General features: G+C 67.5%; 105 protein-coding genes, 1 tRNA gene, 6 pseudogenes and 1 riboswitch (2 of these 113 only partly in view). Of the genes and pseudogenes, 64 read left to right on the forward strand and 48 right to left on the reverse strand.

All coding sequences use genetic code 11. The features are described 5' to 3' along the window. The 3 genes from U5N23_RS02235 to apaG form a co-directional block, all read right to left on the reverse strand. Positions 1-1,014 carry the 5' portion of a cation:proton antiporter gene (locus tag U5N23_RS02235; RefSeq protein WP_322591251.1) on the reverse strand. It extends 246 nt beyond the left edge of the window, so only the first 1,014 of its 1,260 coding nucleotides appear in the window; the start codon lies at positions 1,012-1,014; its stop codon lies beyond the left edge, outside the window. Between the two features lie 329 nt (positions 1,015-1,343). Next, complete coding sequence (locus tag U5N23_RS02240) at positions 1,344-3,332, reverse strand: site-specific recombinase (RefSeq protein ID WP_322591252.1); 1,989 nt, start codon at positions 3,330-3,332, stop codon at positions 1,344-1,346. Continuing rightward, on the reverse strand, positions 3,329-3,736 hold the full coding sequence (gene apaG / locus U5N23_RS02245; RefSeq protein WP_322591253.1) for a Co2+/Mg2+ efflux protein ApaG: 408 nt from the start codon (positions 3,734-3,736) through the stop codon (positions 3,329-3,331). The genes U5N23_RS02240 and apaG overlap by 4 nt, the downstream gene beginning before the upstream one ends. Before the next feature lie 29 nt (positions 3,737-3,765). On the opposite strand from apaG, the gene rpe reads away from it, so the two are divergent. Continuing rightward, entirely contained in the window at positions 3,766-4,446 is a 681-nt protein-coding gene (rpe, locus tag U5N23_RS02250) for a ribulose-phosphate 3-epimerase (RefSeq protein WP_322591254.1), read from the forward strand. A 22-nt stretch (positions 4,447-4,468) separates the two neighbouring features. Here rpe and U5N23_RS02255 read toward each other — a convergent pair whose 3' ends face one another. The 3 genes from U5N23_RS02255 to U5N23_RS02265 form a co-directional block, all read right to left on the reverse strand. Further along, positions 4,469-4,858 carry a hypothetical protein gene (locus U5N23_RS02255; RefSeq protein WP_322591255.1) on the reverse strand — a complete coding sequence of 130 codons (390 nt, stop codon included), beginning with the start codon at positions 4,856-4,858 and terminating at the stop codon, positions 4,469-4,471. 150 nt (positions 4,859-5,008) lie between these two features. After that, positions 5,009-7,159 (reverse strand): HAMP domain-containing sensor histidine kinase, encoded by a 2,151-nt coding sequence (locus tag U5N23_RS02260; RefSeq protein WP_322591256.1) that lies wholly within the window; start codon positions 7,157-7,159, stop codon positions 5,009-5,011. Further along, entirely contained in the window at positions 7,159-7,884 is a 726-nt protein-coding gene (locus tag U5N23_RS02265; protein WP_322591257.1) for a response regulator transcription factor, read from the reverse strand. The genes U5N23_RS02260 and U5N23_RS02265 overlap by 1 nt, the downstream gene beginning before the upstream one ends. Before the next feature lie 229 nt (positions 7,885-8,113). Between U5N23_RS02265 and U5N23_RS02270 the strand changes: the two genes are divergently transcribed. The 3 genes from U5N23_RS02270 to U5N23_RS02280 all read left to right on the forward strand — a co-directional run bounded on the left by U5N23_RS02270 (position 8,114) and on the right by U5N23_RS02280 (position 11,743). After that, positions 8,114-9,433, forward strand: coding sequence for an SPFH domain-containing protein (locus U5N23_RS02270; RefSeq protein WP_322591258.1), 1,320 nt, complete (start codon positions 8,114-8,116; stop codon positions 9,431-9,433). 53 nt (positions 9,434-9,486) lie between these two features. Next, positions 9,487-10,953, forward strand: a complete 1,467-nt coding sequence (locus U5N23_RS02275; RefSeq protein ID WP_322591495.1) for a hypothetical protein — start codon at positions 9,487-9,489, stop codon at positions 10,951-10,953. A 76-nt stretch (positions 10,954-11,029) separates the two neighbouring features. Beyond that, positions 11,030-11,743: a phosphoglycolate phosphatase gene (locus U5N23_RS02280; protein ID WP_322591259.1), complete on the forward strand. Its 714-nt coding sequence runs from the start codon at positions 11,030-11,032 to the stop codon at positions 11,741-11,743. Between the two features lie 50 nt (positions 11,744-11,793). Here U5N23_RS02280 and U5N23_RS02285 read toward each other — a convergent pair whose 3' ends face one another. Further along, positions 11,794-13,437, reverse strand: a complete 1,644-nt coding sequence (locus U5N23_RS02285) for a methyl-accepting chemotaxis protein (protein WP_322591260.1) — start codon at positions 13,435-13,437, stop codon at positions 11,794-11,796. 207 nt (positions 13,438-13,644) lie between these two features. Further along, positions 13,645-14,235 (reverse strand): chalcone isomerase family protein, encoded by a 591-nt coding sequence (locus tag U5N23_RS02290; protein ID WP_322591261.1) that lies wholly within the window; start codon positions 14,233-14,235, stop codon positions 13,645-13,647. A gap of 353 nt (positions 14,236-14,588) precedes the next feature. Here U5N23_RS02290 and trpE point away from each other — a divergent pair, with 353 nt between their 5' ends. The 7 genes and pseudogenes from trpE to U5N23_RS02325 all read left to right on the forward strand — a co-directional run. Further along, positions 14,589-16,088, forward strand: coding sequence for an anthranilate synthase component I (gene trpE, locus U5N23_RS02295; protein WP_322591262.1), 1,500 nt, complete (start codon positions 14,589-14,591; stop codon positions 16,086-16,088). Continuing rightward, positions 16,088-16,441: a chorismate mutase gene (locus U5N23_RS02300; protein ID WP_322591496.1), complete on the forward strand. Its 354-nt coding sequence runs from the start codon at positions 16,088-16,090 to the stop codon at positions 16,439-16,441. The genes trpE and U5N23_RS02300 overlap by 1 nt, the downstream gene beginning before the upstream one ends. Beyond that, the gene (locus U5N23_RS02305; RefSeq protein ID WP_322591263.1) at positions 16,438-17,022 is read left to right on the forward strand and encodes an aminodeoxychorismate/anthranilate synthase component II; all 585 of its coding nucleotides are present in this window, start codon (positions 16,438-16,440) and stop codon (positions 17,020-17,022) included. Before U5N23_RS02300 ends, U5N23_RS02305 begins: the two co-directional genes overlap by 4 nt. Then, positions 17,019-17,687, forward strand: a complete 669-nt coding sequence (locus U5N23_RS02310; protein ID WP_322591264.1) for a LysE family translocator — start codon at positions 17,019-17,021, stop codon at positions 17,685-17,687. Before U5N23_RS02305 ends, U5N23_RS02310 begins: the two co-directional genes overlap by 4 nt. Positions 17,688-17,712: 25 nt before the next feature. Continuing rightward, complete coding sequence (gene trpD / locus U5N23_RS02315) at positions 17,713-18,759, forward strand: anthranilate phosphoribosyltransferase (RefSeq protein WP_322591265.1); 1,047 nt, start codon at positions 17,713-17,715, stop codon at positions 18,757-18,759. A 1,086-nt stretch (positions 18,760-19,845) separates the two neighbouring features. Continuing rightward, a pseudogene (gene trpC, locus U5N23_RS02320) lies at positions 19,846-20,645 on the forward strand (indole-3-glycerol phosphate synthase TrpC). Positions 20,646-20,704: 59 nt separating this feature from the next. Further along, positions 20,705-21,413: pseudogene (locus U5N23_RS02325) on the forward strand (uracil-DNA glycosylase); the annotation flags it as partial. Positions 21,414-21,452: 39 nt separating this feature from the next. Here the strand turns inward: U5N23_RS02325 and U5N23_RS02330 are convergent. After that, positions 21,453-22,352: pseudogene (locus U5N23_RS02330) on the reverse strand (LysR family transcriptional regulator); the annotation flags it as partial. A 226-nt stretch (positions 22,353-22,578) separates the two neighbouring features. Here U5N23_RS02330 and U5N23_RS02335 point away from each other — a divergent pair. The 4 genes and pseudogenes from U5N23_RS02335 (at position 22,579) to U5N23_RS02350 (ending at position 27,501) form a co-directional block, all read left to right on the forward strand. Continuing rightward, positions 22,579-23,598 carry a tripartite tricarboxylate transporter substrate binding protein gene (locus tag U5N23_RS02335; protein WP_322591497.1) on the forward strand — a complete coding sequence of 340 codons (1,020 nt, stop codon included), beginning with the start codon at positions 22,579-22,581 and terminating at the stop codon, positions 23,596-23,598. Between the two features lie 112 nt (positions 23,599-23,710). After that, positions 23,711-25,213, forward strand: a pseudogene (locus tag U5N23_RS02340) (gamma-glutamyltransferase family protein). Positions 25,214-26,513: 1,300 nt separating this feature from the next. Next, complete coding sequence (locus U5N23_RS02345; RefSeq protein ID WP_322591266.1) at positions 26,514-26,723, forward strand: helix-turn-helix transcriptional regulator; 210 nt, start codon at positions 26,514-26,516, stop codon at positions 26,721-26,723. 55 nt (positions 26,724-26,778) lie between these two features. Beyond that, positions 26,779-27,501, forward strand: a complete 723-nt coding sequence (locus tag U5N23_RS02350; RefSeq protein ID WP_322591267.1) for a hypothetical protein — start codon at positions 26,779-26,781, stop codon at positions 27,499-27,501. Between the two features lie 36 nt (positions 27,502-27,537). On the opposite strand, the pseudogene queA reads toward U5N23_RS02350, so the two are convergent. Beyond that, a pseudogene (gene queA / locus U5N23_RS02355) lies at positions 27,538-28,704 on the reverse strand (tRNA preQ1(34) S-adenosylmethionine ribosyltransferase-isomerase QueA). Positions 28,705-29,575: 871 nt separating this feature from the next. Next, positions 29,576-30,865, reverse strand: a complete 1,290-nt coding sequence (locus tag U5N23_RS02360) for an HD-GYP domain-containing protein (protein ID WP_322591268.1) — start codon at positions 30,863-30,865, stop codon at positions 29,576-29,578. Positions 30,866-30,965: 100 nt separating this feature from the next. On the opposite strand from U5N23_RS02360, the gene recG reads away from it, so the two are divergent. The 5 genes from recG (at position 30,966) to U5N23_RS02385 (ending at position 37,516) form a co-directional block, all read left to right on the forward strand. Further along, positions 30,966-33,089, forward strand: a complete 2,124-nt coding sequence (gene recG, locus U5N23_RS02365) for an ATP-dependent DNA helicase RecG (RefSeq protein ID WP_322591269.1) — start codon at positions 30,966-30,968, stop codon at positions 33,087-33,089. Between the two features lie 217 nt (positions 33,090-33,306). Next, positions 33,307-34,272, forward strand: a complete 966-nt coding sequence (locus U5N23_RS02370; protein WP_007861670.1) for a LysR substrate-binding domain-containing protein — start codon at positions 33,307-33,309, stop codon at positions 34,270-34,272. A gap of 359 nt (positions 34,273-34,631) precedes the next feature. Next, complete coding sequence (locus U5N23_RS02375; RefSeq protein ID WP_322591270.1) at positions 34,632-36,368, forward strand: dipeptidase; 1,737 nt, start codon at positions 34,632-34,634, stop codon at positions 36,366-36,368. Between the two features lie 115 nt (positions 36,369-36,483). After that, positions 36,484-36,984, forward strand: a complete 501-nt coding sequence (locus U5N23_RS02380) for a Dps family protein (protein WP_007861672.1) — start codon at positions 36,484-36,486, stop codon at positions 36,982-36,984. Between the two features lie 157 nt (positions 36,985-37,141). Further along, positions 37,142-37,516: a response regulator gene (locus U5N23_RS02385; protein ID WP_322591271.1), complete on the forward strand. Its 375-nt coding sequence runs from the start codon at positions 37,142-37,144 to the stop codon at positions 37,514-37,516. A 202-nt stretch (positions 37,517-37,718) separates the two neighbouring features. On the opposite strand, the gene U5N23_RS02390 is transcribed toward U5N23_RS02385, so the two are convergent. Genes U5N23_RS02390 through U5N23_RS02405 form a run of 4 tightly spaced genes read right to left on the reverse strand, consistent with a single transcriptional unit; the run spans position 37,719 to position 43,766 of the window. Further along, positions 37,719-38,864, reverse strand: a complete 1,146-nt coding sequence (locus U5N23_RS02390) for a hybrid sensor histidine kinase/response regulator (protein ID WP_322591272.1) — start codon at positions 38,862-38,864, stop codon at positions 37,719-37,721. Next, positions 38,861-39,481, reverse strand: a complete 621-nt coding sequence (locus U5N23_RS02395) for a chemotaxis protein CheB (RefSeq protein ID WP_322591273.1) — start codon at positions 39,479-39,481, stop codon at positions 38,861-38,863. The genes U5N23_RS02390 and U5N23_RS02395 overlap by 4 nt, the downstream gene beginning before the upstream one ends. Beyond that, positions 39,478-40,317 carry a CheR family methyltransferase gene (locus tag U5N23_RS02400; protein WP_322591274.1) on the reverse strand — a complete coding sequence of 280 codons (840 nt, stop codon included), beginning with the start codon at positions 40,315-40,317 and terminating at the stop codon, positions 39,478-39,480. Before U5N23_RS02400 ends, U5N23_RS02395 begins: the two co-directional genes overlap by 4 nt. A 17-nt stretch (positions 40,318-40,334) precedes the next feature. Beyond that, positions 40,335-43,766: a response regulator gene (locus tag U5N23_RS02405; RefSeq protein ID WP_322591275.1), complete on the reverse strand. Its 3,432-nt coding sequence runs from the start codon at positions 43,764-43,766 to the stop codon at positions 40,335-40,337. A gap of 179 nt (positions 43,767-43,945) precedes the next feature. On the opposite strand from U5N23_RS02405, the gene ubiA reads away from it, so the two are divergent. After that, the gene (ubiA, locus tag U5N23_RS02410) at positions 43,946-44,830 is read left to right on the forward strand and encodes a 4-hydroxybenzoate octaprenyltransferase (protein ID WP_322591276.1); all 885 of its coding nucleotides are present in this window, start codon (positions 43,946-43,948) and stop codon (positions 44,828-44,830) included. Positions 44,831-44,846: 16 nt separating this feature from the next. On the opposite strand, the gene proC is transcribed toward ubiA, so the two are convergent. The 3 genes from proC to U5N23_RS02425 all read right to left on the reverse strand — a co-directional run bounded on the left by proC (position 44,847) and on the right by U5N23_RS02425 (position 48,034). Beyond that, positions 44,847-45,683, reverse strand: a complete 837-nt coding sequence (proC, locus tag U5N23_RS02415) for a pyrroline-5-carboxylate reductase (RefSeq protein ID WP_322591277.1) — start codon at positions 45,681-45,683, stop codon at positions 44,847-44,849. A 76-nt stretch (positions 45,684-45,759) separates the two neighbouring features. Continuing rightward, positions 45,760-47,253 carry a glycerol kinase GlpK gene (gene glpK, locus U5N23_RS02420; RefSeq protein ID WP_322591278.1) on the reverse strand — a complete coding sequence of 498 codons (1,494 nt, stop codon included), beginning with the start codon at positions 47,251-47,253 and terminating at the stop codon, positions 45,760-45,762. A gap of 16 nt (positions 47,254-47,269) precedes the next feature. After that, on the reverse strand, positions 47,270-48,034 hold the full coding sequence (locus tag U5N23_RS02425; RefSeq protein WP_057203952.1) for a DeoR/GlpR family DNA-binding transcription regulator: 765 nt from the start codon (positions 48,032-48,034) through the stop codon (positions 47,270-47,272). A 202-nt stretch (positions 48,035-48,236) separates the two neighbouring features. Between U5N23_RS02425 and U5N23_RS02430 the strand changes: the two genes are divergently transcribed. From U5N23_RS02430 to U5N23_RS02550, 25 genes are all read left to right on the forward strand, one after another. Beyond that, positions 48,237-49,313 carry an ABC transporter ATP-binding protein gene (locus U5N23_RS02430; RefSeq protein ID WP_322591279.1) on the forward strand — a complete coding sequence of 359 codons (1,077 nt, stop codon included), beginning with the start codon at positions 48,237-48,239 and terminating at the stop codon, positions 49,311-49,313. A 1-nt stretch (position 49,314) separates the two neighbouring features. Next, on the forward strand, positions 49,315-50,406 hold the full coding sequence (locus U5N23_RS02435; RefSeq protein ID WP_322591280.1) for an ABC transporter ATP-binding protein: 1,092 nt from the start codon (positions 49,315-49,317) through the stop codon (positions 50,404-50,406). After that, the gene (locus U5N23_RS02440) at positions 50,403-51,299 is read left to right on the forward strand and encodes a carbohydrate ABC transporter permease (protein WP_057203955.1); all 897 of its coding nucleotides are present in this window, start codon (positions 50,403-50,405) and stop codon (positions 51,297-51,299) included. The genes U5N23_RS02435 and U5N23_RS02440 overlap by 4 nt, the downstream gene beginning before the upstream one ends. Next, positions 51,292-52,104 carry a carbohydrate ABC transporter permease gene (locus U5N23_RS02445; protein ID WP_322591281.1) on the forward strand — a complete coding sequence of 271 codons (813 nt, stop codon included), beginning with the start codon at positions 51,292-51,294 and terminating at the stop codon, positions 52,102-52,104. Before U5N23_RS02440 ends, U5N23_RS02445 begins: the two co-directional genes overlap by 8 nt. Before the next feature lie 12 nt (positions 52,105-52,116). Next, on the forward strand, positions 52,117-52,425 hold the full coding sequence (locus U5N23_RS02450) for a DUF2160 domain-containing protein (protein WP_322591282.1): 309 nt from the start codon (positions 52,117-52,119) through the stop codon (positions 52,423-52,425). Positions 52,426-52,524: 99 nt separating this feature from the next. Further along, on the forward strand, positions 52,525-54,255 hold the full coding sequence (locus tag U5N23_RS02455) for an ABC transporter substrate-binding protein (protein ID WP_322591283.1): 1,731 nt from the start codon (positions 52,525-52,527) through the stop codon (positions 54,253-54,255). A 173-nt stretch (positions 54,256-54,428) separates the two neighbouring features. Continuing rightward, positions 54,429-56,021, forward strand: a complete 1,593-nt coding sequence (locus U5N23_RS02460; protein ID WP_322591284.1) for a glycerol-3-phosphate dehydrogenase/oxidase — start codon at positions 54,429-54,431, stop codon at positions 56,019-56,021. A 194-nt stretch (positions 56,022-56,215) separates the two neighbouring features. Then, the gene (rplN, locus tag U5N23_RS02465) at positions 56,216-56,584 is read left to right on the forward strand and encodes a 50S ribosomal protein L14 (protein ID WP_007861702.1); all 369 of its coding nucleotides are present in this window, start codon (positions 56,216-56,218) and stop codon (positions 56,582-56,584) included. 9 nt (positions 56,585-56,593) lie between these two features. Continuing rightward, a complete protein-coding gene (rplX, locus tag U5N23_RS02470; RefSeq protein ID WP_322591285.1) occupies positions 56,594-56,914 on the forward strand; it encodes a 50S ribosomal protein L24 in 321 nt (106 codons plus the stop codon). Between the two features lie 9 nt (positions 56,915-56,923). Continuing rightward, on the forward strand, positions 56,924-57,463 hold the full coding sequence (gene rplE, locus U5N23_RS02475) for a 50S ribosomal protein L5 (RefSeq protein WP_005793632.1): 540 nt from the start codon (positions 56,924-56,926) through the stop codon (positions 57,461-57,463). An 8-nt stretch (positions 57,464-57,471) separates the two neighbouring features. Further along, complete coding sequence (gene rpsN / locus U5N23_RS02480) at positions 57,472-57,777, forward strand: 30S ribosomal protein S14 (protein WP_007861712.1); 306 nt, start codon at positions 57,472-57,474, stop codon at positions 57,775-57,777. A gap of 20 nt (positions 57,778-57,797) precedes the next feature. Beyond that, positions 57,798-58,193 carry a 30S ribosomal protein S8 gene (gene rpsH / locus U5N23_RS02485; protein WP_007861717.1) on the forward strand — a complete coding sequence of 132 codons (396 nt, stop codon included), beginning with the start codon at positions 57,798-57,800 and terminating at the stop codon, positions 58,191-58,193. 25 nt (positions 58,194-58,218) lie between these two features. Beyond that, entirely contained in the window at positions 58,219-58,752 is a 534-nt protein-coding gene (rplF, locus tag U5N23_RS02490; protein WP_322591286.1) for a 50S ribosomal protein L6, read from the forward strand. Between the two features lie 11 nt (positions 58,753-58,763). Further along, the gene (rplR, locus tag U5N23_RS02495) at positions 58,764-59,129 is read left to right on the forward strand and encodes a 50S ribosomal protein L18 (protein WP_007861721.1); all 366 of its coding nucleotides are present in this window, start codon (positions 58,764-58,766) and stop codon (positions 59,127-59,129) included. A 17-nt stretch (positions 59,130-59,146) separates the two neighbouring features. Next, positions 59,147-59,665: a 30S ribosomal protein S5 gene (gene rpsE / locus U5N23_RS02500; RefSeq protein ID WP_007861723.1), complete on the forward strand. Its 519-nt coding sequence runs from the start codon at positions 59,147-59,149 to the stop codon at positions 59,663-59,665. A 13-nt stretch (positions 59,666-59,678) separates the two neighbouring features. Further along, the gene (rpmD, locus tag U5N23_RS02505) at positions 59,679-59,861 is read left to right on the forward strand and encodes a 50S ribosomal protein L30 (protein ID WP_007861725.1); all 183 of its coding nucleotides are present in this window, start codon (positions 59,679-59,681) and stop codon (positions 59,859-59,861) included. A 10-nt stretch (positions 59,862-59,871) separates the two neighbouring features. Further along, positions 59,872-60,303, forward strand: a complete 432-nt coding sequence (gene rplO / locus U5N23_RS02510; RefSeq protein WP_322591287.1) for a 50S ribosomal protein L15 — start codon at positions 59,872-59,874, stop codon at positions 60,301-60,303. A 24-nt stretch (positions 60,304-60,327) separates the two neighbouring features. Then, complete coding sequence (secY, locus tag U5N23_RS02515; protein ID WP_322591288.1) at positions 60,328-61,647, forward strand: preprotein translocase subunit SecY; 1,320 nt, start codon at positions 60,328-60,330, stop codon at positions 61,645-61,647. A 147-nt stretch (positions 61,648-61,794) separates the two neighbouring features. Then, on the forward strand, positions 61,795-61,908 hold the full coding sequence (rpmJ, locus tag U5N23_RS02520) for a 50S ribosomal protein L36 (protein WP_005793651.1): 114 nt from the start codon (positions 61,795-61,797) through the stop codon (positions 61,906-61,908). Positions 61,909-61,931: 23 nt separating this feature from the next. Further along, positions 61,932-62,297: a 30S ribosomal protein S13 gene (gene rpsM, locus U5N23_RS02525; RefSeq protein ID WP_035206424.1), complete on the forward strand. Its 366-nt coding sequence runs from the start codon at positions 61,932-61,934 to the stop codon at positions 62,295-62,297. An 18-nt stretch (positions 62,298-62,315) separates the two neighbouring features. Continuing rightward, positions 62,316-62,720 (forward strand): 30S ribosomal protein S11, encoded by a 405-nt coding sequence (gene rpsK, locus U5N23_RS02530; protein ID WP_005793662.1) that lies wholly within the window; start codon positions 62,316-62,318, stop codon positions 62,718-62,720. A 90-nt stretch (positions 62,721-62,810) separates the two neighbouring features. Beyond that, positions 62,811-63,434 carry a 30S ribosomal protein S4 gene (rpsD, locus tag U5N23_RS02535; RefSeq protein WP_322591289.1) on the forward strand — a complete coding sequence of 208 codons (624 nt, stop codon included), beginning with the start codon at positions 62,811-62,813 and terminating at the stop codon, positions 63,432-63,434. Between the two features lie 116 nt (positions 63,435-63,550). Then, on the forward strand, positions 63,551-64,543 hold the full coding sequence (locus U5N23_RS02540; protein ID WP_007861735.1) for a DNA-directed RNA polymerase subunit alpha: 993 nt from the start codon (positions 63,551-63,553) through the stop codon (positions 64,541-64,543). A gap of 160 nt (positions 64,544-64,703) precedes the next feature. After that, positions 64,704-65,102: a 50S ribosomal protein L17 gene (gene rplQ, locus U5N23_RS02545; RefSeq protein ID WP_145697098.1), complete on the forward strand. Its 399-nt coding sequence runs from the start codon at positions 64,704-64,706 to the stop codon at positions 65,100-65,102. A 20-nt stretch (positions 65,103-65,122) separates the two neighbouring features. Continuing rightward, positions 65,123-65,199 (forward strand) — tRNA-Met (locus U5N23_RS02550). Positions 65,200-65,301: 102 nt separating this feature from the next. Here the strand turns inward: U5N23_RS02550 and U5N23_RS02555 are convergent. The 9 genes from U5N23_RS02555 to U5N23_RS02595 all read right to left on the reverse strand — a co-directional run bounded on the left by U5N23_RS02555 (position 65,302) and on the right by U5N23_RS02595 (position 75,098). After that, positions 65,302-65,697 (reverse strand): tautomerase family protein, encoded by a 396-nt coding sequence (locus tag U5N23_RS02555; protein ID WP_184860283.1) that lies wholly within the window; start codon positions 65,695-65,697, stop codon positions 65,302-65,304. A gap of 126 nt (positions 65,698-65,823) precedes the next feature. Then, complete coding sequence (locus U5N23_RS02560) at positions 65,824-67,293, reverse strand: D-aminoacylase (protein WP_322591290.1); 1,470 nt, start codon at positions 67,291-67,293, stop codon at positions 65,824-65,826. Continuing rightward, positions 67,293-68,258, reverse strand: a complete 966-nt coding sequence (locus tag U5N23_RS02565) for a MurR/RpiR family transcriptional regulator (protein WP_322591291.1) — start codon at positions 68,256-68,258, stop codon at positions 67,293-67,295. Before U5N23_RS02565 ends, U5N23_RS02560 begins: the two co-directional genes overlap by 1 nt. Before the next feature lie 15 nt (positions 68,259-68,273). Next, positions 68,274-69,554, reverse strand: coding sequence for an amino acid deaminase (locus U5N23_RS02570; protein ID WP_322591292.1), 1,281 nt, complete (start codon positions 69,552-69,554; stop codon positions 68,274-68,276). Positions 69,555-69,595: 41 nt separating this feature from the next. Further along, complete coding sequence (locus U5N23_RS02575) at positions 69,596-70,573, reverse strand: oligopeptide/dipeptide ABC transporter ATP-binding protein (RefSeq protein ID WP_322591293.1); 978 nt, start codon at positions 70,571-70,573, stop codon at positions 69,596-69,598. Then, positions 70,570-71,634, reverse strand: a complete 1,065-nt coding sequence (locus U5N23_RS02580; protein ID WP_322591294.1) for an ABC transporter ATP-binding protein — start codon at positions 71,632-71,634, stop codon at positions 70,570-70,572. The genes U5N23_RS02575 and U5N23_RS02580 overlap by 4 nt, the downstream gene beginning before the upstream one ends. A 61-nt stretch (positions 71,635-71,695) precedes the next feature. Then, positions 71,696-72,565: an ABC transporter permease gene (locus U5N23_RS02585; protein ID WP_057203979.1), complete on the reverse strand. Its 870-nt coding sequence runs from the start codon at positions 72,563-72,565 to the stop codon at positions 71,696-71,698. A gap of 1 nt (position 72,566) precedes the next feature. Continuing rightward, positions 72,567-73,514, reverse strand: coding sequence for an ABC transporter permease (locus U5N23_RS02590; protein WP_322591295.1), 948 nt, complete (start codon positions 73,512-73,514; stop codon positions 72,567-72,569). A gap of 24 nt (positions 73,515-73,538) precedes the next feature. After that, positions 73,539-75,098: an ABC transporter substrate-binding protein gene (locus U5N23_RS02595; protein WP_322591296.1), complete on the reverse strand. Its 1,560-nt coding sequence runs from the start codon at positions 75,096-75,098 to the stop codon at positions 73,539-73,541. A gap of 150 nt (positions 75,099-75,248) precedes the next feature. Between U5N23_RS02595 and U5N23_RS02600 the strand changes: the two genes are divergently transcribed. Together U5N23_RS02600 and U5N23_RS02605 are read left to right on the forward strand one after the other, a co-directional pair. Next, a complete protein-coding gene (locus U5N23_RS02600; protein ID WP_007849612.1) occupies positions 75,249-75,641 on the forward strand; it encodes a RidA family protein in 393 nt (130 codons plus the stop codon). After that, positions 75,634-76,587: a sugar kinase gene (locus U5N23_RS02605; RefSeq protein ID WP_322591297.1), complete on the forward strand. Its 954-nt coding sequence runs from the start codon at positions 75,634-75,636 to the stop codon at positions 76,585-76,587. Before U5N23_RS02600 ends, U5N23_RS02605 begins: the two co-directional genes overlap by 8 nt. A gap of 34 nt (positions 76,588-76,621) precedes the next feature. Here U5N23_RS02605 and nhaR read toward each other — a convergent pair whose 3' ends face one another. Next, positions 76,622-77,518 (reverse strand): transcriptional activator NhaR, encoded by an 897-nt coding sequence (gene nhaR / locus U5N23_RS02610; protein WP_322591298.1) that lies wholly within the window; start codon positions 77,516-77,518, stop codon positions 76,622-76,624. A 157-nt stretch (positions 77,519-77,675) separates the two neighbouring features. Here nhaR and U5N23_RS02615 point away from each other — a divergent pair, with 157 nt between their 5' ends. Next, positions 77,676-78,230, forward strand: a complete 555-nt coding sequence (locus tag U5N23_RS02615; protein ID WP_322591299.1) for an Rrf2 family transcriptional regulator — start codon at positions 77,676-77,678, stop codon at positions 78,228-78,230. A gap of 62 nt (positions 78,231-78,292) precedes the next feature. Here the strand turns inward: U5N23_RS02615 and U5N23_RS02620 are convergent, their stop codons facing one another. Continuing rightward, entirely contained in the window at positions 78,293-78,706 is a 414-nt protein-coding gene (locus U5N23_RS02620; RefSeq protein ID WP_322591300.1) for a VOC family protein, read from the reverse strand. Between the two features lie 40 nt (positions 78,707-78,746). Further along, the gene (locus U5N23_RS02625) at positions 78,747-79,391 is read right to left on the reverse strand and encodes a glutathione S-transferase (RefSeq protein ID WP_322591301.1); all 645 of its coding nucleotides are present in this window, start codon (positions 79,389-79,391) and stop codon (positions 78,747-78,749) included. A 225-nt stretch (positions 79,392-79,616) separates the two neighbouring features. Between U5N23_RS02625 and U5N23_RS02630 the strand changes: the two genes are divergently transcribed. The 3 genes from U5N23_RS02630 (at position 79,617) to U5N23_RS02640 (ending at position 82,400) form a co-directional block, all read left to right on the forward strand. Next, positions 79,617-80,114, forward strand: a complete 498-nt coding sequence (locus U5N23_RS02630; RefSeq protein WP_322591302.1) for a copper chaperone PCu(A)C — start codon at positions 79,617-79,619, stop codon at positions 80,112-80,114. 88 nt (positions 80,115-80,202) lie between these two features. Beyond that, a complete protein-coding gene (locus tag U5N23_RS02635) occupies positions 80,203-81,030 on the forward strand; it encodes a PhaM family polyhydroxyalkanoate granule multifunctional regulatory protein (RefSeq protein ID WP_322591303.1) in 828 nt (275 codons plus the stop codon). A 62-nt stretch (positions 81,031-81,092) separates the two neighbouring features. Further along, positions 81,093-82,400, forward strand: coding sequence for an FIST signal transduction protein (locus U5N23_RS02640; protein ID WP_322591304.1), 1,308 nt, complete (start codon positions 81,093-81,095; stop codon positions 82,398-82,400). 15 nt (positions 82,401-82,415) lie between these two features. On the opposite strand, the gene U5N23_RS02645 is transcribed toward U5N23_RS02640, so the two are convergent. Next, a complete protein-coding gene (locus U5N23_RS02645) occupies positions 82,416-83,570 on the reverse strand; it encodes a rhodanese-like domain-containing protein (protein WP_322591305.1) in 1,155 nt (384 codons plus the stop codon). A gap of 226 nt (positions 83,571-83,796) precedes the next feature. On the opposite strand from U5N23_RS02645, the gene U5N23_RS02650 reads away from it, so the two are divergent. Both U5N23_RS02650 and U5N23_RS02655 read left to right on the forward strand, forming a co-directional pair. Then, the gene (locus U5N23_RS02650; protein ID WP_322591306.1) at positions 83,797-85,011 is read left to right on the forward strand and encodes a sulfite oxidase; all 1,215 of its coding nucleotides are present in this window, start codon (positions 83,797-83,799) and stop codon (positions 85,009-85,011) included. A 13-nt stretch (positions 85,012-85,024) separates the two neighbouring features. Further along, positions 85,025-85,345, forward strand: a complete 321-nt coding sequence (locus U5N23_RS02655) for a cytochrome c (RefSeq protein WP_322591498.1) — start codon at positions 85,025-85,027, stop codon at positions 85,343-85,345. A gap of 3 nt (positions 85,346-85,348) precedes the next feature. Here U5N23_RS02655 and U5N23_RS02660 read toward each other — a convergent pair whose 3' ends face one another. The 8 genes from U5N23_RS02660 to U5N23_RS02695 all read right to left on the reverse strand — a co-directional run bounded on the left by U5N23_RS02660 (position 85,349) and on the right by U5N23_RS02695 (position 92,314). Next, the gene (locus tag U5N23_RS02660; RefSeq protein ID WP_322591307.1) at positions 85,349-86,668 is read right to left on the reverse strand and encodes a D-amino acid dehydrogenase; all 1,320 of its coding nucleotides are present in this window, start codon (positions 86,666-86,668) and stop codon (positions 85,349-85,351) included. Between the two features lie 93 nt (positions 86,669-86,761). Continuing rightward, positions 86,762-86,870: riboswitch (glycine riboswitch) on the reverse strand. Between the two features lie 181 nt (positions 86,871-87,051). Continuing rightward, on the reverse strand, positions 87,052-87,558 hold the full coding sequence (locus U5N23_RS02665) for a YXWGXW repeat-containing protein (protein ID WP_322591308.1): 507 nt from the start codon (positions 87,556-87,558) through the stop codon (positions 87,052-87,054). Positions 87,559-87,698: 140 nt separating this feature from the next. Beyond that, positions 87,699-88,139: a YXWGXW repeat-containing protein gene (locus tag U5N23_RS02670; RefSeq protein WP_322591309.1), complete on the reverse strand. Its 441-nt coding sequence runs from the start codon at positions 88,137-88,139 to the stop codon at positions 87,699-87,701. A 146-nt stretch (positions 88,140-88,285) separates the two neighbouring features. Continuing rightward, positions 88,286-88,666 carry a DUF6463 family protein gene (locus U5N23_RS02675; RefSeq protein ID WP_322591310.1) on the reverse strand — a complete coding sequence of 127 codons (381 nt, stop codon included), beginning with the start codon at positions 88,664-88,666 and terminating at the stop codon, positions 88,286-88,288. Positions 88,667-88,701: 35 nt separating this feature from the next. Further along, positions 88,702-90,033, reverse strand: a complete 1,332-nt coding sequence (locus tag U5N23_RS02680; protein ID WP_322591311.1) for an AarF/ABC1/UbiB kinase family protein — start codon at positions 90,031-90,033, stop codon at positions 88,702-88,704. Next, on the reverse strand, positions 90,030-90,587 hold the full coding sequence (locus tag U5N23_RS02685) for a DUF2867 domain-containing protein (protein WP_322591312.1): 558 nt from the start codon (positions 90,585-90,587) through the stop codon (positions 90,030-90,032). Before U5N23_RS02685 ends, U5N23_RS02680 begins: the two co-directional genes overlap by 4 nt. After that, positions 90,584-91,426: a TetR/AcrR family transcriptional regulator gene (locus U5N23_RS02690; protein WP_322591313.1), complete on the reverse strand. Its 843-nt coding sequence runs from the start codon at positions 91,424-91,426 to the stop codon at positions 90,584-90,586. The genes U5N23_RS02685 and U5N23_RS02690 overlap by 4 nt, the downstream gene beginning before the upstream one ends. Before the next feature lie 156 nt (positions 91,427-91,582). Further along, the gene (locus U5N23_RS02695; protein WP_057203997.1) at positions 91,583-92,314 is read right to left on the reverse strand and encodes a helix-turn-helix domain-containing protein; all 732 of its coding nucleotides are present in this window, start codon (positions 92,312-92,314) and stop codon (positions 91,583-91,585) included. A gap of 116 nt (positions 92,315-92,430) precedes the next feature. Here U5N23_RS02695 and U5N23_RS02700 point away from each other — a divergent pair, with 116 nt between their 5' ends. The 4 genes and pseudogenes from U5N23_RS02700 to U5N23_RS02715 all read left to right on the forward strand — a co-directional run. Continuing rightward, positions 92,431-93,306, forward strand: a complete 876-nt coding sequence (locus tag U5N23_RS02700; RefSeq protein ID WP_322591314.1) for a hypothetical protein — start codon at positions 92,431-92,433, stop codon at positions 93,304-93,306. A 44-nt stretch (positions 93,307-93,350) separates the two neighbouring features. Continuing rightward, complete coding sequence (locus U5N23_RS02705; RefSeq protein WP_322591315.1) at positions 93,351-95,321, forward strand: MFS transporter; 1,971 nt, start codon at positions 93,351-93,353, stop codon at positions 95,319-95,321. Continuing rightward, entirely contained in the window at positions 95,322-95,846 is a 525-nt protein-coding gene (locus U5N23_RS02710) for a hypothetical protein (protein WP_322591316.1), read from the forward strand. Positions 95,847-95,885: 39 nt separating this feature from the next. Then, positions 95,886-96,206: pseudogene (locus tag U5N23_RS02715) on the forward strand (1-acyl-sn-glycerol-3-phosphate acyltransferase); the annotation flags it as partial. 8 nt (positions 96,207-96,214) lie between these two features. Here the strand turns inward: U5N23_RS02715 and U5N23_RS02720 are convergent. Together U5N23_RS02720 and U5N23_RS02725 are read right to left on the reverse strand one after the other, a co-directional pair. After that, on the reverse strand, positions 96,215-97,213 hold the full coding sequence (locus U5N23_RS02720; RefSeq protein ID WP_322591317.1) for a tripartite tricarboxylate transporter substrate binding protein: 999 nt from the start codon (positions 97,211-97,213) through the stop codon (positions 96,215-96,217). Between the two features lie 265 nt (positions 97,214-97,478). Next, positions 97,479-98,495, reverse strand: coding sequence for a 1-aminocyclopropane-1-carboxylate deaminase (locus U5N23_RS02725; RefSeq protein WP_322591318.1), 1,017 nt, complete (start codon positions 98,493-98,495; stop codon positions 97,479-97,481). 185 nt (positions 98,496-98,680) lie between these two features. Here U5N23_RS02725 and U5N23_RS02730 point away from each other — a divergent pair, with 185 nt between their 5' ends. Next, the gene (locus U5N23_RS02730) at positions 98,681-99,199 is read left to right on the forward strand and encodes an Lrp/AsnC family transcriptional regulator (RefSeq protein ID WP_322591319.1); all 519 of its coding nucleotides are present in this window, start codon (positions 98,681-98,683) and stop codon (positions 99,197-99,199) included. Between the two features lie 13 nt (positions 99,200-99,212). Here U5N23_RS02730 and U5N23_RS02735 read toward each other — a convergent pair whose 3' ends face one another. Beyond that, entirely contained in the window at positions 99,213-100,388 is a 1,176-nt protein-coding gene (locus tag U5N23_RS02735; protein ID WP_322591320.1) for a saccharopine dehydrogenase family protein, read from the reverse strand. A 275-nt stretch (positions 100,389-100,663) separates the two neighbouring features. On the opposite strand from U5N23_RS02735, the gene U5N23_RS02740 reads away from it, so the two are divergent. The 4 genes from U5N23_RS02740 (at position 100,664) to U5N23_RS02755 (ending at position 103,710) form a co-directional block, all read left to right on the forward strand. Further along, the gene (locus U5N23_RS02740) at positions 100,664-101,146 is read left to right on the forward strand and encodes a YiaA/YiaB family inner membrane protein (protein ID WP_322591321.1); all 483 of its coding nucleotides are present in this window, start codon (positions 100,664-100,666) and stop codon (positions 101,144-101,146) included. 77 nt (positions 101,147-101,223) lie between these two features. Continuing rightward, positions 101,224-101,688 (forward strand): hypothetical protein, encoded by a 465-nt coding sequence (locus U5N23_RS02745; RefSeq protein WP_322591322.1) that lies wholly within the window; start codon positions 101,224-101,226, stop codon positions 101,686-101,688. Between the two features lie 13 nt (positions 101,689-101,701). Then, positions 101,702-102,532 carry a DUF2145 domain-containing protein gene (locus tag U5N23_RS02750; RefSeq protein WP_322591323.1) on the forward strand — a complete coding sequence of 277 codons (831 nt, stop codon included), beginning with the start codon at positions 101,702-101,704 and terminating at the stop codon, positions 102,530-102,532. A 56-nt stretch (positions 102,533-102,588) separates the two neighbouring features. Next, complete coding sequence (locus U5N23_RS02755) at positions 102,589-103,710, forward strand: zinc ribbon domain-containing protein (RefSeq protein ID WP_322591324.1); 1,122 nt, start codon at positions 102,589-102,591, stop codon at positions 103,708-103,710. Here the strand turns inward: U5N23_RS02755 and U5N23_RS02760 are convergent. The 3 genes from U5N23_RS02760 to tgt all read right to left on the reverse strand — a co-directional run bounded on the left by U5N23_RS02760 (position 103,638) and on the right by tgt (position 107,881). After that, positions 103,638-105,176 carry a diguanylate cyclase gene (locus U5N23_RS02760; protein ID WP_322591325.1) on the reverse strand — a complete coding sequence of 513 codons (1,539 nt, stop codon included), beginning with the start codon at positions 105,174-105,176 and terminating at the stop codon, positions 103,638-103,640. The genes U5N23_RS02755 and U5N23_RS02760 overlap by 73 nt on opposite strands. Before the next feature lie 136 nt (positions 105,177-105,312). After that, positions 105,313-106,464, reverse strand: coding sequence for a GGDEF domain-containing protein (locus U5N23_RS02765; protein ID WP_322591326.1), 1,152 nt, complete (start codon positions 106,462-106,464; stop codon positions 105,313-105,315). A 244-nt stretch (positions 106,465-106,708) separates the two neighbouring features. Continuing rightward, a complete protein-coding gene (gene tgt / locus U5N23_RS02770; protein ID WP_322591327.1) occupies positions 106,709-107,881 on the reverse strand; it encodes a tRNA guanosine(34) transglycosylase Tgt in 1,173 nt (390 codons plus the stop codon). 99 nt (positions 107,882-107,980) lie between these two features. Between tgt and U5N23_RS02775 the strand changes: the two genes are divergently transcribed. After that, positions 107,981-108,469, forward strand: coding sequence for a universal stress protein (locus U5N23_RS02775; RefSeq protein ID WP_322591328.1), 489 nt, complete (start codon positions 107,981-107,983; stop codon positions 108,467-108,469). Positions 108,470-108,537: 68 nt separating this feature from the next. On the opposite strand, the gene U5N23_RS02780 is transcribed toward U5N23_RS02775, so the two are convergent. The 3 genes from U5N23_RS02780 to U5N23_RS02790 form a co-directional block, all read right to left on the reverse strand. Further along, positions 108,538-108,924 (reverse strand): hypothetical protein, encoded by a 387-nt coding sequence (locus U5N23_RS02780; RefSeq protein WP_322591329.1) that lies wholly within the window; start codon positions 108,922-108,924, stop codon positions 108,538-108,540. A 378-nt stretch (positions 108,925-109,302) separates the two neighbouring features. Then, positions 109,303-110,475: a phospholipase A gene (locus U5N23_RS02785; RefSeq protein ID WP_322591499.1), complete on the reverse strand. Its 1,173-nt coding sequence runs from the start codon at positions 110,473-110,475 to the stop codon at positions 109,303-109,305. Positions 110,476-110,692: 217 nt separating this feature from the next. After that, positions 110,693-111,134 carry the 3' portion of an ATP-dependent helicase gene (locus U5N23_RS02790; RefSeq protein WP_322591330.1) on the reverse strand. The gene runs 1,631 nt beyond the window's last position, so the window shows 442 of its 2,073 coding nt (coding positions 1,632-2,073); its start codon lies off the right edge, out of view; it ends in the stop codon at positions 110,693-110,695.

The following is a 111,134-nucleotide window of genomic DNA, read 5'->3' on the forward strand; positions in this document are numbered from 1 at the left end:
CTGGCGCCAGCTCGCGCCGCTGCCCACATTGCCCAGCGCCACGCCCAGCACCTTGGCCACCAGGCGCACGGCGATCAGGGCCAGCACCACGCCGGCCACGGGGCCACTCCAGTCGGCCTGTGCCGCCACGGTGGAGACCAGCACGAACATCAGCATGGTCAAGAGCGATGACGCATTGCCCAACTGGCGTGGCCAGGCCCAGGGGCGCGGGTTGAGCTGCTTGAGCAAGATGCCGCCCAGCAGCGCAGCCAGCGGGGCCGAGCCGCCCATGTGCGCCGCCACGGCCGTGCCCGCAGCGATCAGTGCCAACAGCAGCATCGAGGTGTTCTCGCTCGTGGGGCTCATGAAGCGCAGCGCCGAGCGCATCACCAGCGCCAATGCGGCCGCCACCACCACCGAGACGCCCAGCACCACCACCACCGGGTACATGGTGTCGATGAGCGTCAGGCTCTGGCGGTTGATCTGCTCGGCCCGGGCACTGCCCAGGGTCAGCGCGTACAGCGTGGACAGGGTGGCCAGCACGATGGCGCGCTCGGTCACCGGGCCGGCGGCGCGGGTGTCGGCCACCACGCGCGTCAGCACGGCGGGCGAGGCGGCCAGCGCCACCAGGGCCAGGGGGCCGGCCACCTGCGTGGGCTGGTCGAACCAGACCAGCACCCAGTACACGGCGAAGTAGGTCAGCGCGGATTCGGCAATGCTCTGTACCAGCACCATGGGGTTGTGGCGGAACCAGCGCAGCGGGATGCGCCCGCCGCATTCGAACAGCACCAGGGCAATGCCCAGCTCCAGCAGGAACAGGCCGATGCCCTGTAGCGGCCACAGGGCACCGCTGAAGCCGGCCAGGCCCGCTGCCGTGCCCACCAGCGAATAGCCCACCACCTTGGGCAGGCCCGTATGGCGCTGGCACAGGTAACCGGCCATGGCGGCCACGGCCAGCAGCAGGGACCATTGCACCGTGGGGAGCCCGGCCGAGGGGCGCAGCCACTGCGCCCAGAAGCTCAGGATTTCATTCATGTAGGTGACCTCTGCATGGCGCGGGCACAGCAGGCGCCCGCAGGTTGATTCTTCGGCAGCACGGCACCACCGGTGCGGTGGCCCGTGCCGGGCAGTACCGGCCAGATCACATCGGCACGGCTCGGCATGGCGCACAGCCATGGCCCAGCCGACAGTGGCTGGCGCTCCGATACCTTAACGTACCCCGCAGAGACCTCAGGAACCGCTTCGGTTTTGCGCAACGGCCGAGTTCTGCAGGGGTGGGCCTAATTTAACGGTCTCCCTGCATGCTTCTTGTAGGACAGTTTCGAGGTTTGTAAGGATCTGTGAGTAATCTGTTGCGAAATGCTTCAATGTACGGTGGCAGTGCGCCCGCGCCCCGGCGCGAAGAAGCTCAAAGGGGCCGAGCCCAGGCGCCGGCGAATGGCGGCGTAGATGCGCGAGCGGTCCACGCCGCTCACGCTCTGAGCGCGCAGCGCCAGGCTGAAGGCCAGGTAGAAGCTCACCGTGACATTGAGCGCGCCAATCAGAGGAATGGCCGCCACGGCCCACCAGAAGGCCTGCATGTGCAGCACGGCCATGCCCAGGGCCGCGCAGGCAGCGCCGATCTGGCCGGTGGAAAGCGTCACGTGGCGCACGTCCAGGCCCAGGCCGAAGAAGCCCGCGATGGCCGGCACCAGGCCGAGCATGAAGCCGAGCGATATGTTGGCCGCGAAGCCCGAGAGGTTTTCGCGCAGGAAACGCGCCCATCGGGCCGCGCGCGCCTGTCCCAGAAACCGGGTGATGCGCGGGTTGTAGTGCATGGCCGAGTCCAGGCGGTGCAGCACGAACCAGTTCTCCGTCCACCCCGCGATGATGCTCGACAGGAACAGCAGCACCCCGGTGAAGGCCGCGAAAAACAGCGAGGGCCCGAGCAGGTGCAGCGACTCGAACACATGCTCGGCCTGCTTTTCCGTGATGGCCGGCGCGCCGGTGGTCTGGGTGATCAGCAAGGCCAGCGCGAGCACGGCCGGGAAGACCACGAGCACATTGCCCAGCACGGCCGCCACCTGCGAGCGCACCAGGTGGGTGATCTCGTCAACGAAGGACTCGATGGCATCGCTGGCCCCGAGCTCCTTGAGTTTGGCGGCCATGGCCGGTGCCGTCATGGCCGGCTGCTTGGTGGCCACCGTGAGGTGCAGCAGCTGGATCAGCACGAAGGTGGTGGCATAGTTCACCCCAGCCCAGAAGCCGCCCCAGAAGGCCGACAGCGCCAGCGCATACAGGCCGAACTTGGCCAGCGTGGTGAAGGCCATCAGGGCCCCGCCTCCGGCCGCCTTTTTCACCATGGAGCGGTACTCGGCGCCCGTGCGGGTGATGTAGTGCTCGCCGGTCTCGGCGCTGCGCTCGGCCACCTTGGCCGCCAGCAGCGAGGAGTTGGAGGCAAACAGCGCGCGCAGGCTGCGCCGCTCCTGCCCCACCAGCACCAGGTTGGCCATGAGTTTGGCCGCCGTCAGCGCCGGCTGGGGCGACAGCAGGCAGTCGAGCAACTGGCGCACGCGCAGGATGCGCTCGCGCAACTGGCGCAGGCGGAACACCAGGCCGACCGAGATGCCGTTCTCCTCGAAATGCGTGTACACGGTGGCGGCGGCTGCGCGGCAGGCCTCCAGCCGTTCGCGCAGGCGCTGCACCGCAGCGTCAAGCCGCTCGGGCGTGCGCAGGCCATGCAGCACCTCCACGCGCAGGCTCTCCACATCGTGGATCAGGGCATGGAAGGGCTGGGATTCGCGCGCCACCTCGCTCATGCGCAGGCGCAGCTCGGGCGCAAAGCCGGTCGAGAGGATCTGCCCGGCGCAGTAGGTGATGGCATCGAGCAGGGCCTTCTGCCAGCGCGATGCGCCACCCGTGTCCGTGGGCGCGAGCAGGTGCACCAGGCGGGCGAGCTGGGCTTCTTCCAGCGCGGCCACCCACTGGGCGTCGAACCCGCCGGGCAGGGCCAGCATGAACAGCTCCGAGGCATCGATGGTCTCGGGGCTTGCCGGCAGCAGCTTGTTGCGCAGGCGCTCGGCCACCTCGCTGGCCAGGGCCGTGCGCGGCGCGAAGCCAAAGTCGGCCAGCAAGGTGGTGATGTCCACCGTGTCCACCAGCATCGCCCACCAGGCCTGGAGTTTGGCCTGCGCCTCGGGGCGGGCTTCCACTGCATCCAGGAACAGCTGCAGGCGGCCGATGGCGCCGGGCACCGAGTCGCGCTTGCCGCGCACCCAGTCGAGCAGGCCGATCAGCCACAGATGGCGGTGCGCCAGGTCGGCGGCCGGGTCCAACTGCGCCAGGATGCTGGCCAGATCGACACTGCGGCTCAATGCAGCACCCGGCCGGTCAGGGGCTGGCCCGAGGGGCCCTGGTTGATCGCCTCCAGCATGAACAGCGCCACCTTGGCATCGAAGGGCTCGCCTTCCTCGCCCACGCAGTGGAAGATGCCGTGCATGGTGCCGCTGGCCGTGCGCAGGCGGCAACCGCTGGTGTACTGAAAGGACTCTCCGGGTTTGAGCAGTGGCTGGTGGCCCACCACGCCCAGGCCCTTGACCTCCTCGGTATGGCCGCGCGAGTCGCTGATGATCCAGTGGCGCGAGATCAGCTGCGCGGGCGTGTCCCCGGCATTGGTGATGGTGATCGTATAGGCGAAGCTGAACACCCCTGTCTCCGGAGCGGACTGCTCCGGCAGGTACTCGGGCTGCACTTGCACGTCGAACTGGTACTTTGGCATGGGCGAATGGTAACTGCGACAATCGGTGCATGAGCCGACCTTTTCGCATCGCCCCCTCGATCCTCTCCGCCGATTTTGCCCGCCTGGGCGAAGAAGTGCGCAATGTCATTGCCGCCGGAGCGGACTGGATCCACTTCGACGTGATGGACAACCATTACGTGCCCAACCTCACTTTCGGCCCCATGGTGTGCCAGGCGCTCAAGCCGCATGCCAAGACGGCCGATGGCGCCGCCATTCCGGTGGATGTGCACCTGATGATTCAGCCCGTGGACGCCCTGGCAGCCGCGTTTGCCGATGCCGGTGCGGACTACATCAGCTTTCACCCCGATGCCTCGGGCCATGTGCACCGCAGCATCCAGGCCATCCGTTCCAAGGGCGTCAAGCCCGGCCTGGTGTTCAACCCGGCCTCCCCGCTCGATGTGCTGGACTGGGTGATCGACGACATCGACCTCATCCTGATCATGAGCGTGAACCCCGGCTTTGGCGGCCAGAGCTTCATCGATTCGGCCCTGCGCAAGATCGAGGACGTGCGCCGCCGCATCGATGCCAGTGGCAAGGACATCCGCCTGGAAGTCGATGGCGGCATCAAGACGGACAACATCCGCCGGGTGGCGGATGCGGGTGCCGATACCTTCGTGGCCGGCAGCGCCATCTTCGGCAAGCCGGACTACAAGGGCGTCATCGACGCCATGCGCATGCAACTGGGCTGAGCCCGCCGCAGGCGACTTTCGCTTACTTTGCCGGGACGATGATCGTGGTGGTGGTCGATTCGCGCAGCACGCCGCCACCAGACACCGAGCCGCTCACGGCACTGCTCTCGACGCGGCGTACGCACTCTGAACGCTCCTGCGCGCTCTGGAAGGCATTGCAGCGGTCGGTGCCGTTGGCCGCAGCGATCGGGCCGGGGTCGCTCAGTTGGCCTTTGCGCGATGCATCCAGCGCGTTGGTCGCTTCGCGCATGCAGGTGGCCATGCTGTCCTGGGTGTTGTTGGTCATGCACTTCTGGCGTTCCTGCTCGTAGCGGGCGGTGGCTTCAGAAGATGGCGACTGGGCCGACGCGGCGCCAGAAACTGCCAACAGGGCAGCAGTGAGGACCGGGGCGAAAAAAGCAATGCGTTTCATGGGAGGGCTCCTTGCGCCAGGCGCAAATTTCAGGGGTGCAATCGAGTTGCAAAAGGATGGATGCAGCGTAGCCCTGCATCCCCTTGAACCCTGTCGGACAGCGCCGACCCCGGCCGTGCGCCGTGGCGCCTTCTTCCTGCTGCCTTCTGTTCAACCCAGCCGCTGGAACGTCAGCGTGAAGGCCACTCCGTCGGCCGTATTGCGCGCATTGATCGTACCGCCCATCTTGGCCATGTAGGTCTTGGCCACGAACAGGCCCTGGCCCCGGTGTTCCCCTTCGCCCACGGGGGTGGGCAGGCTGGGGTCGGACACCCCGAGTTCGAAGATGCGGCCCAGCAGCCCGTCGGCAATCGTGGCCCCCACGTTGTGCAGCGTGGCACTGGCGGTGGATTCCGAGGCCGTGAGGGTGAGCGTGATGGCCGTGCCCGCAGGACGGTAGCGGTCGGCATTGCGCAGGATGTGCGTGACCACGTCCTCCAGCGCAAATTCGTCGGCGCGCACGATGACGGCGCCTGCGCCTCCTGGGTACACCACGTCCACGATGCCCGCGAAATGCGCGTTGTCCGCCACATGGCGCAAAAAGGCATCGAGGTCGAGCCGCCCCTGCGGCACGTCGGCCGCCTGCAGCGCCTCTGCCGGCGATGCCGTGCCATAAAGCACATGCACTGCCTGCTGCATGCGCTGCACATAGCGGTGGCCAGGGTCGCCCGGCCCACCATGCAGCACCATCAGCGACTGCAGCGGCGACATGATCTCGTGCCCCACGGCGTGCCACATGTCGCGCTCCTGCTGGGCGCGCAGTTGCTGGCGCTGGATGTCGTCCTTCACGCGCTGCAGCAGGTCGGCCAGGCCGCCCGCGAGAATGCCCAGTTCGTCCGAGCCGCGCAGGTCCGAGACGTCGAGGTCACCGAGGCGCGGGCCGATGTGCCCGTCCTGCACGTTATAGGACACGGCGGCCGCGCGCCGGGTGAGGGCGGTCACGCGGCGCAGCAGCCCCACCTCCACGACCAGCCAGGCCAGCGCGATCGCGGTGAGCATGGCCCCGAGGTACCAGGACATGCGCGTGGCCACCGCCGCCAGCCCGTGCTCCAGCCCGCGCAGGTTGCCGGTAAAACTGACCACGTAGTTGCCCGTGGGCGTATCGAGGATGTCCAGGCCCGCCGGCGTGGCGCGCGCATCGGGTGCGTCCAGCGGCAGCCAGCTCACCAGGCGGATCAGCCAGGGCGCGGAGGGCTCGGCCTGTGCCTCCGAGCCCTTGAGGGTGAGGGTGCTTTCCTCGCCGTCACCCATCTTGCGCACCTGCACCTTCTCGCCGGGCAGCAGGCTGCGCGTGACTTCGGTCAGCGAGGCGCCGGGCTGGGCGCCGGGGGCGTTGCTGTCGAACAGCGCCGGGCCCTCGCCGGGCGCGAGCATCTCCACGCGCACGCGCATGCTGCCCAGGTCCTCGGGCGGCCACACCAGGCGCTGCTCCTTGCGAAACAGCGCCTCGCGGAACAGCTCCACCGGCAGGCGGATGGAATAGAAGCTGCGGCGCAGGCAGTCAGGGGTCGCACCGGCCAGGTCGCGGCACTGGCCGTTCTGCCACAGCCAGCCGCGGAAATCGCGCACCGGGCGTGCGCGGATATCGAGCGCCTCGCTGCCGTTGTCCACGAAGCCCGTGAGCCGGCCACGCGTTCCGGGGATGGTGCCGACCGCCGTGCCGCTGGCTGGCGCCATGGCCTCGAACGGTGCCACCCAGCGGCTGGTGGTGCCGCGCATGTCCAGCGTCACGCGCGCGCGGTGCACGGCTGCCAGGTCCAGCGCACCGCGCTCGCGCGCCGCCAGCTCGCCGGCATAGAAGCTGCCCACGATGTAGATGAAGCCGCCCGCATACGGGTTGTTGCCGATGGCCGCGCAGACCGAGGCGCCGTCGGGGTACTGCACCGAGCAGCCGGCCATCTCCACCGCCTGCTGGGCCTTGTTCTGGTCGTCGAAGTCGATGGCCGAGTAGGGCAGCAGCAGGGGCGTCAGCGGTGTGGCTCCCTGGCCCAGGCTGCCGGCGTTGAGCAGCGCGAGCTGCCCTGCGGGGTGGCGCAGCCGCGCCATCACCTCCGCCTGGCTGCGCTGAAAGCCATGCTGGTAGCTCTGCCAGGCGCGCTCCTTCTCCTCGCGCAGCAGCACCACGCTGAGCGCCACGGTGGCCACCGCCAGCAGGATGAACACGCTGCGCACCAGGATGCGCAGACGAAAGGCCGGCAGCCCCAGCCGCGGCATTTCGAGCCGGGGCATCTCCAGGCCGGGGCGCAGCAGGCGCTTGATCATCACGTCTTCAGCCGGCCTTGTGCCAGCGGCGAGCCGACCCAACGGAAACCGCGCATGGGCACGTTCTCGATGCCCTCGAACGCAGGGTCCACCTCGCGCAGGGCCTCGCGGATGGTGCTCACATGCTTGCGCACGTTGTCGCGGTTGCGCCCGCTCTTGACCACCTCGAACAGCTCGTCGTACGACACCACCTCGCCGCTGCGCTGGTGCAAGGTGGCCAGGATGCGCTGCGCCGTGAGCGGCAGGTTGATGCGCTCGCCGCGCCAGGTGGGGGTGCGCTGCCACAGCGGGTCGAGCACCAGCGCATCGCCGGGCGCGACCGCCGCGACAGCGGCTGGCGCGGCCACCTGCGTGGTGCGCAGGATGTCGAGAAACGTCTCGATGAAATCGGCCTCCTCGAAGGTCGTCTTCTGCAGGTAGTCCCAGGCGTCCAGCGCCTTCATGATGCTGCGGTAGATGGCCGCCGGCATGGCCGATACCACCAGCACCGGCGTGCCCTGGCGCAGCTTGTTGATGGCGTTGATGAGCGCCACGCCCGCATGGCGCTCGCGGCCGAGCTCGATGTCCAGCACCACCGCGTCGTAGTGCTCGCTCGCCAGGGCGGCCTCGGCTTCGTCACGGGTGAACCACTGGTCGACCACGATGCCGCTGCGCGCACTGCGGATCCAGCCGGCCAGCTGGTTGCTGGTGGGCAGGTCGTCTTCGATCACGGCAATGCGGGTCATGGGGCTGTTCTGCGAGTGGTGGTGCAGGGATTATCCCGGCCGCCCGCCGGCAGCGGTGTGAGTTTTTCTTCCGTGGACGGAGCGTTTGCACTGCGGGCGTGAGCGCTTTGGTGGGTGCGCCGCATTGTTGCTTCCGGGGGGAATGCGAAGAATGGGACACCAATGCAGCACGGAAATCCAGCGCCGCAGAGACACCACCCACCGCACCGAATCAACGAGGGAAGACACCATGAAAGCCACCTGGAACCGCATCACCCGTGCCCTGCGCCGCACCCCTGCCGCCGCGCCTGCCGTGGAACCCACCCTGGACGGCGTGGAGGACGAGATCGCTGCGAGCGCCCCTCTCGCTGCCACCCGCCCTCTGGCCCTGCCATCGCCCCGTGCCCTGGGCTGGCTGGTGGCCGGCACGGCCGTGGTGGCTGCGGGCGCCATGGTGTACCGCAACCCCCCGGTGCAGTACCTGGACCAGGGCCAGCTCGGTGTGCGCGTGAACCAGTTCACCGGCGCGGTCAGCCAGTGGCGCGATGGCAGCGTCTGGGTGCTGCCCGGCCTGCACAGCGTGCGCGTGTTCACCCTGCGCGACCAGACCTACCGCCCCGAGCAGATGCGCCAGGCCACGGGCGGCGCGCCGCTGCAGTCGGTCGAGGGCCTGTCCTTCGGCCTGGACCTGAGCGTGCGCTACGCGCTGGACCCGGCCGCCATGGCCGCGCGCTCGGGTAACCTGCCCGACCACATTGGCGCCGAGATCGTCGAGCCTGCCGTGCAGGGCCTGATCTACAAGGTGTTCGCCCGCTACACGGTGCGCGAGATCTTCTCCTCCAAGCGCGCCGAGATCCAGCAGATCATCGAGACCGAGCTGCGCACCCGCCTGGCCGCCGATGGCGTGCTGCTGCGCCATGTGCAGATCGGCAAGGTGGACCTGCCCGCCGAGTACCGCCGCGGCATGGACAGCCTGCTGGCCGAGGAACTGGCCTCCGAGAAGATGCGCTACACGCTGGAGCTCAAGGACAAGCGCGTGAAGGAAACCGAACTCGACGCCAGCGCCGACAAGGTGCGCCGCGAAGTGGCCGCCGAAGCCGCCGCCCGCGAACAGGTGATCGCCGCCCGTGCCCAGGAAGAAGCCATGAAGCACGTGCTGCCCTTCAAGCAGCGCCAGATCGAGCAGCGCCAGCTCGAAGCCGAAGCCGAGAAGGTCTCGCGCATCAAGGCCGCCGAAGGCAACGCCCAGGCCCGGCGCATCGAAGCCAACGGCGAGGCCGATGCGCGCCAGAAGCTGGCCGAGGCCGAGGCCTACCGCATGGACCGCATCGGCAAGGTCAACGCCGAGCAGATGGCGCGCGAAGGCGCGCTGGTCACGCGCCACCCGCTGCTGATCCAGAAGACGCTGGCCGACAAGCTGTCCGACAAGATCCAGGTCATCATCGCGCCCCCTCCGACCAACGGCGACTTCATCGGTGCCGCGCTGCTGGGCGGCAACCGCAATGTCCAGGCCGTGGCCGCGCAGGCCGCTGCCGATGACGTCTCCACGACCCAAGCCATGGAGCAATGAACATGGACCGCACCACCCTGACGCTCGTCGCGGCCATCGCCTGCGCCGCGACCATGGTCGCCACCGCCGCCGTGCCTCCTGCGCCCGCCAGCGCCCTGGGCGGCGCCATCGTCGTGCAGGACCAGGCCAGCCTGCGCGCCGCGCCGCGCGATTCGGCCCAGCAGCAGTCCGCCCTATGGCAGGGCGAGGTGCTCGAAGTGCGCGGCGAGCGCCTCGATTACCTGCAGGTCTGGGACCACAAGCGCGAGCGCGGCGGTTTCATCCGCACCAGCGACGTGCGCCGCGTGGCGCTCGATGAAGCCGAAGGCCCGGCGCTGCTGTCGGTGCTGCGCTTCGTGCGCGACACCCCGGGCGCCGAAGCATTGGGCATCGGCATCACCGCGGCCTACCTGCAGGCCGCGCCGGCCAGTGCGCTGGCGGGCGAGCAGGGTGCCCAGGCCTTCGATGCGCTGGGCACGCTGGCCGACCGGCTCGCGCGCCGCGCCTCGGCCGCTGTGCCGGGCAAGACCTCGGGTGCTACGCTGTCGGCCCACCTGGACGTGGCCAACGGCTACGGCGTGCGCTTCACCACCTACGAGGTCGAAGGCCGCATGCAGGTCTGCTACGACGGCGAGGCCTTTCGCCGCGTGCTGGCCATGCCCGTGGCCGATGCCGGGCAGCGCGCCCGCGCCGCCCTGGCGCTGACGCGGCCCGAGTGCGTGAACCCCGACCTGCCGGCGCATGAGCGTGCCCGTGTGCAGGAATGGCAGTCGCAGGTGCTTGAGCGCGTGGACGTGGCGGGCCTGCCGTCCTATGTGCGCAACCGCATCCAGATGCGCCGCGCCAGCGTGTGGAGTGCCCTGGCCTTCCAGCAGGCGCGCAAGGATGCCGCGGGTGCCCCGGTGTCCGCCGCTGCGGCCCGTGCCCTGGCCGAATTGTCTGGCGTCAGCAAGAACGAGCTGCCCGACGAAGACCAGCCGGCCTACAACGACGCCGCCATGCGCGTGGGCGCCGTGCGCTGGGCCCTGGTTCCCTCCAGCCTGCCCGCCGCCCAGGGCAACCGCCCGGGCATCCTGACCGAGCCCGGTGCGCCTGGCGAGACCTGCGTGCTGCTGGTCGATGCCCAGAAGGGGGTGAAGGCGCCGCTGCTGCGCCGCTGCACCTACGGCGTGGTCTGGGCCGCTTCGGCCAGTGTGAACCGCGAGGGCACGGCCGTGGCCCTGGCCGTGCAGCCTCTGGAAGGCTGGCGCGAGCTGTGGGTACTGCGCAAGACGGCCGAGGGCTGGCTGGTCGACGTGCTGCCCCCTGCGGCCACCACGCCCGAGACCGGCGTGGCCGAATGGGCCGGCTGGGTGCCCGGCGGCCAGCAGATGCTGGTGGCGCGCGAGGCCCGCGGCCAGGGCCGCTACCGCCGCAGCTTCGAGATCGTGCGCCTCGAAGGCCTGGCCACCGAGCGCGTGACCGGCGATGTGGCCGCACTGCCGTTGTTCCAGCGCTGGCAGGACCCGGCCTGGAAGCGCCAGACCTTGAGTCTGCGGTAAGCGGGCAGCCTTAAACTCGCCAAGGCCGGGCAGCGCTGCCCGGCTTTTTCTATCTGACCGCCAAGGAGCCCTCCGCATGTACGCATTGCCACCGTTGTCCGCCCTGCTGTCCCGCGTGGACGCTGCCATCGTGGACCTGGACGGCACCATGGTGGACACGCTCGGGGACTTTGCCGAGGCGCTCAACCGCATGCTGCGCGAACTTGCGCTGCCGTCCATTGGGGTCGAGCACATCGAGCACATGGTGGGCAAGGGCTCGGAGCACCTGCTGCGATCTGTGCTGGGCCATGTGCTGGCATCGCAGGGCCAGTCGGTCGATGCGGCGCAGGTCGAATCGCTGTACCCTGCGGCCTGGGCCAGCTACCAGAAGCACTACCTGGCCATCAACGGCCAGTACGCCCAGGTGTACCCGGGTGTGGTGGCCGGCCTGCAGGCGCTGCAGGCCGCAGGCCTGCGCTTGGCCTGCCTGACCAACAAGCCCACGGACTTTGCCGTGCCCCTGCTCCAGGCCAAGGGGCTGCACGGCTATTTCTCGCAGGTGTTCGGGGGTGACAGCTTCGCGCGCAAGAAGCCCGATCCGCTGCCTCTGCTCAAGACCTGCGAGGCATTGGGCAGCACGCCCGCGCGCACACTGATGCTCGGTGATTCGAGCAACGACGCGCAGGCTGCACGCGCTGCTGGCTGCCCGGTGGTGCTGGTGACCTACGGCTACAACCACGGCCAGCCCGTGCGGGCCGTGGATGCCGATGGCTTCGTGGATGCGCTCGGGGAATTCTCGGCCGAAACCTGAACCCTGGACAGGCCGCGCTGCGCTGCGCCGCTGTCCGCGCGTCGTTTTGCTCAGGCCGCGATGCGGCGCTGCCCATTCGCCGCAAGCAGGCGCGAGGCATTGCTGGCAGGGCGTGGTGAAGGCGCAGCGTACTGCGCCGCGCTGGCATGGCCCGCCCCGAGCCGGAACACGGCCACCGCCTCCACCAGCTGCCCGGCCTGGGTCTTCAGGCTGTCGGCCGCTGCCGCGCTCTGTTCCACCAGCGCGGCGTTCTGCTGCGTGGTCTGGTCCATCTGCGTGATGGCCTCGCCCACCTGGCCCACGCCCGAGCTCTGCTCGCTGCTGGCGGCGCTGATCTCGCCCATGATGTCGGTCACGCGGCGGATCGATGCCACCACCTCGCTCATGGTGGCGCCGGCCCGGTCCACCAGGGCGCTGCCGCGCTCCACGCGTTCCACGCTGGTGCCGATCAGGCCCTTGATCTCCTTGGCCGCCTCGGCACTGCGCTGCGCCAGGCTGCGCACCTCGCCTGCCACCACGGCAAAGCCGCGGCCCTGCTCGCCAGCGCGCGCGGCTTCCACGGCCGCGTTCAGCGCCAGGATGTTGGTCTGGAAGGCGATGCCATCGATCACGCTGATGATGTCGGCGATCTTTCGGCTGCTGTCGTTGATGCCCTTCATGGTGTCCACGACCTCGGCCACCACCTGGCCGCCCTGGATGGCGACGGTCGAAGCGCTCATCGCCAACTGGTTCGCCTGGCGTGCGTTGTCGGCGTTCTGGCGCACGGTGGAGCCCAGCTCTTCCATGGAGGCGGCGGTTTCTTCGAGCGCCGAGGCCTGCTGCTCGGTGCGCGCCGACAGGTCGTTGTTGCCCGAGGCGATTTCGGCGCTGGCGGTGGCCACGCCCTCCGCACTGTGGCGCACATTGCCCACGATGGTGGCCAGGCGCGACTGCATGGTCGCCAGGGCCTGCAGCAACTGGCCGGTCTCATCGCTGCGCGTGGTGCTGATGGGATGCGTCAGGTCGCCATCGGCAATGCTCTCGGCGGCCTGCCGGCCCAGTTGCACCGGCCGCACGATGGAGCGCGTGACGGTGAAGGCCAGCAGTGCGCCCAGCGCCACGGCGATCAGCGTGCCCACGCCCAGCAGCACCTGGCTGGCCTTGGCGAGCATGCCGGTATCGCTCTGGCTGGCGGCCAGCTGCGTGGCCATGGCCGTGCGCAGGTCGTCCAGGCTCTTGAGGTACTGGTCCGCCAGGGGGCGCAGGTCCTTGTCCACCAGCGTGGGCACATTGGGTTCGCCGCCGCGGTGCAGTTCGCGGATCTCGGCGAGCTTGTCGCCATAGGCCTTGCTGGCTGCGGCGATGGTCGCCAGCTGCGCACGGTTCCTGTCGTCCTGCACCAGGCCTTCGATGCGCTTGACCTTGGCCTCGATGCCCTGGGCCGTGGCCTGCGTGTCGGCCGTGAGCTTTTCCATGTAGTCGCGGTCGATGGCCTTGAGGAAGGCCTCGGTGCGCACCCAGTTCAGGCGGATGTCGGCAGCCCAGTTCTCCACCAGGGTCTGCTGCTCGATCTCCTGCGTGGCCACGCGCTCGCTGGCGCCCTGCAGGCTGGCGATGCGCCATATGCCGGTGGCGGCGATGAGCGCCGTGATGAGCAGGATGGCGCCGAAGGACAGGCCCAGGCGCAGGCCGACGGAAAGATTGCTTGGTTTCATGGTGTGGTCAGGCGCGCGAACGAAGGTGCAGGGTCAAAGGGCGAGGGTGGTCGGCGGATCGCTCCGGGGCGCGGGTGGCGCAAAGAAGGCCCGGCAGCAGCGTGGTGCGGATGGCGTTGCTAGGTTACGCCTGCGGTTTGCAGGCGCGGTGTCTGCCGGGTGACAGAAGCGGCTAGGTGCTTTCCCGCAAGGGCTTGCGTGGTGGGATCAGGCGGGCTGCTTGCCCAGGAGCGCGTCCTTGAGTTTCCAGTCGGCCGGTGCGTTGCCCAGCCAGATGCCCATCAGGGCATTGAAGAACTCGGGCTCCTTGAAGGGCTCTCCCTGGGGCTTGCCCTTGACGGTGATCACGGTGCCCGTACCGGGAATCCAGTCCACCTGGAACTGGTCGCCCGCCATGAGCTTCTTGTGGTCCGAGAAGATCTGGCTCATGCGCAGCACGCCGGGAATCAGCTTGGAGAAGGCCGCACGGTCCATGTTGTCTTCCATGCCGCGCGAAAACAGCTTGCCCAGCTCGGTGGAATCGATCTCGCGCAGCATGGTGATGCTCATGCGCTTGGGGCCCTTCTGGCTTGCCACTTCCTGCGGCGTGCCGGCCTTCTTCTCGAGGTACAGCCCGGCGGTATAGACCTTGAACACCGCCTTGTAGCGCACGCCCGCGCCATTGAGCTGCAGGGTGCTGTCGGCCACCTGGGTGGTTTCGTCGTACTTCACGTTGGACACCGTGATGGGCTGGGCCATGGCGGCCCCGGCCAGAAGGCATGCGGCGGCGAGTGCAGCGCATCGCACCAGTTTGTTCATGCTTGTCTCCTCAAAATAGAACGACCGTTCGTTTCTAATTGTTGCAAGACCGAGGGGCGGGCGCAACAGGGTTTTCGAGTGGTTCTTCATGGTGATTGCATGCCAAAAAGCCGAAAGCGCCAAGACCTTTGCTACACTTTGGCCCATGTTCATTCACCACGTGTTCATCACAGGTTGCAGCGACCGGGGAGCCTGGCCCTGGCGTCAGCCTGTCTGCCTGAACGCCTGATGGCACCTGGGCGATCCGCCCCAGCGTGCACCCGTGGCCCTTTTGCAGGGCCGATTGAATGAACCGCAGCGCCCCCAATGCCCACTGGCGGGGACACGCGCTGTGACAGCTGGGAGCGCTCCCCGTGATCACTGAACTCGAATTCAAAAGCCTGGCCGGCGAAGGCTACAACCGCATTCCGCTCATGGCCGAAGCCTTTGCGGACCTGGAAACCCCGCTCTCGCTCTACCTGAAGCTGGCGCGCACCAAGGAGGGCGGCAAGCACAGCTTCCTGCTCGAATCCGTGGTGGGCGGCGAGCGCTTCGGGCGCTACAGCTTCATCGGCCTGCCGGCGCGCACCCTGCTGCGCGCCAGCGGTTTTGGTGCCGCAGCGCGCACCGAGGTCGTCACCGACGGCCAGGTGGTCGAGACCGCCGAGGGCAACCCGCTCGACTTCATCGCTGCCTACCAAAAGCGCTTCAAGGTGGCGCTGCGCCCCGGCCTGCCGCGCTTTTGCGGCGGCCTGGCCGGCTATTTCGGCTACGACGCGGTGCGCTACATCGAGAAGAAGCTGGAGGCCACCTGCCCGCCCGACACCCTGGGCTGCCCCGACATCCTGCTGCTGCAGTGCGAGGAGCTGGCGGTCATCGACAACCTCTCGGGCAAGCTCTACCTCATCGTTTACGCCGACCCGGCCACGCCCGAAGCCTATGCCAAGGCCAAGAAGCGCCTGCGCGAGCTCAAGGAGCAACTGAAGTATTCGGTCAGCGCCCCGGTGGTCAAACCCACCGAGAGCCACCCCGCTCAGCGCGACTTCGCCAAGGCCGACTACCTGGCCGCCGTGGACCGGGCCAAGGAGCTGATCGCCGCCGGCGACTTCATGCAGGTGCAGGTGGGCCAGCGCATCCACAAGCGCTACACCGAAAGCCCGCTGTCGCTGTACCGTGCGCTGCGCTCGCTCAACCCCTCGCCGTACATGTACTTCTACGATTTCGGCGACTTCCATGTGGTGGGCGCCAGCCCCGAGATCCTGGTGCGCCAGGAAAGCACGCCGGACGGGCAGAAGATCACCATCCGCCCGCTGGCCGGCACGCGCCCGCGCGGCGCCACGCCCGAGAAGGACAAGGCCGCCGAGGTCGAACTCATCAACGACCCCAAGGAGCGCGCCGAGCACGTGATGCTGATCGACCTGGCGCGCAACGACATCGGCCGCATCGCCAAGACCGGCACCGTGAAGGTGACCGAGGCCTTCGCGGTGGAGCGCTACAGCCACGTGATGCACATCGTGAGCAATGTCGAAGGCATCCTCAACGATGGCATGACCGCCATCGACGTGCTCAAGGCCACCTTCCCGGCCGGCACGCTCACCGGTGCGCCGAAGGTGCATGCCATGGAGCTGATCGACCAGCTCGAACCCACCAAGCGCGGCCTGTACGGCGGCGCCTGCGGCTACCTGAGCTATGCCGGCGACATGGACGTGGCCATCGCCATCCGCACCGGCATCGTCAAGAACGGCACGCTCTACGTCCAGGCGGCGGCCGGCGTGGTGGCCGACTCGGTGCCCGAGCTCGAATGGAAGGAAACCGAGCACAAGGCGCGCGCCCTGCTGCGCGCCGCGGAGCTCGTCGAGGAGGGCCTGGAATGATGGGCCGCAGCATCGACCAGGTGCAGCACTGCACCACCATGGCCGACGTGCGCCGTGAAATCGACGCACTCGACGACATCCTCGTGCCGCTCTTGGTGCAGCGCACGGGCTACATGACCCAGGCCGCGCGCATCAAGCAAAGCGACACCCAGGTGCGCGACGAGGCCCGCATCCAGGCCATTGTGGACCGGGTGCGCGAGCAAGCGCTCCGCGAAGGCGGCCAGCCCGACGTGATGGAAACCATCTATCGCGGCATCATGGAAGCCTCCATTGCCTACGAACACCGCGAGTTCGCGCGCCTGCGCGCCGGGCACGCCAGCGACGCGGGCCAGACCGCAGGGAGCGCTGCATGAAACTCTTGATGGTCGACAACTACGACAGCTTCACCTACAACATCGTGCAGTATTTCGGCGAGCTCGGTGCCGAGGTCGAGGTGCACCGCAACGACGAGATCACGGTGGACGAGATTGCCGAGCGCCTGGCCGCGGGCCAGCTCGACCGGCTGGTGATTTCGCCCGGCCCGTGCTCACCGACCGAGGCCGGCATCTCGGTGGCTGCGATCCAGCACTTCGCCGGCAAGTTGCCCATTCTGGGTGTGTGCCTGGGCCACCAGGCCATCGGCGCGGCCTTCGGCGGCAGCATCGTGCGCGCACAGCAGCTCATGCACGGCAAGACCAGCGTCATCACCACCACGCAGCAGGGCGTGTTCGCGGGCCTGCCCGAGAAGTTCACTGTGAACCGCTACCACTCGCTGTCCATCGAACGCGCCAGTTGCCCCGAGGTGCTGGCCGTGACCGCCTGGACCGATGACGGCGAGATCATGGGCGTGCGCCACAAGACGCTGGACATCGAGGGCGTGCAGTTCCACCCCGAGAGCATCCTCACCGAGCACGGCCACGCCATGCTCAAGAACTTCCTGGAGCCCCGTCCATGATCATCGAGACGCACCAACTGCTGATGTTCATCGCGGCCGGCTGGCTGCTCAACCTCACGCCCGGGCCGGACGTGCTCTACATCGTCTCGAACGCGCTGCGCTCAGGCACGCGCGCGGGCATCGTGGCGGGCCTGGGTATCACGGCGGGCTGCTTCGTGCACATCTTTGCCGCCGCCGTGGGTGTGGGCGCGCTGCTGGCCGCATCGGCCACGGCCTTCACTGTGCTCAAGTGGGTGGGCGCTGCCTACCTGCTGTGGATGGGCCTGCGCATGCTGTTCGCCAAGGCCTCCGGTGATGGTGGCAGCGGTGCCGCTATTGCAGCGGCGCAGGCCGCGCCGGCTGCGGCCGTGCCGCTGCGCAGTGTGTTCATGGGCGGTTTCTGGACCAATGTGCTCAACCCCAAGGTGGCGATCTTCTTCCTGGCCTTCGTGCCGCAGTTCATCGCGCCGGGCGCGGACAGCAAGGCCCTGGCCTTCGTGCTGCTCGGGGTGCTGTTCAACCTCAACGCCATCCCCGTCAACATGGGCTGGGCGCTGGCGGCCGGCTTCATGGCCCGCCGCGTGGGCGCCGTGCAGCGCGGCATGCACCGGCTCGACCGCATCGCGGGTGCGATGTTCATCGGCTTCGGCCTCAAGCTGGCCTTCTCGGACCGGCCGGCTGCCTGAAAAATCACGAGACGGAGACCACACCATGTCCATCACCCCCCAGGAAGCGCTGCAGCGCACCATCGAGCACCGCGAAATCTTCCACGACGAGATGCTGCACCTGATGCGCATGGTCATGAGCGGCGAGCTCTCGCCCGTCATGACGGCCGCCATCATCACCGGCCTGCGCGTGAAGAAGGAAACCATCGGCGAGATCACGGCCGCCGCGCAGGTCATGCGCGAGTTCTCCACCAAGGTCCACGTGCCCGACAGCACGCACCTGGTGGACATCGTGGGCACCGGCGGCGACGGGGCCAATACCTTCAACATCTCCACCTGCTCGATGTTCGTGGCCGCCGCCGCAGGCGCCAAGGTCAGCAAGCACGGTGGCCGGGGCGTGTCGAGCAAGAGCGGCAGCGCCGACGTGATGGAGGCCCTGGGCATCCACATCAACCTCACGCCCGAGGCGATTGCCCAGTGCATCGCCGAGGTGGGCATCGGCTTCATGTTCGCGCCCAACCACCACCCGGCCATGAAGAACGTGGCGCCCGTGCGCCGCGAGCTCGGCGTGCGCACCATCTTCAACATCCTCGGCCCGCTGACCAACCCGGCCGGTGCGCCCAACATCCTGATGGGCGTGTTCCACCCCGACCTCGTGGGCATCCAGGTGCGTGCCCTGCAGCGCCTGGGCGCCGAGCATGCACTCGTGGTCTACGGCCGCGACGGCATGGACGAGGTCAGCCTGGGCGCCGCCACCCTGGTGGGGGAGTTGAAGAACGGCCAGATCACCGAGTACGAGGTGCATCCCGAGGACTTCGGCCTGTCCATGTCCAGCAACCGCGCGCTCAAGGTGGAAACGCCCGAGCAGTCGCGCGACATGCTGATCGGCGTGCTCAAGGGCGAGCCCGGTGCTGCGCAGGACATCGTCTGCCTGAACGCCGGCGCCGCGCTGTATGCGGCCAATGTGGCGACTTCCATCGCCGACGGCCTGGCCAAGGCGCGCGCTGCGGTTGCCTCGGGTGCCGCGCTGGCCCGGCTTGAGCAACTGGTGGCGCGCACGCACGCGCTGGCAGCTTGCGCCGCAGCCGCATGAATCGCAGGACACCGCACGGTGCGGGATGTCAACGACCTCGGGGGTGGCGGGGGGGGGGCGTGTGTGTATGTACCCCGAGGAGGTGTAGAAGAGCGGTGTGAGCGTATGAGGGTATGGTCTTTTCGGGGGGGAGCTGTGGTTCCTTTTTATTATTTGTGCTTCATCTATCTATAGCGCTTGGTGGTGGATGGGGGGGGGGGTGGGAGTGGGCTGTGTGTAGGGCAGGGGGTGGTGGCGGGTGGGGGGTAGCGGGTGCGGTGGGTGGTGAGGATGGCGCTGGACATGCACCAGTCTGCACAGACAGCAGGCCCGGCAGACCCTCGGGCACGGGGATTATACGGGGAGATTCCCGGCGGTATAATAGATGATTCCTATCTTAGGGGTTGAAATTGGGAAGAAGAGAGTCGGAACAGAGGGCCGTTGTGGTGGAGGAACTGTAGGATAGATAGAAATGGATATGTATATAAACGGGTGGATCCATGGGATGATGAACGACGGCGGGCGCTCGGGTCCGGGGGGGTGGGTGGTGGATAGGTGTCGACTTACCCTCGTCTGTGCGCGACCGAGTGCCGACCGGCCGCCGGCGGCGCGCCGGGGGGGGGGGAAGGGGGGGGGATAGGGGAGGGGGGAGGGGGGAGGGAGGGGGGGGAGGGGGGAGGTGGGGGGATAGGGGGGGGGTCTTTGTGGCTGTCTGGGTGTCTCGGGGGGGAGTATGGAGGGTGTGCTTGCTCTTGTCAGGTGTGGGGGGAGGATGCGAGAGTGGGAGAGTTGGGCTGGGGTTGCTGTGGGGTTTGGGGGGGGTGGGGAGGGGGGATGGAGGGGTATCTGGGGGGTCGGAGAGGGGAGGAATGATGTTTTGAGTGTTGGTGTGGTGTGGGTGGATAAGTTGAGGATGGAGGGAGGTGGGTGATGTTGTCTTTTGGGCTGTGGCTGGAATGGACGATTGGGGAAATAAAGGGGAGTGATAGGGGGGGGATTTGAGAGGAGGGGTGGAGAGGGGAGTGTGGGGGGGGAGTGGGGGCTGGGGAGAGGGGGGGGGGGGGTGGGGGGGGGGGTGGGTGGGGGGGGGGGGTGAAGGTTGCCTCCATGAGTGACATCCTCAACAAGATCGTGGCCGTCAAGCACGAAGAAGTGGCCGCTGCCAAAAAGCGCCTGCCGCTGCCCGCCATGCGCGCCGATGCCGAGAGCCGCGTGCTCACGCGCGACTTTGAAGGCGCGCTGCGCGCCAAGATCGCCAAGGGCCAGGCGGCGGTGATCGCCGAGGTCAAGAAGGCCAGCCCCAGCAAGGGCGTGCTGCGCGCCGACTTCGAGCCCGCCGACATCGCCCAAAGCTACATGGAAGGCGATGGCAAGGTGAGCGCGGCCTGCCTGTCGGTGCTGACCGACCAGCAGTTCTTCCAGGGCAGCCCGACTACCTGAAGCAGGCCCGTGCCAGCTGCCAGCTGCCCGTGCTGCGCAAGGATTTCATGGTCGACGCCTACCAAATCTACGAGTCGCGCGCCATGGGCGCCGATGCCATCCTGCTGATTGCGGCCAGCCTGGACGACGCCCAGATGGCCGACTTCGAGGCCATCGCGCGCAGCCTGGACATGGCGGTGCTGGTCGAGGTGCACGACGGTGCCGAGCTGGAGCGTGCGCTCAAGCTCAAGACCCCGCTGGTGGGCATCAACAACCGCAACCTGCGCACGTTCGAGGTGTCGCTGGACACCACGCTCTCCATGCTCAAGGACGTGCCGGCGGACCGGATTCTGGTCACCGAGTCGGGCATTTTGAAGCCTGCCGATGTGAAGGCCATGCGCGACGCTGGCGTGCACGCCTTCCTGGTGGGCGAAGCCTTCATGCGGGCGGACGACCCGGCGCTGGCGCTTGGCGAAGCTGTTTGGTGAGGGGGCTTGTTTTGATGCTTTTGGCGCTTGTCCATAGCGCCTGAGCCTACGGTTTGACCATGAATTCACCTGCACAGACCGCCACCCAACTCCAAAGCGCCGACCCGCCCGACTGGCCCGTGGCGCCCGGCTGGCAGCCGCTGGCCGACGCCTTCTTTGCGGGCGAGCGCGGGCCAGGCGCTGCTGGCGTTTCTGCAGCAGCGCCTGGACGCCGGCGCCGCGATCTTTCCGCCCAAGCCGCTGCGCGCGCTGGAGCTGACCCCACCCGAGCAGGTGCGCGTGGTCATCCTCGGCCAGGACCCTTACCACGGGCGTGGACAGGCCGAGGGGCTGGCGTTCTCCGTCGCGCCCGGTGTGCAGTTGCCGCCCTCGCTGCGCAACATCTTCAAGGAGATGCAGCGTGACCTGGGTACGCCTTTCCCTGCCTGGCCCGAGCCGGGCGGCAGCCTGGTGAAGTGGGCGAAGAACGGCGTGCTGCTGCTCAACACCGGCCTCACGGTGGAAGAGGGCCAGGCCGCCAGCCATTCCGGCAAGGGCTGGGAGGAGCTGACCGACGCCGTGATCCGCCACGTGGCCGAGGGCGAGCGCCCGGTGGTATTCATGCTCTGGGGCGCGCATGCGCAGTCCAAGCGCGTGTGGATCCCGGCCGACCGGGGGCACCTGGTGCTCACTTCCAACCACCCCTCGCCGCTGTCGGCGCTGCGTCCTCCCGTGCCTTTCATCGGTAACGGCCACTTCGGAAAGGCGCGCGAATTCCGCCAGCAGCACGAAGGTCGTACGGATAGGTCGCCCATCACCAGGGGCTGCGGGCAGCCGCTCCCTGAGCAGGTCCAGGAAGGCCTGTGCCGCCACGGGCAGGCTGCGGCCCGCCAGGGTCTGCAGTTCCAGGTCGCGCAGGTCCATGCCCTGGTCGCCGATGGGCAGGGCCACGATGTCGCCCGCTGCCACCATGTGGCGCGCCGCGATCTCGCTGGACACCGACAGCCCACCCCCGTTCGCCACGAAGTGAAGCATGGTCTTGACGTGGTTGCTCACCAGTACCGGCGCCAGCTGCAGGCCCTGGCGGCTGCAGACGATGTCGATCATCTGGCGCACCGTGGTCTCGGGTGGGGGCAGGGCCAGCGGGTACTGGCCCATGCGCGCCAGCGTCACGCTTTTCGCCCCGGCCAGCGGGTGGCCGGGCGGCACCAGGGCCAGCACCGGTGCCCGCTGGCGGTAGGCCACGTCGATGTCCTTGTGCGGCGCGCGGCTGAAGCACAGGCCGATGTCGGCCGCGCCGCTGCGCACCGCACCGGGCACCTGGGCCGTGGGCAGGGACAGGACCTCGAACTGGATGCCCATGTGCGTGCGCTGGAACTCCACGCACAGGCGCGGCACCAGTTCGTTGGCGAATGCATCCGAGGTGGCCAGGCGCACCTGGCCCGCGCGCAGGCCCTGCAGCGCACCGATCTCGCCCAGCGCGCGCTCGGCATCGAGCACCGTGCGGCGCGCATGCGTGGCCAGGATCTCGCCAGCCGCCGTGAGCACCATGCCGCGCGGGTGGCGCTCGAACAGCGGCGTGCCCAGCTGCGATTCGAGCCCGGCGATCTGGCGGCTCAGGGCCGAGGCGGCCACATGCAGGCGGGCCGAGGCTTCGGTCAGCGAGCCGCTTTGCGCCACTTCCAGGAAGTAGCGCAGGGCGGTGTCTTGCAGGAGTTGGGCGCGCATGGGTGGCCGAGCCGGGTGTGAGGTTTGCAGTAGATCATCTAAAGCGACCGGTTTGCCATAACGGCAAAGCTGCTTGCTGATTTGCTGGTGGTCAAGTAAGGCGTGGCACATTCCTAAGATGAAGCCTGTGGCCCCCCATCCTCTGTTGTGTCCGATTTCTTTGCGGGAGTGCTTTGTATGCGTCTTTTTTCCTGGGGCCGTGGTGTGCTGGGGCCTGGCTGGCCTGATGGCGGTGTCGGCGGCGGCGCATGCGCAAGCCAGCTGGCCCGACCGCCCCGTGCGCGTGATCGTGCCCTTCCCGGCCAGCGGCGCCACCGACCTGGTGGCCCGCGTGGTCACCCAGCGCGTGGCGGCCGACCTGGGCCAGCAGCTGGTGGTGGACAACAAGCCCGGCGCGGGCGGCACCCTGGGCACGGCCGAGGCCGCCAAGGCGCCGGCCGACGGCTACACCCTGCTGCTGACCACCAGCAGCACGCACGCCATCTCGCCCCACCTGATGCCCAAGCTGGCATACGACCCGCGCAAGGACTTCACGCCCGTCGCCCACCTGGCCGACGCACCCAGCGTGCTGCTGGTGACCAACTCGCTGCCCGTGAAGACGGTGGGTGAGCTCATTGCCTACGGCAAGGCCCACCCCGGCAAGCTCAACTACGCCACCAGCGGCAACGGCACCATCGTGCACCTGAACGCCGCGGCCTTCAGCGCCCAGGCCGGCATCGAGATGATGCATGTGCCCTACAAGGGCACGGCCCTGGCCATCCCCGACCTCGTGACCGGGCAGACGCACGTGCTGTTCGACTCGCTGCCCACTGGCATGCCGCACGCCAAGGGCGGCCGCCTGCGCGCCCTCGCAGTGACCAGCGAAAAGCGCAGTGCGCTGGCGCCCGAGCTGCCCACCATGGCCGAATCGGGCCTGCCCGGGTATTCTTCGGTGACCTGGTTCGGCGTGTACCTGCCGGCCGGCGCACCGCCGGCACTGGTGGACCGCATCCACAAGGCCTTTGCCAAGGCCATGCAGTCGACCGAAGTGGCCGAAGGCCTGGCCAAACTCGGCGTGGAGCCCGCTGCGCCCAGCACGGCCGCCAAGTTTGATGCGATGGTGCAGGCCGACAGCAAACGCTGGGCGACGGTGATTCGCCAGCACAAGATAACGGTGGAGTGCAATCCGATGAGTCGCTCGCGCGGGCGGGGGGGGCGGCCCGGCGCCGCGGCGCCGCGCGAGCGGGCGGAGTCAGAACGCTCATGAATCCCCCATGGGCCTCGACTGGTCCCTTCCCTACGCCTCCCAACGCAGCGCGGTCATGGGGCGCAACGTGGTCTCCACCTCGCAGCCGCTGGCCGCGCAGGCGGGCCTGCGCATGCTGCTGGCGGGCGGCAACGCGGTGGACGCCGCCATTGCGGCCGCCATGGCCCTCACGGTGGTCGAGCCCACGGGCTGCGGCCTGGGCAGCGACGGCTTCGCCATCGTGTGGGACGGCAAGGAGCTGCACGGCCTGAACGCCTCGGGACGTTCGCCCGCCGCGTGGACACCGGCGTACTTCGCCGAGCGCGGTGGCCTGCCCGAGACGGGCTGGAACGCCGTCACCGTGCCCGGTGCCGTGTCGGCCTGGGTGGCCCTGTCCAAGCGCCTGGGCAAGCTGCCGTTTGCGCAGCTGGCCCAGCCCGCCATCGACTACGCGCGCAACGGCTTTCCGGTGTCGCCCACCATCGCCCGCCTGTGGGCGCTGGGCGCGGCCAAGCTGGGCACGCAGCCGGGTTTTGCCGAGTGCTTCATGCTCGAGTACCTGGGCGGCCGCGTGCCCCGGGCGGGCGAGGTCTTTCGCAGCGAAGCCCATGCGCGCACGCTGGAGCTGATTGCCGAGACCGAGGGCGAGGCCTTCTACCGGGGCATGCTCGCCGATGGCGCATGGTGGCCCACTCGCGGGCCCATGGCGGTGCGATGACCGCTGGACGACCTGGCCTCCCACCAGGCCGACTGGGTGGGCACCGTCAGCCAGCGGTTTGGCGATTCGGTGGTCCATGAAATCCCGCCCAACGGCCAGGGCATCGCCACGCTGATGGCGCTGGGCATGCTCGAATCCCACGGCATCGGCGGCCAGCCGCTGGACCACGTGGACACGGTGCACGCCAGCATCGAGGCCATGAAGCTCGCGCTGGCCGACCTGCACCAGTACAACGCCGACATCGATGCCATGCAGGCGGTGACGCCGCGCGACCTGCTCGACGCCGACTACCTGGCGCAGCGCGCACAGCTGATCGATGCCGCGCAGGCCGGCGACCCCGGCCACGGCACGCCACGCCCCGGTGGCACGGTGTACCTGGCTGCGGCCGATGCCTCGGGCATGATGGTCTCGTTCATCCAGTCCAACTACATGGGCTTCGGTTCGGGCGTGGTCGTGCCGGGCACCGGCATCAGCCTGCAAAACCGGGGCCATGGTTTCACGCTCACCCCCGGCCATGCCAACGAGGTGGCCCCGCGCAAGCGCCCCTCGCACACCATCATCCCGGCGTTTGCCATGCATGCCGACGGCACACCGCAGATGGCGTTTGGCGTGATGGGCGGCCCCATGCAAAGCCAGGGCCACCTGCAGATGGCCCTGCGCGTGCTGCGCTACGGCCAGAACCCGCAGGCCGCTGCCGACGCCCCGCGCTGGCGCGTGACGGGCGGCAAGGGCGTGGCCGTGGAGCCGGCATTCGATCCGGCGGTGGTCGCCGCGCTGCGTGCGCGCGGTCACGAGGTCACGGTGGAAGAGGGCAATGGCGTCTTCGCCTTCGGCGGCGCCCAGCTTGTGCTGCGTGACGGTGGCAGCTACATCGCAGGCTCCGACCCGCGCAAGGACGGGCACGCCGTCGCGTTCTGACCGGAATGGTGCGCGCAAGCAACGGATGGCGCACGCAGATGCGGCGGGAGACTTCGCCCCTGAAGGGCGCTGAGATGGCCCCCGCATGGCTTTTGGTGCAATGGAAAGCGAGTTTTCAGTTCGGCTGCGGCAGGTTTCGGCCAGGTCCATGTTGGCAGGGCGGGATGTCTCGCCCGGCTCCGTAAAACGCATCAATGTGGTCACCGTCTGCGCCGAGCGCCGCCGCGCACCGGCGGTCAAGCCGCAGGGCAGTCGCGCGGCCCGCTGTCGGCGCTGTCCAGCCCAGCGCCTTGGTGGGAGCGCTTGGCCCCTCTCGGGGGGACGAGGGTCGATGCGCCGATGGTGGGGCGGGGGTTGTCGGCCTGCAGGGCGCGAGCTGGCCGTGCTGCGAGTTCTTGCAGCGGAGCGTTCTCAGGCGTTCGGTGGGCGGCGCCGCCTGGCAGGCGCACCTGGCGCGACACGGCAACCGACAGGGCGCGTCGCCGCGCAGTTTAGGCCGGTGGGGTGGACCACGGCAGCGCGAGTGCAGAAGGGTCCGCGTCTCCAGGTCAGGCTGCGCAGCTTCCACAGCGATGACACGGGCCGCTGCCGCAGGCGAGCCGCTGCCGCAGAACAGGGGGCCAGCGAAACGGGTTGCGGATCAAATCAAATTTTGGGTAAGGCATGGTCAAAAATGTCTGTATGGCAGTACATACTATTGTTTTACAGAAAATTTGGGGCGGATGTTGATGTTGCATTCGTCTTTGTCTGCCCTCACCCGTAGAGCCCCGCGTTTGGCGGCATGACGTGGGGGCTTGTGGCGCTAGTGGGCGGTGGCGCTGGGGTCCGGCTGTCGTGGCACGGTGGGCGGCCATGGGAGCAAGGTGGCTGGGCGGGCGGATGCCGGTGACGGTGGTGCCCCGCAGGCCGCTGCTGGGCCGCGCCGCCGAGCAGGAGCTGAGTGGCGGTGGGTGGGCGTGGGTTGGAGTGCTTGCTGCAGCTGTTGGGTGCGTGTGTGCACATTTGCCGGCGTTTTGGGGGCGAGGTGTTTGGCGCGGGTGGTGGGGGTTGGCGGAGTGGGGTGGGGCTTTGGCGTGTTTGTGCGTGTGATTTCCAGGTGGGCGTGACGGCGTTGCTGTGTGGCTGGCTTCAGGGGCAGAACGGAGGGCTGATCGCGCTGGGCCTGGGATCGTTCGAGGCTCAACGTGCTGGTGGTCGGCCTCATGATGCGCTGCTGGCCCAGGCGGCCGAGGGCTGCCGCTGCAGGCGAGCCGATGCGTCGCTAACGGGGAGCAGCATGCCGTTGTTGTGACCGGATGAAATGCTGGTGCGCCGCAAGGTGAAGTCGCGCGATCGGCAGCGCACGGGGCATTCCGAGGCCAATCTTCCCCTGCTCAAAAGCGGCAAGGTCAAGGGCGTGCGCTTTGAGACCCTGGCGGCCATCTGCGACTACCTGCAGTGCCAGCCGGGCGATCTGCTGGCCTGGGTACCTGGGGATGGAGATGGGGCCGCCAGCCAAGGCGGGGCCTGAACCGTTGCCGCAGGCTGCCAGGGGGAGGCCGCGTTGGAGCCGCTGGCGCCTGGGGGTGGCCGTCGCGCTGTCGCTGGCGCTGCATGCTGCCTTGCTGGTGGTGTGGGTGAACCGAGAGCCGCGGCGCCAGCCCCGTGCGCTGCAGCCCGCCTCGGTCGTGATGCAGTGGATGGAGGTCACGGTTCTGCCACCCGCCGCGCCCGTCGCACCTGCCGCGCCCGCCGCATCGCCGCCGAGGACTGCGGTGGCGGCTGCCCGGGTGCTGCCGCGCCCTGCGGTGGGCCGTTCTGCCCCTGTGCCGACAGACCCTGTGCCGAATTCGCAGAATGCGACAGCGGTGCAATCGGAAGCAGGCCTTGCCAGCGCTGTGTTGGACGGCGCGGGCAATCAGGCCGCAGGTCGTGCATCGCTTTCAACCGCGATTGCGGCGCCTCCCCAACCTGCTGCATCCAGCCCACTGACGGCATCCGCAACACCCGCAGCACCGGCACCGTGGGAGGCTGACGGCATTGCACGTGCCCTGCAGCGTGAGCGCGCCTGGCAGCGGCGCCATGGCTCCCCGGCCTCCGAGGCCCTGGCGGTGCGGCCGCAGGCGCATGAACCCGGGCCGCCCATGGGGCAGGCCATGTCGGTGCGCGAATCGGTGGGGGCGGATGGTAGCCGTGGCTCCCGGGTCCAGGGTGCCGCTGGCACCTACTGCGTGCGCGTGCCGTCGGCCAATCGACTGCAGGATGTGGGCGCTGCGCCCCGGGTGGCCCCGGTCACCAACTGCCCGTGACGCCGCGAAACAGCACCGCGCAACGGCGCCACGGCATCAGCGCGGCGCGCTGCGCGCCAGCAGCATCGCGTCGCCATAGCTGAAGAAGCGGTACTGCTGCGCAATGGCGTGGCGGTACAGCGCCATGATGGGCTCGTAGCCCGCAAAGGCGCTCACCAGCATCATCAGGCTGCTCTTGGGCAGGTGGAAGTTGGTGACCAGCACATCCACCAGCTGGAACGCATAGCCCGGCGTGATGAAGATGTTGGTGTCGCCCGAGGCCTGACCGGCTTGGGCCCACGACTCCAGCGTGCGCACGGTGGTGGTGCCCACGGCCACTACGCGGCCGCCGCGGGCCTGGCGGCAGCTCGAGCGCCGCCAGCGTGGCTTGCGGTACCTCGTACCACTCGCTGTGCATCTGGTGCTCGCTCAGGTTCTCCGTCTTCACGGGCTGGAAGGTGCCCGCGCCCACGTGCAGCGTGACGCTGGCGCGCTCCACGCCGCGCGCGGCCAGTGCGGCCAGCACGCCTTCGTCGAAGTGCAGGGCGGCCGTGGGGGCGGCCACGGCGCCGGGCGCGCGCGGCAAACACGGTCTGGTAGCGCTGGGCTTCCTCGGCGGGGTGTCATGGTCGGTGTTTCTGCGCGCTCGATGTAGGGCGGCAGCGGCAGGTGGCCGTGGCGCGTCCATCAGCTCGTAGGGCGACTCGCCGGCGGGGCCGTGCAGCGCGAAGCGGAACAGTGGGCATCGTCCTCGGTCGGGCCAGCGGCCCAGCAGGGTGGGCATTGAAGCCGCCCGCCGGCGGCCGCCGGCCATGTGCACCACGCACCGGGCAGGGGCTTCTTGCTGACCTTCATGTGGGCCACGACTTCGTTGCCCGTACCGCTTGCGGTACCTCCTGTGTCATTGCCGGCCTCGGCCTGCAGCACGCGCTCGATCAGCAGCTCCAGCTTGCCGCCGCTGGCCTTCTCGCCAAAGATGCGCGCCTTGACCACGCGCGTGTCGTTGAAGACGAGCAAATCGCCTTCGCGCAGCAGGCCGGGCAGCTCACGAAAGATGCGGTCTACGGGCTGCATGGCGCGGCCATCGAGCAGGCGCGAGGCGCTGCGTTCGGGTGCGGGGTGCTGGGCAATGAGTTCGGGGGGCAGCGAGAAGTCGAAGTCGCTGAGGGTGAACACGCGGGAAGCGTGGGGCGCGCTGGCTGCGCCGGGGGAGAAATCAGTCATCGTGCTTGAGGGCCGGACGGGCCCGTACCAAGGGAGAAATTGCGAAGGGCGCGATTGTCCCACGGCGCGCGGGCTGGGGCGGGGCGCGCGGCGGGCCGTGGCACGGGAGGGGGGGCAGGGGGCCGGGAGCGGGCGCGCCGCGCCGCAGGAGGCGGAGGGCGCGGGCGCCAGCAGGGCGCAGGCCGCGGGGCGTGGGGGGGACGGGCGGGGCGCCCGGGGGTGAGACGGCGCCGGAGCGACAGGCCCGGGGCGCGCCACGTGCACAGTGCTGGGCGGCGGCGCACCAGTCGGTGGCCTGCTCCAGCGGCTGCTGCACCAGTTCGCGAAGCTCCCGCAGGCTGGGTTTGACCAGGGCCCGCCCGCGAGCGAGCGGCAGTGGTGGGCCCGAGGTGTCGATGACCCCCGCACGCCCCCGCGGACAGGGTCCGGGCAGCCGGCATAAAGTCGTCGGCGGCCAGGCGGCAGGCTGCCGCTGGCAACGAGCCAGCGCGGCGGCGTGGTAGGGCGGCCAGCGCACCAGGCAGGCCGCCTTCGGCCGCGCAGGTGGGGCCGGGCAGCACAAACCGAAACTCGGCCGGTGGTGGTCTCGCCACCGGAGTTCGCGCGTGCGCCCGCTGGCGGAGGCCGGGGCCCCCTTCGTCGGCCAGCAGTTGCCGCACCGGCGCCGGGCGCCGCCCGCCGGGCCCGGCCAGCACTGGCGCCGCCGGTGAGCGCGGGCCGGGCCGCCCGGCGCGCCGGGGGCGAGGGTGGGGACGGGGGTGGTGGTCGCCAGGTCGAGGCGGGGTTCAGGGGTGGGGTGGTGGAGGGCGGGCACGGAGGAAGCGCGGGGCAAGGCAGGGAAGGGCGTGGTTGCCGGATTGGCCGGGCCGGGCTACCAGGCCTGCCCGGAAAAACCCGACCACAGCTCGTTAAGGTCCGGGAACTTCCACTTGTCCGGGTCTTCGCGTGCCACGATCTTCTCGGCGCAGCCGGGCGCCGCCAGGTCCACCACCTCGGGCGGAATGCGCAGGTCCGACTTGGTGGAAAAGAAGAGCTTCACCTTGGGCGAGGTCAGCGACTGCTGGCCCTGCTCCATCACCACGCCGATGCGCCCTGAGGTCAGCCGCACCAGCGAACCCACGGGGTAGATGCCGATGCTCTTGACGAAGGCCTGGAACAGGCGGGGGTCGAAATGGCCCTTGGTCCATTCGGCCATGCGCCGCAGCGACTCCGCCGGGTCCCATCCGGACTTGTAGGGGCGGTCGGAAGTGATGGCGTCATAGACGTCGCAGATGGCGGTCATGCGCGCGATCAGGCTGATCTCGTCGCCCTTGAGCTGGCTGGGGTAGCCCGAGCCGTCCATCTTCTCGTGGTGGTGGCGGCAGGCATCGAGCACCGCATCTTCCACGCTGCCACCTTCCTTGAGCAGGTCGTAGCCCTCCTGCGGGTGGGTTTGGACGATGGCGAACTCGCTGTCGGTGAGCTTGCCCGGCTTGTTGAGCACCGCCAGCGGGATCGCCGCCTTGCCCAGGTCGTGCAGCAGCCCGGCCATGCCGGCGCTGCGGGTATGTTCTTCGTTGAGGTTGACCTGCTTGGCCAGTGCCACCATCAGGGCGCACACCGCCACCGAGTGCATGTAGGTATAGTCGTCGGCCGTCTTGAGCCGGGCCAGGCTGATCAGGGCGCCCGGGTTGCGCGTGACGGAGTCGGAAATCTCCTCCACCAGGCCCCGGGCATTCTCCGGATTCACGGCCTTGCCCATGCGCGCCTCCTTGAACATGGAGACCATGGCCTGCTTGGCCTCGCCGCAGATCGAGGCGGCGGCCAGCAGCTCGTTGTGCATGCTGGCAGGGGCCTTGCCGCGCGGCTGGCGGCGCGCGGGGGGCGCAGGCGGCGGGGGATCCACCACCAGGGGCGGCAGGTTCTCCAGCATGCTGAAATCCGTCTCCAGCTGGATGTCCGCCTCCTCGCGCGAGACGGAGCGCACACCGACCGCCACGTCCAGACCCTTGGAGGTATCGATCCACACCTCCTCGATGCTGGTGTTCTTGATGCGAGCGAGGTCCTTGGGGTACTTCAGGACGAACTTGGCCCGCCAGAATGGGTGGTCCATCCACGAGCCGCAGAAGTCGTGCAGGTACATGCCCAACGTGAGATGCTGAATACTGATGCGCTTGAGCATGGAAACTGTCCCGATCGCCAGGGCCTGCCAAAGCCACGTAATAAACAGTAACCATGGTAGCCTTTTTGCTCCATGAATCCTTCGCAATGCCGGATAACCCTTGAACAACAAGCCCGCCGCTCCCAGGGCACCCTCCACCGCCAGTGTTGCGCAAAAGGCACTGCACAAGCTGGGCCTGAAGCGCGACATCGATCTGGCCCTGCACCTGCCGCTGCGCTACGAGGATGAAACCCGCATCACGCCACTGTCCAGCGCCCGCGATGGCCAGATGGTGCAGATCGAAGCCACCGTGACGGCCTGCGAGGTGCAGCTGCGCCCGCGCCGCCAGTTGCTGGTGCAGGTGGAGGATGCATCAGGCACCTGCGAGCTGCGCTTCTTCAGTTTCTACCCCTCGCACCAGAAGACCCTGGCCGTGGGCGCGCGCCTGCGCATCCGGGGTGAGGTCAAAGGCGGTTTCTGGGGGCGGCAGATGCTGCACCCGGCCTTTCGCCAGGCCGGGGGCGAGTTGCCCGCCGCGCTGACCCCCGTCTATCCGACCACGGCCGGTTTGCCGCAGCCCTACCTGCGCCGGGCGGTGGTCGGGGCGCTCAGCCGGGTGGACCTGTCGGAAACCCTGCCCCCCGGAGCCGAGCCGCCCTATGCCGTCTTCCGGCATGACAACGGCAGCTACCGCGCGTTCAACCTGCGCGAGGCGCTCACCTTTTTGCACCACCCCACGCCCGACGTGTCGCTGTCCACACTGGAGGACCACAGCCATCCGGCCTGGCAGCGCCTGAAGGCCGAGGAACTGCTGGCGCAGCAGCTGTCGCAGCAGCAGTCGCGCCGCGAGCGCGACCAGTTGCGCGCACCGGTGCTGCGCCCGCGCAAGGGGGTGGACGGCTTACTGCCCCTGCACGAGCAACTGATGGCCGTGCTGCCCTTTTCGCTGACCGCCGCCCAGCGGCGGGTCGGGGTGGAGATTGCCAAAGACCTGGCGCACCGGGTGCCCATGCACCGCCTGCTGCAGGGCGACGTGGGCTCGGGCAAGACCGTGGTGGCCGCGCTGGCGGCTGCCATCGCCATGGACGCCGGTTGGCAGTGCGCCCTCATGGCGCCCACCGAAATCCTGGCCGAGCAGCATTTCGCCAAGATGATCGGCTGGCTTGAGCCGCTGCTGGCCGCCCACGGCCGCCGGGTGGCCTGGCTGGTGGGTGGCCAGAAGAAGAAGGAACGCACGGCCATGCTGGCGCTGGTCGAAAGCGGCGAGGCCGCGCTGGTGGTGGGCACGCATGCCGTGATCCAGGACCAGGTGCGCTTCAAGAACCTGGCGCTGGCCATCATCGACGAGCAGCACCGCTTTGGGGTGGCGCAGCGCCTTTCGCTGCGGCAAAAGCTCGCCGCCCAGGGTATGGAGCCGCACATGCTGATGATGAGCGCCACGCCCATTCCGCGCACCCTGGCCATGAGCTACTACGCCGACCTCGATGTCTCGGTGATCGACGAACTGCCGCCCGGGCGCACCCCCATCGTCACCAAGCTCATTGCCGACAGCCGCAAGGACGAAGTGATCGCTCGCATTGGCGCCCAGGTAAACGACGGACGGCAGGTGTATTGGGTGTGCCCGCTGATCGAGGAAAGCGAGGCGCTGGACCTGAGCAACGCCACCGCCACCCATGCCGACCTGAGCGAGGCCCTGCCCGGTGCCATGGTCGGCCTGCTGCACTCGCGCATGCCGACGGCGGAAAAGAAGGCCGTGATGGCGCTCTTTTCCAGTGGGCAGATGGGCGTGCTGGTGAGCACCACGGTGATCGAGGTCGGGGTGGACGTGCCCAATGCCTCGCTGATGGTGATCGAGCATGCCGAGCGCTTCGGCCTGTCGCAACTGCACCAGCTGCGCGGGCGCGTGGGGCGCGGTGCAGCGGCATCGGCCTGCGTGCTGCTCTACTCGACCAATGACAGCGGCCGGGTGGGCGAGACTGCCAAGGAGCGATTGAGGGCCATGTCGGACACGAATGATGGCTTCGAGATCGCCCGGCGCGACCTGGAGATCCGCGGGCCGGGCGAGTTCCTCGGGGCGCGGCAATCGGGCGACGCGCTGCTGCGCTTTGCCGATTTGGCCACCGACACCCACCTGCTCGAATGGGCGCGCGAGCTGGCCCCGGTGATGCTGGACCGCCACGCCGAACTGGCCGAGCGCCACGTGATGCGCTGGCTGGGTGGAAAATCCGACTATCTGAAAGCATGACCCACGCCATGATGCAAACCCCTGCCGCCGCTGCGCCGCTGCCGGCCCCGACCGCGCACCCTGCGCTGGCCACCCGATGGGGTGCCCTGTCGCTGGCGGGCAGGGAGGTCCTGCGCACGCTAATCACTGGGGTGGCCGTGCACCGCAGTGGCACCACGCCCTGGGCGGTTCGGCGCATAGCGCTGCACAATGCGCGTACCATCCGTCTGGAATCTCCATGACCCTCACCGAACTCAAATACATCGTCGCCGTGGCGCGAGAAAAGCACTTCGGCCATGCGGCCGATGCCTGCTATGTGTCGCAGCCCACGCTGTCGGTGGCCATCAAGAAGCTGGAAGAAGAGCTCGATGTGAAGCTCTTCGAGCGCAGCGCTGGCGAGGTCACCGTCACCCCGCTGGGCGAGGAGATCGTGCGCCAGGCGCAGAGCGTGCTGGAGCAGGCCGCGGCCATCAAGGAGATCGCCAAGCGCGGCAAGGACCCGCTGGCCGGGCCTCTGACCCTGGGCGTGATCTACACCATCGGCCCCTACCTGCTGCCCGACCTGGTGCGCCATTCGATCGCGCGCACCCCGCAGATGCCGCTGATGCTGCAGGAGAACTTCACCGTCAAGCTGCTGGAGATGCTGCGCACCGGCGAGATCGACTGCGCCATCCTGGCCGAACCGTTTCCCGACACCGGCCTGGCCATGGCGCCGCTGTACGACGAGCCCTTCATGGCGGCACTGCCCGCCAACCATCCCCTGGGCGCGCAGAAGTCCATCTCCGCAGCCGAACTCAAGAGCGAAACCATGCTCTTGCTGGGTGCAGGCCACTGCTTTCGCGACCATGTGCTCGAGGTCTGCCCCGAGTTCGCGCGCTTTGCGAGCAATGCCGAGGGCATCCGCAAGTCCTTCGAAGGCTCGTCGCTCGAGACCATCAAGCACATGGTGGCGGCCGGCATGGGCGTCACCCTGGTGCCGCGCCTGTCGGTGCCGCGCGATGCGCTGCTCACGGTGTCGCGCCGGCGCAAGAGCGATGAGAGCTACATCCGCTATGTCCCCATCCGCGAGGACGATGGCAGCCCGCCGCCCATGCGCCGCGTGGTGCTGGCCTGGCGGCGCAGCTTCACGCGCTACGAGGCCATTGCAGCGCTGCGCAACGCGATCTACGCCTGCGAGCTGCCGGGCGTCACGCGCCTGTCGTGAGGTGAGCGCCCCCTGAGGCGCTGCGCGCCTTCACCCCTCTCTCATATTGCTTCGCAATCTGGGAGGGGGACGCCCCCAGCGCAAGCGCTGGATACGCCGTCTTCGCGGCGGGGCAGCCCTTGCGCGGGGGGGCGCTGGCTTGGGTCGCGCCAGTTTCACGCTCTGCGCCTCCCTTGCACGCAGGTCGGAATGAAATCTGCCTTTCCGGGCATTTCTGGTGCTGCCGGGGCCGGCAGCGATACACTTTCGCCGCGCAGGGCCCGCCGGCGTGCCCTACACGGGGCCCGGTGCTGCGAAGCTGCGCCACATGCCGCCCGCACCTGTCCCGCGCTCCCCAATTCCCAAGGAAAGCTACAGAGATGAAGAAGATTTTGATGGCCGCAGGCCTCGCCGTGGGCCTTGCCGCCTGCTCCAGCGTGACGACCAACGCGCCGCAGGCCACGACGATCAAGAAGGTCCAGATGGACCGCCTGGTGGCTGCATTGCCCGCCGCCGCCCAGGGCAGCTTTGGCGAGTTTCTGGCGCAAGCCGCGCGTGAGAACCCCATGCTGCAGGCCAGCGTGGCCGGCTACAAGGCCAAGGCGCCGCTGGCCGGCGACGACCTGGTCAACATCAGCCGCCTGCTGGGCCTGTACAACCGCCTGCGCAACCAGGCGGCGGTGATCGACACCACGGCGCGCATGGTCGCCCTTCCCACCTTCCGCCGCGACAAGGTGCCGCCGCACGAGGACAAGGCCATCATCGCCTTCGGGGCGCTGGTCGAAGGCATGGCCAAGGACTTCGGCCTGGAATACCGCAATGTGGACAACCGCATCTTCGAGGTGAAGCTGCCGGGCACCGGCAAGGAAGAGTTCGGCATCCTCACGCATGCCGACGTGGTGCCCGTGGTGGCCGACGAATGGGTGCTGGAGGACGGCACGCGCCTGGACCCCTTCAAGCTCACGCGCGTGGGTGGCAACCTGTACGGCCGCGGCGCCATCGACGACAAGGGCTCCATCGCCACCGTGCTGTACGCGATGAAGGCCGTCAAGGAAAGCGGCCTGCCGCTGTCGCGCACCATCCGCCTCATGATCGAGACCACCGAAGAGACCGGTGGCGACGCCATGAAGTACTACCGCACCAAGACCGAGCTGCCCGAGTACAACATCGTGCTCGACAGCAAGTACCCCGCCGTGGTCGCCGAGAAGGGCTCGGGCGCGCTGCGCGCCTCGTTCCCGCTGCAGGACGCGCCGGCCGGCTTTACCTACATCGCGGCAATGGCCGGTGCCGCCTCCACCAACGCCGTGCCGCAGACCGCGACGGCCCGCCTGCAGGGGGGTGACCTGGCTGCCGCGGCAGCAAAGCTCAACGCCGCCAAGGCCGCCTTCATCGCCAAGTACACGCCCCAGGGCGGAGCCTTCAAGATCGATGTGGCCCAGGAGTCGGGCGCGGTGCAGATCAAGGTGACCGGCGCCTCGGCCCACGGCTCGCGTCCCGAAGAGGGGGTGAACCCGCTGCCGCGCCTGGCGCTGTTCCTGCGCGAGTCCGGCGTGACCGTGGCGCCCACCGGCTATGCCAATGCCGTGCGCTATATCGCCGAACTGTATGGCACGGACTACCTGGGCCGCACCATCGGCCTGAACTACAGCGATGATTTCATGGGCCCGCTGACCATGTCGCCCAACCTCGTGCGCGAGAAGGACGGCATGGTCGATGTGCTGGTGAACGTGCGCATGCCACGCGGCAGAACCCCCGAAACCCTGGTGCACTCCACCAAGGTCAAGATCAACGACTGGGCGGCGCAGGCCTCCGTTCCGGTGATCATCGACCACCAGCAGGGCAACTGGATGGCGCGTGACCCCAAGGGCGCATGGCTGTCCACGCTGCTCAACACCTTCGGTGACACCACGGGCCTCCCAGCCCAGCCCGTGTCCACCGCTGGCAGCACCACGGCCAAGCTCATGCCCAACGCCATCAACTTCGGCCCGGCCATGCCGGGCAAGAAGTACACGGCCCACAACGCCAAGGAGTTCAAGGAAGTGGCGGACCTCGATGCCGACATGCAGATGTTCACCGAGATGCTGGTGCGCATTGGAAACTTGGACCAGATGCAGTAAAGGGATTGGGGCTTGCGCTAAAGTGAACGCGAGCCGCCGCGCCGGGGCCACGGGATTTCACCGGGGCACTGCGGCGCGGCCCATCCATCGATTGCCATCCAACGAAGGAGCCCCCATGGCCAAAGCCGCCAAATCCACCGCACCCAGCATCAACATCGGCATCAGCGAAAAAGACCGCGCTGCCATCGCCCAGGGCCTGTCGCGCCTGCTGGCAGACACCTACACGCTGTACCTGACCACGCACAACTTCCACTGGAACGTGACGGGGCCGATGTTCAACACGCTGCACACCATGTTCATGGCGCAGTACACCGAGCTGTGGAACGCCGTGGACCCGATTGCCGAGCGCATCCGCTCGCTGGGCCATATCGCCCCCGGCTCGTATGCCGACTTCGGCAAGCTGGCCACCGTGGCCGATGCACCGAGCAAGCCGCCCAAGGCGCTGGACATGGTGCGCGTGCTGGTCGAAGGCCACGAGGCCGTGGCCCGCACCGCGCGCAGCCTGTTCCCCCTGGCCGACAAGGCCAGCGACGAGCCCACGGCCGATCTGCTGACCCAGCGCCTCACGGTGCACGAGCAGACCGCGTGGATGCTGCGCTCGCTGCTCGAGGAGTGAGCCGGACGGGGCCGCAAGGCCCCGTTTCTTTGGAGCGGTCTGCCGCAATTGGCATCCCGTCCTACAGGCGGTGCCCCTGCTTTCCTGAATGATCCAGACTGGCTTTCCCGTCTCTTCCTTTCGCCACGCCCCGTCTTTCAGAACACGACCATCCCCTATGCGAATCCTTTATGTGGAGGACAACCCCGAACTGCGCGAAACCATCGGCATGCTGATGGAAGGGGAGGGCCGCACGATCACGAGCTGTGCCACCGCCGAGGAGGCGCTCGAGCTCGAGTGCAATGGCGTGTTCGATCTGCTGGTCACGGACGTGAGCCTGCCCGGCCTGTCGGGCACGGACCTGGCCCGCAAGGTGCTGGCCGTTGATCCCGGGCGTTGGGTGGTGCTGTGCACCGGCTATGACCTGGGCACGCACCCCTCGGCCTGGGGCCCCAACGTGCGCACGCTGATGAAGCCTTTCGAACTCGAAGACCTGGAGGCCTTGCTGGTCCAGGTGCAATCCACCCTCGACGGTTCGCCTGCCGGACGCTGAGAGGCTGAAAGTCTTTCATCCATGCCCGCCTTGCACGCCAAAACACCCCGGCTCGTCGAAAGCAAATGCTCGCCATAGCCCGAGCTATGGCTGTGCTTTGCGCCTAGATCCAGGGCGTTTTGACGCGCCATTCGGACACGGCTAAAAAATTCCCAGCCTCTGAGCCAGCATCCGCCGGTCCGCAGCGCGCGGGCCGGCGCAGTCAGCCCGCCTTCGCCTGGGGCTGGCGCGGCAGGACTACGTGAAAGCGCGTGCTGCCATCTTCGGACTGCACATCGATCCGCCCGCCATGCGAGCGCACGATCTGCTGCACGATGAACAGGCCCAGCCCCAATCCCTGGTGGCGCCCCGGCGCCTGGTCACGGCCCCGGAAGGGGCTGAACAATTGCGGAAGCAGTGCCGGTGGGATGGTGCCGCCATTGGTCACCGTCAGGGCGAGGGCGTGCGGATCGCTGCCATCGAGCGCCACATGGATCGCCACCTCCGGATCGCCATGGTGCACCGCGTTGCCGATGAGGTTGATGGCCAGCTGGCACAGCCGCTCCTCATCCCCCATGCCGCAGAGGTTGCCCTGGTCGCTGGTGCGGATCACATGGTTGGGAAAGCTGGTGCGTATCTCCTGCAGCGAGCGCTGCAGCACGGCATGCAGGTCCACGGGGGCCATGCGCATCGCCAGGCCGGTGCCCTGGCGGATGCGCGTCACGTCCAGCAGGTCCTCGATCATGCGCGCCATGCGCTGGCTGCTGCTGAGCACACGGCCAGCCAGGGCCTGCGCTCTGTCGGGCGCCAGGGGCTGGCGTTGCAAGGCCGTGGCCGCCGCACCGATGGACATCAGCGGCGTGCGCAGGTCATGGCTGAGCACGGCCATGAACATCTCGTTGATGCGCAGTGCCTCGGTGCGCTCGCGCAGTTCGCGCGCCAGGGTGCGCTTCTGGCGGAACAGCTCGAAGAACACGCCCGCCTTGGACGCCAGCATCTGCGGATCGATGGGCTTGTACAGAAAATCCACGGCCCCGGTCTCGTAGCCGCGGAACTGCCAGTTCTGGTCGCGCGAACCGGCGGTCATGAAGATCAGCGGGATGTGGCGCGTGCGCTCGCTGCCGCGGATCAGCTCGGCCAGCTCGAACCCGTTCATTTCGGGCATCTGCACGTCCAGCAGCGCCAGCGCCACGTCGCCGTGGGAGAGCAGCAGCTCCAGCGCCTCGGGGCCCGACTGGGCCTTGAGCACCTCGATGCTGTCGCTTTGCAGCAGGGCCTCCACGGCCACGAGGTTTTCGGGCACGTCATCCACCACCAGGCACTTGATGCGTTCAATGGGCAGCGGCTGGGGGTGAAGGGTGGGGCTCACAGGATTCTCCGCATTTGCAGTTCGGTCAGCAGGGATGCGATCTCCGAAGGGGCAAGGGTGTGGTGGGGCGCCATCAGGTCCAGCGCAGACTGGGGCATCATGGACATGGCGGCACTGCCGGGGGCCTGCACGATGCAAAGCCCCCCTGCGGCGCCGATGGCCGCCATGCCACGCGCGCCGTCCTGGTTGGCACCGGACAGGAGCATACCCACCAAGCGCTCGCCGTAGATGTCCGCCGCCGACTCGAACAGCACGTCGATGGACGGGCGCGAAAAGTGCACGGGCTCATCGACCGAGAGCGCCAGCCGTGGGCCGGCATCCACCAGCAGGTGGTAGTCGGGCGGGGCAAAGTACACGTTGCCGGCTTCGATGGGCTCCTTGTCCTGCGCTTCCGCCGTGCGCAGCGCACAGCGCGGGCGAAAGATCTCGGGCAGCAGGCTGGGGGCCTCGCGCGGCAGGTGCAGGGTGACCAGCACTGCCACGCGGGTCTGCGCCTGCAGCGACGGCAAGATGGTGGAGATGGCATCGATGGCGCCTGCCGAACCACCGATCACGATGGCATCGAAGCCGCGCGGGCCATGCCGGTACGGCGGGGTGGAGGGTGCGGTGGCCGTCATGTGCCCACCTTCTTCCTGTAGATGCGGTCTTCGAGCACGAAGTCGTCGAAGGCCGGGGCCTGCTCGGTAAAGCGCATCGACTCCTTGGATCCCAGGCCCAGGAAGCCGCGGTGGCACAGGGCCTCCTTGAACAGGCCCAGCGCCCGGTTCTGCAGCTCGCGCTCGAAATAGATCAGCACGTTGCGGCAGGAGACCAGGTGCACCTCGGCAAACACGGTGTCCGTGGCCAGGCTGTGGTCGGAGAACACCACCTGCTTGCGCAGCGCGCGGTCGAACACCACGCGGCCGTAGCCGGCCGAGTAATAGTCCGACAGCGAGCTCTTGCCGCCCGAGCGGGCATGGTTCTCGGTGAAGGAAGCAACGCGCGCGAGGTCGAAGACGCCGGCCTCTGCGGCCTGCAGGGCCTGCTGGTTGATGTCGGTGGCGTAGATGATGGTGCGCTCCAGCAGGCCTTCCTCGTGCAGCAGGATGGCCAGCGAGTACACCTCTTCGCCATTGCTGCACCCGGCCACCCAGACCTTGAGCGAGGGGTAGGTGCGCAGGATGGGAATCACCTGCTCGCGCAGCGACTTGAAATAGCGCGGGTCGCGGAACATCTCGCTGACCTGCACCGTGAGGTATTCGAGCAAGGCCGGGAACACGGCGGCATCGTGCAGCACCTTGTCCTGCAGCTGTGACAGCGTCTGGCAGCCAAAGCGCGAGATCGCGGCCTGCAGGCGGCGCTTGAGCGAGGACTGCGCGTAGCCGCGAAAGTCGTAGTGGTAGCGGTAGTAGATCGCGTCGAGCAGCAGGCGCTGCTCGATGTCACCAATCCGCGCCGTCTTGAGGTGGTGCAATCGGGGCTCCGGCGTGCTCACTTGGGCATCCACACCCGCACCAGCGAGAGCAGCTTTTCCACGTCCAGCGGCTTGGCGATGTAGTCGTTGGCACCGGCGGCCAGGCACTTGTCCTGGTCGTCCTTCATGGCCTTGGCCGTGAGGGCGATGATGGGCAGCCTGCGCCATGCGGGCTGTTTGCGGATCTCGCGCATGGCGGTGTAGCCGTCCATCTCCGGCATCATGATGTCCATCAGCACCAGGTCGACGGCCGGGCCGGTACCACCCGAGCGCTCCAGGAAATCGAGCGCCTCGCGCCCGTTGCGTGCGATCTGCACCGAGATGCCCGTGGGCTCCAGGATGCTGGAAAGCGCGAACACGTTGCGCACGTCGTCCTCCACCACCAGCACGGTGCGGCCCTCGAAGGCCGCATCGCGGCTGCGCGCCACCTGCAGCATCTGCCGGCGCTCCACCGACAGTTCCGACTCCACCTGGTGCAGGAACAGGGTGACTTCGTCGAGCAGGCGTTCGGGCGAGCGCGCGTCCTTGATGATGATGGACTTGGAGAAGCGGCGCAGCTGCTGCTCCTCGTCGCGCGTGAGGGCGCGCCCGGTGTAGACGATGACCGGCGGGAAGGACACCTCTTCCTGCTCGGACATGGCCTTGAGCAGCTCATAGCCGCTCAGGTCGGGCAGGTTCACGTCCATCACCATGCAGTCGAAGGTGCTGCTGCGCAGGTACTCCAGGGCCGCCGTGGCGTTCTCCACGCAGACGATGTCCACGCCGTCCGTGGCCAGCAGGGCGCGCACGCTCTCGCGCTGGCGCGCGTCGTCCTCGACCACCAGCACGCGGCGCATGCCCTGGGTGAACTTGGCCTCCAGGCGCTGCAGCGCCTGCACCAGCTCTTCGCGCTTGACGGGCTTGAGTGCGTAGCCGATGGCGCCGCGGCCCATGGCCTCCTGCGAGTAGTCGGCCACCGAGACCACATGCACGGGGATATGCCGGGTGGCCGGGTTGCGCTTGAGCTGGTCGAGCACCCCGAGGCCCGAGAAGTCGGGCAGGTTCACGTCCAGCACGATGGCGCTGGGTTGGTGCAGCGTGGCTGCCGCCAGGCCCTCGCTGGCCGTGTGGGCCAGGAGGCAGTGGAAGTCCATCTCGCGCGCCAGGTCGTTCAGGATGTTGGCAAAGCGCACGTCGTCTTCGATCACCAGGATGTTGCGCTCGCCTTTCGGCCGCGCGGCCACGGGCTGGACGGCGGGGGCCACGGGGGCCGGCCGGCCCGGCGGTGCGGCGGGCGGCGGCGCGCTTGCCGCGCTCTGGGGCGCCTGCAGTGCCCGGCCGGTCGAGGGCTCGTCGGACTGCACGGCATGGCGCGGTACCGTCAGCGTGAATTCGCTGCCCTGGCCCGGCGTGCTGCGGATGGCGATGCTGCCGCCCAGCAACTGGGCCAGATCACGCGAGATCGACAGGCCCAGCCCGGTGCCGCCATACTTGCGGTGGGTGCTGCCATCGGCCTGGCGGAAGGCTTCGAAGACCAGCTCCTGCTGGTGCTCGGGGATGCCGATGCCGGTGTCGCGCACGGCAAAGGCCAGCAGGTCGCCGGGCTGCTGCGAGACATGCAGCGCCACGCTGCCCTGCTCGGTGAACTTCACGGCGTTGGACAGCAGGTTCTTGAGCACCTGGCCCAGGCGCAGGGCATCGGTGTCCATGGTGGCCGGTACATTGGCATCCATGGTGAAGGCCAGGGCCAGGCCCTTTTCCTCGGCGATGGGGCGCAAAGGGTCTACCAGCGACTGCATGGCGCGGGCGATGTCCACGGTCTCGATGTCGATGGTGGCCTGGCCGGCCTCGATCTTGGACAGGTCCAGGATGTCGTTGATCAGCGCCAGCAGGTCGTTGCCGGCCGACGAGATGGTTTGCGCGTACTTCACCTGCTCGGCCGTCAGGTTGCCGGCCTTGTTGTCGGCCAGCAGCTTGGCCAGGATCAAGGTGGAGTTGAGCGGGGTGCGCAGCTCGTGGCTCATGTTGGCCAGGAACTCGCTCTTGTACTGGCTGGTCTGCTCGATCTCGCGGGCCTTCTCGGTCAGGTCCGACTGGGCTGCCAGCAGTTCCTCGCGCTGGTTCTCCAGCTGCTGGGTCTGCTCCTCGAGCTGGGCATTGGTTTGCTCCAGCTCGGTCTGCTGCAGCTCCATCTGCGCCTGCGACTCCTGCAGGATGCGGCTTTGCTGCTCCAGCTCCTCGTTGTTGACGCGCAGCTCCTCCTGCTGGGCCTGCAGCTCCTCGGACTGGCGCTGGGTTTCTTCGAGCAGGGCTTCGAGGCGGCTGCGGTCCTGGCCCGAGCGGATGGCCACGGCCAGCATCTCCGAGGCCTGCTTGAAAAGGCGGTGCTCGAACTCGTCCACCGGGCGGTAGAAGCCGAGCTCGATCACGGCAAAGACCTCGCCGTTCTCCATGGCTGGCGCCACCAGCAGCTCCGCCGGTGCGGAAGATCCGGTGCTGGACGAGACCACCAGGTGCTCGGCCGGAACGTCGCGCAGATGCAGCAACTCGCGCGAGCGCGCGCACTGGCCCACCAGGCCCTCGCCATCGATCAGTTTCTGCGCCAGGCGCTCGCGCGGCAGCGCGTAGCCGCCGAACAGCGTGAAGCCGCCGCCATGCTCGTTGACCGCGTAGGCCGCGCCCACCTTGGCATTGAGGTAGGTGGCCAGGTATTCGAGTGCCAGCTCGCCGATCTCCTCCACGCGGCGGTCCCCCTGCAGGCGCTGGGCCAGGCCGCTCAGGCCGGTCACCACCCAGTTCTGGCGTGCCTTGAGGCGGTGTTCGCGCGCGGTCAGTGCCGCCGAAATGCAGATCAGCGCCAGCAGCACCAGCGAGCCGCCCCACGAGTAGTAGGCCGACAGGGACGTGGCTTCCTCCCAGCCGCGGCGGCGGTCTTCCAGTTCCTGGGTCTGCAGGCCCGCCAGGTCCGAGGCCAGGTCGCGCACCCGGTCCATGATGTTCTTGCCTGCGTCGGTGCGCACCAGCGCCATGGCCGCTTCCACATTGCCGGCCTTGCGCAAGTCCACGGCTTCAGCGAGTTCGCTGCGTTTTTGCCGGGCCAGATCCTCTATCTGCCCCACCAGCCGGCGCTGGCCGGCGTTGCCCTCGGTGCTCGCCTTGAGCGCCGTCAGCTGCCGGTCCAGCACGTTCTGCGCCAGCAGGTAGGGCTGCAGGTACGAGGCATCCCCCGTGAGCAGGTAGCCGCGCTGGCCGGTCTCCATATCCTTGAGCGCCGAGTGCACCAGCGACAGCTCGCGCATGCCCTGTGAGGTGCGGTCCATCGTTGCCACGGCGTCGGCCCGGACCTCGGACGCCCGGTAGTTGACGAAGGCGATGACCAGCGTGGCCAGGGCCGCGACGATGAAACCCGCCATCAGGCTGCGGGGGATGGCAAAGCGCTGGGCAGACTGGGTAGTTGGTGAACGGGACATGCGTGGCAAGGGCTGGGTGGGGGCAACCGGACAATGTAACGGGTTTGTACAAATTCCCGGTGTAGGACATTTCCTGCACGGCGCGGGAGTGCGCGGGGCAGGGTGCCGCGCGGCTGCTACATTCCCGGTGCCGCCCGCCCGACGGGCAAACCCCTGTGCCTTTCCCGCCTTTCCTGCCCATGTCCGTCCCCTCGCGCAGCCGCCTGTCCCTCTACCTCGACCTGATCCGCTGGAATCGGCCCGCCGGCTGGCTGGTGTGCCTGTGGCCCACCCTGGGGGCGCTGTGGATCGCGGCGGACGGCTTTCCGGGCTGGCATTTGCTGGCCGTGTTTGTGCTGGGGACTTTTCTCATGCGCAGCGCCGGTTGCTGCGTGAACGATGTGGCCGACCGCGATTTCGACCGCCACGTCAAGCGCACCGCCGCGCGGCCCGTGACCACCGGGGCCGTTTCCGTCAAGGAGGCGCTGACCCTGGGCGCCGTGCTGGCGCTGGTGTCCTTCGGCCTGGTGCTGACCACCAATGCGGCGGCCATCGCCTGGTCCGTGCCCGCCGTGCTGGTGGCCATTGCCTACCCCTTTTCCAAGCGCGTGATCGCCATGCCGCAGGCTGTGCTGGGCATCGCCTTCAACTTCGGTATCGTGATCGCGTTCGCCGCCGTGCAGGGCCAGGTGCCCGCCGTGGCCTGGTGGATGTGGCTTGGAAACCTGTTCTGGGTGCTGGCCTACGACACCGAGTACGCCATGGTCGACCGCGATGACGACCTCCTGATCGGCATCAAGACCTCGGCCATCACCCTGGGCCGCTTCGATGTGGCGGCCATCGTGCTGTTCTACCTGCTGTTCCTGTCCATCTGGGCCGTGGCGCTGGCGCCCTATGCACTGGGCCTCGTGTACTGGCTGGCCACGGCCGCCGCCCTGGCCCAGGGGGTGTGGCACTGGACGCTGATCCGCAACCGCACCCGCGAAGGCTGTTTCACTGCCTTCCGGGTCAACCACTGGCTCGGCGCCACCGTGTTCGCCGGCATCGCCGGTAGCTACCTGTTGCGCGCATTTGCTATAAATTAGATAGCAAACTCAGGAGCTACTTCCCAAACTCATTGCCCAGCTCGTCGGCGCGCTGCTCGGCGGCCTTCATCGCGCGCTCGAAAGCCTCGCCCACGCCATCCTTTTCCATGGACTGCAGGGCCGCATAGGTGGTGCCGCCCTTGGACGTGACGCGCTGGCGCAGCACGGCCGGCGGTTCGTCCGAGCGGCGCGCCAGTTCCGAAGCGCCCACGAAGGTGCCCACGGCCAGTTGGTGCGCCTGCTCGACCGACAGGCCCATGGCCGTGCCCGCGCGGGACATGGCCTCCAGGAAGTAAAACACGTAGGCCGGGCCCGAGCCCGAAAGCGCCGTCACGGCATCGAGCTGCTTTTCACTGTCCACCCACAGGAACTCGCCCGTGGTGGCCATGATGGCCTGCACACTGCGGCGCTCGGCCTCGGAGACGGCAGGGCGGGCAAACAGCGCACTCATGCCCTTGCCCACCAGGGCCGGGGTGTTGGGCATGGTGCGCACGATGCGCTCGCTGCCCAGCCACTGGGCGATGCTGTCCGAGCGGATGCCGGCGGCCACGCTCAGGTGCAGGGCATCCTGGGTATGGGCACGCGTCTGGGCGGCGGCGTCCTTGAAGGTCTGGGGCTTGACGGCCCAGACCACGATGCGCGCGCGCTGCAGGGCCGGGCCGGCCTCGGCCTGGGCTGCGATGCCGTAATTCTTGTGCAGCGCCTCGCGCGCTTCAGCCCAGGGCTCGACGACCTCGATCTGGCTGGCCGGGTGGCCCTGGCGGACCAGGCCGCCGATGATGGCGCTGGCCATGTTGCCGCCGCCGATGAAGGCGATCACGGGAAGGGAAGGGGAGGCGGTGGTCTGGCTCATGGTGTGCGGTCGGAAGAACGAAGACAGGGGAACGGCAGGGCCATGATGGTAGCCGCCCCGCCGGGCCCGGGGGCCGTCATTCCAGTGTGGCCTGGCGCACGGCCAGTTCCCAGCGCTCCATGAGTTCGCGCGCACGCGCCTGGCCCAGCGTGGGCACGAAGCGCCGTTCGGCCCGCCACAGCTGCGAGAGCTCGGCCGTGCTGCCGTACACGCCGCTCGACAGGCCCGCCAGGTAGGCGGCGCCCAGGGCGGTGGTTTCGATCACGGCCGGGCGCACCACGGGGATGCCCAGCAGGTCGGCCTGGAACTGCATCAGCAGGTCGTTGATGCAGGCCCCGCCATCCACGCGCAGCTCGCTCACCGGGGCTCCGCCGGCGGCCACGGCATCGCGGCTCATGGCCAGCAGCAGGGCAGCGCTCTGGTAGGCGATGCTCTCCAGCGCGGCACGCGCGATGTGGCCCAGGTTGGATCCGCGCGTCAGGCCGGTGATGGTGCCGCGTGCATCCGGCTTCCAGTACGGCGCGCCCAGGCCGGTGAAGGCCGGCACCATCATCACACCGCCCGAGTCGGGCACGCTCTGCGCCAGCGACTCGACTTCGCTGCTGGTGGAGATGGCGCGCAGGCCATCGCGCAGCCACTGCACCACGGCGCCGCCGACGAAGACACTGCCCTCCATGGCGAACTCGGTCTGTGCGCTGGCCTGGGCCGCGCTGGTGGTGAGCAGGCCGTTCTGTGAGGTCTGGAAGGTGGCGCCCGTGTGCATGAGCATGAAGCAGCCCGTGCCATAGGTGTTCTTGGCCATGCCTGCGCCAAAGCAGGCCTGGCCGAACAGCGCACTCTGCTGGTCGCCCGCCACGCCGCCCACGCGGATGGCGTGGCCCAGCAGGTCGGGGGCCACGTCGCAGAAATGCGAACTCGATGGCTGTACCTGTGGCATCAGCGATTGGGGAATGCGCAGCAGCGCCAGCAGCTCGTCGTCCCACTGGTTGGTGTGCACGTTGAACAGCATGGTGCGCGAGGCATTGCTCACATCGGTCACATGCACCTGGCCATGCGTGAGCTGCCACATGAGCCAGCTGTCCACTGTGCCGAAGGCCAGCTCGCCGCGCTCTGCCTGCGCGCGTGCGCCGGGCACATGGTCCAGCAGCCACTGCAGCTTGGTGCCTGAAAAATAGGCATCGATCAGCAGGCCGGTCTTGGCCTGGATGGTGGCGGCATGGCCCTGTTCGCGCAGCGCCGCGCAGGCCGGCTCGGCCCGGCGGTCCTGCCAGACGATGGCGTGGTGCACCGGCTGGCCGGTCTGGCGGTTCCACAGCACGGTGGTCTCGCGCTGGTTGGTGATGCCCACGGCACGGATGGCGCTGGCCTGGAGGTTCGCCTTCTCCAGCGCCTCGCGGGCCGTGGCCAGCTGGGTGCGCCAGATCTCCATGGGGTCGTGTTCCACCCAGCCGGGCTGGGGGTAGATCTGCGGCAGCTCGCGCTGGGCCTGGGCCACGATGTGGCCCAGCTCGTCAAAGACGATGCTGCGGGAGCTGGAAGTGCCTTGGTCGAGTGCGAGCAGGTAGGTCATGGCAAACAAGGATAAGTCAGGCAGCCACGGTGCAGATCACCTCGGCGTCCTGGAGCAGTACAGGGAAGGGCTCGGGCGGCGGCGCATCGGTGAACAGCCGGTCGATCTGCTGCAAGGTGGCCAGCTGCACCATGGCCGGGCGATTGAATTTGCTCTGGTCGGCCGCCAGCCAGACCTCGCGCGACTGGGCAATGATGGTCTGGGCCACCTTCACCTCGCGGTAGTCGAAATCGCGCAGCGAACCATCGGGCTCGATGCCCGAGATACCGATGAGCGCGATGTCGACGCGGAACTGGCGGATGAAGTCCACCGCTGCCTCGCCCACGATGCCGCGGTCGCGTGTGCGCACCACACCGCCGGCCACGATCACCTCGCACTCGGGGTTGCCGCTCAGGATGGCGGCCACGTTCAGGTTGTTGGTGATCACGCGCAGGCCGCGGTGGTGCAGCAGCGCCTTGGCGATGGCTTCGGTGGTGGTGCCGATGTTCAGGATCAGCGAGCAGTCGTTGGGCACCTGTTCGGCCACGGCGCGTGCAATGCGCGCCTTGCCCTCGGCGTGCAGGGTTTCGCGCTGCGTGTGGGCCAGGTTCTCTACCGTGGAGCTGGGCACGCGCACGCCGCCATGGAAGCGCGTGAGCAGGCCCGATTCGGCCAGGCGCTGCACGTCGCGGCGCACCGTCTGCAAGGTCACGCCCAGGGTGTCGGCCAGCTGTTCGACGCTGGCGGACTTGCGTGCGCGCACTTCTTCAAGGAGCAGTAGTTGTCGGGGATTGGTGTTCACGCGAATGGATCAGCAAGAAGGACGCCAGTGGTGGATGTACTTTAAATGGAACAAAAAGGAACCCATTAAGGGTAAACCTTGATTTGAAACGATCACAAAAGAACAAGAATGAACGTAATCGAAAACAAACGACCGCTGTGCGCCTGCGCCGGCGGTTTGGCACAACAGGCCCTCTGAGGGGCCCTACGGAAAGGCATGCGTGATGCAGCTGGCACTGGACAGCATCAGCAAGAGGGTGGGGGCGCAGACCTGGCTCCATGACATGAGCATGGCGCTGCACAGCGGCGCCGTGACGGTGCTGCTGGGCGCCACGCAAGCCGGCAAGACCAGCCTGATGCGCATCATGGCCGGGCTCGACACGCCCACCGCCGGCAGCGTGCGGGTGGACGGTGCGGACGTGACCGGCGTGCCGGTGCGCGAGCGCAACGTGGCCATGGTCTACCAGCAGTTCATCAACTACCCCTCGATGAAGGTGGCCGACAACATCGCCTCGCCGCTCAAGCTGCGCGGCGAAAAGAACATCGACGCCCGGGTGCGCGAGATCGCCGCCCGCCTGCACATCGAGATGTTCCTCGACCGCTACCCGGCCGAACTCTCGGGCGGCCAGCAGCAGCGTGTGGCGCTGGCGCGGGCCCTGGCCAAGGGTGCGCCGCTGATGCTGCTCGACGAGCCGCTGGTGAACTTGGACTACAAGCTGCGCGAGGAACTGCGCGAAGAGCTCACCCAGTTGTTCGCTGCCGGCCAGTCCACCGTGGTGTATGCCACCACCGAGCCGGGCGAGGCCCTGCTGCTGGGTGGCTACACCGCCGTGCTCGACGAAGGCCGCCTGCTGCAGTACGGCCCCACGGCCGAGGTGTTCCATGCGCCCAACTCGCTGCGCGTGGCGCGTGCCTTCAGCGACCCGCCGATGAACCTGATCGCGGCCACCGTGGCCGCGCAAGGCGTGCAATTGCAAGGCGGAGCCACGCTGTCCATCCCGCTGCCAGAGGGTACGGGGGCCGGCGCCGTCACCGTCGGCGTGCGCGCCAGCGCCCTGCGCGTGCAGGCCCGCCCTGGCGACGTGAGCGTGAACGGCACGGTGGAGCTGGCCGAAATTTCGGGGTCCGACACCTTCGTGCACGCGTCCACCCCCTGGGGCGACCTGGTGGCGCAGCTCACCGGGGTGCATTACTTTGAACTGGGCACGCCCCTGGCTTTGCACCTGGACCCGGCGCAGGCCTATGTGTTCGGCGCCGACGGCGCGCTGGTGTGGGCGCCCGCGCGCCTGGGAGGGCGTTGAAATGGCACGTATCAGCCTGGACCTGGCGCACTCGTACAAGCCCAAGCCCCAGCAGGACAGCGACTACGCCCTGATGCCTCTGAAGATGGAGTTCGAGGACGGCGGCGCCTACGCGCTGCTCGGCCCCTCGGGCTGCGGCAAGACGACCATGCTCAACATCATGTCGGGCCTGCTCGTGCCCTCGCATGGCAAGGTGCTGTTCGATGGCCGCGATGTGACGCGCGCCAGCCCGCAGGAGCGCAATATCGCCCAGGTGTTCCAGTTCCCCGTGATCTACGACACCATGACGGTGGCCGAGAACCTGGCCTTCCCGCTGCGCAACCGCAAGGTGCCCGCAGACCAGATCAAACAGCGTGTGGGCGCCATCGCCGAGATGCTCGAGATGAGCGGTCAGCTCAACCAGCGCGCGGCGGGCCTGGCGGCCGATGCCAAGCAGAAGATCTCGCTGGGCCGCGGCCTGGTGCGCTCGGACGTGGCGGCCGTGCTGTTCGACGAACCGCTCACGGTGATCGACCCGCACCTCAAATGGCAGCTGCGCCGCAAGCTCAAGCAGATCCACCACGAGCTCAAGCTGACCCTGATCTATGTGACGCACGATCAGGTCGAGGCGCTGACCTTTGCCGACCAGGTGGTGGTGATGACGCGCGGCCGCGCCGTGCAGGTGGGCTCGGCCGATGCGCTGTTCGAGCGCCCCGCGCACGTGTTCGTGGGCCATTTCATCGGCTCGCCGGGCATGAATTTCCTGCCCGCGCAGCGCGATGGCGCGAACCTCTCGGTGGCCGGACACCGCCTGGCAAGTCCCGTGGGCCGCACCCTGCCCGAAGGTGCCCTGCAGGTGGGCATACGGCCGGAGTACCTGGTCCTTGCCGAGCCGCAGCAGACCGGCGCCCTGCCTTGCACGGTGGTGCAGGTGCAGGACATCGGCACCTACCTGATGCTCACCGCCAAGGTGGGCGAGCACACGCTCAAGGCGCGCTTTGCGCCCGAGACCCGTTTGCCGTCGACCGGCGACACGGCATGGCTGCAGGTGCTGGGAACGCACACCTGCTTCTACCAGAACGAACAATTGCTGGCTGCGGAGGTCACCCCATGAGCACCACGACCAAGCCGGTGAACCAGAAGGCCTGGTTCCTGATCCTGCCGGTCATCATCTGCGTGGCCTTCTCGGCCATCCTGCCGCTGATGACGGTGGTGAACTACTCGGTGCAGGACATCATCTCGCCCGAGCGGCGCGTGTTCGTCGGCACCGAATGGTTTGCAGCCGTGATGCGCGACGAAGAGTTGCACGCCGCGCTGTGGCGCCAGATCACCTTCTCGCTGGCGGTGCTGGCGGTGGAGATTCCACTGGGCATCATGCTCGCGCTGTCCATGCCCGCGCAGGGCTGGAAGTCCTCGGCCGTGCTGGTGGTGGTGGCCCTGTCGCTGCTGATCCCCTGGAACGTGGTGGGCACCATCTGGCAGATCTACGGCCGGGCCGACATCGGGCTCATGGGCCGCATGCTGCAGGAGATCGGCATCGAGTACAGCTACACCGGCAATGCCACGCAGGCCTGGCTCACGGTGCTGCTGATGGACGTGTGGCACTGGACGCCGCTGGTGGCGCTGCTCGCCTTCGCCGGCCTGCGCTCCATCCCCGACGCCTACTACCAGGCCGCCCGCATCGACGGGGCCAGCAAGTTCGCCGTGTTCCGCTACATCCAGCTGCCCAAGATGCGCGGGGTGCTGATGATCGCGGTGCTGCTGCGCTTCATGGACAGTTTCATGATCTACACCGAGCCCTTCGTGCTCACGGGCGGCGGGCCGGGCAACGCCACCACCTTCCTGAGCCAGTACCTGACGACGAAGGCCGTGGGCCAGTTCGACCTGGGCCCCGCCGCAGCGTTCTCGCTGATCTATTTCTTCATCATCCTGCTCTTGTGCTTCATCCTCTACAACTGGATGCAGCGCGTGGGCACCGCCAGCAACGAAGGGGCCGGCCATGAATGAAAAACGCTTTCAGAAGCGGTCGCTGTTCCTGATCGCCTATCTGATTTTCGCCGTGTTGCCCATCTACTGGATGATCAACATGAGCTTCAAGACGAACGCGGAGATCCTCTCCACGTTCTCGTTCTTCCCCCAGCACTTCACCTGGGACAACTACAAGACCATCTTCACCGATGAGTCCTGGTACTCGGGCTACATCAACAGCCTGATCTACGTGGGCATCAACACGGTGATCTCGCTCACCGTGGCGCTGCCGGCGGCCTATGCCTTCTCGCGCTACCAGTTCATGGGCGACAAGCATGTGTTCTTCTGGCTGCTGACCAACCGCATGACGCCGCCGGCCGTGTTCCTGCTGCCGTTCTTTCAGCTGTACACCACGGTGGGCCTGATGGACACGCACATCGCCGTGGCGCTGGCGCACCTCTTGTTCAACGTGCCGCTGGCGGTGTGGATCCTGGAGGGCTTCATGAGCGGCATCCCGCGCGAGATCGACGAGACGGCCTACATCGACGGCTACAGCTTCCCGCGCTTTTTCGTGACCATCTTCCTGCCGCTGATCAAGGCCGGCGTGGGCGTGGCGGCGTTCTTCTGCTTCATGTTCAGCTGGGTCGAGCTGCTGCTGGCGCGCACGCTGACCAGCGTGAACGCCAAGCCCATCGTGGCCACCATGACGCGCACCGTGAGCGCCTCGGGCATGGACTGGGCGACGCTGGCCGCGGCCGGCGTGCTGACCATCGTGCCGGGCGCCATCGTGATCTGGTTTGTGCGGCACTACATCGCGAAGGGTTTCGCGATGGGCCGGGTGTAAGGAGGTATCGACATGTTCGAGTGGATGGCCTGGACCCTGCCGGTGGCGGTGTTCTTCGTGTGCATCGTGCTGATGCTGGTGGGCATGGCGGTGTGGGAGGTGAAATCCCCCACCACCCTGCGCAAGGGCTTCCTGCCCCTGGAAACCACGCGCGGCGACCGCCTGTTCATCGGGCTGCTGTCGGCGGCCTATGTGAACCTGATCTTCGTGGGCGTGAGCGGCAAGCTCGCGCAGTGGTTCGAGCTGGGTGAAGACCCCTCGATCTGGTTCAGCTTCGTGCTGTCCATGCTGCTGCTCGGCCTGGTCATGCGCAAGGGCTGAGGCACCCGCAAATGTTCCCGTCGCGCGGCTCAACCCTTCCCCGGAGCCGGGCGACCCTTGTGTATCCAATGGGGAGATGACTATGAGGAGACAGGCACTATGAAGACGCGGTATACAGCGCTGGCACTGGCGGTAGCAGTCGTGACCGGGCAGTCGGCCATGGCGGGCGAGGCCGAAGCCAAGAAGTGGGTCGACAGCGAGTTCCAGCCTTCCACGCTGAGCAAGGACCAGCAGATGGCCGAGATGAAGTGGTTCATCGAGGCGGCCAAGAAGCTCCAGGGCAAGGGTGTCAAGGAGATATCCGTGGTCTCCGAGACCATCACCACCCACGAATACGAATCCAAGACCCTGGCCAAGGCCTTCGAGGAAATCACCGGCATCAAGGTCAAGCACGACCTGATCCAGGAAGGCGACGTGGTCGAGAAGCTGCAGACCTCGATGCAGTCGGGCAAGTCGATCTACGACGGCTGGATCTCGGACTCGGACCTGATCGGTACCCACTACCGCTACGGCAAGATGATGAACCTGACCGACTACATGGCTGGCGCGGGCAAGGAGTTCACCAACCCCGGCCTGGACATCAAGGACTTCATCGGCACCAAGTTCACCACGGCGCCCGATGGCAAGCTCTACCAGTTGCCCGACCAGCAGTTCGCCAACCTCTACTGGTTCCGCGCCGACCTGTTCGACCGCAAGGACATCAAGGACAAGTTCAAGGCCAAGTACGGCTACGACCTGGGCGTGCCGCTCAACTGGAGCGCCTACGAGGACATCGCCGAGTTCTTCACCAACGACGTGAAGAACATCGATGGCAAGCCGATCTATGGCCACATGGACTACGGCAAGAAGGACCCGTCGCTGGGCTGGCGCTTCACCGATGCCTGGCTGTCCATGGCCGGCACGGCCGACATCGGCGCGCCCAATGGCCTGCCGATCGATGAATGGGGCATCCGCGTGGCCGACGACAAGTGCACGCCCGTGGGCGCCTCGGTGGCCCGCGGTGGCGCGACCAACTCGCCCGCCGCCGTCTATGCGCTGACCAAGTACGTGGACTGGATGAAGAAGTACGCGCCCAAGGAAGCCACGGGCATGACCTTCGGCGAAGCCGGCCCCGTGCCGGCCCAGGGCCAGATCGCGCAGCAGATCTTCTGGTACACCGCCTTCACGGCCGACATGGTCAAGCCCGGCCTGCCCGTGGTGAACGCCGACGGCACGCCCAAGTGGCGCATGGCGCCCGGCCCGAACGGCCCGTACTGGAAGCAGGGCATGCAGAACGGCTACCAGGACGTGGGTTCGTGGTCCTTCTTCAAGGGCCATGACGCCAACAAGACGGCAGCTGCCTGGCTCTATGCCCAGTTCGTGACGGCCAAGACCACCTCGCTCAAGAAGACCCTGGTGGGCCTGACCCCGATCCGCGAAAGCGACATCCAGTCCAAGGCCATGACGGACGCCGCGCCCAAGCTCGGCGGCCTGGTGGAGTTCTACCGCAGCCCGGCCCGCGTGGCCTGGTCGCCCACCGGCACCAACGTGCCCGACTACCCCAAGCTGGCCCAGCTGTGGTGGAAGAACGTGGCCCAGGCCGTCACGGGTGAAAAGACGCCCCAGGGCGCCATGGACACGCTGGCCGACGAGATGGACCAGGTGATGGCCCGCCTGGAGCGCGCCGGCATGGCCCACTGCGCACCCAAGCTCAACCCCAAGAGCGCGCCCACCAAGTGGCTGAGCGACAAGCAGGCCCCATGGGCCAAGCTGGCCAATGAGAAGCCCAAGGGCGAAACCATTGCCTACGACAAGCTGCTGCAGGCATGGAAGGACGGCAAGGCGCGCTGAGCGCCCAGGCTCCTGGCGGCCGGTCCTCTCTATTGATCCATAGACAGCCGGTCGCCATTTCTTCCCTCCACACCCGCGGCGCGGGAGGCCCACCAGGCCAATCCCGCCCCGCAGGTGTCAAGAATTCAGGGTTTACCCTAGCCCAACCCCGTGCCTGTGGACAATCAGCACCTATGACCCACGCTTTCGCTCCCCTGCCCACGCGGCGCTCCGACCTCCTTGACCGCCTTGCCGCGCCGCGCCAGTACGACCTGGCCGTGATCGGGGGTGGAGCGACGGGCCTCGGTGTGGCGCTGGACGCGGCGGCCCGGGGCTTCAGCGTGGTGCTGGTCGACTCGCACGATTTCGCCAAGGGCACCTCCTCGCGTGCCACCAAGCTGGTGCACGGAGGGGTGCGCTACCTGGCCCAGGGCAACATCGCGCTGGTGCGCGAGGCCCTGCACGAGCGCACCACGCTGCTCAACAACGCCCCCCACCTGGCCCAGCCCCTGGCCTTCGTGATGCCGTCCTACAAGGTGTGGGAGACGCCGTTCTATGGCATCGGCCTGATGATGTACGACGCCCTGGCCGGCAAGGCGGGCCTGGGGTCCACCCAGTTCCTGGGCCGCGCCAAGACGCTGCAATGCCTGCCCAATGCCCGCCAGGACGGGCTCAAGGGCGGCGTGAAGTACTGGGATGGCCAGTTCGACGACGCCCGTCTGGCCCTGGCCCTGGCCCGCACGGCCGCCGCCAAGGGGGCGCTGCTGGTCAACTACTGCCCGGCGACCTCCCTGGTCCATGACCACGGCAAGGTGGCGGGATTCGTCTGCGAAGACAGTGCCAGCGGCCGCCAGTTCGCCGTGCGCGCCAAGGCCGTGGTCAACGCCACCGGAGTCTGGGTCGATGCCCTGCGCCAGATGGACGGCGAGGCCATCGGCCGCCCGGTCAAGCCCATCGTGGCGCCCAGCCAGGGCGTGCACATCGTGGTGGACCGCGAGTTCCTGCCCTCCGACCATGCCCTGATGGTGCCCAAGACGGCCGACGGCCGGGTGCTGTTTGCCGTGCCATGGCTGGGCAAGCTCATCCTGGGCACCACCGACAGCCCGCGCCAGGACGTGGTGCGCGAACCCCTGGCCTTCAAGGAAGAGGTCGCCTTCATTCTCGACGAGGCGGCGCGCTACCTGACCCGGGCCCCCAAGGTGGCCGACATCCGCAGCATCTGGGTGGGCCTGCGCCCCCTGGTCAAGCCGCAGGACGACGACGGCGACAACACCAAGAAGATCAGCCGCGAGCACACCGTACTGGCCAGCCGCAGCGGTCTGGTGACGGTGACCGGGGGCAAATGGACCACCTACCGCGCCATGGCCGAGGATGTGTTGCAAAAATGCTTCACTGTGGGCTTGCTGCCGGAAAAGGCCGCCGGCGTGACCAACCGCCTGCCCCTCGTGGGCACGCCCGCCGAACCAGTGCGCCACCGCATCAGCGACGCCCAGGGACTGCATTCCTATGGCAGCGAAGCCGCCATGGTGCGGGAGTTGCGGGGTGCCAGCGTGGACCTGGGCGGCGGGCTGACAGAGGCCATGGTGCGCTTTGCCGCGCGCCACGAGTACGCCTGCACGGTCGAAGACGTCTTGGCGCGCCGCTCGCGCATGTTGTTCCTGGACGCCCGCCAGGCCATCGCCACCGCCCCCCTGGTGGCAGCCCTGCTGCAGGAGGAACTGGGCACCGACCCCCAGCTGGATGCGTTTTTGTTGCTCGCCGAGCAATATTTGCATGCGCCCTTGTGATAGGCACTTGACTTCGCTTCTTGCCTTTGCAATAATAGAGGGCTTCGCGTTTCCTGCGTGAAGTTTCTGCCCAGCGGGAAGTGCTGCAAATGGTTTGCGGTGCGGACGACGGGCCCAAGACTGACTGGCTGATCTGCAGCCCTTGAGAAGTTCTCTGGGGCCGTGGTCTTCTGGTGCAAGTTGGGAATATTGAAATGATCCAGACAGAATCTCGGTTAGAGGTTGCCGACAATACCGGCGCCAAGTCCGTCCTTTGCATCAAGGTGCTGGGTGGCTCGAAGCGTCGCTATGCAAGCGTTGGCGACATCATCAAAGTGAGCATCAAAGAAGCCGCTCCGCGTGGCCGCGTCAAAAAAGGCGAGGTTTACAGCGCAGTGGTCGTTCGCACCGCAAAGGGCATCCGCCGCGGTGACGGTTCGCTCGTCAAATTCGACGGCAACGCAGCAGTGTTGCTGAATGCAAAGTTGGAGCCTATCGGCACCCGCATCTTTGGACCCGTGACGCGTGAACTGCGTACCGAGAAGTTCATGAAGATCGTGTCCCTGGCTCCTGAAGTTCTCTAAGGACGCGCCATGAACAAGATTCGCAAGGGCGACGAAATCATCGTGCTGACCGGGCGCGACAAGGGCAAGCGCGGCACGGTGTCGCTGCGCAAGGATGACTCCTATCTGGTCATCGACGGCATCAACGTCGTCAAGAAGCACGCCAAGCCGAACCCCATGAAGGGTACGACGGGCGGCATCGTTGAAAAGTCCATGCCTATCCACCAGTCCAACGTAGCCATCTTCAATGCGGCTACCGGCAAGGCTGACCGTGTGGGCATCAAGGTGCAGGCAGACGGCGCACGCATTCGCGTGTTCAAGTCCAGCGGCGCTGAAATCAAGGTGGCCTAAGGGGCAAACATGGCACGACTCCAAGAAATCTACCGCGACAAGATCGCTCCCGAACTGACCAAGCAGTTCGGCTACACCTCGCCCATGCAGGTTCCCCGTCTGACCAAGATCACGCTCAACATGGGTGTGAGCGAGGCAGTCTCGGACAAGAAGGTGATGGACAACGCCGTGGCGGACCTGACCAAGATTGCTGGTCAGAAGCCCGTGGTGACCAAGGCCAAGAAGGCTATCGCCGGTTTCAAGATCCGCGAAGGCCAGGCCATCGGTTGCATGGTCACGCTGCGTGGCGTGCAGATGTATGAGTTCCTGGACCGTTTCGTGACCGTGGCTCTGCCCCGCGTTCGTGACTTCCGTGGTATCTCCGGTCGCGCTTTCGACGGCCGTGGCAACTACAACATCGGCGTCAAGGAACAGATCATTTTCCCTGAAATCGAGTACGACAAGGTCGATGCCTTGCGCGGTCTCAATATCAGCATCACCACGACGGCCAAGTCCGACGAAGAAGCCAAGGCGCTTCTCGCCGGTTTCCGTTTCCCGTTCAAGAACTGAGGCAGGGTATGGCTAAAGTAGCTTTGATCCAGCGCGAACTGAAGCGCGAAAAACTGGCCGCCAAGTACGCAACGAAGTATGCGGAACTGAAGGCGATTGCCGGTGACGCCAAGCGCAGCGACGAAGAGCGTGATGCAGCCCGCCTGGGCCTGCAGAAGCTCCCCCGCAATGCGAACCCCACGCGCCAGCGCAACCGTTGCGAAATCACCGGTCGCCCACGCGGTACCTTCCGTCAATTCGGTCTGGCCCGCGCCAAGATCCGTGAACTGGCTTTTGCAGGCGACATCCCCGGTGTCACCAAGGCCAGCTGGTAAGCAGGCAGGAGAATTACAACATGAGCATGAGTGATCCTATCGCTGACTTGCTGACCCGCATCCGTAATGCACAGATGGTCGCCAAGGCCACGGTTCTGGTGCCTTCTTCCAAAGTGAAGATTGCCATCGCCCAGGTGCTGAAGGACGAGGGTTATATCGACGGATTCCAGGTCAAGACCGAATCCGGCAAGTCCGAACTCGAAATCTCCCTGAAGTACTACGCTGGTCGTCCGGTGATTGAGCGCATCGAGCGCGTCAGCCGCCCTGGCCTGCGTGTGTACAAGGGCCATGATTCCATTCCACAAGTCATGAACGGTCTGGGTGTGGCAATTGTCACGACGCCCAAGGGCGTGATGACCGATCGCAAGGCGCGCGCTACCGGTGTCGGTGGCGAAGTGCTCTGCTACGTGGCCTAACCCGCGGCATTGAGGAGAAACTGAAATGTCCCGAGTAGGAAAAATGCCCGTGACCATCCCCGCAGGCGTGGATGTGTCCGTTAAAGATGACCAGATCTCCGTCAAGGGGACTGGTGGTTCGCTGTCGCTGGCGCAGAACGTGCTGGTGAAGGTGTCGAGCAACGACGGCAAGCTCAGCTTCGAGCCCGTCAACGACTCCCGCGAAGCCAATGCCATGAGCGGTACGATCCGCCAGCTGGTCAACAACATGGTTGTTGGCGTGAGCAAGGGCTTCGAGAAGAAGCTGACCCTGATCGGCGTGGGCTACAAGGCCGCCGCATCCGGTGCCAAGCTCAACCTGGCTGTCGGTTACTCGCACCCCGTCAACGTCGAGATGCCTGCTGGCATCACGGTGGCCACCCCCACGCCCACGGAAGTGGTCGTGAAGGGCGCCGACCGCCAACGTGTTGGCCAAATTGCCGCTGAGATCCGTGCTGTTCGTCCACCCGAGCCCTACAAGGGCAAGGGCATCCGCTATGCGGACGAGAAGATCACGATCAAAGAGACCAAGAAGAAGTAAGGAGCTGCAACATGTTGACCAAGAAAGAGCAGCGTCTTCGTCGTTCGCGCCAGACCCGCATCCGCATTGCACAGCAAGGCGTGGCCCGTCTGACCGTGAACCGCACGAATCTCCATATCTACGCCAGCGTCATCTCCGGCGACGGCAGCAAGGTGTTGGCCAGTGCCTCCACCGCAGAAGCCGACGTCCGCAAGGAACTCGGTGGTTCGGGCAAGGGTGGCAATGCCGCCGCGGCCACGGCCATCGGCAAGCGCATTGCTGAAAAGGCAAAGGCAGCTGGCGTCGAGAAGGTTGCATTTGATCGCTCAGGCTTTGCGTACCACGGTCGCGTCAAGGCTTTGGCCGACGCAGCCCGTGAAGCTGGCCTGCAGTTCTAAGCGGAGCGGAATACAAAATGGCTAAATTTCAACCCAAAGTGCAAGACGAAGGTCGTGACGACGGTCTGCGCGAAAAAATGATCGCGGTCAACCGCGTGACCAAAGTCGTGAAGGGCGGCCGTATCCTCGGTTTCGCTGCACTGACTGTGGTCGGCGACGGTGATGGCCGCGTGGGCATGGGCAAGGGCAAGTCCAAGGAAGTGCCTGCTGCAGTGCAAAAGGCAATGGAAGAAGCGCGCCGCAACATGGTGAAGGTCTCGCTGAAGAACGGCACGATCTTCCACAATGTGACCGGCCACCACGGCGCTGCCGTTGTGATGATGGCTCCCGCTCCCAAGGGTACCGGTATCATCGCCGGCGGCCCGATGCGCGCTGTCTTCGAAGTGCTGGGCGTGACCGACATCGTGGCCAAGAGCCATGGTTCGTCCAATCCCTACAACATGGTCCGCGCCACTTTTGACGCCCTGGTGAACTCCACGACGCCTTCGCAAGTGGCAGCCAAGCGCGGCAAAGCGGTCGAAGACATCTTCGCCTGATTGGAAGCTGTAAATGACTACGCAACAAACCGTCAAGATTCAACTGGTGCGCAGCCCTATCGGCACCAAGGAATCGCACCGCGCCACCGTCCGTGGCCTGGGTCTGCGCAAGCTGAACAGCGTCAGCGAACTGCAGGACTCGCCCGAAGTGCGCGGCATGATTAACAAGATCAGCTATCTGGTCAAAGTCCTCTGAGAGATAGATCATGGAACTCAATAGCATCAAGCCCGCAGACGGCGCCAAGCATGCCAAGCGCCGTGTAGGCCGCGGTATCGGCTCCGGCCTGGGCAAGACCGCTGGCCGTGGTCACAAGGGTCAGAAGTCCCGCGCAGGCGGCTACCACAAGGTGGGTTTCGAAGGCGGTCAAATGCCTTTGCAACGTCGCCTGCCAAAGCGCGGCTTCAAGTCGCACCTGCTGAAGTTCAACGCCGAAGTCACGCTGACCGATCTGGACAAGCTGGGCCTGGCCGAAGTGGACGTGCTTGCCCTCAAGCAAGCCGGCCTGATCGGCGAGCTGGCCAAGGTGGTCAAGGTCATCAAGAGCGGCGCTCTGTCCAAGGCTGTCAAGCTGACGGGCGTGGGCGCTACCGCAGGTGCCAAGGCGGCTATCGAAGCTGCTGGCGGCAGCCTGGCCTGATTTTGGTTCTGAAAGAAGGTACCTGTGGCTACTAGCGCGGCTCAAATTGCAAAAACCGGCAAGTTCGGCGACCTGCGTCGTCGCCTGGTTTTTCTGTTGCTTGCGCTGGTCGTGTACCGCATCGGGGCGCATATCCCCGTGCCCGGTATCGACCCAGCCCAACTTCAGCAGCTTTTCAGCGGCCAGCAAGGCGGCATCCTGAACCTGTTCAACATGTTCTCGGGTGGAGCGCTCTCGCGCTTTACCGTCTTTGCACTGGGGATCATGCCGTACATCTCGGCATCGATCATCATGCAACTGATGACCTACGTGGTCCCGACGTTTGAGCAGCTGAAGAAGGAAGGCGAGTCCGGTCGCAGGAAGATCACCCAGTACACGCGCTACGGCACGCTGGGCCTGGCCATTTTCCAGTCGCTCGGCATTGCCGTGGCACTGGAGAGCTCGGCCGGCCTGGTGCTGAGCCCCGGCATGGGCTTTCGCATCACGGCCATGGTCAGCCTGACGGCTGGCACCATGTTCCTGATGTGGCTCGGTGAGCAGATCACGGAACGTGGTCTTGGCAACGGCATCTCGATCCTGATCTTTGCAGGTATCGCAGCCGGTCTGCCAAGCTCCATCGGTGGCCTGCTGGAGCTGGTGCGCACGGGTGCGATGAGCATCCTGGCAGCCATCTTCATCGTGCTGGTGGTCGCTGCGGTGACCTACTTCGTGGTGTTCGTGGAACGTGGCCAGCGCAAGATCCTTGTGAACTATGCGCGCCGGCAGGTGGGGAACAAGGTCTATGGTGGACAATCGTCGCACCTGCCCTTGAAGCTGAACATGGCAGGTGTGATTCCTCCCATCTTCGCGTCGTCCATCATCCTGCTGCCAGCCACCGTGGTGAACTGGTTCAGTGCCGGGGAGTCGATGCGCTGGTTGCGCGACATCTCCGCCGCCCTGACGCCTGGTCAGCCGGTGTATGTGATGTTCTATGCTGCTGCGATCATCTTCTTCTGCTTCTTCTACACGGCGCTGGTCTTCAACAGCCGTGAAACGGCAGACAACCTGAAGAAGAGCGGTGCGTTCATTCCCGGGATCCGTCCTGGTGAACAGACGGCCCGTTATATCGACAAGATTCTTGTGCGACTGACACTGGCGGGGGCGGTTTACATCACCTTCGTCTGCCTGCTGCCCGAGTTCTTGATCCTGAAGTACAACGTACCGTTTTACTTTGGTGGAACTTCGCTGTTGATCATTGTGGTGGTGACCATGGACTTCATGGCCCAGGTCCAGAACTACATGATGTCGCAACAGTATGAGTCGCTGCTCAAGAAAGCCAATTTCAAAGGCAATCAAGGCGGTTGACGGGTTGGAAGGGTCTGGGCGCTCAGAGTGCCTGGTCCCCGAAAGCAAGGTTTAGGTTAGTTGGCGCCCCACGATTTTGTAGCGGGCACAAAAATTGTGTTCCGTGCAAGACAGCCGGGACGGATGGAAAAGTTTTAGGAGAATGCAATGAGAGTTTCGGCTTCGGTCAAAAAAATCTGCCGCAACTGCAAGATCATCCGCCGCAAGGGTGTGGTGCGCGTGATCTGCACGGATCTGCGTCACAAGCAGCGCCAGGGTTGATTGGAAAGTATTAGAGGACGCATATGGCACGTATCGCTGGCATCAACATTCCGCCCCACAAGCACGCGGAAATCGGTTTGACCTCCATTTTTGGAATTGGTCGCACACGCGCTCGCAAGATTTGCGAAGCCACCGGCATCGCTTACTCCAAGAAGATCAAGGATCTGACGGACAGCGACCTGGAAAAAATTCGCGAACAGATCGAGCAATTCACCATTGAAGGTGATCTGCGCCGCGAAACCACCATGAACATCAAGCGTTTGATGGACATTGGCTGCTACCGTGGTTTCCGCCATCGTCGTGGTCTGCCGATGCGTGGTCAGCGTACCCGTACCAATGCACGCACCCGCAAGGGCCCGCGCAAGGGTGCTGCTGCACTGAAGAAATAAAGAGATTGAAAGATCAATATGGCCAAGTCTCCAGCCAATAACGCAGCACAGCGCGTTCGCAAGAAGGTTCGCAAGAACGTGTCGGACGGCATTGCCCACGTGCATGCTTCGTTCAACAACACGATCATCACGATCACGGACCGCCAGGGCAATGCCCTGTCGTGGGCCTCGTCGGGTGGCCAGGGCTTCAAGGGCTCGCGCAAGTCCACGCCTTTCGCAGCCCAGGTGGCTTCGGAAGTGGCTGGCCGCGCCGCCATCGACCAAGGCATCAAGAACCTGGACGTCGAGATCAAGGGCCCCGGTCCTGGTCGCGAATCCTCGGTCCGTGCACTGGGTGCCCTGGGCATCCGCATCACGTCGATCTCCGACGTGACGCCGGTCCCGCACAACGGCTGCCGCCCTCAAAAGCGCCGTCGTATCTAATTTTCACAAGCCCACCGCCGCCTGCGTACGCGAGAGCGACACAGGCGGCTCCCGCAATGGTTTGCGGTAGATGACATAAAGGAAGTTCAAGTGGCACGTTACCTCGGCCCCAAGGCCAAACTCTCCCGCCGTGAAGGCACCGACCTGTTCCTCAAGAGCGCACGCCGCTCCATTGCGGACAAGTGCAAGTTCGACTCCAAGCCTGGTCAGCACGGCCGCACCTCCGGTGCCCGCACGTCCGACTACGGCCTGCAGCTGCGCGAAAAGCAGAAGGTCAAGCGCATGTACGGCATTCTGGAAAAGCAGTTCCGCCGCTACTTCGAGACCGCTGACAGCCGCAAGGGCAACACCGGTGCCAACCTGCTGTTCCTGCTGGAATCGCGCCTGGACAACGTCGTGTACCGCATGGGCTTCGGCTCCACGCGTGCAGAAGCCCGCCAGCTGGTGTCGCATTGCGCCATCACGGTGAATGGCAAGCCGGTCAACATCCCTTCGTACCTGGTCAAGGTCGGTGATGTGGTCGCCGTGCGCGAAAAGTCCAAGAAGCAGAACCGCATCGTCGAAGCTCTGCAACTGGCTGCACAGGTCGGCATGCCCGCCTGGGTGGACGTCAATGCCGACAAGGCAGAAGGCGTGTTCAAGAAGGTGCCTGACCGCGACGAGTTCGGTGCCGACATCAACGAATCGCTGATCGTTGAGTTGTACTCGCGCTAATCGCTAGTTCGAATCACATTTCGAAAAAACCGTACCTGAACCGCGAGGCATCGCGGTTTAGGCGCTTCACCAGCCTTACCGGTGTAACGAGCTGGGGGTATTGAGAGGAAGTCTGAATGCAAACCAATTTGCTGAAACCCAAGGCGATCAATGTCGAGCAGCTTGGCCACAACCGTGCCAAGGTCGCGCTGGAGCCGTTCGAGCGTGGCTACGGCCACACGCTGGGCAACGCCATTCGGCGCGTCCTGCTCTCGTCCATGGTGGGTTACGCAGCGACGGAAGTCACCATTGCAGGCGTTCTGCATGAGTACTCGTCCATCGATGGCGTCCAGGAAGATGTGGTCAACATCCTCTTGAACCTCAAGGGCGTGGTGTTCAAGCTGCACAACCGTGACGAAGTCACGCTGAGCCTGCGCAAGGATGGTGAAGGCGTGGTGACCGCGCGCGACATCCAGACGCCCCATGACGTCGAGATCGTCAACCCCGACCACGTGATCGCCACGCTGTCGGCCGGTGGCAAGCTGGACATGCAGATCAAGGTTGAAAAGGGCCGTGGCTACGTGCCGGGCAACCTGCGCCGCTATGCCGACGAATCGACCAAGTCGATTGGCCGCATCGTGCTGGACGCCTCGTTCTCCCCCGTGAAGCGCGTGAGCTACACCGTGGAAAGCGCCCGCGTGGAGCAGCGTACCGACCTGGACAAGCTGGTCGTCGAGATCGAGACCAACGGTGCCATCACGGCCGAAGACGCCGTGCGCGCATCGGCCAAGATCCTGGTGGAGCAGCTGGCTGTGTTCGCACAGCTGGAAGGTGGCGAGCTGGCTGCGTTCGACGCACCTGCAGGCCCACGCGGCAATGCCACGTTCGATCCGATCCTGCTGCGCCCTGTGGACGAGCTGGAACTGACCGTGCGTTCCGCCAACTGCCTGAAGGCCGAGAACATCTACTACATCGGTGACCTGATCCAGCGCACCGAGAACGAGCTGCTCAAGACGCCTAACCTGGGTCGCAAGTCGCTCAACGAAATCAAGGAAGTGCTCGCATCGCGTGGTCTCACGCTGGGCATGAAGCTTGAAAACTGGCCGCCAGCCGGTCTGGACAAGCGTTAATCAAAACCGCTATAATCCCAGGTTCCCCGAAAGAGGAACTCTGGGTCCCAGAGTCCTCCGCAAGGGGGACTTTTCGTTCCCCCCGAGGGACCAACAGTGCCTCGCGCAGTACCTGATACGGCTGCCCGATTAATTACATAGACAGTAGAAGGAAAGCACCATGCGCCACGGACACGGACTCCGCAAACTCAATCGCACCAGCTCGCACCGCCTTGCGATGCTGCAGAACATGATGAACTCGATCATCGAGCACGAAGTCATCAAGACCACCGTTCCCAAGGCCAAGGAACTGCGCCGCGTGATCGAACCCATGATCACCCTGGCCAAGGTCGACACCGTCGCCAACCGCCGCCTGGCTTTCAACCGCCTGCGCGACCGTGACAGCGTCACCAAGCTGTTCAACGACCTGGGCCCCCGCTTCAACGCGCGTCCTGGTGGCTACACCCGCATCCTGAAGATGGGTTTCCGCGTTGGCGACAATGCGCCCATGGCCCTGGTTGAATTGGTCGACCGTGCTGAAGAAAAAACTGAAAATTCTTCGGCCGCAGCCGCTGAATAAGGTATATAATTCAATCTTGCCGCGCGATGGAGCAGTCTGGTAGCTCGTTGGGCTCATAACCCAAAGGTCGGAGGTTCAAATCCTCCTCGCGCAACCAATATTGCAAAAAGCCCACTTTCGAGTGGGCTTTTTTGTTTCTGGGGTGATTCCTGCTCAGAACGCACCCGCGTGGAGGGGGCGGCACAAAGGCCGTTGATCGTCACTGGGGGTGCTGGTGGCGAAACTCCTGCGTCTTGCCCCCATAGCCATAGGCCGTGGCGCGCACGTCCTGCACGTAGATGTAGCTTTCCTCGTGCAATTCGCCCAGCAGCCCCTGGAATGCGGCGAACACCTCGGCGATGTAGCGTGCCTTCTCGGCCTTGGTGTTGGTCTCGTCCACGACCTTGATGTCGAGGTACACACTGCGCTTGCCCTGGGCGGCCAGGCTGCTGCCGCCCACGATCCAGTCCTCGGGATGCACATAGGAAACGGTCACTGCGGTGATCTTGGGGTTCTTGCCCAGGATGCGGGTGGTCAGGTCGAGCAGCGTGTCCGAGATGCGCTGTGACAGGGCGGCAGATCGCTCTGCAGAGACTTTGACGTTGATGATGGGCATGGAAAACTCCTTGTCAGTGGATGCGTTGGTAAGGTGCCTCCACTGTAGTTTTCAGCCCGATTTCCGGACACGGCGCTCGGCGGGAAGCGGCTTTGCAATGGCTGCAAAGCCCGCCTGGGGCAAGCCTCAGGCAGGCGTGGCCTGCCGGCGGATGAAGCGCCCGGCCCGTGCCCCAGTGGCGCGGCCGGCAGCGGTGTAGCTCAGCACGCCATTGACCCACACCAGCTCGATGCCTTCGCTGAACTGCACGGGTTGTTCGTAGCTCGCGGTATCGCGCACGCGCGCCGGATCGAACACCACCACGTCGGCCATGCACCCGGCCGCAAGCCGCCCGCGCTCGCCGATGCGAAAGCGCTGGGCCGACAGCCCGGTCATCTTGTGGACGGCCTCCTCCAGCCGCAGCAGGCCCTTTTCGCGCCAATAGCAGGCCAGCACACGCGGAAAGGCGCCCCACAGGCGCGGGTGTGGGCGTTCGTCATGCGGCAACCCGTCCGAGCCGATCATGGCCAGCGGGTGCGCAATCACCCGCTCCACATCGTCTTCGCGCATTTGGAAGTAGCACGCGCCGCCGGGCTGCAGCCGGTCGCATGCTGCCTGCTCGGTCATGTCCCACTCGCGCGCGATGTCCTTGAGGTAGCGGCCCACCATCTCCGGGTGGGGCTGGCTACCGGTGATCAGGATGTCGATCACGCCGTCCACCAGATCGGTGCGCAGCACCGTGGAGCCGGCGGTGTACGGGTACACATCCAGGCTGATGGGCTGGCCCTGGGCCAGTGATTCGATCAGCGGCAGCGTCTCGCGCGTGCGGCCCCAGTTGGCGGCGCCGGCGCACTTGTGGTGCGACAGCACCAGGGGCAGCCCGGCCTGGCGCGCGGTGAGCGCGGCCTCCTGCAGCGCCGGCAGGATGCCGGCGAGCTCGTCGCGGATATGGGTGGCGTAGACACCGCCATTGCGCGCGGCCACGCTGGCCAGTTCGGTCAGTTCCTGCAAGTCAGCCGCATAGGCCTCCTTGTAGAACACGCCGGACGACAGGCCCAGCGCGCCCGCATCCATGGCCTCCTGCATGTCGGCTGCCATGGCCGCGCGCTCGCTGGAGGTGGCGGCGCGGCCCAGCTCCGGCAGGTGGCGCATGCGCAAGGCCGTGTGGCCCAGCAGCGCGGCCACGTTCACGCCAGGCTGCGCTGCATCCACGGCGCGCGCATAGTCGGCCATGCGGGCGTGGCGGAACTGGCGCTTGCCCAGCAGCGACAGCGGCGCAGCCGGTGCGTCTGTCACCATGGGCGCCAGCGAGATGCCGCAGTTGCCCACGATCACCGTGGTCACGCCCTGCGACAGCTTGGGCAGCATGTCGGGCGCGTCGATGGCGGCGGCATCGTCGTGCGTGTGCACGTCGATGAAGCCGGGTGCGATCACGCGGTCCGTGCAGTCGATGGCCTGCACCGCCATGCCGGCGAACAAGGCCGGGTCGATGGCGCCGGGCGCGGCCAGCGCCACGATGCGCTCGCCCACCAGCAGCAGGTCGCCCACCCATCCGGGGCGGTCGGTGCCGTCGATGAGGGTTCCGTTCTTCAGCAGGGTCGCTTGCGTTGCAGCCATCAATTGTCTTTCTGTCCCGGCTTGGGCAGGCCCGGGACGGGGTCCATGGCGCCCGAATACTCGGCGCTGTCGAATCCGTGTTTGTGCAAAAGCTGCTTGAACTGCTGCAGTCCCCGGGTGGCCACCGGGCCCAGCTGCTGCGCCAGGCGCACCATCAGGATCTCGATCACCACCAGGTGCGCCAGGTAGGCCTCGGTGCCCACGCGCATCACCGCGTCCTGCGGCACCGAGACGGCGAGCACCAGGTCGGCCGTTTCGGCCAGCGGTGTGCCCGGCTGGGTCAGGGCGACCACGGTGGCGCCCTGCGAGCGCGCAAAGCGCGCCGCCTCCACTGTGTAGGGCATGCGCCCCACATGCGAGACCACGAAGGCCACACCCTCGGGCCCCAGCGTGCTGGCCGAGACCAGCTGCTGGTGCGCGTCGAAGATCGCGTTGGCCGTGAGGCCCAGGCGGAACAGCCGGCTCTGCAGCTCGCTGGCCGTGAAGGTCGATGCCGCGCCCACCGAATAGCAGTCGATGCGCCGCGCCTTGGCGAGTTTGGCGGCCACCTGGTCGATCACGTCCACGTCGATGCGCCGGCCCAGCTCGGTGAGCGAGGAGACGGCCGCGTGGATGATCTTGCTGGAGACATCCTGCGCCGTGTCATCGGCCAGCACGCTGCGGTGCAGGTACGAGCCCGAGACCGCCAGGTCCTGCGCCAGCGCCAGCATGAACTCGCGCACCGAGTCGTAGCCGAAGCTGCGGCAGGTGCGCACGATGGTCGGCATGGACACGCCCGCCTGCTGCGCCAGCTGCTCCACCGTGGCGGCCACGGCGGCACGCGGGTCTTCGAGCACGGCGCGCACCACGCTGCGCTGCGCTTCGGGCAGGCTGTCCAGCCGCTCGCGCAGCTGCTGCAGCAGTCCTGGCGTGGGGCTGGGCGGCTGGGTGGAGGACGATGGCGACGGAGGCAGGCTGCTGTTCATGCGCTTCTCCGCGTCTCAGAACCGGGTGCTGATGGCGCCCGTGATGGCGCCATCGTCTTCCACCAGTGGCATCCAGCGCCATTTGTCGAAGGTGGTGCAAGGGTGCGAAATGCCCAGCGCCACGCGGTCTCCCACGCGCGGGGTGTCGCCGTCGCCGGCCGCCGCATCGAAGCGCAGGTAGGCATGCTGGTCGTTGAGCGCGCTGACGCTCCAGCCGGCAGGCACGGCAGCCGCCGTGCGCTCGCCGCGCCGCGCCAGTTGCACGGGGATGGGCATCTCCAGGTCATAGGAAATGTCGCGGCGGCCGCAGGTCAGCAGGGCCAGGCCCGGCTCGGGCACCGACTGCACCATGGCCCAGACCGTGAGCGCCGGGCGCAGCGAGGCATCGAGCCCTTCGCGCTGCTCCACGTTCTTGAGAAAGCGCGCGTAGTTGCCGTGGTCGTGCGTCACGTAGCAGCCCGAGCGCAGCACGCCCTCCACCGGGCGCGACAGTCCCTGGGCCTGCAGCAGCGGCACCACCAGGTCGAACACGGCCGAGCCGCCGGCCGTGAGCAGGATGCGGTCCTGTGAGAACAGATGCTCTGCATCGCAGGCCCGCGCCACGTCCATCACGCGGCGCACCAGGGCGGTCACCTCGCGGGCGTCGTGCGGGTTGTCGCAGCGCGCCACGCCGCCTTCATAGCACTCGATGCCATCGAACTGCACGGCCTTCGAGGCCGCCAGCGCGCGCGCCAGGGCCAGTGCCTCGTCCAGCGTGCGGCAGCCGGTGCGCTGGCCGGGAATGCCCATCTCCAGCAGCACGTTGAACACCCGGGCACTGCCGCGGCGCTGCTTCCAGTCCTCCACCAGCGCGAGCTGCGCGAGCGAATCGACGAGGAACCAGACCGTGAGATCCGCGTGGCGCGCCAACAGCGCATCGAGCGCATCCAGGTCGGCGTCGCACACCACCTGGTTGGCGATGATGATCCGCCGCGCGCCGGCCTCCACCCCCACCGCGACCTGGAAGGCCGTGGCGAAGGTCAGGCCCCAGGCGCCGGCGGCCAGTTGCTGCGCGAAGAGTTCCGGCGACATGGTGGTCTTGCCGTGCGGCGCCAGGGCGATGCCCTTGCGCTCTGCAAAGTCCTGCATCCAGGCCAGGTTGTGCGCCAGCGCCGTGCGGCTGAGCACGGCGAGCGGAAACGCCAGGTCATCGGCCAGCACGTTCCAGCCGCGTGCGCCGATCTCACTGGCGCGGCAAGGCATCGCCGCGATGGGAAAGCTCTTGCAGGTGGCGTCCAGGGTGAAGTCAGTGGTCATGTTGTCTCTTGGTGTCGGGGTGGGCAGGCGGGCTGCGCAGGTCAGATATCGTCGCGCCAGCAGGCCTTCCAGTGGTCCGCGCCCACGGGGCGCAAGGCCATGTCGGCGCTGGCGCATTCGGCCACCGCATGCGGGCAGCGGGTGCGGAACACGCAGCCCGAGGGCGGATTGGCGGGGCTGGGCAGGTCGCCCTGCAGCAGGGGGATGGTACGCCGCTGCGCCGGGTCGGGGATGGGCGCCGCCGCGAGCAGGGCGCGCGTGTAGGGATGCGCGGGCTGCGCATACAGCGCGCTGGTGGGCGCGATCTCCATCACGCGGCCCAGGTAGAGCACCACCACGCGGTCGCACAGGTACTCCACCACATCGAGGTCGTGCGAGATGAACAGCAAGGTCAGGCCCAATTGCTCCTTGAGGTCGCCCAGCAGGTTCACCACCTGGGCCTGGATCGACACGTCCAGCGCCGACAGCGGCTCGTCCGCCACGATGAAGTTCGGCTGCACCGCCAGCGCGCGCGCAATGCCGATGCGCTGGCGCTGCCCGCCCGAGAACTCGTGCGGAAACCGGTCCGCATGCTCGGGCCTGAGGCCCACCTGCGTGAGCAGCTCGTGGATGCGCGGCAGGCGTGCCGCACCGCGCGCCTGCCGGTGCGTGTCCAGCGCCTCGCCCAGCACCTCGCGGATGCGCATGCGCGGGTTCAGGCTCGCATACGGGTCCTGGAAGATGATCTGGATCTTCGAGCGCAGCGGGCGGAACTGCCCCTGGCTCATTCCTGCCAGGTCCTGCCCACCGACGCCGTCGCCGTGGTACAGCATCTGGCCCGCCGTGGGGTCCACCAGGCGGGTGAGCAGGCGGCCAATGGTGCTCTTGCCCGAACCCGATTCGCCCACCAGGCCCAGCGTCTCTCCGCGCCGGATGGCAAAGCTCACGTCGTCCACCGCGCGCACCGGGTGCGGGCCGATGCCGAAGTACTTGCGCAGGCCACGCACTTCGATGAGGTTGTCGCTGGCAACGGCGTTCATGCTGCCACCTCTTCCATGGGCTGCTCATTCACACGGATGCAGCGCACCCGGCGGCTGGTGCCCGCGCTGTCTTCTTCGGACAGCACCGGCATGCGCGCATCGCAGGCCGCGATACGGCGCTCGCAGCGCGGCGCAAAGGCACAGCCCGGCGGCGGCGCAAGCGGGCTCGACACCTGGCCCGGAATGGCCACCAGGCGCGGCCGCTGCCCGGCCACCGCCACGGCATGGCGCCTGGCCACGCCGGGCAGGCAGGCCAGCAGGCCGCGTGTGTAGGGGTGCTCGGGTTGCGCAAAGAGGTCGTGCACGGGGGCCGACTCGACGATGCGGCCCGCATACATCACCGCCACCGCGTCGGCGTATTGCGCCACCACGCCCAGGTTGTGGGTGACGAAGAGCATGCTCATGCCCGTCTCCTTCTGCAGCCGGCCCATGAGCGCGAGGATCTGCGCCTGGATGGTCACGTCCAGCGCGGTGGTGGGCTCGTCGGCGATCAACAGTGTCGGGCTGCAGGCCATGGCCAGCGCAATCATCACGCGCTGGCGCATGCCGCCCGACAACTGGTGCGGGTACTCGCGCACGCGCTGTTTTGCGGCCGGTATCTCCACCAGCTCCAGCATGCGCTGCGCGTGGGCCATGGCGGCCTTGCGGTCGAGCTGGAGGTGCAGGCGCACCGATTCGGCAATCTGCTCGCCCACGGTGAGCACCGGGTTCAGGCTGGTCATGGGCTCCTGGAAGACCATCGCCATCTCGTTGCCGCGCAGCGCCCGGCGCTCGGCCTCGGGCAGGGCCAGCAGGTCCACGCGCTGGCCCCCCTTGCGCGTGAACCAGGCCTGGCCGGTCACCTGCGCTTGCGAGGTCTTGGCGTGCAGGCCCATCAGCGTGAGGCTGGTGACGGACTTGCCCGAGCCCGATTCGCCGACCAGCGCCAGCGTCTGGCCCGGGTGGATGGCAAAGGACACGTCGGCCACGCTCTGGATGCGGCCGGCGTCGGTGGCGAACGAGGTGGACAGGCCCTGCACTTCGAGCCGCGGGGCGGCCATGGCAGCCGTGTGGGTGGTCATGGAAATACCTTCGTAGCGCGCCCGGGGGCGGGCACTTGCGTGGGTGGGGCGAAAGCGGGGCTCACGAGGCTTTCTTGAGCTTGGGGTCGAGCAGGTCGCGCACGCCGTCGCCCAGCATCTGCAGCGACAGGGCGGTGAGCACGATGGCCAGGCCCGGGTAGAGAATGGTCCAGAACGCACGGTCGGCCGACTCCAGGCTGCCGGCGATCATGGTGCCCCAGGTGGGGATGTCCGGCGGCACGCCCACGCCCAGGAAGGACAGGCCGGCCTCGGCCAGGATGGCGTAGGCGAAGATGAAGGTCACCTGCACCAGGATGGGCGAGACCAGGTTGGGTAGGATGTGCCGCAGCAAGATGAGCGGCGTGCGCACGCCCAGGGCGCGTGCTGCGTCCACGAACAGCAGCTCGCGCAGCACCAAAGTGCTGGCCCGCACCACCCGCGCCACGCGCGGCGTGTAGACGATCACCAGCGCCAGCATCACGTTCCACAGCGAAGCGCCCAGGATGGACACCAGGGCGATGCCCAGCAGGATGTCGGGGAAGGACATCATCGCGTCCACCACGCGCATCAGCGGCGCATCGAGCCTGCGAAAGAAGCCCGCGAACATGCCCAGCAGCGTGCCGAACAGCACGGCTCCGGCAGCCGTGAGCCCGCCGATCAGCAGCGAGTAGCGCGCGCCGTGCACGATGCGCAGCATCACATCGCGCCCCAGCTCGTCGGTGCCGGCCCAGTGCGCGGCCGAGGGCGCGTTCAGCCGCTCGCTGATCGAGATGGCATTGGGGTCGGCATCCGACACCCAGGGGAACACGGTGGCCACGGCCACCACCAGCGCCAGCAGGATGGCCGAGGCCAGCACCACCTTGCGCGAGAACAGGCGGCGTGCCAGCGGCAGCCAGTAGTCCGTGAGATTGCGAATCAGGCGTTGCACCATGTCATTGGCCCTCTAGCCGGATGCGCGGGTCGACCAGCGTGTACAGGAAGTCGATGGCCAGGTTGATGAACACGTAGATCGCGGCGATCACCAGCAGCGTGCCCTGGATCACCGGGTAGTCGCGGCGCAGCACGGCGCGCACCACCAGGTTGCCCACCCCGGGCAGGTTGAACACGGTTTCGGTGACCACGGTGCCGCCGATCATCAGCGCCAGCGTCAGGCCCAGCACCGTGACGATGGGCACCAGCGCATTGCGCAGCACATGCTTGACCATCACCGTGCCCTCGGCCAGGCCCTTGGCGCGCGCGGTGCGCACGTAGTCCTCGCCCAGGATGTCGAGCATCGAAGCGCGCGTGAAGCGGATGATCAGCGCCGAGTTGAGCAGCCCCAGCACCAGCGCCGGCAACAGCAGGTGGGTCAATCTTTCCGCAAGCGGCGACTCCGGATTCCCATAGCCCGAGGCCGGGAACCAGCCGAGCTTGACCGCGAACAGCTGGATCAGGATCAGCCCGAGCCAGAAGCTGGGAACGCTGGCGCCCAGCATGGCCACACCGCTCAGTGCCTGGTCACCGGGGCTGCCGCGCCAGATGGCGGCGGCCATGCCGCAGGGGATGCCGATCAGCGCGGCGATGCCGACCGCGAACAGCGCCAGGAACAGCGTGGGCTCGGCGCGCTCCAGCAGTGCCTGCGCCACCGGGCGCTGCAGGAAGATCGACTGCCCCAGGTTGCCCTGCAGCAACTCGCCGATCCACAGCACGAACTGCGTGGGCAGGGGCTTGTCCAGTCCATACTGGATACGGGCCGCGGCGATGTCCTCGGCAGTGGCCTGCTCGCCCAGCAGCAGCGCCACCGGATCGCCCGAGGCCAGGCGCGTGAGGGCGAACACCAGCACCGCGACGAGGGCCAGCACCACCAGGGCGCCGCCCAGGCGGTTCATCAGAAAACGCATGGCAACGAACCTTGTGCGGTGGGCTTACTTGGCCAGGCCGGTGTTCCAGAAGAACGGCCAGATCGCCGGCGTGTAGCCCTCGAGCTTGGCTGAGCGCGCCGACAGGCCGTTGAACTTGCCGACCTCGATGAAGGGCACTTCGTCGTACACCACCTGCTGCACGGCACCCCACAGCGGGCCGCGCTTGGCGATGTCGGTCTCTTGGTTGAAGGCCGTGAGCGTGGCCTTCTTGGCCGGGGAATCCCACCAGCCTGGTGCGCCCTCGCCGAGTTGCGGCGGCGACAGCATGGGCTCAGGGAACAGGCCCGAGTGCGTGAAGTACACGTCCCACAGCTTGGCGTCGTTGCGCCGCTGCACCAGCGTGGCCCAGTCCACCACCTGCAGCTCGGTCTTGAAGCCGGCCTTCTTGAGCTGCTCGGCCATCACCAGCGCCATGTTGTAGTGGAACTCGTACTGCCGGCTGGCCATGATGCGCACCGGCTGGCCGTTGTAGCCGGCCTTGGCGGCCTGGTCCTTGGCGGCCTGCGGGTTGCGCTCGTTGTACAGCTTGGCGCCCGCGTCCGAGTAGTAGGGCGTGCCCTTGGGGAAGAAGTTGGGCTCCACCACGAAGAAGCGGTTGTCGCCGAAGCCCGCAGCCAGCAGCTCGCCCGAGCCCACGGCAGTCTGCACCGCGCGGCGCAGCGGATGCGCGGCGAGCACGCCTTCCTTGGTGTTGAAGACGATGTAGGGGAAGCCGAAGTTCTTGGTCACGATGGGCACCACGGCCGGCGCGCCCTTGTCGATGCGGCCAGCCGCTTCCACGGGCAGCAGGTCGGCGTACTGGAACTGGCCCGACAGCGCGCCCTCCACGCGCGTGTTGGCGTTGGGCACGGGCACGAAGCGCAGCTCGTCGAGCAGGGCCTCGCGGCGGCCGGCGTAGCCGCTCGGCGCCTCCTTGCGGGCGCTGTAGGTGTCGTGGCGCACCAGCACCGTGAACTGGTCGGGGCGGCGTTCCTTGAACTTGTAGGGGCCGGTGCCGATGAAGTCCTTGAGCTGCGGCGCAATGCTCTCCTTGGCCATGATGGCGGCCATGCCGCTGGGCAGCGCCAGTTGGGCCAGCAGCGGTGCGTAGGGCGCCTTGAGCTTGAGCTCCACCGACAGCGGGCCCTTGGCGGTGAGCGAGACCACTTCCTTGCCCACGGCCTTGCCACGCGGCGACAGTTCCATCCAGCGCTGCAGCGAGGCCACCACGTCGTCGGCGTTCAGGTCGCGCCCGTTGTGCAGCTTGACCTCCTTGCGCAGGGCGATGGTGTAGGTCAGCCCGTCCTTGGACACGGTGGGCAGGCTTTCGGCCAGCATCGGGGCCACGGCCCAGTTCGCGTCGAAGGTGTACAGCGGCTCGTAGACATGCTGCATGATGGTGCCGACCAAGTCGGCTGTGCTCACCATGGGGTCCAGCCCCTGGGGCTCGCCGACCATGGCCAGGTTGGCGGCGCCCCCCTTGGCGGGTGCTGCCAGGGCGGGCTGGCCCGACCCCAGGGCCACGAGCACGGCAGCCGTGGCTGCCAGGCCCAGAACACTGCGCCGGGCGGCCTGAACAGGCATTCCGGGCGTCAACCAATCACGGATGGATGAGGATTGCATCGTGGCTCCATAAGTAATAACATTACATTTTTAATCGTAGATGACTCGTTTATGAAAGTCAAACGGGTTTTTTCCGATGATTTATGTAAATTCATTACACAAGGAGCTTGCATGAGCCACGTAGAACTGCTGGGCCAGTCCCCCATCGCCTCCGACCGCCAGGCGCGACCCCTGTCGCCCGCCACGCGCGCCGGCGACTTCGTCTTCGTCTCGGGCCAGGTGCCCACGGACGACCAGGGCCAGGTCATCGTCGGCGGCATCGAGGCGCAGACGCGCCAGGTGTTCCAGCGCGTCAAGGACGCCCTGGCGCTGGCCGACTGCACCCTGGCCGACGTGGCCAAGGTCAGCGTCTGGCTGGCCGATGCGCGCGACTTCGGCAGCTTCAACCGGGTCTACATGGAGTGCTTCGGCGAGCACCGCCCCGCACGCTCCACCGTGGAGTCGCGCCTCATGATCGACGCCAAGGTCGAGATCGACGTCACCGCCTACAAACCCCGTGCCTGAGCGCGCCACCACCTCCGTGGGCAAGACCTTCGACGTGGTGGCGCTCGGCGAGGCCATGGTCGAGTTCAACCAGGTCCACCCCGGCCAGCCGCAGTACCTGCAGGGCTTTGGCGGCGACACCAGCAATGCCGCCATCGCGGCGGCGCGGGCCGGCGCGCGCGTGGCCTACCTCACGCGCATCGGGCAGGACAGCTTTGGCCGGGCGCTCACCGCGCTATGGCGCGCCGAAGGCGTGGACACCCGCGCGGTGCAGAGCGATAGTGAGCACCCCACGGGCATTTACTTCGTCTCGCACGGGGCGGCGGGCCATGAGTTCAGCTACCTGCGCGCCGGCTCGGCCGCCAGCCACATGGCGCCGCAGTGGCTGGCGGGCGAGCCTGCGGCCGCGCTGCAGGCCGCGCGCATCCTGCACCTGTCGGGCATTTCGCTGGCGATTTCGCCGCAGGCCTGCGACACGGCGTTCGAGGCCATGCGCCTGGCGCGCGAGGCCGGCACGCTGGTGTCCTTCGACTCCAACCTGCGCCTCAAGCTCTGGCCGCTGGCGCGCGCCCAGGCCTGCATCGCGCAGGCCGTGTCGTTGTGCGACATCTTCCTGCCCAGCCTGGAGGACATGCAGGCCCTGACGGGCCTGAGCGACCCCGACACCATCATCGACTGGGGCCATGCGCGCGGTGCAGCCACCGTGGTGCTCAAGCTCGGCGCCGACGGCGCCCTGGCCAGCGATGGCCGGCACCGGGAACGCATCGCCGGCCTGCGCGTCACGCCGGTTGACGCCACCGGTGCGGGCGACTGCTTCTGCGGCAACCTGCTGGCCCGCCTGGCCCAGGGCGACGACGTGTTCGCTGCAGCGCGCTACGCCAATGCCGCGGCCGCGCTGGCCGTGCAGGGCTATGGCGCCGTGGCGCCCCTGCCGTACGCGCGCCAAGTGCAGGTGACGATCACCTGAATCGCTGGGGCAGGGCCGTCGGCACCTGCCCCGGTCATGCCGCGAACAGGTCGGACCGGGCGGCCTTGGTGATGGCGGCCACGCAGGGGTGGCTGATGCGCCGCTCCACCGAGATCGCGAAGAATTCCTCCACCAGTTCCGTGGAGCGGCCTATCACCTCCACCCCGAACTGGGCCTGGGTCTCCTCCTCCAGCACCGTGGGCGAGGTGAACACCCCGCGGCCCTCGCGCCCGAAGGCGTTCATCAGCGCGCTGTCGTCGAACTCCCCCACCAGGCGCGGCTGCAACTGGTGCTTGTTGAACCAGTGGTCGAGCTGCTGGCGCACCGACGACATGGGCCCCTGGATCAGCATCGGCGCGCCGTGCAGGCATTTGGGGAACGGGCCTTGCAACTGGCTGCGCAGGGCCGGCGCACAGAAGAAGCTCATGGCGCTGGTGCCCAGCGCGTGGTTGAAGGCCTTGACGCCGATCTTCCTGGAGACCGGCTCGTCCGCCAGCACCAGATCGAGCCGGTTCAGGCTCAGCTGTGCCACCAGTTCGGAGAACTTGCCCTCGTGGCAGGTCATGTGCACCTGCTCGGCCAGGCCCAGGGCCGGCTCCAGCAGGTGGTAGGCGACCGACTTGGCCACCGAATCCGCCACGCCCACCCGGAACGTGATCGGGCGCGACTGCCCACGCGCCAGGCGGATCGATTTTTCGAGCTCGTCGCCCAGTGCAAAGATCTGTTCCGCATAGCCCAGAGCCACCCGGCCCTCGGCGGTCAGCTCCAGCCCCCGGCCGCGCTTCCTGAACAGGTCGTGGCCCAGCCACTCCTCCAGTTGCTTGATCTGGCCCGACAGCGTCTGCGGCGTGGTGTTGAGCTGCTCGCCGGCGCGCATGATGCCGCCCGCCTTGGCCGTGGTCCAGAAATAGCGCAGGTGCTTGAAGTTCATGCCGTCTCCTTGATACTTCGTAAAAATCGAAGTAAAAATCTCAATAAATCGAATATACGCGAAGTGTCGAAATCCCTACAGTACGTACATGGACAGATCGCGGAACGCCCCTTCGGGCACCGAACCCTGGCCATGCAACGTTCACAAGGAGTCAAAGATGCGTATCACTACCCGAGGGCAACTTGCCGTGTCGGCCATGACCGATCTCGCGCTGCGCCAGCAGATGCGTCCTGTGGCACTGTCGACCATCAGTGCGCGCCAGGGCACCTCGCTGTCCTACCTGGAGCAGCTGTTCAGCGCGCTGCGGCGCGCCGGGCTGGTGGACAGCACGCGCGGGCCGGGCGGCGGCTACACGCTGGCGCGCCGCGCGGACCAGGTGTCCGTGGCCGACATCATCCTGGCGGTGGAAAACCTCAAGGGCGACGACACCCAGAGCCTGGCCCAGGGCCAGGCCGCGCAGATGAGGGCCATGACGGGTGAGCTGTGGATCACCTTCAACAGCCGGGTGATGGACTACCTGCAGTCCGTGACCCTGGCGGAGCTGGTGACGCAGGAGCTGGCCCGTGGCGTGGTGGTGGAGTCCGGCGAACCGGCGCCGCAGCAACGCGCCCGTGCCGTGCCCAGCACCAAGCCCAAGCCACGCCTGGCAGGGCTCGGTGTGCCCAACTCGGTGTTCGCACTGGGGAGCATGCCGCTGATGCAGCGGCGCTGACAGGGTGCCGAGGAGGGCGGCGGCTGCCGCCCCTGGCTCCCTGTGTCTGGGGCGGTGGCGGCCTACGCCGCGTACACCTGTTCCATGGATTGGAAGCCCTTCATCTCGATCGGGTTGCCGCTCGGATCGTGGAAGAACATCGTCCACTGCTCCCCCGGCTCGCCCTCGAAGCGCACCTGGGGCGCGAGCACGAAGGGCGTGCCGGCCGCCTTCAGGCGCTCGGCCACGGCCTTCCAGGCGGGCAATTCAAGAATGGCGCCGAAGTGCGGCATGGGCACCAGGTGCTCGCCCACATGGCCGGTGGCGGCGCTGGCGAACGGTGTGCCCAGGTGCAATGAGATCTGGTGGCCGAAGAAGTCGAAATCGACCCAGGTGTCGGTGCTGCGGCCTTCGCGGCAACCGAGCACGCCGCCGTAGAAGCGGCGGGCTGCGTCGAGGTCGGTGACGTTGAAGGCGAGGTGGAAAAGGCTGTGCATCGGCGCAGGATAGCAGCGGATGCGCTCCCCCCTGGCGACGTCAGCCTTTCGGTCTGGCCAGCATCTCGGCCGTGTTGGTCTTGCGGTCGGCATTCACGCGCGCCACATGGGGGCGCTCGCTCATGCGGGCCAGGTAGTCGCGCACCGGCAGCTCGGCCAAAAAGTCGCGGCCGTAGATGATCTTGGTGGCCGAGGACACCAGCGGCAGGTGCACGATGGCCGCGCAGTCCGCCGCGGTGAACGTATCGCCGCCGATGAAGGGGCTGAACTTCGTGAGCTGTGCGAATGCGGCGATGTTCCTGGCCAACTGCACGCCGACCTTCTCGCGCGCGGCCTCGCTCACCGTGCCGCCGAAAAAGGCCTGCGGGTAGAGGTTGCGTGCCACCAGCTCCAGGTGCAGCTCCATGAAGGTGATCAGCTCGCGCACCTTGCCGGCGGCCAGCGGCTCGGCCGGGATCAGCGGGTGTTCGGGGTAGGCCGACTCGATGTAGTCGGCGATCACGGCCGACTCGCACAGCGTGCCGTTCGGGGTGCGCAGGTAGGGCACCTTGCCCAGCGGGCTGGCACTGCGGTCGGTCTCGCCGATCCAGGCCAGTTCCTCGGTGAAGGGCACGCCTTTTTCCAGCAGCGCGAGCTTGACCTTGTTGTAGTAGTTGCTGGCCGAAAAGCCGCAGAGGGTGAGCATGGGGTGTCTCCTGAATTGCCTTGGGGGCTGTGGGTTGGCGCCAGCCGCCATGCTAGGGGCTGGCCGGGGCTGGGCGCGTCGCGCAGATGACGCCCCGGCGGCTTGCCAGGGTGCCCATCCCTACAATGAGGGAGCACGCGCTTGCTGCGCAACCCTTTCCATTCTCAGGAGCGGCCGCCCTGGCCCCGCCATCGGCGCCGCCACCGTTCTCCAGGAGCCTTTTGCATGACTTTCTCCCGCACCCTCGCCGGCCTCACCCTGTGCACCCTGCTGGCCGCCCCTGCGCTGGCCCAGGTGGCCGACGTGAAGGTCGAGGGCGCCTGGGCCCGCGCCAGCGTGCCGGGCCAGAAGGGCACCGGTGCCTTCATGAAGCTCACGGCACCGCAGGGTGCGCGTCTGGTCAGCGCTTCATCCCCTGCCGCTGGCGTGACCGAAGTGCATGAGATGAAGCTCGATGGCGATGTGATGCGCATGCGTGCCGTGCCGGTGCTGGAGCTGCCCGCCGGCAAGCCCGTGGAGCTCAAGCCCGGGGGCTTTCACGTCATGCTGCTGGACCTCAAGGCACCGCTCGCCAAGGACAGCACCGTGCCGCTCACGCTGACCTTCAAGGACGCCAAGGGCGTGGAAAGCAGGCTGGACCTGACCGTGCCCGTGGCCACCAGTGCGCCGGGCACACACTCGGCGGCGCCAGCCCACGCGCATGGGCATGGGCACAAACACTGAGGAAGAAGCCCCCTGCATGCCATCGCCAGCGGCCACCCATTGGGGTAAGCTGTCAGGAGCGATACACCACCCATCTTGCGGAGCGGCCATGAGCGACACATCCAATTTCGGTTTCGGCAAATTCGTCCCCGGCTTCGATTTCCTGCAGAGTCTGGCGAAAGGCGCGTCGACCAGCATTCCGCAATTGCCCAACCTGTCCAATTGGGTGGCGCCGACCATCAGCGTCGAAGAGCTGGAAAAGCGCATCGAGGAACTCAAGGCCGTGCAGTTCTGGCTGGAGCAGAACTCGCGTGCGCTCTCCGCCACCATCCAGGCGCTGGAGGTGCAGAAGATGACGCTGGCCACCTTGAAGGGCATGAACTTCAGCATGGGTGACGTGGCCAATGCCTTCAAGCTGAAGACCGCCGATACGGTGATGAGCGGGGTGCAAAAGGCTGCCGACACGGTGAGCGGTGCGGCCGGGGCCGTCGCCGGTGCGGCTGCCCGGGTCACCGGCCGAGCGAAGGAGGAAGAGCCAGAGGAAGCCGAGGCCGAGCCCGAGGTGCAGGCGCCCGGCAAGGCCAAAAAGGGCAAGCCAGCGGCCTCGGCACCGGACGCCTCCGTGGTGGATCCGCTGCAGTGGTGGGGCGCGCTCACCGGCCAGTTCCAGCAGATCGCCGCCAACGCCATGAAGGACGCGGCCAAGCAGACCGCCCTCGACACCACCAAGAACATGGCCACCGGCCTGGCCAAGGAAGCCATCAAGACGGCCACCGGCATGGCCAGCCAGTTTGCTGCCAAGGGCATGAAGGGCATGGCCGGCGAGCGCAAGCCCGCCGCCAAAAAGGCTGCAGCGGCCAAGCCGGTTGCCAAGGCCAGGCCGGCTGCGAAGAAGACCACGGCGGCCAAGCGCGCGCCGCGCAAGCGCGCCGGCTGACACCGGCCCGTGCGTCCCACGCGGGTGGGCATCGCGCACCCGCCTGCGAGAAGACACACACCATGAAACTTTTCCCTTCCGGCCATGCCACCCACCCCCAGTGGCGCATGGCTGCGGCCCTGGCACTGGCGCAGTTGCGCGCGCAGATGGCCCTGCCCCAGTACGCGAGCATCCCCAGGCTGGGGCTGCTCTACATCACCGACCACTATGCGGGCGAGGCCCAGGCCCTGCTCGACCACCTGGCCAGCGAACTGCCCGAGGTGACCGACTGGAGTGGCACCGTGGGCGTGGGCGTGGCCGCCAACAACGCCGAGTACTTCGACGAACCGGCGCTGTCCGTGATGCTGCTCGACGTGTCGCCCGACCAGTACCGCGTGTTCTCGGGCGTGGCTCCGCTGCCGCGCCAGCCGGCCAGCGGTTTCGCGGCCCACACGGCGCTGGTGCATGCCGATGGCCATACGCCCGAACTGGCCGAGCTGCTGGCCGAGATGGCCAGCCGTACCGAGACCGGCTACCTGTTCGGTGGCCTGAGCGCCAGCCGGGGCGCTGGCGTGCAGTTCGCCGTGGCGGGTGACGGCAATATCGCCGGGCAGGGCGGTGCCGGCGGCGTCTTCGATGGCGGCCTCTCGGGCGTGGCCTTCGGTTCCGAGGTGGCCCTGGTCTCGCGCGTCACCCAGGGCTGCCAGCCCGTGGGGCCGCTGCGCAGCGTCACCGCCGCGCATGAGAACGTGGTGCTGCAGCTCGATGGCGAGCCCGCGCTCGACGTGCTGCTCGACACGCTGGAGGTATCGCTCGACGGGGATCCGCAGCCCGCGCTGCGCAAGGTGCGCGCCACGCTGGCCGGGTTGGTGGACGCGGGAGCGCAGCCCCAGGGGCAGCAGCGCACGGGCCATTTCGGCACCGACACCCGCGTGCGCCACATCGTGGGCCTGGACGGCGCGCGCCGCGGTGTGGCCCTGGGCGACAAGGTGGAGCCGGGCATGCACCTGGCCTTCTGCCAGCGCAACGTGGCGGCGGCACGCGCCGACCTGATGCGCATCTGCGCCGAGATCCGCGAAGAACTGGAGCCCGAGGAACTGGAGCCTGCGCCCCTGGAGTCGCAGGACGACCATACCGGCCGGGCCATGGCACCGGCGCCCGGAGCGGCGGCGCAGGGCCCGGCCGCTGCGCAGGGCGGGCGCCACATCCGCGGCGCCATCTACGTGAGCTGCTCAGGCCGCGGCGGTCCGCATTTCGGCGGGCCCAGTGCGGAACTGCAGATCGTGCGCCATGCGCTGGGCGACGTGCCGCTGACCGGCTTTTTCGCGGGCGGCGAGATCGCGCACCACCACCTGTACGGCTATACGGGCGTGCTCACGGTCTTCACCTGAGCTGCAGCCAATGCATCAGCTGCTTTCGGTAGGCAGCCCGTCGGCATCCCACTCGGGCAGGCCGCCGCGCAACCAGTACACCGTCTTGTAGCCCTTGCTGGCCGCGACCTTGGCCGCCTTGTAGGACTTCCAGCATTCGGCCCCGTTGCAGGCAAAGATCACGGGCTTGCTGCGGTCCACCTTCTCCAGGGCCTGGAAGTCGTCCTGTGCGGCGTTGAAAGCCACGTCCTTGAGGCTTTTTTCCACATAGGCCGCGAACACCGCACCGCGGATGCGCTTGGTCTTGAATTCCTTCTCGGTGCGTGTATCGACCACCACCGCTCCTTGCGCCTGCAGCTTCTGCGCCTCGCGCGCCGTGATGCGGTTCACGCCGGGCAGGCTGTTGGGGGTGAACAGGCCGAGTTCCGCCACGCGGCGGTACTCCTGTGCTTCGGGGCGCAAGGCCACGGGGCTCAGCCCCACGCTACTGGAGCCCGACGCGAACCACTGGGCCAGGCGTGCCTTGACGTCGGCGGGCAGGTCCTTCTTCACGGTGATCGAGAAGCCGCCCGGCACCGGCTGCGAGGTCGCCAGCACCCGCGCATCGCCCTTGTGGGTGGCGGACCATTCGGCCCAGTCGTCCGCCCGCACCACGGTGGCATCGGTGCCGCCCAGCACCAGCGCGCTCAAGCCCGCCTGCGGGTGCTTTTCGTGCAGCACGGACTTGAGGTCCTGGAACGACAGGCCGGCTTCGTTCAGCATGCCGCGTGCCATGTAGGTGTAGATCGAGTCCTGCTGAGGCAGGTACAGGCGTTGGCCTTTCATCGCCGCCACATTGGCCACCTGGGGCGAGCCCACGAGCAGGTACAGGTCCGATTTCTGCGTGGCGCCCACGAGCTCATACCCGCGCTGCAGCGCCGAGGCGGCCACCTGGGCCGGGCCGATGAACACATCGTAGCCCGCGCTGCGCGTGGCGCGCATGACATCGGCCAGGTCTTCGCTGGTGGCCACGGTGGCGGGTTGACCCGCTGCCTTGGACAGGCCCGACTCGAACCCGCTGCGCAGGATGCTGTGCGCCGCCCTCTTGGCCGTGGGCTCCACGGCCACGATGGCCGTGAGCTGGGCCTGGGCGAGGGGGCTGAGCAACAGCAGCAACAGGGACAGCAAGGCAGGGCGTGTTTTGCGGTACATGGTGGCTCCTCCGGCGTCTGTCAGGCGATGTCAAATATGCACCAGAGCGCTACCGAACACACGTCCTTGGGGGTGTTGTTGCCATTTCTTACACCTGCTCTCACAAACCCCCAGGGCAAATCGGGTCTGCCATACCAGAATGGGATATGCCCCGCATGCTGGCAGCCGTCTGAAGGCGGTGCCGCCTGCGGAACCACCTGCCTTGTCAACTCTGGAGGAACGTTCCATGAAGAATCCCGTGACCTTGCCACGCCGGCACCTGCTCACCGGCAGCGCCGCCGCACTGAGCGCCCTGGGGCTGGCCGCATGGACCAGGGGCGCGCATGCGCAGGCCACGCCGGCTGCGGCGGCCAAACCGCTCCCCGCCTATGCGGCGTGGAAGAACCCTGCCAGTCTGATCGTGCACAGCAGCGGCACGCTGGAGACGCGCCGCGGGGCGTTCGGCACGGGGGTGGTCACGCCCTCCAGCCAGCTGTACATCCGCAACAACCTGCCGTCGCCCGATGCCGCCATCGTGGCCGAGCGCGATGCCTGGACGGTGTCCATCGAGGGGGTGAAGGCGCCGCGTGCGCTCAGCCTCGCCGAGCTCAGGACCCTGGGCATCGAGACCGTGACCACGGTGCTGCAGTGCTCGGGCAACGGGCGCGGATTTTTCCCCAGCAAGCCCAGTGGCACGCCGTGGACGGTGGGTGCGGCAGGCTGCGTGGTCTGGAGCGGGGTGCCGCTGCGCAACGTGGTGGCCGCCCTGGGCGGGCTGGCGGGCGCTGCGGCCTACCTCACGGGAACGGGCGGGGAGAAGTTGCCCGAGGGCGTGGACCCCCTCACGGTGATCGTCGAGCGCTCGGTGCCCATCAAGGCGCTGGACGATGCCATCCTGGCCTGGGAGATGAACGGTGAGCCGATGCCGCTGGCGCATGGCGGGCCGCTGCGCCTGATCGTGCCGGGCTACCAGGGGGTGAACAACATCAAGTACGTCAAGCGCGTGGCCTTCGGTGCCGAGCAGTCCCAGGCGCGCATCATGTCGCACGGCTACCGCATGTCGCCGCCCGGCACCAAGGCAGGTCCCGAGCAGCCCTCGGTGTGGGAGATGACGACCAAGTCATGGATCAACGGCCCCCTGCCCGAGCAGGGCACGCTCAAGGCCGGCATGGTGCAGGTGCATGGCGTGGCGTTCGGCGGCACGCGCGGCGTCAAGGGTGTGGAGGTGTCGGTGGATGGCGGCAAGACCTGGCAGGCGGCCCAGCTCATCGGGCCCGACCTGGGCCGCTTTGCCTGGCGCCAGTTCGTGCTGCCCGTGCGCCTGGCCGCAGGTTCGCACGAACTGCTCAGCCGCGCCACCGACACGGCGGGCAACGTGCAGCCCGAGCAGCGCGAGGAAAACCTGGGCGGCTACAACAACACGAGCTGGCGCGACCACGGCGTGACCGTGGTGGTCGCCTGAAGCGGTGCGCATCCTGCGCACGGCGGTTGCGATCTGGCTGCTGGCGCTGACCAGCAGCGGCGTCTGGGCCGCGGATGCCGGCGAGCTGGCGCGGGGCAAGGAGCTGTTCGGCAAGATCCAGCCGTCCTGTGCGGTGTGCCACACGCTGCAGGCCGCAGGTGCCGAGGGCCAGGTCGGCCCCGTGCTCGATGAGCTCAAGCCCAACGCCGAGCGCGTGCTGCGTGCCCTGCGCGCGGGCATCGGCGTCATGCCCTCCTATGCCGACAAGCTCAGCGACAAGGACATGCGGGCCCTGGCGCACTTCGTGGCACAGGCCAGCGGCGCTGCTCCCTGAGCGTCAGGCCTTGTGGGCCGCTGCCGTGGGCAGCCGGCTGGGTGCCGCGCTGTGCGGCATGCCCGTGAACGCGAAGTCCAGCTCCGGCGCCAGTCCGCTCACGATGCGCGCCACCGATTTGCCCGAGCCGCAGGCATGCGTCCAGCCCAGGGTGCCGTGGCCGGTGTTGAGGAACAGGTTGTCGAGTTTCGTCTTGCCGATCAGCGGTACGTTGCTGGGTGTGGCGGGGCGCAGGCCGGTCCAGAACTGGGCCTGGCTGGCATCGCCGGCACCCGGGAACAACTGCTCCACGCGGCGCACGATGGCGTCGCAGCGCACTTGGTTGAGGTCGCGGTTGTAGCCGTTGAGTTCGGCCGTGCCGGCAATGCGCAGGCGGTCGCCGCGCTCGCTGGTGTAGCGCGAGAAGACCAGCTTGTACTCGTCGTCCGTCAGGCTCACCTGGTGCGCCATCGATGCGTCCTTGACCGGCATGGTCACCGAGTAGCCCTTGGCCGGGTAGATCGGCAGGCGGATGCCCAGGGGCTGCGCCAGCAGCGGGCTGAACGAGCCCATGGCGAGCACGAAGGCATCGCCGTGCACGCGCTCGAAGCGGCCTTCGGCGGTGGTCACCTCCACATGGTCGATGCGTCCGCCGGCCTCGCGCAGCGCCGTGATGTGGTGGCCCAGGCGGAACTGCACGCCTGCGGCCTCGCACAGGCGCGCCAGCTCGCGCGTGAAGGTGTTGGCATCGCCCGATTCGTCCTCGGCGGTGTAGGTGGCACCAGCCAGCTGCGGGCGGATATGGGCCAGGGCCGGCTCGATGCGCATGGCCTCGTCGGCGCTGATGACCTGGCGTGCGCAGCCGAGCTGGCGCATCTGCTCGGCCGGGGCCAGGGCGCCATCGAACTCCTTCTGGTCGGTATAGAAGTGCAGGATGCCCTGCGTGCGCTGGTCATAGTTAATGCCGGTGGCGGCGCGCAGCTGTTGCAAGGTGTCACGGCTGTAGGTACCCAGGCGCACGATCTGCTCGATGTTGTGGCGCGTGCGCGCCGGCGTGCAGTTGCGCAGGAAGGACAGGCCCCAGAGCCATTGGCGCATGTCGCCGCGGATGCGGAACAGCAGGGGCGCGTCTTCCTTGCCCAGCCACTGCAGCACCTTGAGCGGGGCGCTGGGGTTGGCCCAGGGCTCGGCATGGCTCACCGAGATCTGGCCGCCATTGGCAAAGCTGGTTTCCGCACCGGGCGCGCCCTGGCGGTCAATGACGGTCACCTCGTGGCCGAGCTGCTGCAGAAAATAGGCCGAAGTCACGCCGAGCAGGCCGGCGCCAAGAACGATCACACGCATTTTGAAAGCCTTTGGAAGGGCAATCGCCAGGCCTGTCGGTGTCGCTGCGCCAGAGGTTGCGATAGCGCGCAGCGGGCACGTCATGGCCCGGCTGCCGCTCCCCCTGTCCTTGGTACCTGAGAGATTCACCGCGGCCCCTCATGGGCTGCGGCTTGCTCCTTCGGTGCGCTACATGGCGTAGCGGCTCTCCAGACGGCCTTGATGGATGGTGCAGTACGGAACCTGAGCGTGCATGGGAGTTTGCGCCTTCGGTGAAGCGGACATTGCCGCTTGCTCTCCTGCGACGGCCATTCTAGGCCGGTGCCGACGCACAAAGACGAACGCTGCAGCTAATGTGCGGCGTTCGTTGCTGATACAAGGACCGGGCCGGGCCCGGTCCTGGATCAGTTGCGGCGGGGATTGTCCGGGTTGCTGTCGCGGCGGTTCGATACCCCGTCACCATCGCGGTCCCGGTCATTGCGGTTGCTCACGCCATCACCGTCGCGGTCCCGGTCATAGCGATTGGGTACTCCATCACCGTCACGGTCCCAGCCGCCACGGCGCATCTCCCAGCGCCCGTCGCGCTCGTACCAGGTGGGCTGGCGGTAGACATAGCCGGGGCGGGCCTTCACCCAGTGGCCGGCCACCCACACATGGCGGTTGCCGCGCCAGTCCCAATGGCCTGCTTCCCAGACCTGACCACGGCGGGGGCGCGGCACGGCTTCACGGCGGGGTGGCGGGGGGGCAGGGATCACCTGGTACACGGGTTGCGGGCGGTAGCTGCCGCGGTTGCCGTCGGACTGGATGATGACCGTGCCTTGCACGGCCGGTTGTGCGTTGGCCACCGATGAGAGGCTCGCCAGAGCGAGCGTGGCGGCAATCAGGGCTGCAGAAGTTGTTTTGTAGGCCATGGTGGACTCCTTTTCATGTTGTATTCGTCGCCTTTGTATGGTGGCAGGCCACGGCGCAATGTCTGTAGGCGCGTGGCCTTGCCGCCTGTAGGCGGGTGGGGGCGGCTGCAAGGTTGCCGCAGGGCAACCCGCTGCCGACATCAGTTGCGGTAGGGGTTGTTCGGACGCCTGTCGTGGCGATTGGGCACGCCATCGCCATCGCGGTCCCAGCCGCCGGGACGCATGTGGTGGCGGCCGCCGCGCTCTTCCCAGCGCGGCTCGCGGTAGTGGTAGCCAGGGCGGGCCTTGACCCAGTGGCCCTGGATCCAGACGTGGCGCCCGCCACGCCATTGCCAATGGCCGGGCACCCAGGCCATGCCGCGGCGGGCGTGGGGCCGCGCTTCGTAGCGGGGCGGGGGTGGCGCGTGGTACTGCACCGGGGTGACCTGCAGCGGCGCCAGGGCGGGGCGCTGCACAGGGTGCTGGTAATAGGGGGTGCCGGTCTGGATGACGACGGTGGCGCTGGGGGATGCCAGCGCCGGGGCAACGGCAGCCAGCGACAGCAAGGCCAGGGAAGCGGCGGCGAGGGCGATGCGGGCCATGAAGGTCTCCTTGGAATGATTCCTTGCGGAACCGGAGCCTTGATCGTGGGCGCTTTGCGTCAAGCCGGTGTAGTGCTCGTGCGAAGAGTTGTAAGCGGGTGTTTCGCCAACGCACCTTGCGCGCCCAAAGCGTGATTTATGTCACGTCAGCGGAGCAACAGCGCCAGGGCCGGCGGCAGCACCAGCCAGAAGCCCGACACCGGCATCAGCACCACGCCGGCCAGCACCAGGGCCAGCAGGCACCAGCCCATGGGCCGCAGCGCCACGGCCGGCTGGCTGCGCTCCAGGGCCGTCACCTCCCATGCCAGCAGGGCCAGGACCGCGCCGAACAGCAGGAACCAGACGGCGGCACCCAGGTCCATGTCGTCTGCCACGGCGTTGAACACACCGCGCTGCCAGAGGATCTGCCACTGCGGGGCGAACAGGACGGCCGCCGCCAGCGTGTGCAGCAGGGCCACGGCCAGCAGCCAGCGGCCCTTCCAGGGGCGGGCAGCAAGGGTGAAAAGGGACCCGAGAAGGCTGTGCACGGAAGGCTCCTTGTCGTACGGGGAATGGGGAGGGGTCAGCCGATCCAGCGGTCGGCCTGCGTGTGCACCTGCGCCCGGATTTCGGTCAGCAGGTGCATGAGCCCGAGCCAGGCGCGCTCGAAAGCCGGTAGCTCGGGCGGTACGCCGGCCAGGTGCCTGGCCAGCACCTTCTGCTGTGCCGCCACGGGGGCGGGCGGTCGGCTCTTGCCTGCGAAGTCGAAGACCGGCTCCGTGAAGGGCTCGGTCTGCCAGGCCTGCATGATCGACAGGGCAGGCATCAGCTCGTCGGTGAAGGTGGTTGCATCCATCGATGCGTCCACCAGCCCCAGCGCCACGTAGGCCTGCAGCACGCCCTGGGCATGGGCCGGCGATGCAGGCTGCAGCAGCGCGCGCCAGGCCCGAAGCACACCGCTGCGGAACGCGGGCGACAGCTCGCGCGTGCAGCCGAAATCGAGCACGCCGAGTCGCCCGTCCGGCAGGAACAGAAAGTTGCCCGGGTGCAGGTCCGCATGCATGTGCCCGAGGCCGAAAGTGCAGTGCATGAACCAGTCCCAGAGCAACTGGCCGGCCTGGTTGCGCGCGGCCTGCGTGGGCTCGCTGCGCAGCCATTCCCCCAGGTGCAGGCCCGGCAGGTACTGCTGGGTGAGCACCTGTGCGCGGGTGTGCGATGCGATGGGCTGCGGCACCACGATGCCGGGCAGCGCCGCATGTTCGGCAAACCACTGCAACTGCCGGGCCTCGTGCAGGTAGTCCACCTCGTGCAGCAGCGTGCGCTCGATCTCCTGCATCACCCGTTCCACCACGACATCGCCGGGCAGGGGCAGGTCGCTGTGCGCCAGGGCGCGCAAGGTGGTGCGCAAGAGGCGCATGTCCGAGGCAATGGTGGTGGCAATGCCCGGGTACTGCACCTTGACCGCGACGGCGCCATGCCCGGCCAACTCGGCGCGGTGCACCTGGCCCAGGCTGGCGGCGGCAAAGGCCCGGGGCTCGAAGCGGAGGAACAGGGCCTCGGGCTCCTGCCCGAAGGTCTGGCGGAACACCCGGCCCACCAGCGCGCGGTTGAGTGGCGTGGCCTGGTGGCAGGCGCGCGCCAGCTCGCGCCGCACCCCCTCGGGGAGAAAGCTGGTATCCATGCTCAGGATCTGAGAGACCTTGAGCGCCGTGCCGCGCAACTGCCCCATGGCCTGGAACAGGATGCGGCCCATGGCCGCCTCGTGCCGGGCTTGAGCATCGGCCTGTGCCACTTCGTCGGCGTGGGCGGGCCGCATGCGCTGGCCCAGTTGCGCCAGGCCCAGGCGCGCGGCCGTGAGGCCGGTGATGGTGCCGCGCGCCAGTGTGCCCGTGCGGGGCGGCTTGGCGCCGGTCATGCGCGGGGCCGCGCCGCTGTGCCTGCCGATGCCAGGCCTTGTGCCCGGGCCAGCAGGGTCCGCACGATGCGCCTGTGGAACGGCGCGATCACGGCCATGTAGGTGTGGCCCAGCGCGTTGTGGATGTGCACCACGGAGGAAAGAGCCAGCACGGCCTGCCCGTCCTGCATGCGCTTGTGCAGCGACACCTGCACGTTCAGGTGGCGGTCGTCCACGCCCATCACCACCTCGCGCTCGCCCAGGTGGCGGATCTCGAAGAAACCCACCAGATCGCCCACGCGGTAGCCCGCCGCAGTCCGGCGGGTGCCGTCATGCAGTTGCCCCACAGCCTTGAGGCCGACCATGCGCACCACGCGGTTGCGCAGGGCCATGAGCGCGCGTGTCCAGCCCGGCGTTTGTTTCACCATGTCGAGCCAGGTCTGCAGCGCGCTGCTGTCGGGCGTGGGGTCGGCCGCTTCGAAGCAGTCGGCGAACTGTGCGCCGGGCAGCCGCGATGCGATCACGCTGTCCTGGGGCAGTGGGGTGGCGCGGACGGTGTTGTGGGCGGGGCTCATGGTGTGGCCTTGCGGGTACGGGGTTTGCGGGCGGGTTTGGGCGCATCGGCCTCGGGGGGCGGGGCCGCCGGACGCGCACGCGTCGTGCGCGTTGTGTCCACCGGGGGCACCATCGTGTCCGCCAACGCGCTTTTGGCCATGCGCAGCACGCCCACCAGGCCGCTGCCATGCTGCATGAAGCGCGCCATCTGGCTGCGCAGCATGAAGCCGCCCAGCTGCAGCACGCGGTTGACCAGGCCCGCGCGCAGCGCCAGCACCGCCACGCCCAGTGACAGGTCCACGAGCTGCGTGGTGTCTGCGAACTCGTCCGATTCGTCGGCCAGCCAGTAGGCCACCACGCCTGCCAGGTAGTCGCCGTACAGGCCGCTGGCCACGCCCTTGAAGTCGCAGGGCTCGATCTCGCCGCTGGCCTCGGCCGCTTCGATGAAGCCGGCCACCGCCTCGCGCAGGGCCTGGCGTGCCGACAGCGGCTCGGCCAGCATGGACAGCGGCGAGCGCCTGGCCAGCGTGCGCAGCTCGGCGACGAACTCGCGGTCGGGCAGCAGGCGTTCGAGCACGGCGTCGGTCAGGCGCTGCAGCTTTTCCTGCAGGTCGTAGTCCGCCAGGCCCGGCGTGGCCAGCGTGTCGGCCAGGGCGCTGCGCACCGCTTCGTCCATGTAGCCCAGCACGATGCGGTCCTTGGTCGGGAAATACTTGTAGATCGTCGCATCGCCAATGCCGGCCGCGCGCGCGATGTCCTTCATCGTCGTGCCGTCGAAGCCCTGGCGCGTCATCAGATCGACCGCGCTGGCCACGATCTGGCGGCGCGTAGCGTCCTGCTGTTGGCGGGTGGTTTTCATATTCTTTAAATTCCATGAATTTGGTGCTTAAAGAATAGTGAATTCCGTTTAAACCGTCAAGCGGCTTCGGAGCGCGCAGGCACTGCCCTGCCCATCTGCCGGCATGTCCGGGCAGGTCGGCGGGGTGGTTTTGCTGTCGGAAAGTAGCGGCGCCGCTCAGCGCCGCATGCCGGTGAAGGCCTCGAACTCCCAGCTGCGCAATGCCAGCAGCAAGGTATAGCCCTCCAGCTCGCGGGCCGGCAGCTTCTGGTCGGCCAGATGCTGCTGCGCAAAGTCCTGGGCCACGCGCTGCATGCGCTCCATGAAGGCCGGCGCCAGGCTGCGGCTGATGGTGCCGTGCACCAGCAGCACGCCCTCGCCCGCGCCATCGAAACCCCCGGCGAAGTAGTCGAGCAGCGCATGCTCGCGAAAGTAGTTCATCACCGGGCCATGGGGCCGCCAGCGGAAGGTCTTGGCCAGCTTGAGCCGGTAGCGGTTGAGCGGCCGCAACTCGATGATGCCGATGCGGTCGAGCTGGGCCAGGTACTTGATGCCCTCGGCCTCGGAGAGGCGGTAGGTGCCCGTCACCTGCTCCAGCGTCCACTGGCTGAGCACGCAGATGGCCATCAGCAGCAGCCGCTTGTCGGCCACCACGGCTTTTTCCTGCTCCTGGGTCAGCTCCTTGAGCAGGGGCTGGCTGTCGGCCACGCGGCGCGCCAGGTCGGCGAAGTCCAGTGCCAGCGCGCGGCAGATGGCATCGATGCGCGACAGCGGCATGTCCCCCTTGGCCAGCATGCGCTTGACGCTGGACTCCGCCATGCCCAGCTGCTGCGCCAGGTCGGCGTAGGTCATCTGCGCGGTCTTGAGTTCCTTCTTGAGGGCGGTGACGAGGTCGGCGGTGGTGCTCATGGGTATCGATTATCGGTACCTCTGGTGTTTTCGGTAGCCCTTTGCACAGATTTCGGTACCGATGGGCCCCCGACTTCCCCACACTGCGCCCACCACCCACTCCCGGAACCCGAACCATGCCACTGCCCTCCATTTCGCCCGCCCCGGGCCTGTCTCGCCCGGAGGCCGGTCTGCTGCTTGGCGCCTGTGCGCTGCTGGGGCTGGCCGTGTTCGGCCCGGTGCTGCAGGACAGCGCCCACCAGCACGGCTTTGCCGACCAGCGCACGCTGCTGGGCATCCCCTGCGCGCTCGATGTGCTGAGCAATCTTGCGTTCGCCGTCGCCGGCGCCCTGGGCCTCGCGTGGCTGGTGCGGCTGCCGCGGGGGGCCGTGGATGGCGTTTCACGTGCCCTGGCCGGGCTGTTCTTCGCTGGCCTGGTCTGCACGTCGATGGGCTCGTCCTTCTACCACTGGCGTCCCAGCGACTTCGGGCTGCTCTGGGACCGGCTGGGCATGGTGCTGCCGTTCGCAGGCCTGCTGGGGCTGGCGGCGGCGGGCCGCGTCAGCCAGCGCGCCGGCATCGCTGCGGCGGGTGCCGTGCTGCTGGGCGGCACAGCGGCCGTGCTGTGGTGGGCGCTGTCCGGCAACGTGCTGCCCTGGGCCGTGGTGCAGTTGGGGGGCATGCTGGTGGTGCTGGCACTGGCCGCCCTGCCGCAGCGCGCTGATGCCCTGGCCGTGCACCTGGGTGCGGTGATCGCCTTCTATGGGGTGGCCAAGCTGTTCGAGGCCGCCGACCATGCCGTGCTGGAGGCCACCGGCCAGTGGGTATCGGGCCACAGCCTCAAGCACCTGGTTGCGGCCAGCGCAGCCTTGCCTGTGCTGTCGGCACTCGCCGCACTGCAGCCGGGCGCGATGGGGCATGGCACTGTCGCCGCAACCGGGCAGAATGGCGCCCAGCACCGGCCGGCAAGCGGGCCGGCCACGGCGCGCAGCGCACGCCGCCAGGGCGCCTGACAAATGCCGTTCTTACACACCAAGATGCAAGCGAGGAGAGACGCATGAGCACCGAGACCCCTTCTGCGGGCGCGAGCCCCCTGCACGGCAGCCCTGGCGTTCAGGGCAGCCATGGCGGCCATGAAGATCCCAACCAGTTCGCACTGCTGCGCCAGCGCCGCTTCGCCCCCTTCTTCTGGACGCAGTTCTCGGGCGCAGCCAACGACAACCTGTTCAAGTTCGCCTTCACGGTGATGGTGACCTACCAGCTCAGCGTGGGCTGGCTGCCGCCGGCCATGGCCGGGCTGGTGATCGGGGCGCTGTTCATCCTGCCGTTCCTGCTGTTCTCGGCCACCTCGGGCCAGCTCACGGACAAGTACGACAAGACGCGCATGATCCGCTTCGTGAAGAACCTGGAGATCGCCATCATGCTGGTGGCGGCCGTGGGCTTCGTGGCCGGCAACGTGCCCATCCTGCTCCTGTGCACCTTCCTCATGGGCATGCACTCCACGCTGTTCGGGCCGGTGAAGTTCGCCTACCTGCCCCAGGTGCTGACCGAGCGCGAGCTCACGGGCGGCAACGGCATGGTGGAGATGGGCACCTTCGTCGCCATCCTGCTGGGCAATGTGGCCGGCGGCCTGCTGGTGGCCCTGCCGGGCATCGGCCACACCACGGTGGCCATCGCCTGCGTGGCCCTGGCCCTGGCCGGGCGCCTGGTGGCCCAGGCCATCCCCTCGGCGCCGGCCACCGACCCGGGCCTGGTCATCAACTGGAACCCCATCACCGAAACCTGGCGCAACCTCCGGCTCGCGCACGGCAACATCGTGGTGTTCCGCTCCCTGCTGGGCATCAGCTGGATGTGGTTCTTCGGCGCCGTGTTCCTGTCGCAGTTCCCGAGTCTGGCCAAGGAGGTGCTGCACGGCAACGAGCAGGTGGCCTCGCTGCTGCTGGTGGTGTTCTCGGTGGGCATCGGCATCGGCTCGCTGCTGTGCGAGGTGCTTTCGCGCCGCCATGTGGAAATCGGCCTGGTGCCGCTGGGCGCCATCGGCATGAGCGTGTTCTCCATCGACCTGTACTTCGCCGCACGCAGCCTGCCGCCGTCGGAGATCATGGGCCTTGGCGCCTTTCTCGCACAGAGCCAGCACTGGCGCGTGATGCTCGATCTGGCGCTGCTGAGCCTGTTCGCCGGCCTGTACAGCGTGCCCATGTACGCGCTGATCCAGATGCGCAGTCAGCCCACGCACCGCGCACGCATCATCGCCGCCAACAACATCCTGAACGCGCTGTTCATGATCGCCAGCTCGCTGATCGCGGGCGCGCTGCTGGGCGCCGGCTTCACCGTGCCGCAGATCTTCCTGTTCACCGGCCTGGCGAATGCGGTGGTGGCGTTCTACATCTTCATGCTGGTGCCCGAATACCTGCTGCGCTTCGTGGCCTGGGTGTCCTCGCGCTTCGTCTACCGCTTCAAGGTGCAGGGCGACGAGAACCTGCCCACCACCGGCGCAGCCATCCTGGCCTGCAACCACGTGAGCTTCATCGACGCGGTGCTGCTCATGGCGGCCAGCCCGCGGCCCATCTACTTCGTGATGGACCACCGCATCTTCCGCGTGCCGGTGCTCGGCTGGCTGTTCCGCCTGGCCAAGGCCATCCCGATCGCGCCCTACAAGGAAGACCCCGCCATCTACGACGCTGCTTTCGAGCGCGCGGCCCAGGTGCTGCGCGAAGGCGACCTGCTGGCCATCTTCCCCGAAGGCGGCATCACCAAGGACGGGCAACTGCAGGAGTTCAAGGGCGGCATCATGAAGATCATCGACCGGGCCCGCGAAGAGGGCATCAACGCCCCCGTGATCCCCATGGCGCTGACCAACCTCTGGGGCTCGTACTTCAGCCGCATCGAGCAGGGCGGGGCCATGGTGCGCCCCTTCCGCCGCGGCTTCTACAGCCGCGTGGGCCTGAAGGTGGGGCACGCCGTGGCGTCGTCGGAGGTGCAGCCCGCGCTGCTGCGCTCGCGCGTGGCCGATCTGCTGGGCACCTGAATGCCGGATACCGACTGCCTGCAAGCACAGGAGCGGGTGGCGCTGGCGCGCCGGATCATGTCGTTCCTGCGCGGGATCGGCCTGGCGGTGACCGAGGCGCCAGTGCCTCCCGAGAGCTTCCTGCCGGGTCTGCGCATCGTGCAGGGCGGCCTGCAGGTGGACCTGGACCAACTGCGCTGGCCGGGTGACCTGCTGCACGAAGCCGGGCACCTGGCCGTGGTGCCGGCCACGCTGCGCGCCACCATGGACGACGCGCTGGCCGAGCTGCCCCCTGTCCCCCACGCAGGCGAGATCGAGGCCACGGCATGGGCCTGGGCAGCCTTGCGGCACCTGCAGTTGCCGTCCGAGGTGCTGTTCCATGACGGTGGCTACCATGGCCGGTCCCAGGGCTTGCGCACCACCTTCGAGCTGGGCGTCTACCTGGGCGCCGCAGGGCTGGTGTCGGCGGGCCTGGCGGCCACGCCTGCGCAAGCATCGGCAGGGGCCGCTCCCTATCCGCATCTCATGGCCTGGCTGCGCTCCTGAACCCGGGCCTTGCCGATTCGGTCAGGGGGCTCATACCCGTTGGTGCCCGGGTACCTGCTGCGCTTCGTGGTCTGGATGGCCTCGCGCTGCATCTACCGCTTCAAGGTGCAGGGCGACGATGACCTGCACCGCCAGCGGTGCCGACACCCTGGTCGGCAACCATGTGGGCTTCATCGACCCGGTGCTGCCCATGGCGGCCAGCCCCCGGGCCCATCCACTTCGTGATGGACCAACCGCATCTTCCGCGTGCCGGTGCTCGGCTGGCTGTTCCGCCTGGCCAAGGCCATCCTGATCGCACCCTACGCGGAAGATCCCGCCACCTACAACGCCACTTTCGAGCGCGCTGCCCAGGAGCTGCGTGGCCGCGTTCACTCCGCGCGGATGTTCGCGCGCCGGGCAATCGCCCGCATGCGCGGTAGTTCGTCCTCGATCTGCGCGAGCACAGCGCTGCCGGGGGCGTAGGCCTGCTCCAGGCCACTGGCGATGAGCTTGCTGCGTATCTCGGCATCCGCCATGGTTTCGGACAGCGCCTTTTCCAACCTGGCCTTTGCTTGGGCGGGCAGGCCTCGGGGCGCGACCACGGCCAGCCACGAGTCAGCAGCAAAACCTGCAAAGCCGCTTTCCGCCACCGTCGGTACATCGGGCAACCGCGTGGCGCGCGCGGCGCCCGTGACGACAATGGCCTTGATCTTGCCCGACTTGAGCTGCGGCAGCGCCGCAGCCACCGTGTCGATGGTGAACGGGATCTGCCCGCCCATCAGGTCGCTCATGGCCGGCGCGCTTCCCCGGTAGGGCACGTGCAGCAGCTTGATACCTGTGGCAGACCACATCAGCTCGGCGGCGAAATGGCCGGTGGTTCCGCTGCCGAACGAGCCGTAGGAGAACTTGTCGGGAGCCTGGTGCGCTGCCGTGATCAACTGCTTCAGGTTGTCCACAGGCACATCGCGATGGGCCAGCAGGATCAGCGGCACGCGCGCCACCATGCCGACCGGCTCGAAGCTCTTGAGCGGATCGTAGGGCAGCTTGTTGTTGAGCGCGGGGTTGGCGGTGAAGGTGGAGCCGGAGCTGATCAACAGCGTGTAGCCATCGGCAGGAGCATTGGCCACGAAGGATGCGCCCACGATAGTGCCTGCCCCGGCCTTGTTCTCGACCACGATCGGCTGGCCCAGGCGCTCGCCCAGCTTCTTGCTGATCAGGCGGCCCACGATATCGACGGCCCCGCCAGGCGGGAAGGGCACAACCAGCTGCACCGGTTTGACGGGGTAGCCATCGGCATGTGCCTTGGCCCCTCCACCCAGCCCTGTCACTGCAATGGCTACCACGAACACGGCGACGCTTGTGCGTCGGTTCAGATGCAAGCACTTCATTTGGCGATCCTTCGGGTGAGGGCTGGTCAGTCAGCCGTTATTGGCTGCGAACAGGCGCGGCAGGGCGCACCAGCCTTCGTCTCGCACCGGCCATGGCTGTCGCTGCTACAGATGTTTGCGCAGCCGCCATGGCCGTGGATGCACGGGATCATGGCGGCGACCCGTGGGCATGCCCGGGTCGATGGTGGGAGTCAGAGGGGGTCAGATGAGCGACAGGCCCGCCAGTCGGTCCAGGTGCTGCTGCTCCGTTTCATCGCACGGTGCATCAGCCGTTGCGAAAAAGAAAGCTGTAGGCGTTCAACGCCGGCACCCCTCCCAGGTGCGCGTACAGGACACGGGAACCTTCGGGGAATTCGCCCTTGCGCACCATGTCGATCATGCCGTGCATGGACTTGCCTTCGTACACCGGGTCGGTGAGCATGCCTTCCTGGCGCGCGCACAGGCGGATGGCTTCGAGCGTGCCCTCGCTGGGCAGGCCGTACTCGGGGCCGCCGTAGCGCGTGTCCAGCACCACGTCCTCGGCCGTGATCTCCTGGCCCAGTTCCACCAGCCTGGCGGTGTTCTGTGCGATGCGCAGCACCTGCGCGTGTGTCTTCTCGGGCTTGGCCGAGGCGTCGATGCCGATCACCTTGCGCGAGCGGCCGTCGGCTGCGAAGCCCACCACCATGCCGGCCTGCGTGCTGCCCGTGACCGAGCACACGACGATGTAGTCGAACGCAAAGCCCAGCTCCTTTTCCTGCTGGCGCACTTCCTCGGCAAAGCCCACGAAGCCCAGGCCGCCGTACGGGTGCTCGGAGCAACCGGCCGGGATCGGGAAGGGCTTGCCGCCGGCCTTCTTCACGTCCTCCATGGCCTGCTCCCAGCTGGGGCGGATGCCGATGTCGAAGCCTGCCGCGTCCAGGCGCACGTCGGCCCCCATGATGCGCGACATCTCGATGTTGCCCACGCGGTCGTACACCGCGTCGGAGTAGTTCACCCAGTTTTCCTGCACCAGCACGCACTTCATGCCCAGGTGCGCGGCCACGGCAGCCACCTGGCGGGTCTGGTTGGACTGGATGCCGCCGATGGACACCAGCGTGTCGTAGCCACCGGCAATCGCCTCGGGGATGAGGTATTCGAGCTTGCGCGTCTTGTTGCCGCCAAAGGCCAGGCCGCTGTTGCAGTCCTCGCGCTTGGCGTACAGGTGCACCTTGCCGCCCAGGTGGGCCGACAGGCGTGGCAATGGCGTGATGGGCGATGGCCCGAAGGTCAGCGGGTGGCGGGCGAATTTCTGCAGGTTCATGGCGGCTCTCGGGTGCGGTGGAAGGGGCGTTGAATCACTCGCAGGGGCGCTTTGGTGGCGCCTTGCCTGCAGTGCCTCCATCGTAGGAAAATCCGCGCTTAACGTGGTTGTGAAAATGGGGGGATTTTCGGCGCTTTGGTGTGTAAAAATGCAAGTCGATTTGCATTGATTCCACAGAACCCACCATGTGCGCAACAAAAGTTCGTGACAAGAGCGTGCCGGCCAGCGCGGGAATGACGGACGAGCTCGACCGCACCGACAAGGCCATCCTGCGCCTGCTGCAGCGCGATGCGTCGCTCTCCAACGTGGCCCTGGCCGGGAAGGTGCACCTGAGCCCGCCGGCCTGCCTGCGCCGCGTGGAGCGGCTCAAGCGCCTGGGGCTGATCGACGGGGTGGTGGCGCTGCTCAACCCCAAGGCCGTGGGGGCCGGCATGCTGGTGATGATCGGCGTGGTGCTCGACCGCTCAACGCCCGATTCCTTCGCGGCCTTCGAGAAGGCGGCCGTGAAGATCTCGGGCTGCATGGAGTGCCACGTGGTGACGGGCGAGTTCGACTACTTCATGCTGGTGCGCACGCGCGACAGCGACAGCTTCAACCGCCTGCACGCCGAACAGCTGATCTACCTGCCGGGCGTGCGGCAGGTGCGCTCCTTCATGGTGCTGCGCAATGTACTGTCCACGACGGAGCTGCCGCTGGCCTTGTGACCAGCAGCGGGGATCAAGCCGTCTCGACGGCGAACGTCAGCCCGGCATTTGCCTGCAGGCGCGCCACCAGCGGCTCGCCCATGGCGGGCGCCGGGGTCCAGATGCCGCCCGGGGTGGCGGCAGCCTCCTGCAGCAGGCAGACCGCAGCCTCGGCGATCATCTTCGAGGTGGAGCCATAGCCTGGGTCGCGGTCGCCCTTCACGCCCACACGCAGGGTGTTGCCCTGGCCGTCATCGCCCAAAAACAGCACGTCGTAGAAACCCGCCTCGCGCTCCTCGCGCGACGGACCTTCGCCCGGCTTGGGGCCTTTGTCCGAGCCCATGGACTTGTCGTTGGCCACGGCATTGGCGATGGCCTCGCCCTTCTCTCCGGGGCCGGTGACCAGCATCTCGTCGTAGACGAAATCCGTGCCCCAGGCATGCTGCAGCAGGAAGTTGGAGCGGTGCACGTTGCGCGTGTTGATGGCCGCCATCACGAACGGGGCGACCCACATGCCCAGGGCCTCGTCCAGCATGGGCTTGTGGCCCGTGGGCTGGCGCGGGCCCTCGAAGCCGGGCGTGAGCGAGAACGGGTTCTTGAGCAGGTCCAGCACCTTGGGGTCGGCGGCCGATGCGGCCATGGTGGCCTTCAGGCTCGCCGCCGTGCCGCCCGAGAAGGTGCCCTTCATCTTGCGCACCCGGCCGCGCACGCGGCTGGCGGGGTGGCCGAAGCGGGCCTTCATCTCGCGCTGCAGCACGAACACGCCCAGGTCGAACGGGATCGAGTCGAAACCGCACGAGAACACGATGCGCGCGCCGCTGGCCTGGGCCTGGGCTTCGTGTGCATCGATCATGTGGCGCATCCAGGCGGGCTCGCCGCACAGGTCCACATAGTCCACGCCGGCCGCAGCGCAGGCGGCCACCAGTTCGTTGCCGTAGAGCTGGTAGGGGCCCACGGTGGTCAGTACCAGGCGGGTCTGCGCCATCAGGGCCTGCATGCTCTCCCTGCTGGCGCTGTCGGTCACCACCAGGGGTGTGTCGGCCGGGGCGCCGAGCTCGTCGCGCACGGCGGCCAGCTTGTCGGCGCTGCGCCCGCCCATGGCCCAGCGCAGGCCGCTGCCAGCGGGGTAGCGCTGCAGCAGGTACTCCACCACCAGCCGGCCGGTGAAGCCGGTGGCGCCGTGGACGACGATGTCAAAGGGTTTGGTCATGGCAGGTCTCCAGGAAATTCGCTAGGGCGGGCATGCCCGCAGTGGCCAGGATTGTCGAAGACGGGCGCGGCATTGGCTGTCGCCCAGGCGCTGCCTTTGGTGGCTTGCGCGCAACTTTGGACGCGGACAAGGGTGTCAAAGTGTGACCAAGTACCGTAAAACGATACCGAAGAGCTGGCGCAATGCCACTGTGGTGGTTCAATGCGGACAGCCGGATGGGGCTTTGCGACCATTCGTTCCGTGTTCAACAACGGCCCCAGGGCCACACCACCCATATGTCAGCATCTTCCTTCGTCGTTCAGCGTGATACCAAGGCCTGGCAGCTTCAGGTCTGGATTTCGTTCGGCATTGCCGTGTTCCTGTGCGCAGTCGGTCTGGCCTGGCTGCCCGGGGAGCAACTGGAACGCGCGTTCATGGTGATGGGCTATGTGTTCTGCCTCTCGGCCGCCTTCGTGCTGGCCAAGTTCGTGCGGGACAACGAAAGTGCGGGCCGCCGTGGCGCGGGCGACACCCCGATGTGGAAGCTGGTGGTGTGGGGCGGCTTTGCGGTCGCCATGGGCCTGACGGGCTGGGGCCTGTTCAGCATGGAGGTCAACCAGACCTACAAGGCCTTCCTCGGTGTGAGCTGGTTGTACCTGATCACCACCGCCTTCACGCTGGCCAAGATGCTGCGCGACCGCCATGAAGCCGACCTGGCCGAAGCCCGCCTGCAAGGCCGCCGCGAAGCCGCCCAGGTTGCGCCCAGCAACAACGGCTGAGCCGCACCCCGCGTTTTGAATCCCTGGCCCGTCGCCTCCGTGCGCCGGGCCCACCCAACCCGAAGGAGTGATCCACCATGACGAACAAGACTTTGCAACGCACCCTGGCCCGCATGCTGCTGGCCGCCAGCTTCCTCACGGCCCTGGCCAGCCTGCCGGCCCGTGCGCAGAGCGAGGCGTCTGCCGCGCTGTCCCTGCTGCCTGTGGCCTCCGTCGTGGGCACGGCCTCGGTCGCGTCGACCGCTGCCGGCGCCGTGGTGGCCCTGCCCGCAGCCCTGTCGGTCGGCGGCGCCGTGCTCTCGGTGCGCGCAGTGGAAGTCTCGGCTGTGGGCACCGTGTACGTTCTGGAGCGTGCTTCGGACGGCGCCCGCGTCAGTGTGGAAGTGCTCGGCAAGGGGGTGGGCGCATCGGCCCATGCCGTGGGCACGGTGGTGGTCTGCACGGTGATCGGCTCGGGCGTGGTGCTGTCGGTGGCCGGCGAGGCCCTGGCCTTCGTGCCTAACGCCATCGGCCGGGCGCTGCTGTACAACGAGCGCCTGTGAGGGGGGCACAGCCATGCACCAACAAGCCACTTTGCAACAGCCCGCCCTGCGCTGGGTCCTGGGCGCTGCGCTGCTTGCCGGCGCTGCCCTGTTCACGGCCACCCCGGCCCATGCCGGCCGTTCGTGCGAGGCGCAGAAGCCGCCACCTGCCAAGAGCGTGGAGCGCGGCATGCAGCTGGCCGAGCGCACCGCACAGGCGCTGGACGCCACGGGCGCCCAGGTCGTGATGCTCGGCCGCGCCGGCCAGGACCTGGGCAAGTACGGCGTGCGCTACTCGCACCTGGGCTGGGCCTACAAGACGCCCGAGGGCCCCTGGCGCGTGGCGCACAAGCTCAACGAATGCGGCACCGCCGTGGGCCATGTCTACCGCCAGGGCCTGGGCGAGTTCTTCCTTGACGACCTGTGGCGCTACGAAGCCGTGTGGGCCGTGCCCACGCCCGAGGTGCAGCAGCGCCTGCTGGTGCTGCTGCAGGACAAGGGCCGCACCAAGGCCATGAACCAGCCCGCCTACAGCATGGTGAGCTATGCCTGGGGCACAAAATACCAGCAGTCCAACCAGTGGGCGCTGGAGACCCTGGCCGCCGCCATGGAGCCGGCCACCGTCAACAGCCGCGAGCAGGCGCAGGCCTGGCTCAAGTTCAAGGGCTACGAGCCCACCACGCTCAAGATCGGGCCGCTGACCCGCATGGGTGGGCGCGTGGGTTCGGCCAACATCGCCTTCGACGACCACCCCAACGACAAGCGCTTCTCCGACCGCATCGAGACCGTGACCGTCGATTCGATGCTGGCATGGCTGCAGCGTGCACAACTGGGGGCAGCGCCGGCCACCTTGGTGCTCAAGTGACAATGTGCCTGCCCACCTGATGCCTTGACAGCAACCCACACGAAGGAGATGTGCCCATGAGCAAATCGCTGCGCCTGTCCGAAAAATGGTTCCGCCGCGGCCTGTGGCTGGTGGCTTTCGTCTTCGCGGGCTTCCTGATCGGCCTGGGTGGCACCATCGTCGGTGACCTGCCCCAGGTCGAAAAGCGCCTGGTGGTCGAAGACTTCGTCGACCGCGCAGCCTACGACCGGGTGCGCGAGGAGGTGCGTGCCTCGCGCAAGGCCGAGGAGGACGCCGAGACTGCGCTGCAGCAGGCCCAGCTGCAACGCAGCAAGGCGCGCAGCGAGAGCGCGGCCGAGCGCGAGACCTTCAACAACTGGCTGGCCACGCGCAGCGCCACGCAGCGCGCCGACCAGGATCCCGAAGTCATTGCGCGCACCCAGAGGCTCGATGTGCTCAAGCTCGCCGAGCGCAAGACCCAGCAGGCCGTGGAGGCCCAGCAGCAGGCCGCGCTCGATGCCCGCCAGGCCGCCAGTGCCGCCCAGCAGCGCCAGAGCGAGATGGAGCGCGAGGGCTATGCAGGCATGGCCGTCGAGCAGCGCAAGCTGGAGCTGCGCGTCTTCCTGTACCGGCTGGCGCTCACGCTGCCGCTCCTGGCGATTGCTGGCTGGCTGTTCGTCAAGAAGCGCAAGGGCACCTACTGGCCCTTCGTCTGGGGCTTCATCTTCTTCGCGCTGTTCGCCTTCTTCGTGGAGCTGGTGCCCTACCTGCCCAGCTACGGCGGCTACGTGCGCTACGTGGTGGGCATCGGCATCACGGTGCTGGTGGGGCGCTATGCCATCGTGGCGCTCAACCGCTACCTGGAGCGCCAGAAGCTGGCCGAGGCCCTGCCCGACCAGGAGCGCCGCAAGGAGCTGAGCTACGACGTGGCCCTGGCGCGCCTGGCCAAGAGCGTGTGCCCCGGCTGCGAGCGGCCGGTGGACCTCAAGAACGAGAAGATCGACTTCTGCCCGCACTGCGGCATCGGCCTGTTCGACCACTGCGGCGTGTGCACCACCCGCAAGAGCGCGTTCGCCCGCTTCTGCCATGCCTGCGGGGCCACGGCGGCCGGCGCACCGGCGGCGCCTCAGGTTCTGCCGGTGATCCCGCCCACGCCGCCGGTGCCTCCGGGGGCAGTGGCTCCCGGCAGCGTGTCCTGACCATCCCGAGAGCCCGGCGCCGGCCGGGGCTCGAACAGCTGGGTGCGGTCGCGGCCGGCCGCCTTGGCCTCGTAGAGCGCGGCATCGGCGTCGGACATCAGGGCCCCCAGTGAATCCTGCGTGGTCACGCCGGTACGCACCACCAGGCCGATGCTCACGGTGGCGTGCAGCGGGTTGCGCTGCCCCGGCAGGACGAACGGGTGGTTGCGCACCTGCTTGCACAGGCGGCGTGCCACCGCCATGGCGTCGGCCTGGCGGATGCGTGGCAGCACCACCGCGAACTCCTCGCCGCCCAGCCGGCCGAACAGGTCGCCGGGGCGCAGGGCCTCGCTGACCGTGGCGGCAAAGCCGTGCAGCACCTTGTCGCCCTGGGCGTGGCCATAGGTGTCGTTCACGCGCTTGAAGTGGTCCAGGTCCAGCATCAGCACGGCCACGCTGCTGCGCTCGCGCGCCAGGCGCGCCAGCAGCTTGCTGCCCTGGGCCATGAAGGCGCGGCGCGCCAGCGCATCGGTCAGGAAGTCGTGGCTGGCCGCGCGGTGCAGGCGGCGCATGGCCTCGACACTGGCCGCCTTGGCCGTGGCCACCGAGAGCGGGCCCAGGCCCAGCAGGGAGATCCCCACGCGCATCGAGAATACCGCCCAGGCATGGGTGGGCGCGAACGCCAGGTCCAGCATGCCCGCGCCCGCCGCAATCGCCAGGCCGAAGCAGGTCAGCATGGACAGCACGCTGGTGGCAAACACCCCATAAGTGAGCGCACACCACAGCAGTGCCGGCACCGGAAAGGCCAGCGCCCCGGGGCCGCCGATGGCGATCGCCGCAGCCTCGCTGGCCGCCAGCGCGAGCAAGGGCGCCGCATACTTCCAGCGGCGCCGGGACCAGCGGCGCTTCTTGAGCGTGCGCCGCGCCTCCTGCGGGGTCGGCAGGCTGAGCATGACCGGCAGGATCAGCACGCTGTTGATCAGCTCCGTGCAGAACCACATGCCCAGCGCCGTGAGCCAGGTGGTGCCGAACAGCAACGGGCCCGTGCCCGAGCCTGCCAGCGCGGCCACGGCACTGCTGGCCACGCAGATGCCGAACATCAGCACCACCGACATCTGCCGCTTGAGGAAGCGCGTGGCCACCGGTACCTGGCCGAACAGCCACCAGCCCGTGGCCACGCCGCACAGGTTGGCGGCGGCCAGCCACAGGGTTGCCAGGGGCGCGGTGCCGGTGACCAGGTCTGCGGCCACGTAGCCCACGGTGGCGGCGGCCCAGGTGCCCGATGCCGCCAGCCGCGGGTAGCGCACCAGCAGGCCCAGCAGCAGCGCATTGGCGGGCCAGAACGCGGCCATGAACCCCAGGGGCCGGGTCACAATGCCCAGCAGGGACGCGGCAAAGACCAGCAGGCCGACGGCCGCGCACAGTCCCCAGCCCGTCAGCGGGCCGGCTGCGGTGCCAGGGGAGGGGGGGCGAAGCAAAGACGGCATGCGTTGAAGTTCAGGGGGCTCGGGGCGATTGGGACCCACTGTAGCCGCGAAACCGCCCGGTGCCCCAGTGGGGCCTGGCGGCCGACGCTGCGGGCAACGGTGGAAAAGGGTGTCCGGGCGGCATATGGCCAGGCGCTCAGGCCCCCTGCACCGCAGTGTCCGCCGCCAGAACCACCCGGTTGCGCCCCGATTGCTTGGCCTGGTACAGGGCATCATCGGCGCTCTTGAACAACCTGTCCGCAGCAATGGACGTGTCGTGCACCCAGGCCAGGCCGATGCTCACCGTGACGGCAATCTGCGAGCCCTGTGCCTCGACGTGCAGCAGGGCGACGCTGGCGCACAGCCGCTCGGCTATCGCCTGGGCCTCCGCTTGGGTCACCGCTGGCAGGTAGACCACGAACTCCTCGCCTCCCATGCGCGCCAGCAGGTCCGAACTGCGCAGTTGCCCTTGCAGGCACCGGGCGAACTCCACGAGCACCCGGTCACCCACGGCATGGCCGAAGCGATCATTGATCTGCTTGAAGTGGTCCAGGTCCAGCTGGGCGATGGCGCTTTGGGGCGGCAGCCGGGCGGGCAGCCGTGATTCCAGCCAGCGCCGGTTGCCCGTGCCGGTCAGCGGATCAGTGTGGGCCGCCTGCTCCAGCCGGATCTCGGCGCGTTCATTGGACAGTGCGGCCACCATGAGTGCCATGCCGAAGTGGCAGAACATCTGCACCGAGAACGCCCAGGCGAAGCCGGTGGAGCCTGCCGTGCCGCTGAGGATGTAGGTGAGCCGCAAGGCATAGATGCTGCCGCTCAGTCCCAGAAAGCCGGCCATCAGCGTGCGCGAAGGCAGGGGCTCGGTGCGGCGGTCGCGCAGTATCTCGAACGTGCAGGCGGCCAGTACCAGCGTGGCCGTGGCATGAAAGACGCCTGCGCGCATCAGGTTCTGCAGGGGAAAGCCCGTGGCGATGCCCGCCACCAGGCATGCCAGTGGCAGCACCGCCACGGCCCGCCATGGCACGCGCCTGCGCCCGCTGAATCCGCGCACCCCTGCCCAGAAAAGGGCGTACCCGCCCGTGCCCAGCAGCAGGCTGCCATGGGTCCACATCCACATCGGCAGGGCTGCGCCCTCGCCGCGCCAGGCCAGGATCGCCCCTGCCGCCAGCATCACATAGGCCGCAGCCAGCGCTGCCAGGCCCTGGGGTCTGCACGAGTGGCGGCGAAGGTGAAAGATGCTCAGCGCACCGGCGATCAGAGAGCTGTTGTAGAGCAGGAGAACGGTGGCCAGGTCGAGCTGGAGGTCCATGGGGTCTTGTGCGCAGAGGTGTCGCGCCGATTATCGAAGGACGCCATGACGCAGCCGTGGCCGCCGCGCTGCAGCGGCCACGGCAACAGCTTGTGCCGGATGCGCGGCACGGTGGCTGCGCCGAGGGGCCGGGATCCGGTCATACGGATTTGCCTTCAACCGTACAACGGCGTTGGTTCGCCTTGCCGTGCTACAGCACTGTCTGCGGCTCCCGCCTAGTTCTACGATCGAATGCAAATCCGTATCAGACGCCGCGTGCCCGGTCTGCCTTGAACTGCGCGCGGAACTGGGCGAAGGTGCCTGCCTCCAGCGCCTCGCGCACTTCGCGCATCAGGTTCAGGTAGTAGTGCAGGTTGTGGATGCTGGTGAGCATGGGGCCGAGCATTTCGCCGCAGCGGTCCAGGTGGTGCTGGTAGGCGCGGCTGAAGCCTTCGCGCCCGCCGGCCTCCCACGAGATGCCGCTCTTGCCCGCGCAGGCGTGGCAGGTGCAGCTGGTGTCCAGGGGCTGGTGGTCGCTCTTGTGGCGCGCATTGCGGATCTTCAGGTCGCCGTAGCGCGTGAACATGGTGCCGTTGCGCGCATTGCGCGTGGGCATCACGCAGTCGAACATGTCCACGCCCTGGGCCACGCCCTCGACCAGGTCCTCGGGCGTGCCTACGCCCATCAGATAGCGCGGCTTGTGGGCCGGCAGCAGGTGCGGGGTGTGGGCCATGATGCGCAGCATCTCGTCCTTGGGCTCGCCCACGGAGACACCGCCCACGGCGTAGCCGGGGAAGTCCATTGCCACCAGGCGTTCCAGTGACTCGGCGCGCAGGTTCTCGTACATGCCACCCTGCACGATGCCGAACAGGGCATTGGGGTTGTTCAGGCGGTGGAACTCGTCTTGGCTGCGCTTGGCCCAGCGCAGGCTCATCTCCATGGACTGGCGCGCCTCGCGCTCGGTGGTCAGGTGGCCCTTGGTCTCGTAGGGCGTGCACTCGTCGAGCTGCATCACGATGTCGCTGTTGAGCGTGGTCTGGATCTGCATGCTCACCTCGGGCGACATGAACAGCTTGTCGCCGTTCACGGGGCTGGCGAAGGTCACGCCTTCTTCGGTGATCTTGCGCATGGCGCCCAGGCTCCAGACCTGGAACCCCCCCGAATCGGTGAGGATGGGCTTGTTCCACTGCTCGAAGCCGTGCAGGCCGCCGAAGCTCTCCATCACGTCCAGGCCCGGGCGCATCCACAGGTGGAAGGTGTTCCCGAGGATGATCTGCGCGCCCATGTCGTGCAGGCTCTGCGGCATCACGCCCTTGACGGTGCCATAGGTGCCCACGGGCATGAAGATCGGTGTTTGCACCACGCCGTGGTTGAGCGTGAGCGTGCCCCGCCGCGCGTGGCTGGTGGGGTCGGTGGTGAGAAGGTCAAACTGCAGCATGGGCCGCATTGTCCCAGACCGTGCGGTGCATGAGGCCATGGGTGCCCTTCGGCCCCTGTGTCGGTACACTGAACTCCACACCAATGGAAGGAGAACCCCATGTTCAAGATCCTGATCGCCGTGGACGGCTCGGACCTCTCGCTGGACGGCGTGCACCATGCCCTGGGCCTCGTGCGCCAGGGCCTCGCGGCCAGCATCGTGCTGGCCAACGTGCAGGAACCGGCCACGCTCTACGAAATGGTGACCGCGCGCGATGCCGACCTCATCGCGGCGGCCAGCCTGGAGGCCGGCGAGCACCTCATGGCACCGGCCCGCGCCCTGCTCGATGCGGCTGGCGTCTCCTACGAAACCGACATCGGCGTGGGCGACGTGGCGCACACCCTGGTGGACATGATCGAGCGCAGCGGCTGCGACCTGGTGGTCATCGGTGCGCGCGGGCAGGGGGCCATCAGCAGCGCCCTGCTCGGCTCGGTGTCGCAGGAAGTGGCCCATGCCAGCCCGGTGCCCGTGACCATCGTCAAGCATGCCGACGTGGCGCTGCAGGTGGAGCCGGAGCAGGAGGACGGCACGGCCGATGCCATGAGCTGAAGCACATCCCCATGTGCCAAGGGCCGCGTGAGCGACCCTTGTGGCAGAGAGAAGGCAGCAGGGGGCCGTCAGGCCGCCTTGCGGAACGGTTCCGCCGTGCGCTGCAGCTTGCCGTGGGGCAGGCTGGCCAGGCGCGAGAACATGCGCCGTACATAGCCGTTGACCCACAGGCATTTGTTCAGTTCGTCCACGGGCAACGGGCCGGACACCACCACGATGTCGTTGGCCATGTCCTGCGCACCGGCGGCGCGCAGGCGGCGGCGCGTGTTGTTGGCCCAGGACTGGATGCGGGTGGGACTGCCATGCTGGTGCACCTCGCCCGTGTGCGCATCGAAGGCGATGGCCACGGTATCGGTCTTGAGCTTGAACCTGCGCTCACCGGTCACGGCGCTCGGTGCCTCGCGCATGTCGTACAGGTAGTAGCTGCCGGCCTTGAGCTGGTATTGCATGTCCATGGTGGTTCCTCTCTGGGGTCATTGTCGAGGGCGCACCACGGGGCAATCGCAGGGAATGGGGTCGGAAAACGCCTCTTATCGGCGCGTGATCCGTGCTGGCATGCCAGTCGGTGCGCGTGCCATTGTGCGCGGCCCCTCGGCACGTGCAAATGAAACTTGACCGCAATTGAGTAACGGTTTGTGAGGGGCGGGCGCCTGCTTCCGGACAGCGTTGCATGGCGCAAGGCGCCTCCCACAACCGTTGAAAGCGCGCGGCTCAATACCAGTGCCCCCGTGCAAGGGCCGCCCCGCCGCACTGGCTGCGTCCCCCTTCCCGAATGGCGCAGCCATTCGAGAGAAGGGGTGAAGGCGCGTCAGCGCCTCAGGGGGATGTACCTGCTAGAAATCCACCAGGCTCAGCCCCAGGCTGAACACCGTGCGCTTGCGGTTGTAGTCGATCATGCTGTCGCCATAACCGCTGAACAACTGGGTGTGCAGGCGCAGGTTGCTCTTGCTGCCCAGAAAGCCCGAGCCCAGTGTCTGCAGCCACTCCACGCGCAGCGAGCCGCGGTCGCTGTTGGCCAGCGAGTGGCGCATCGTGGCGCCCAGGGTGTTGTCCTTGTCGTAGTTCCAGAACGCGGCCAGTTCGGCGCGGCCCATGTAGTCGCTGATGCCGGGGTTGTCGTCGCTGCTCGCGCTTTCGGACAGGCGCTTCCAGAGGCGGGCGCGCACATTGATGTCGTTGCCCAGCTCCAGCCCGGTCATCAGGTAGGCGCGGTTCCAGCTGCGCGACAGCGGCTTGCTCTGGCCGTTGGACTGGTGCACCAGGCCGATACCGCTGTAGCGCCAGCGCCAGCCGAACGGCAGCTTGGCATCGGTGGGGTAGACGTACATGACCTCCGGCTCGTGGTCGGTCGTGCGGAAGGGGCGCGAGAGCTCGGGGGTGAACAGCTGCCAGTACGACTGCTGGGTGTAACCGAACCACACCGAATCCTTGAGCGTGGGATGGCCCTGCGTTAGCAGGCCTTGCGCCACCTTGGTGCGCACCGACAGCTGGATGCGGTTCTCGGTGCGGCGGTAGGGCGTGGATTCGGTGGCCGAATTGCCGTCGGCGCCGGACGTGGGCTGGCGGTTGACGTTGCTGCCTGCCGCCACCGACACCGTGATGGGGCGGTAGCCGCGGAAGCTGAAGGTGCCGCAGTCGCTGCCCGACTCCAGCTCCCAGAAGCGCGAGAGGTCGCTGTACTGCGGGTCGCGGCAGCCTTCGGTGCGCGCCACCTCGATGATGCGCGTGGCGGGCAGCGTGGTGTCCACCGGTGCGGGCACGGCATTGGCTGCCTCGGCAGTGGCCGCGGGTGACTGCCAGGCCTGCTGGCCAGCCCACTGGTCGAAGCAAGCCAGACGTGCCTGGTTGTCGCTCGACAGAGCCGCACAGCGGCGCCAGGCCGCCTGGTCGCCCGTGCTGGTGCTGCCGGGGGCCATGGAGGGCGCGGGCGCCCCTTGCGCCAAAGCCGCGCCGGCCGGCGCCAGCACCGCCAGGGCCAGGGCTGCCGTGCGGTGGGCCGCAGCCATGCCCGTGGCGCGCGCTCGGGCGGGGCGAAGGGACGGGAGAGGGGTGCTGTGAGCGTGTTGCATGTGCCTGGTATTTCATTGCCGCGATGGCCATGGACGTTCTTGTCCGGCCAGATCGCTGGGTTGCGTGTCGGTGCCCATTCTTCCAGAATCAGGCGGCCGCCGCCTGTCGGCGGCGACCTCGACCTGCAGGCCGCTGTTGCGCGGGCGCGTCATTTCAGGGGGATGCGGCGTCGCTGCTGGCCTTGGCCTTCGCCGCGAACTCGGCGCGCAGCGCCTTGAGCTTTTCGCGCGGGTCCTCGCGTGCGTTGGTGCGGTCCAGGCCCATCTCGGCGATGAAGCGGCTGGGCCGGGCCTGCACCATTTCGCGGCCCTTCTTGCGCCGCTTGGTCCAGCTCACGGCCAGGGTGCGCTGGGCGCGCGTGATGCCCACGTACATCAGCCGGCGCTCTTCCTGCAGGCGCTGCTGCGTGTCCTCGGCCACCACCTTCTGGCGGCCCTCGTCGTCGTCGAGCTTGAAGGGCAGCATGCCCTCGGTCACCCCGACCAGGATCACATGCGGCCACTCCAGCCCCTTGGAGGCGTGCAGGGTCGAGAGCACGACCATGTCCTGCTCCTTCTCGCGCTCCGAAATGGTGGACAGCAGGGCGATGGTCTGC

The sequence above is a fragment of the Acidovorax sp. genome (genome assembly GCF_034519795.1).
GTDB lineage: Bacteria > Pseudomonadota > Gammaproteobacteria > Burkholderiales > Burkholderiaceae_C > Acidovorax.

Excerpts from the sequence above, each read along its gene's own strand:
- U5N23_RS02310 (WP_322591264.1), top strand. The coding sequence starts at position 17,019 with ATGATCATCGAGACGCACCAACTGCTGATGTTCATCGCGGCCGGCTGG.
- nhaR (WP_322591298.1), bottom strand. The coding sequence starts at position 77,518 with ATGAACTTCAAGCACCTGCGCTATTTCTGGACCACGGCCAAGGCGGGC.
- U5N23_RS02275 (WP_322591495.1), top strand. The coding sequence starts at position 9,487 with ATGGTCGCCACCGCCGCCGTGCCTCCTGCGCCCGCCAGCGCCCTGGGC.
- U5N23_RS02645 (WP_322591305.1), bottom strand. The coding sequence starts at position 83,570 with ATGTACCGCAAAACACGCCCTGCCTTGCTGTCCCTGTTGCTGCTGTTG.
- U5N23_RS02445 (WP_322591281.1), top strand. The coding sequence starts at position 51,292 with ATGAATGAAAAACGCTTTCAGAAGCGGTCGCTGTTCCTGATCGCCTAT.
- U5N23_RS02735 (WP_322591320.1), bottom strand. The coding sequence starts at position 100,388 with ATGACCAAACCCTTTGACATCGTCGTCCACGGCGCCACCGGCTTCACC.
- U5N23_RS02280 (WP_322591259.1), top strand. The coding sequence starts at position 11,030 with ATGTACGCATTGCCACCGTTGTCCGCCCTGCTGTCCCGCGTGGACGCT.
- U5N23_RS02695 (WP_057203997.1), bottom strand. The coding sequence starts at position 92,314 with ATGAGCACCACCGCCGACCTCGTCACCGCCCTCAAGAAGGAACTCAAG.
- U5N23_RS02685 (WP_322591312.1), bottom strand. The coding sequence starts at position 90,587 with ATGAGCCCCGCCCACAACACCGTCCGCGCCACCCCACTGCCCCAGGAC.
- U5N23_RS02690 (WP_322591313.1), bottom strand. The coding sequence starts at position 91,426 with ATGAAAACCACCCGCCAACAGCAGGACGCTACGCGCCGCCAGATCGTG.
- U5N23_RS02650 (WP_322591306.1), top strand. The coding sequence starts at position 83,797 with ATGAAGAATCCCGTGACCTTGCCACGCCGGCACCTGCTCACCGGCAGC.
- U5N23_RS02370 (WP_007861670.1), top strand. The coding sequence starts at position 33,307 with ATGACCCTCACCGAACTCAAATACATCGTCGCCGTGGCGCGAGAAAAG.
- U5N23_RS02375 (WP_322591270.1), top strand. The coding sequence starts at position 34,632 with ATGAAGAAGATTTTGATGGCCGCAGGCCTCGCCGTGGGCCTTGCCGCC.
- U5N23_RS02670 (WP_322591309.1), bottom strand. The coding sequence starts at position 88,139 with ATGGCCCGCATCGCCCTCGCCGCCGCTTCCCTGGCCTTGCTGTCGCTG.
- U5N23_RS02725 (WP_322591318.1), bottom strand. The coding sequence starts at position 98,495 with ATGAACCTGCAGAAATTCGCCCGCCACCCGCTGACCTTCGGGCCATCG.
- U5N23_RS02775 (WP_322591328.1), top strand. The coding sequence starts at position 107,981 with ATGTTCAAGATCCTGATCGCCGTGGACGGCTCGGACCTCTCGCTGGAC.
- rpsH (WP_007861717.1), top strand. The coding sequence starts at position 57,798 with ATGAGCATGAGTGATCCTATCGCTGACTTGCTGACCCGCATCCGTAAT.
- U5N23_RS02405 (WP_322591275.1), bottom strand. The coding sequence starts at position 43,766 with ATGTCCCGTTCACCAACTACCCAGTCTGCCCAGCGCTTTGCCATCCCC.
- U5N23_RS02600 (WP_007849612.1), top strand. The coding sequence starts at position 75,249 with ATGAGCCACGTAGAACTGCTGGGCCAGTCCCCCATCGCCTCCGACCGC.
- U5N23_RS02265 (WP_322591257.1), bottom strand. The coding sequence starts at position 7,884 with ATGACCCGCATTGCCGTGATCGAAGACGACCTGCCCACCAGCAACCAG.
- rplO (WP_322591287.1), top strand. The coding sequence starts at position 59,872 with ATGGAACTCAATAGCATCAAGCCCGCAGACGGCGCCAAGCATGCCAAG.
- U5N23_RS02460 (WP_322591284.1), top strand. The coding sequence starts at position 54,429 with ATGACCCACGCTTTCGCTCCCCTGCCCACGCGGCGCTCCGACCTCCTT.
- U5N23_RS02635 (WP_322591303.1), top strand. The coding sequence starts at position 80,203 with ATGAGCGACACATCCAATTTCGGTTTCGGCAAATTCGTCCCCGGCTTC.
- U5N23_RS02625 (WP_322591301.1), bottom strand. The coding sequence starts at position 79,391 with ATGCTCACCCTCTGCGGCTTTTCGGCCAGCAACTACTACAACAAGGTC.
- U5N23_RS02745 (WP_322591322.1), top strand. The coding sequence starts at position 101,224 with ATGACGAACAAGACTTTGCAACGCACCCTGGCCCGCATGCTGCTGGCC.
- tgt (WP_322591327.1), bottom strand. The coding sequence starts at position 107,881 with ATGCTGCAGTTTGACCTTCTCACCACCGACCCCACCAGCCACGCGCGG.
- U5N23_RS02595 (WP_322591296.1), bottom strand. The coding sequence starts at position 75,098 with ATGCCTGTTCAGGCCGCCCGGCGCAGTGTTCTGGGCCTGGCAGCCACG.
- U5N23_RS02755 (WP_322591324.1), top strand. The coding sequence starts at position 102,589 with ATGAGCAAATCGCTGCGCCTGTCCGAAAAATGGTTCCGCCGCGGCCTG.
- U5N23_RS02660 (WP_322591307.1), bottom strand. The coding sequence starts at position 86,668 with ATGCGTGTGATCGTTCTTGGCGCCGGCCTGCTCGGCGTGACTTCGGCC.
- ubiA (WP_322591276.1), top strand. The coding sequence starts at position 43,946 with ATGTCCGTCCCCTCGCGCAGCCGCCTGTCCCTCTACCTCGACCTGATC.
- rpsM (WP_035206424.1), top strand. The coding sequence starts at position 61,932 with ATGGCACGTATCGCTGGCATCAACATTCCGCCCCACAAGCACGCGGAA.
- U5N23_RS02255 (WP_322591255.1), bottom strand. The coding sequence starts at position 4,858 with ATGAAACGCATTGCTTTTTTCGCCCCGGTCCTCACTGCTGCCCTGTTG.
- U5N23_RS02455 (WP_322591283.1), top strand. The coding sequence starts at position 52,525 with ATGAAGACGCGGTATACAGCGCTGGCACTGGCGGTAGCAGTCGTGACC.
- U5N23_RS02760 (WP_322591325.1), bottom strand. The coding sequence starts at position 105,176 with ATGCCGTCTTTGCTTCGCCCCCCCTCCCCTGGCACCGCAGCCGGCCCG.
- U5N23_RS02395 (WP_322591273.1), bottom strand. The coding sequence starts at position 39,481 with ATGACGGCCACCGCACCCTCCACCCCGCCGTACCGGCATGGCCCGCGC.
- U5N23_RS02260 (WP_322591256.1), bottom strand. The coding sequence starts at position 7,159 with ATGATCAAGCGCCTGCTGCGCCCCGGCCTGGAGATGCCCCGGCTCGAA.
- U5N23_RS02765 (WP_322591326.1), bottom strand. The coding sequence starts at position 106,464 with ATGGACCTCCAGCTCGACCTGGCCACCGTTCTCCTGCTCTACAACAGC.
- U5N23_RS02435 (WP_322591280.1), top strand. The coding sequence starts at position 49,315 with ATGGCACGTATCAGCCTGGACCTGGCGCACTCGTACAAGCCCAAGCCC.
- U5N23_RS02615 (WP_322591299.1), top strand. The coding sequence starts at position 77,676 with ATGCGTATCACTACCCGAGGGCAACTTGCCGTGTCGGCCATGACCGAT.
- rpsE (WP_007861723.1), top strand. The coding sequence starts at position 59,147 with ATGGCTAAATTTCAACCCAAAGTGCAAGACGAAGGTCGTGACGACGGT.
- U5N23_RS02750 (WP_322591323.1), top strand. The coding sequence starts at position 101,702 with ATGCACCAACAAGCCACTTTGCAACAGCCCGCCCTGCGCTGGGTCCTG.
- U5N23_RS02740 (WP_322591321.1), top strand. The coding sequence starts at position 100,664 with ATGTCAGCATCTTCCTTCGTCGTTCAGCGTGATACCAAGGCCTGGCAG.
- U5N23_RS02785 (WP_322591499.1), bottom strand. The coding sequence starts at position 110,475 with ATGGCTGCGGCCCACCGCACGGCAGCCCTGGCCCTGGCGGTGCTGGCG.
- U5N23_RS02570 (WP_322591292.1), bottom strand. The coding sequence starts at position 69,554 with ATGACCACTGACTTCACCCTGGACGCCACCTGCAAGAGCTTTCCCATC.
- U5N23_RS02430 (WP_322591279.1), top strand. The coding sequence starts at position 48,237 with ATGCAGCTGGCACTGGACAGCATCAGCAAGAGGGTGGGGGCGCAGACC.
- U5N23_RS02575 (WP_322591293.1), bottom strand. The coding sequence starts at position 70,573 with ATGAACGCCGTTGCCAGCGACAACCTCATCGAAGTGCGTGGCCTGCGC.
- U5N23_RS02300 (WP_322591496.1), top strand. The coding sequence starts at position 16,088 with ATGGGCCGCAGCATCGACCAGGTGCAGCACTGCACCACCATGGCCGAC.
- U5N23_RS02555 (WP_184860283.1), bottom strand. The coding sequence starts at position 65,697 with ATGCCCATCATCAACGTCAAAGTCTCTGCAGAGCGATCTGCCGCCCTG.
- U5N23_RS02665 (WP_322591308.1), bottom strand. The coding sequence starts at position 87,558 with ATGGCCTACAAAACAACTTCTGCAGCCCTGATTGCCGCCACGCTCGCT.
- U5N23_RS02285 (WP_322591260.1), bottom strand. The coding sequence starts at position 13,437 with ATGAAACCAAGCAATCTTTCCGTCGGCCTGCGCCTGGGCCTGTCCTTC.
- rplX (WP_322591285.1), top strand. The coding sequence starts at position 56,594 with ATGAACAAGATTCGCAAGGGCGACGAAATCATCGTGCTGACCGGGCGC.
- rpsK (WP_005793662.1), top strand. The coding sequence starts at position 62,316 with ATGGCCAAGTCTCCAGCCAATAACGCAGCACAGCGCGTTCGCAAGAAG.
- apaG (WP_322591253.1), bottom strand. The coding sequence starts at position 3,736 with ATGCCAAAGTACCAGTTCGACGTGCAAGTGCAGCCCGAGTACCTGCCG.
- rplE (WP_005793632.1), top strand. The coding sequence starts at position 56,924 with ATGGCACGACTCCAAGAAATCTACCGCGACAAGATCGCTCCCGAACTG.
- U5N23_RS02630 (WP_322591302.1), top strand. The coding sequence starts at position 79,617 with ATGACTTTCTCCCGCACCCTCGCCGGCCTCACCCTGTGCACCCTGCTG.
- U5N23_RS02780 (WP_322591329.1), bottom strand. The coding sequence starts at position 108,924 with ATGGACATGCAATACCAGCTCAAGGCCGGCAGCTACTACCTGTACGAC.
- U5N23_RS02565 (WP_322591291.1), bottom strand. The coding sequence starts at position 68,258 with ATGAACAGCAGCCTGCCTCCGTCGCCATCGTCCTCCACCCAGCCGCCC.
- U5N23_RS02580 (WP_322591294.1), bottom strand. The coding sequence starts at position 71,634 with ATGACCACCCACACGGCTGCCATGGCCGCCCCGCGGCTCGAAGTGCAG.
- proC (WP_322591277.1), bottom strand. The coding sequence starts at position 45,683 with ATGAGCCAGACCACCGCCTCCCCTTCCCTTCCCGTGATCGCCTTCATC.
- U5N23_RS02540 (WP_007861735.1), top strand. The coding sequence starts at position 63,551 with ATGCAAACCAATTTGCTGAAACCCAAGGCGATCAATGTCGAGCAGCTT.
- U5N23_RS02345 (WP_322591266.1), top strand. The coding sequence starts at position 26,514 with ATGCTGGTGCGCCGCAAGGTGAAGTCGCGCGATCGGCAGCGCACGGGG.
- rplN (WP_007861702.1), top strand. The coding sequence starts at position 56,216 with ATGATCCAGACAGAATCTCGGTTAGAGGTTGCCGACAATACCGGCGCC.
- U5N23_RS02640 (WP_322591304.1), top strand. The coding sequence starts at position 81,093 with ATGAAACTTTTCCCTTCCGGCCATGCCACCCACCCCCAGTGGCGCATG.
- U5N23_RS02440 (WP_057203955.1), top strand. The coding sequence starts at position 50,403 with ATGAGCACCACGACCAAGCCGGTGAACCAGAAGGCCTGGTTCCTGATC.
- U5N23_RS02730 (WP_322591319.1), top strand. The coding sequence starts at position 98,681 with ATGTGCGCAACAAAAGTTCGTGACAAGAGCGTGCCGGCCAGCGCGGGA.
- U5N23_RS02450 (WP_322591282.1), top strand. The coding sequence starts at position 52,117 with ATGTTCGAGTGGATGGCCTGGACCCTGCCGGTGGCGGTGTTCTTCGTG.
- U5N23_RS02710 (WP_322591316.1), top strand. The coding sequence starts at position 95,322 with ATGCCGGATACCGACTGCCTGCAAGCACAGGAGCGGGTGGCGCTGGCG.
- trpD (WP_322591265.1), top strand. The coding sequence starts at position 17,713 with ATGTCCATCACCCCCCAGGAAGCGCTGCAGCGCACCATCGAGCACCGC.
- rpe (WP_322591254.1), top strand. The coding sequence starts at position 3,766 with ATGAGCCGACCTTTTCGCATCGCCCCCTCGATCCTCTCCGCCGATTTT.
- glpK (WP_322591278.1), bottom strand. The coding sequence starts at position 47,253 with ATGACCTACCTGCTCGCACTCGACCAAGGCACTTCCAGCTCCCGCAGC.
- U5N23_RS02680 (WP_322591311.1), bottom strand. The coding sequence starts at position 90,033 with ATGACCGGCGCCAAGCCGCCCCGCACGGGCACACTGGCGCGCGGCACC.
- U5N23_RS02590 (WP_322591295.1), bottom strand. The coding sequence starts at position 73,514 with ATGCGTTTTCTGATGAACCGCCTGGGCGGCGCCCTGGTGGTGCTGGCC.
- U5N23_RS02380 (WP_007861672.1), top strand. The coding sequence starts at position 36,484 with ATGGCCAAAGCCGCCAAATCCACCGCACCCAGCATCAACATCGGCATC.
- U5N23_RS02705 (WP_322591315.1), top strand. The coding sequence starts at position 93,351 with ATGAGCACCGAGACCCCTTCTGCGGGCGCGAGCCCCCTGCACGGCAGC.
- U5N23_RS02385 (WP_322591271.1), top strand. The coding sequence starts at position 37,142 with ATGCGAATCCTTTATGTGGAGGACAACCCCGAACTGCGCGAAACCATC.
- rpmJ (WP_005793651.1), top strand. The coding sequence starts at position 61,795 with ATGAGAGTTTCGGCTTCGGTCAAAAAAATCTGCCGCAACTGCAAGATC.
- rplF (WP_322591286.1), top strand. The coding sequence starts at position 58,219 with ATGTCCCGAGTAGGAAAAATGCCCGTGACCATCCCCGCAGGCGTGGAT.
- rpsN (WP_007861712.1), top strand. The coding sequence starts at position 57,472 with ATGGCTAAAGTAGCTTTGATCCAGCGCGAACTGAAGCGCGAAAAACTG.
- U5N23_RS02720 (WP_322591317.1), bottom strand. The coding sequence starts at position 97,213 with ATGAAGTGCTTGCATCTGAACCGACGCACAAGCGTCGCCGTGTTCGTG.
- U5N23_RS02700 (WP_322591314.1), top strand. The coding sequence starts at position 92,431 with ATGCCACTGCCCTCCATTTCGCCCGCCCCGGGCCTGTCTCGCCCGGAG.
- rplR (WP_007861721.1), top strand. The coding sequence starts at position 58,764 with ATGTTGACCAAGAAAGAGCAGCGTCTTCGTCGTTCGCGCCAGACCCGC.
- U5N23_RS02620 (WP_322591300.1), bottom strand. The coding sequence starts at position 78,706 with ATGCACAGCCTTTTCCACCTCGCCTTCAACGTCACCGACCTCGACGCA.
- U5N23_RS02585 (WP_057203979.1), bottom strand. The coding sequence starts at position 72,565 with ATGGTGCAACGCCTGATTCGCAATCTCACGGACTACTGGCTGCCGCTG.
- U5N23_RS02290 (WP_322591261.1), bottom strand. The coding sequence starts at position 14,235 with ATGAACAAACTGGTGCGATGCGCTGCACTCGCCGCCGCATGCCTTCTG.
- U5N23_RS02560 (WP_322591290.1), bottom strand. The coding sequence starts at position 67,293 with ATGGCTGCAACGCAAGCGACCCTGCTGAAGAACGGAACCCTCATCGAC.
- rplQ (WP_145697098.1), top strand. The coding sequence starts at position 64,704 with ATGCGCCACGGACACGGACTCCGCAAACTCAATCGCACCAGCTCGCAC.
- U5N23_RS02360 (WP_322591268.1), bottom strand. The coding sequence starts at position 30,865 with ATGCTCAAGCGCATCAGTATTCAGCATCTCACGTTGGGCATGTACCTG.
- U5N23_RS02270 (WP_322591258.1), top strand. The coding sequence starts at position 8,114 with ATGAAAGCCACCTGGAACCGCATCACCCGTGCCCTGCGCCGCACCCCT.
- rpmD (WP_007861725.1), top strand. The coding sequence starts at position 59,679 with ATGACTACGCAACAAACCGTCAAGATTCAACTGGTGCGCAGCCCTATC.
- U5N23_RS02305 (WP_322591263.1), top strand. The coding sequence starts at position 16,438 with ATGAAACTCTTGATGGTCGACAACTACGACAGCTTCACCTACAACATC.
- U5N23_RS02335 (WP_322591497.1), top strand. The coding sequence starts at position 22,579 with ATGGCGGTGTCGGCGGCGGCGCATGCGCAAGCCAGCTGGCCCGACCGC.